General features: G+C 63.8%; 107 protein-coding genes, 1 pseudogene and 1 riboswitch (2 of these 109 running past the window's edge). Of the genes and pseudogenes, 78 read left to right on the plus strand and 30 right to left on the minus strand.

Translation table 11 applies throughout. From position 1 onward, the window contains the following. The 5 genes from ACSS7Z_RS01120 to ACSS7Z_RS01140 form a co-directional block, all read left to right on the plus strand. On the plus strand, positions 1-791 hold the 3' end of the coding sequence (locus ACSS7Z_RS01120) for an ABC transporter substrate-binding protein (RefSeq protein ID WP_438252579.1). 793 nt of this gene lie to the left of the window's left edge; the window shows 791 of its 1,584 coding nt (coding positions 794-1,584); its start codon lies off the left edge, out of view; its stop codon occupies positions 789-791. A 71-nt stretch (positions 792-862) separates the two neighbouring features. Continuing rightward, positions 863-1,792 carry a DUF6772 family protein gene (locus ACSS7Z_RS01125; RefSeq protein WP_438252580.1) on the plus strand — a complete coding sequence of 310 codons (930 nt, stop codon included), beginning with the start codon at positions 863-865 and terminating at the stop codon, positions 1,790-1,792. After that, the gene (locus tag ACSS7Z_RS01130) at positions 1,789-3,141 is read left to right on the plus strand and encodes an FAD-dependent oxidoreductase (protein WP_438252581.1); all 1,353 of its coding nucleotides are present in this window, start codon (positions 1,789-1,791) and stop codon (positions 3,139-3,141) included. The genes ACSS7Z_RS01125 and ACSS7Z_RS01130 overlap by 4 nt, the downstream gene beginning before the upstream one ends. Before the next feature lie 13 nt (positions 3,142-3,154). Beyond that, positions 3,155-3,481: a DUF6385 domain-containing protein gene (locus tag ACSS7Z_RS01135; RefSeq protein WP_438252582.1), complete on the plus strand. Its 327-nt coding sequence runs from the start codon at positions 3,155-3,157 to the stop codon at positions 3,479-3,481. Positions 3,482-3,526: 45 nt separating this feature from the next. Then, a complete protein-coding gene (locus ACSS7Z_RS01140; protein WP_438252584.1) occupies positions 3,527-5,005 on the plus strand; it encodes a mannitol dehydrogenase family protein in 1,479 nt (492 codons plus the stop codon). 69 nt (positions 5,006-5,074) lie between these two features. Here the strand turns inward: ACSS7Z_RS01140 and ACSS7Z_RS01145 are convergent, their stop codons facing one another. Further along, entirely contained in the window at positions 5,075-5,572 is a 498-nt protein-coding gene (locus tag ACSS7Z_RS01145; protein WP_438252585.1) for a DUF4188 domain-containing protein, read from the minus strand. A 70-nt stretch (positions 5,573-5,642) separates the two neighbouring features. Here ACSS7Z_RS01145 and ACSS7Z_RS01150 point away from each other — a divergent pair, with 70 nt between their 5' ends. The 5 genes from ACSS7Z_RS01150 to ACSS7Z_RS01170 all read left to right on the plus strand — a co-directional run bounded on the left by ACSS7Z_RS01150 (position 5,643) and on the right by ACSS7Z_RS01170 (position 11,560). Then, positions 5,643-6,251 (plus strand): MerR family transcriptional regulator, encoded by a 609-nt coding sequence (locus ACSS7Z_RS01150; protein WP_438252586.1) that lies wholly within the window; start codon positions 5,643-5,645, stop codon positions 6,249-6,251. Positions 6,252-6,499: 248 nt separating this feature from the next. Continuing rightward, positions 6,500-10,318 (plus strand): SdrD B-like domain-containing protein, encoded by a 3,819-nt coding sequence (locus ACSS7Z_RS01155; protein ID WP_438252587.1) that lies wholly within the window; start codon positions 6,500-6,502, stop codon positions 10,316-10,318. Between the two features lie 133 nt (positions 10,319-10,451). Further along, on the plus strand, positions 10,452-10,763 hold the full coding sequence (locus ACSS7Z_RS01160) for a hypothetical protein (protein WP_438252588.1): 312 nt from the start codon (positions 10,452-10,454) through the stop codon (positions 10,761-10,763). A gap of 59 nt (positions 10,764-10,822) precedes the next feature. Beyond that, entirely contained in the window at positions 10,823-11,326 is a 504-nt protein-coding gene (locus ACSS7Z_RS01165) for a nucleoside deaminase (RefSeq protein WP_438252589.1), read from the plus strand. A gap of 57 nt (positions 11,327-11,383) precedes the next feature. Continuing rightward, complete coding sequence (locus ACSS7Z_RS01170) at positions 11,384-11,560, plus strand: hypothetical protein (protein WP_438252590.1); 177 nt, start codon at positions 11,384-11,386, stop codon at positions 11,558-11,560. A gap of 12 nt (positions 11,561-11,572) precedes the next feature. Here the strand turns inward: ACSS7Z_RS01170 and ACSS7Z_RS01175 are convergent, their stop codons facing one another. After that, positions 11,573-11,965, minus strand: a complete 393-nt coding sequence (locus tag ACSS7Z_RS01175) for a winged helix-turn-helix transcriptional regulator (protein ID WP_438252591.1) — start codon at positions 11,963-11,965, stop codon at positions 11,573-11,575. 83 nt (positions 11,966-12,048) lie between these two features. On the opposite strand from ACSS7Z_RS01175, the gene ACSS7Z_RS01180 reads away from it, so the two are divergent. Then, positions 12,049-12,459 carry a RidA family protein gene (locus ACSS7Z_RS01180; RefSeq protein ID WP_438252592.1) on the plus strand — a complete coding sequence of 137 codons (411 nt, stop codon included), beginning with the start codon at positions 12,049-12,051 and terminating at the stop codon, positions 12,457-12,459. A 36-nt stretch (positions 12,460-12,495) separates the two neighbouring features. Here the strand turns inward: ACSS7Z_RS01180 and ACSS7Z_RS01185 are convergent, their stop codons facing one another. The 9 genes from ACSS7Z_RS01185 to ACSS7Z_RS01225 all read right to left on the minus strand — a co-directional run bounded on the left by ACSS7Z_RS01185 (position 12,496) and on the right by ACSS7Z_RS01225 (position 24,016). Then, entirely contained in the window at positions 12,496-12,876 is a 381-nt protein-coding gene (locus ACSS7Z_RS01185; protein ID WP_438252593.1) for a nuclear transport factor 2 family protein, read from the minus strand. 258 nt (positions 12,877-13,134) lie between these two features. After that, entirely contained in the window at positions 13,135-14,871 is a 1,737-nt protein-coding gene (locus tag ACSS7Z_RS01190; RefSeq protein ID WP_438252594.1) for a DNA/RNA helicase domain-containing protein, read from the minus strand. Beyond that, the gene (locus ACSS7Z_RS01195) at positions 14,868-15,212 is read right to left on the minus strand and encodes a nucleotide pyrophosphohydrolase (RefSeq protein WP_438252595.1); all 345 of its coding nucleotides are present in this window, start codon (positions 15,210-15,212) and stop codon (positions 14,868-14,870) included. The genes ACSS7Z_RS01190 and ACSS7Z_RS01195 overlap by 4 nt, the downstream gene beginning before the upstream one ends. Before the next feature lie 305 nt (positions 15,213-15,517). Next, positions 15,518-16,225: a DUF6339 family protein gene (locus ACSS7Z_RS01200; protein WP_438252596.1), complete on the minus strand. Its 708-nt coding sequence runs from the start codon at positions 16,223-16,225 to the stop codon at positions 15,518-15,520. Positions 16,226-16,287: 62 nt separating this feature from the next. Beyond that, positions 16,288-16,854, minus strand: a complete 567-nt coding sequence (locus ACSS7Z_RS01205) for a hypothetical protein (protein WP_438252597.1) — start codon at positions 16,852-16,854, stop codon at positions 16,288-16,290. A 296-nt stretch (positions 16,855-17,150) separates the two neighbouring features. Then, positions 17,151-19,079, minus strand: a complete 1,929-nt coding sequence (locus ACSS7Z_RS01210; RefSeq protein WP_438252598.1) for a hypothetical protein — start codon at positions 19,077-19,079, stop codon at positions 17,151-17,153. Continuing rightward, positions 19,076-20,065, minus strand: a complete 990-nt coding sequence (locus ACSS7Z_RS01215; RefSeq protein ID WP_438252599.1) for a PD-(D/E)XK motif protein — start codon at positions 20,063-20,065, stop codon at positions 19,076-19,078. The genes ACSS7Z_RS01210 and ACSS7Z_RS01215 overlap by 4 nt, the downstream gene beginning before the upstream one ends. Next, positions 20,062-22,731 (minus strand): Z1 domain-containing protein, encoded by a 2,670-nt coding sequence (locus ACSS7Z_RS01220; RefSeq protein ID WP_438252600.1) that lies wholly within the window; start codon positions 22,729-22,731, stop codon positions 20,062-20,064. Before ACSS7Z_RS01220 ends, ACSS7Z_RS01215 begins: the two co-directional genes overlap by 4 nt. Before the next feature lie 181 nt (positions 22,732-22,912). Next, positions 22,913-24,016 (minus strand): DNA cytosine methyltransferase, encoded by a 1,104-nt coding sequence (locus ACSS7Z_RS01225; RefSeq protein ID WP_438252601.1) that lies wholly within the window; start codon positions 24,014-24,016, stop codon positions 22,913-22,915. 268 nt (positions 24,017-24,284) lie between these two features. On the opposite strand from ACSS7Z_RS01225, the gene ACSS7Z_RS01230 reads away from it, so the two are divergent. After that, positions 24,285-25,085, plus strand: a complete 801-nt coding sequence (locus tag ACSS7Z_RS01230; protein ID WP_438252602.1) for a DEAD/DEAH box helicase — start codon at positions 24,285-24,287, stop codon at positions 25,083-25,085. 6 nt (positions 25,086-25,091) lie between these two features. On the opposite strand, the gene ACSS7Z_RS01235 is transcribed toward ACSS7Z_RS01230, so the two are convergent. Further along, entirely contained in the window at positions 25,092-26,516 is a 1,425-nt protein-coding gene (locus ACSS7Z_RS01235; protein ID WP_438252603.1) for an HNH endonuclease, read from the minus strand. A gap of 59 nt (positions 26,517-26,575) precedes the next feature. On the opposite strand from ACSS7Z_RS01235, the gene ACSS7Z_RS01240 reads away from it, so the two are divergent. From ACSS7Z_RS01240 to ACSS7Z_RS01250, 3 genes are all read left to right on the plus strand, one after another. Further along, a complete protein-coding gene (locus tag ACSS7Z_RS01240) occupies positions 26,576-26,734 on the plus strand; it encodes a hypothetical protein (RefSeq protein WP_438252604.1) in 159 nt (52 codons plus the stop codon). Positions 26,735-27,277: 543 nt separating this feature from the next. Next, positions 27,278-27,736 carry a type II toxin-antitoxin system Phd/YefM family antitoxin gene (locus ACSS7Z_RS01245; RefSeq protein ID WP_438252605.1) on the plus strand — a complete coding sequence of 153 codons (459 nt, stop codon included), beginning with the start codon at positions 27,278-27,280 and terminating at the stop codon, positions 27,734-27,736. Next, positions 27,733-28,074 (plus strand): HepT-like ribonuclease domain-containing protein, encoded by a 342-nt coding sequence (locus tag ACSS7Z_RS01250; protein ID WP_438252606.1) that lies wholly within the window; start codon positions 27,733-27,735, stop codon positions 28,072-28,074. The genes ACSS7Z_RS01245 and ACSS7Z_RS01250 overlap by 4 nt, the downstream gene beginning before the upstream one ends. 72 nt (positions 28,075-28,146) lie before the next feature. On the opposite strand, the gene ACSS7Z_RS01255 is transcribed toward ACSS7Z_RS01250, so the two are convergent. Together ACSS7Z_RS01255 and ACSS7Z_RS01260 are read right to left on the minus strand one after the other, a co-directional pair. Beyond that, complete coding sequence (locus ACSS7Z_RS01255; RefSeq protein WP_438252607.1) at positions 28,147-28,755, minus strand: hypothetical protein; 609 nt, start codon at positions 28,753-28,755, stop codon at positions 28,147-28,149. 52 nt (positions 28,756-28,807) lie between these two features. Further along, positions 28,808-28,924: riboswitch (SAM riboswitch) on the minus strand. A gap of 103 nt (positions 28,925-29,027) precedes the next feature. Further along, positions 29,028-29,876, minus strand: coding sequence for a hypothetical protein (locus tag ACSS7Z_RS01260; protein ID WP_438252608.1), 849 nt, complete (start codon positions 29,874-29,876; stop codon positions 29,028-29,030). Positions 29,877-30,312: 436 nt separating this feature from the next. On the opposite strand from ACSS7Z_RS01260, the gene ACSS7Z_RS01265 reads away from it, so the two are divergent. The 8 genes from ACSS7Z_RS01265 to ACSS7Z_RS01300 all read left to right on the plus strand — a co-directional run bounded on the left by ACSS7Z_RS01265 (position 30,313) and on the right by ACSS7Z_RS01300 (position 39,063). After that, complete coding sequence (locus ACSS7Z_RS01265) at positions 30,313-30,918, plus strand: TetR/AcrR family transcriptional regulator (protein WP_438252609.1); 606 nt, start codon at positions 30,313-30,315, stop codon at positions 30,916-30,918. A gap of 85 nt (positions 30,919-31,003) precedes the next feature. Continuing rightward, on the plus strand, positions 31,004-32,515 hold the full coding sequence (locus ACSS7Z_RS01270; RefSeq protein WP_438252610.1) for an MFS transporter: 1,512 nt from the start codon (positions 31,004-31,006) through the stop codon (positions 32,513-32,515). 102 nt (positions 32,516-32,617) lie between these two features. Beyond that, complete coding sequence (locus tag ACSS7Z_RS01275; protein WP_438252611.1) at positions 32,618-33,427, plus strand: SDR family NAD(P)-dependent oxidoreductase; 810 nt, start codon at positions 32,618-32,620, stop codon at positions 33,425-33,427. Between the two features lie 12 nt (positions 33,428-33,439). After that, positions 33,440-34,642: a serine hydrolase domain-containing protein gene (locus tag ACSS7Z_RS01280; protein WP_438252612.1), complete on the plus strand. Its 1,203-nt coding sequence runs from the start codon at positions 33,440-33,442 to the stop codon at positions 34,640-34,642. A 38-nt stretch (positions 34,643-34,680) separates the two neighbouring features. Further along, entirely contained in the window at positions 34,681-36,930 is a 2,250-nt protein-coding gene (locus ACSS7Z_RS01285) for a cytochrome P450 (protein ID WP_438252613.1), read from the plus strand. Next, positions 36,927-37,361: an HtaA domain-containing protein gene (locus ACSS7Z_RS01290; RefSeq protein WP_438252615.1), complete on the plus strand. Its 435-nt coding sequence runs from the start codon at positions 36,927-36,929 to the stop codon at positions 37,359-37,361. The genes ACSS7Z_RS01285 and ACSS7Z_RS01290 overlap by 4 nt, the downstream gene beginning before the upstream one ends. Positions 37,362-37,400: 39 nt before the next feature. Next, a complete protein-coding gene (locus ACSS7Z_RS01295; protein WP_438252616.1) occupies positions 37,401-38,396 on the plus strand; it encodes a PfkB family carbohydrate kinase in 996 nt (331 codons plus the stop codon). Between the two features lie 79 nt (positions 38,397-38,475). Then, complete coding sequence (locus ACSS7Z_RS01300) at positions 38,476-39,063, plus strand: TetR/AcrR family transcriptional regulator (protein WP_438252617.1); 588 nt, start codon at positions 38,476-38,478, stop codon at positions 39,061-39,063. Positions 39,064-39,165: 102 nt separating this feature from the next. On the opposite strand, the gene ACSS7Z_RS01305 is transcribed toward ACSS7Z_RS01300, so the two are convergent. Continuing rightward, positions 39,166-40,389, minus strand: coding sequence for a hypothetical protein (locus ACSS7Z_RS01305; RefSeq protein WP_438252618.1), 1,224 nt, complete (start codon positions 40,387-40,389; stop codon positions 39,166-39,168). Positions 40,390-40,488: 99 nt separating this feature from the next. On the opposite strand from ACSS7Z_RS01305, the gene ACSS7Z_RS01310 reads away from it, so the two are divergent. Both ACSS7Z_RS01310 and ACSS7Z_RS01315 read left to right on the plus strand, forming a co-directional pair. Beyond that, positions 40,489-41,739 carry an MFS transporter gene (locus tag ACSS7Z_RS01310; RefSeq protein WP_438252619.1) on the plus strand — a complete coding sequence of 417 codons (1,251 nt, stop codon included), beginning with the start codon at positions 40,489-40,491 and terminating at the stop codon, positions 41,737-41,739. Next, positions 41,729-42,298 carry a DapH/DapD/GlmU-related protein gene (locus ACSS7Z_RS01315; protein WP_438252620.1) on the plus strand — a complete coding sequence of 190 codons (570 nt, stop codon included), beginning with the start codon at positions 41,729-41,731 and terminating at the stop codon, positions 42,296-42,298. The genes ACSS7Z_RS01310 and ACSS7Z_RS01315 overlap by 11 nt, the downstream gene beginning before the upstream one ends. A 73-nt stretch (positions 42,299-42,371) precedes the next feature. Here ACSS7Z_RS01315 and ACSS7Z_RS01320 read toward each other — a convergent pair whose 3' ends face one another. Further along, positions 42,372-43,037, minus strand: a complete 666-nt coding sequence (locus ACSS7Z_RS01320) for a hypothetical protein (protein ID WP_438252621.1) — start codon at positions 43,035-43,037, stop codon at positions 42,372-42,374. A gap of 195 nt (positions 43,038-43,232) precedes the next feature. Here ACSS7Z_RS01320 and ACSS7Z_RS01325 point away from each other — a divergent pair, with 195 nt between their 5' ends. Further along, positions 43,233-43,997, plus strand: a complete 765-nt coding sequence (locus ACSS7Z_RS01325) for an IclR family transcriptional regulator (protein ID WP_438252622.1) — start codon at positions 43,233-43,235, stop codon at positions 43,995-43,997. A gap of 25 nt (positions 43,998-44,022) precedes the next feature. Here the strand turns inward: ACSS7Z_RS01325 and leuC are convergent, their stop codons facing one another. Then, on the minus strand, positions 44,023-45,429 hold the full coding sequence (gene leuC / locus ACSS7Z_RS01330) for a 3-isopropylmalate dehydratase large subunit (RefSeq protein ID WP_438252623.1): 1,407 nt from the start codon (positions 45,427-45,429) through the stop codon (positions 44,023-44,025). A 262-nt stretch (positions 45,430-45,691) separates the two neighbouring features. Here leuC and ACSS7Z_RS01335 point away from each other — a divergent pair, with 262 nt between their 5' ends. From ACSS7Z_RS01335 to ACSS7Z_RS01405, 15 genes are read left to right on the plus strand one after another with little or no spacing between them, the layout of a single operon-like run. Then, the gene (locus ACSS7Z_RS01335) at positions 45,692-47,419 is read left to right on the plus strand and encodes a nitrilase-related carbon-nitrogen hydrolase (protein ID WP_438252624.1); all 1,728 of its coding nucleotides are present in this window, start codon (positions 45,692-45,694) and stop codon (positions 47,417-47,419) included. Next, positions 47,416-48,285, plus strand: coding sequence for a branched-chain amino acid ABC transporter permease (locus ACSS7Z_RS01340; protein WP_438252625.1), 870 nt, complete (start codon positions 47,416-47,418; stop codon positions 48,283-48,285). Before ACSS7Z_RS01335 ends, ACSS7Z_RS01340 begins: the two co-directional genes overlap by 4 nt. Beyond that, a complete protein-coding gene (locus ACSS7Z_RS01345) occupies positions 48,282-49,325 on the plus strand; it encodes a branched-chain amino acid ABC transporter permease (protein ID WP_438252626.1) in 1,044 nt (347 codons plus the stop codon). Before ACSS7Z_RS01340 ends, ACSS7Z_RS01345 begins: the two co-directional genes overlap by 4 nt. Next, complete coding sequence (locus ACSS7Z_RS01350) at positions 49,322-50,095, plus strand: ABC transporter ATP-binding protein (protein ID WP_438252627.1); 774 nt, start codon at positions 49,322-49,324, stop codon at positions 50,093-50,095. Before ACSS7Z_RS01345 ends, ACSS7Z_RS01350 begins: the two co-directional genes overlap by 4 nt. After that, positions 50,092-50,811: an ABC transporter ATP-binding protein gene (locus ACSS7Z_RS01355; RefSeq protein ID WP_438252628.1), complete on the plus strand. Its 720-nt coding sequence runs from the start codon at positions 50,092-50,094 to the stop codon at positions 50,809-50,811. Before ACSS7Z_RS01350 ends, ACSS7Z_RS01355 begins: the two co-directional genes overlap by 4 nt. Positions 50,812-50,870: 59 nt before the next feature. Beyond that, positions 50,871-52,028 (plus strand): ABC transporter substrate-binding protein, encoded by a 1,158-nt coding sequence (locus tag ACSS7Z_RS01360; protein WP_438252629.1) that lies wholly within the window; start codon positions 50,871-50,873, stop codon positions 52,026-52,028. Further along, the gene (locus ACSS7Z_RS01365) at positions 52,025-52,822 is read left to right on the plus strand and encodes an SDR family NAD(P)-dependent oxidoreductase (RefSeq protein ID WP_438252630.1); all 798 of its coding nucleotides are present in this window, start codon (positions 52,025-52,027) and stop codon (positions 52,820-52,822) included. Before ACSS7Z_RS01360 ends, ACSS7Z_RS01365 begins: the two co-directional genes overlap by 4 nt. Then, on the plus strand, positions 52,819-53,655 hold the full coding sequence (locus ACSS7Z_RS01370) for an SDR family NAD(P)-dependent oxidoreductase (RefSeq protein WP_438252631.1): 837 nt from the start codon (positions 52,819-52,821) through the stop codon (positions 53,653-53,655). The genes ACSS7Z_RS01365 and ACSS7Z_RS01370 overlap by 4 nt, the downstream gene beginning before the upstream one ends. Before the next feature lies 1 nt (position 53,656). Next, positions 53,657-55,468: an FAD-dependent oxidoreductase gene (locus tag ACSS7Z_RS01375; protein ID WP_438252632.1), complete on the plus strand. Its 1,812-nt coding sequence runs from the start codon at positions 53,657-53,659 to the stop codon at positions 55,466-55,468. Between the two features lie 28 nt (positions 55,469-55,496). Continuing rightward, on the plus strand, positions 55,497-56,243 hold the full coding sequence (locus ACSS7Z_RS01380; RefSeq protein ID WP_438252634.1) for a maleate cis-trans isomerase family protein: 747 nt from the start codon (positions 55,497-55,499) through the stop codon (positions 56,241-56,243). A gap of 40 nt (positions 56,244-56,283) precedes the next feature. Next, on the plus strand, positions 56,284-56,595 hold the full coding sequence (locus ACSS7Z_RS01385; RefSeq protein WP_438252635.1) for a Dabb family protein: 312 nt from the start codon (positions 56,284-56,286) through the stop codon (positions 56,593-56,595). After that, positions 56,592-57,215, plus strand: coding sequence for an isochorismatase family protein (locus ACSS7Z_RS01390; protein WP_438252637.1), 624 nt, complete (start codon positions 56,592-56,594; stop codon positions 57,213-57,215). Before ACSS7Z_RS01385 ends, ACSS7Z_RS01390 begins: the two co-directional genes overlap by 4 nt. After that, on the plus strand, positions 57,212-57,910 hold the full coding sequence (locus ACSS7Z_RS01395) for an SDR family NAD(P)-dependent oxidoreductase (RefSeq protein ID WP_438252638.1): 699 nt from the start codon (positions 57,212-57,214) through the stop codon (positions 57,908-57,910). Before ACSS7Z_RS01390 ends, ACSS7Z_RS01395 begins: the two co-directional genes overlap by 4 nt. A 22-nt stretch (positions 57,911-57,932) precedes the next feature. Further along, on the plus strand, positions 57,933-58,793 hold the full coding sequence (locus ACSS7Z_RS01400) for an alpha/beta fold hydrolase (RefSeq protein ID WP_438252639.1): 861 nt from the start codon (positions 57,933-57,935) through the stop codon (positions 58,791-58,793). Positions 58,794-58,797: 4 nt separating this feature from the next. After that, positions 58,798-59,685, plus strand: a complete 888-nt coding sequence (locus tag ACSS7Z_RS01405; RefSeq protein ID WP_438252640.1) for an isocitrate lyase/PEP mutase family protein — start codon at positions 58,798-58,800, stop codon at positions 59,683-59,685. Here ACSS7Z_RS01405 and ACSS7Z_RS01410 read toward each other — a convergent pair. Next, positions 59,672-60,709 (minus strand): LacI family DNA-binding transcriptional regulator, encoded by a 1,038-nt coding sequence (locus ACSS7Z_RS01410; protein WP_438252641.1) that lies wholly within the window; start codon positions 60,707-60,709, stop codon positions 59,672-59,674. The two genes, ACSS7Z_RS01405 and ACSS7Z_RS01410, sit on opposite strands and share 14 nt — an antisense overlap. Before the next feature lie 82 nt (positions 60,710-60,791). Between ACSS7Z_RS01410 and hisD the strand changes: the two genes are divergently transcribed. From hisD to ACSS7Z_RS01470, 12 genes are all read left to right on the plus strand, one after another. Beyond that, positions 60,792-62,105, plus strand: a complete 1,314-nt coding sequence (gene hisD / locus ACSS7Z_RS01415; RefSeq protein WP_438252642.1) for a histidinol dehydrogenase — start codon at positions 60,792-60,794, stop codon at positions 62,103-62,105. Continuing rightward, positions 62,095-62,862: an SDR family NAD(P)-dependent oxidoreductase gene (locus ACSS7Z_RS01420; RefSeq protein ID WP_438252644.1), complete on the plus strand. Its 768-nt coding sequence runs from the start codon at positions 62,095-62,097 to the stop codon at positions 62,860-62,862. Before hisD ends, ACSS7Z_RS01420 begins: the two co-directional genes overlap by 11 nt. Positions 62,863-63,255: 393 nt before the next feature. Continuing rightward, positions 63,256-64,686, plus strand: a complete 1,431-nt coding sequence (locus ACSS7Z_RS01425; RefSeq protein WP_438252645.1) for an ABC transporter substrate-binding protein — start codon at positions 63,256-63,258, stop codon at positions 64,684-64,686. A 29-nt stretch (positions 64,687-64,715) separates the two neighbouring features. Next, entirely contained in the window at positions 64,716-65,771 is a 1,056-nt protein-coding gene (locus ACSS7Z_RS01430; protein WP_438252646.1) for a class I SAM-dependent methyltransferase, read from the plus strand. A 32-nt stretch (positions 65,772-65,803) separates the two neighbouring features. Beyond that, entirely contained in the window at positions 65,804-66,811 is a 1,008-nt protein-coding gene (locus ACSS7Z_RS01435) for an ABC transporter ATP-binding protein (RefSeq protein WP_438252647.1), read from the plus strand. Continuing rightward, positions 66,808-67,818: an ABC transporter ATP-binding protein gene (locus ACSS7Z_RS01440; RefSeq protein WP_438252648.1), complete on the plus strand. Its 1,011-nt coding sequence runs from the start codon at positions 66,808-66,810 to the stop codon at positions 67,816-67,818. The genes ACSS7Z_RS01435 and ACSS7Z_RS01440 overlap by 4 nt, the downstream gene beginning before the upstream one ends. Positions 67,819-67,847: 29 nt before the next feature. Beyond that, positions 67,848-68,141, plus strand: a complete 294-nt coding sequence (locus ACSS7Z_RS01445; RefSeq protein WP_438252649.1) for a hypothetical protein — start codon at positions 67,848-67,850, stop codon at positions 68,139-68,141. Between the two features lie 4 nt (positions 68,142-68,145). Continuing rightward, entirely contained in the window at positions 68,146-69,102 is a 957-nt protein-coding gene (locus ACSS7Z_RS01450) for an ABC transporter permease (protein ID WP_438252650.1), read from the plus strand. Then, a complete protein-coding gene (locus ACSS7Z_RS01455) occupies positions 69,099-70,037 on the plus strand; it encodes an ABC transporter permease (protein WP_438252652.1) in 939 nt (312 codons plus the stop codon). Before ACSS7Z_RS01450 ends, ACSS7Z_RS01455 begins: the two co-directional genes overlap by 4 nt. A gap of 1 nt (position 70,038) precedes the next feature. Continuing rightward, complete coding sequence (locus tag ACSS7Z_RS01460) at positions 70,039-70,959, plus strand: DUF3089 domain-containing protein (RefSeq protein ID WP_438252653.1); 921 nt, start codon at positions 70,039-70,041, stop codon at positions 70,957-70,959. Between the two features lie 10 nt (positions 70,960-70,969). Further along, positions 70,970-71,851, plus strand: coding sequence for an alpha/beta fold hydrolase (locus tag ACSS7Z_RS01465; RefSeq protein ID WP_438252654.1), 882 nt, complete (start codon positions 70,970-70,972; stop codon positions 71,849-71,851). Continuing rightward, the gene (locus ACSS7Z_RS01470; RefSeq protein ID WP_438252655.1) at positions 71,848-73,401 is read left to right on the plus strand and encodes an MDR family MFS transporter; all 1,554 of its coding nucleotides are present in this window, start codon (positions 71,848-71,850) and stop codon (positions 73,399-73,401) included. Before ACSS7Z_RS01465 ends, ACSS7Z_RS01470 begins: the two co-directional genes overlap by 4 nt. 13 nt (positions 73,402-73,414) lie before the next feature. Here ACSS7Z_RS01470 and ACSS7Z_RS01475 read toward each other — a convergent pair whose 3' ends face one another. Further along, the gene (locus ACSS7Z_RS01475) at positions 73,415-74,785 is read right to left on the minus strand and encodes an FAD-dependent oxidoreductase (RefSeq protein WP_438252656.1); all 1,371 of its coding nucleotides are present in this window, start codon (positions 74,783-74,785) and stop codon (positions 73,415-73,417) included. A 184-nt stretch (positions 74,786-74,969) separates the two neighbouring features. On the opposite strand from ACSS7Z_RS01475, the gene ACSS7Z_RS01480 reads away from it, so the two are divergent. From ACSS7Z_RS01480 to ACSS7Z_RS01540, 13 genes are all read left to right on the plus strand, one after another. After that, a complete protein-coding gene (locus ACSS7Z_RS01480) occupies positions 74,970-75,803 on the plus strand; it encodes an HpcH/HpaI aldolase/citrate lyase family protein (protein ID WP_438252657.1) in 834 nt (277 codons plus the stop codon). Further along, complete coding sequence (locus ACSS7Z_RS01485; protein ID WP_438252658.1) at positions 75,800-76,987, plus strand: CaiB/BaiF CoA transferase family protein; 1,188 nt, start codon at positions 75,800-75,802, stop codon at positions 76,985-76,987. Before ACSS7Z_RS01480 ends, ACSS7Z_RS01485 begins: the two co-directional genes overlap by 4 nt. Further along, on the plus strand, positions 76,984-77,796 hold the full coding sequence (locus ACSS7Z_RS01490; RefSeq protein ID WP_438252659.1) for a cyclase family protein: 813 nt from the start codon (positions 76,984-76,986) through the stop codon (positions 77,794-77,796). Before ACSS7Z_RS01485 ends, ACSS7Z_RS01490 begins: the two co-directional genes overlap by 4 nt. Next, entirely contained in the window at positions 77,793-79,223 is a 1,431-nt protein-coding gene (locus ACSS7Z_RS01495) for an MmgE/PrpD family protein (protein WP_438252660.1), read from the plus strand. The genes ACSS7Z_RS01490 and ACSS7Z_RS01495 overlap by 4 nt, the downstream gene beginning before the upstream one ends. Positions 79,224-79,233: 10 nt before the next feature. Further along, the gene (locus ACSS7Z_RS01500; protein WP_438252661.1) at positions 79,234-80,694 is read left to right on the plus strand and encodes a dihydroorotase; all 1,461 of its coding nucleotides are present in this window, start codon (positions 79,234-79,236) and stop codon (positions 80,692-80,694) included. A 312-nt stretch (positions 80,695-81,006) separates the two neighbouring features. Next, the gene (locus ACSS7Z_RS01505) at positions 81,007-82,059 is read left to right on the plus strand and encodes a class I SAM-dependent methyltransferase (protein ID WP_438252662.1); all 1,053 of its coding nucleotides are present in this window, start codon (positions 81,007-81,009) and stop codon (positions 82,057-82,059) included. Between the two features lie 56 nt (positions 82,060-82,115). Continuing rightward, positions 82,116-82,436: a hypothetical protein gene (locus ACSS7Z_RS01510; protein WP_438252663.1), complete on the plus strand. Its 321-nt coding sequence runs from the start codon at positions 82,116-82,118 to the stop codon at positions 82,434-82,436. Beyond that, positions 82,433-83,482, plus strand: a complete 1,050-nt coding sequence (locus ACSS7Z_RS01515; protein WP_438252664.1) for a class I SAM-dependent methyltransferase — start codon at positions 82,433-82,435, stop codon at positions 83,480-83,482. The genes ACSS7Z_RS01510 and ACSS7Z_RS01515 overlap by 4 nt, the downstream gene beginning before the upstream one ends. 31 nt (positions 83,483-83,513) lie before the next feature. After that, a complete protein-coding gene (locus ACSS7Z_RS01520) occupies positions 83,514-85,034 on the plus strand; it encodes an ABC transporter substrate-binding protein (RefSeq protein WP_438252665.1) in 1,521 nt (506 codons plus the stop codon). A 27-nt stretch (positions 85,035-85,061) separates the two neighbouring features. Continuing rightward, positions 85,062-86,099 carry an ABC transporter ATP-binding protein gene (locus ACSS7Z_RS01525; protein ID WP_438252666.1) on the plus strand — a complete coding sequence of 346 codons (1,038 nt, stop codon included), beginning with the start codon at positions 85,062-85,064 and terminating at the stop codon, positions 86,097-86,099. Then, positions 86,096-87,130, plus strand: coding sequence for an ABC transporter ATP-binding protein (locus ACSS7Z_RS01530; protein WP_438252667.1), 1,035 nt, complete (start codon positions 86,096-86,098; stop codon positions 87,128-87,130). Before ACSS7Z_RS01525 ends, ACSS7Z_RS01530 begins: the two co-directional genes overlap by 4 nt. A gap of 2 nt (positions 87,131-87,132) precedes the next feature. Continuing rightward, positions 87,133-88,125: an ABC transporter permease gene (locus ACSS7Z_RS01535; protein WP_438252668.1), complete on the plus strand. Its 993-nt coding sequence runs from the start codon at positions 87,133-87,135 to the stop codon at positions 88,123-88,125. Further along, complete coding sequence (locus ACSS7Z_RS01540; RefSeq protein WP_438252669.1) at positions 88,122-89,066, plus strand: ABC transporter permease; 945 nt, start codon at positions 88,122-88,124, stop codon at positions 89,064-89,066. Before ACSS7Z_RS01535 ends, ACSS7Z_RS01540 begins: the two co-directional genes overlap by 4 nt. A gap of 40 nt (positions 89,067-89,106) precedes the next feature. On the opposite strand, the gene ACSS7Z_RS01545 is transcribed toward ACSS7Z_RS01540, so the two are convergent. Next, positions 89,107-89,892, minus strand: coding sequence for an IclR family transcriptional regulator (locus ACSS7Z_RS01545; protein WP_438252670.1), 786 nt, complete (start codon positions 89,890-89,892; stop codon positions 89,107-89,109). A gap of 310 nt (positions 89,893-90,202) precedes the next feature. Between ACSS7Z_RS01545 and ACSS7Z_RS01550 the strand changes: the two genes are divergently transcribed. Further along, positions 90,203-90,970 (plus strand): IclR family transcriptional regulator, encoded by a 768-nt coding sequence (locus ACSS7Z_RS01550; protein ID WP_438252671.1) that lies wholly within the window; start codon positions 90,203-90,205, stop codon positions 90,968-90,970. A gap of 14 nt (positions 90,971-90,984) precedes the next feature. Here ACSS7Z_RS01550 and ACSS7Z_RS01555 read toward each other — a convergent pair whose 3' ends face one another. The 6 genes and pseudogenes from ACSS7Z_RS01555 to ACSS7Z_RS01580 all read right to left on the minus strand — a co-directional run bounded on the left by ACSS7Z_RS01555 (position 90,985) and on the right by ACSS7Z_RS01580 (position 96,445). Beyond that, positions 90,985-91,632 carry a zinc-binding dehydrogenase gene (locus ACSS7Z_RS01555; protein WP_438253057.1) on the minus strand — a complete coding sequence of 216 codons (648 nt, stop codon included), beginning with the start codon at positions 91,630-91,632 and terminating at the stop codon, positions 90,985-90,987. After that, positions 91,633-92,070: pseudogene (locus ACSS7Z_RS01560) on the minus strand (alcohol dehydrogenase catalytic domain-containing protein); the annotation flags it as partial. Between the two features lie 34 nt (positions 92,071-92,104). Further along, positions 92,105-93,130: a sugar ABC transporter substrate-binding protein gene (locus ACSS7Z_RS01565; protein WP_438252672.1), complete on the minus strand. Its 1,026-nt coding sequence runs from the start codon at positions 93,128-93,130 to the stop codon at positions 92,105-92,107. 56 nt (positions 93,131-93,186) lie between these two features. After that, a complete protein-coding gene (locus tag ACSS7Z_RS01570) occupies positions 93,187-94,167 on the minus strand; it encodes an ABC transporter permease (RefSeq protein WP_438252673.1) in 981 nt (326 codons plus the stop codon). Further along, positions 94,167-95,675: a sugar ABC transporter ATP-binding protein gene (locus tag ACSS7Z_RS01575; RefSeq protein ID WP_438252674.1), complete on the minus strand. Its 1,509-nt coding sequence runs from the start codon at positions 95,673-95,675 to the stop codon at positions 94,167-94,169. The genes ACSS7Z_RS01570 and ACSS7Z_RS01575 overlap by 1 nt, the downstream gene beginning before the upstream one ends. After that, a complete protein-coding gene (locus ACSS7Z_RS01580; protein WP_438252675.1) occupies positions 95,672-96,445 on the minus strand; it encodes an SDR family NAD(P)-dependent oxidoreductase in 774 nt (257 codons plus the stop codon). The genes ACSS7Z_RS01575 and ACSS7Z_RS01580 overlap by 4 nt, the downstream gene beginning before the upstream one ends. Before the next feature lie 146 nt (positions 96,446-96,591). On the opposite strand from ACSS7Z_RS01580, the gene ACSS7Z_RS01585 reads away from it, so the two are divergent. Continuing rightward, the gene (locus tag ACSS7Z_RS01585; RefSeq protein WP_438252676.1) at positions 96,592-98,016 is read left to right on the plus strand and encodes an aldehyde dehydrogenase family protein; all 1,425 of its coding nucleotides are present in this window, start codon (positions 96,592-96,594) and stop codon (positions 98,014-98,016) included. Here the strand turns inward: ACSS7Z_RS01585 and ACSS7Z_RS01590 are convergent. Then, entirely contained in the window at positions 97,969-98,271 is a 303-nt protein-coding gene (locus ACSS7Z_RS01590; RefSeq protein WP_438253058.1) for an IclR family transcriptional regulator domain-containing protein, read from the minus strand. The two genes, ACSS7Z_RS01585 and ACSS7Z_RS01590, sit on opposite strands and share 48 nt — an antisense overlap. A 12-nt stretch (positions 98,272-98,283) precedes the next feature. Further along, positions 98,284-98,580 carry a DUF503 domain-containing protein gene (locus tag ACSS7Z_RS01595; RefSeq protein ID WP_438252677.1) on the minus strand — a complete coding sequence of 99 codons (297 nt, stop codon included), beginning with the start codon at positions 98,578-98,580 and terminating at the stop codon, positions 98,284-98,286. A gap of 100 nt (positions 98,581-98,680) precedes the next feature. On the opposite strand from ACSS7Z_RS01595, the gene ACSS7Z_RS01600 reads away from it, so the two are divergent. The 3 genes from ACSS7Z_RS01600 to ACSS7Z_RS01610 all read left to right on the plus strand — a co-directional run bounded on the left by ACSS7Z_RS01600 (position 98,681) and on the right by ACSS7Z_RS01610 (position 102,402). Then, positions 98,681-100,021 (plus strand): HNH endonuclease, encoded by a 1,341-nt coding sequence (locus ACSS7Z_RS01600; RefSeq protein ID WP_438252678.1) that lies wholly within the window; start codon positions 98,681-98,683, stop codon positions 100,019-100,021. Positions 100,022-100,149: 128 nt separating this feature from the next. Beyond that, complete coding sequence (locus tag ACSS7Z_RS01605) at positions 100,150-100,722, plus strand: PadR family transcriptional regulator (RefSeq protein WP_438252679.1); 573 nt, start codon at positions 100,150-100,152, stop codon at positions 100,720-100,722. Then, positions 100,723-102,402 carry an ABC1 kinase family protein gene (locus ACSS7Z_RS01610; RefSeq protein WP_438253059.1) on the plus strand — a complete coding sequence of 560 codons (1,680 nt, stop codon included), beginning with the start codon at positions 100,723-100,725 and terminating at the stop codon, positions 102,400-102,402. Between the two features lie 10 nt (positions 102,403-102,412). On the opposite strand, the gene ACSS7Z_RS01615 is transcribed toward ACSS7Z_RS01610, so the two are convergent. Next, complete coding sequence (locus ACSS7Z_RS01615) at positions 102,413-102,904, minus strand: single-stranded DNA-binding protein (RefSeq protein ID WP_438252680.1); 492 nt, start codon at positions 102,902-102,904, stop codon at positions 102,413-102,415. Between the two features lie 300 nt (positions 102,905-103,204). Here ACSS7Z_RS01615 and ACSS7Z_RS01620 point away from each other — a divergent pair, with 300 nt between their 5' ends. From ACSS7Z_RS01620 to ACSS7Z_RS01630, 3 genes are all read left to right on the plus strand, one after another. After that, a complete protein-coding gene (locus ACSS7Z_RS01620) occupies positions 103,205-106,504 on the plus strand; it encodes a M66 family metalloprotease (protein ID WP_438252681.1) in 3,300 nt (1,099 codons plus the stop codon). Positions 106,505-106,631: 127 nt separating this feature from the next. Further along, complete coding sequence (locus tag ACSS7Z_RS01625; RefSeq protein ID WP_438252682.1) at positions 106,632-106,991, plus strand: ArsR/SmtB family transcription factor; 360 nt, start codon at positions 106,632-106,634, stop codon at positions 106,989-106,991. A gap of 1 nt (position 106,992) precedes the next feature. Then, positions 106,993-107,979 (plus strand): SRPBCC family protein, encoded by a 987-nt coding sequence (locus ACSS7Z_RS01630; RefSeq protein WP_438252683.1) that lies wholly within the window; start codon positions 106,993-106,995, stop codon positions 107,977-107,979. A 94-nt stretch (positions 107,980-108,073) separates the two neighbouring features. Here the strand turns inward: ACSS7Z_RS01630 and ACSS7Z_RS01635 are convergent, their stop codons facing one another. Continuing rightward, positions 108,074-109,843, minus strand: a complete 1,770-nt coding sequence (locus tag ACSS7Z_RS01635) for a sugar phosphate isomerase/epimerase and 4-hydroxyphenylpyruvate domain-containing protein (protein WP_438252684.1) — start codon at positions 109,841-109,843, stop codon at positions 108,074-108,076. 109 nt (positions 109,844-109,952) lie between these two features. Here ACSS7Z_RS01635 and ACSS7Z_RS01640 point away from each other — a divergent pair, with 109 nt between their 5' ends. The 4 genes in view from ACSS7Z_RS01640 to ACSS7Z_RS01655 are tightly spaced (each overlapping or abutting the next) and all read left to right on the plus strand, a layout consistent with a single transcriptional unit that may run on beyond the window. Then, the gene (locus ACSS7Z_RS01640; protein ID WP_438252685.1) at positions 109,953-110,501 is read left to right on the plus strand and encodes a TRAP transporter small permease; all 549 of its coding nucleotides are present in this window, start codon (positions 109,953-109,955) and stop codon (positions 110,499-110,501) included. After that, a complete protein-coding gene (locus ACSS7Z_RS01645) occupies positions 110,498-111,772 on the plus strand; it encodes a TRAP transporter large permease (RefSeq protein WP_438252686.1) in 1,275 nt (424 codons plus the stop codon). The genes ACSS7Z_RS01640 and ACSS7Z_RS01645 overlap by 4 nt, the downstream gene beginning before the upstream one ends. Next, a complete protein-coding gene (locus ACSS7Z_RS01650) occupies positions 111,769-112,728 on the plus strand; it encodes a shikimate dehydrogenase (protein WP_438252687.1) in 960 nt (319 codons plus the stop codon). Before ACSS7Z_RS01645 ends, ACSS7Z_RS01650 begins: the two co-directional genes overlap by 4 nt. After that, positions 112,728-113,720, plus strand: partial view of a DctP family TRAP transporter solute-binding subunit gene (locus ACSS7Z_RS01655; RefSeq protein ID WP_438252688.1) — the 5' portion only. 51 nt of this gene lie beyond the right edge of the window; 993 of the gene's 1,044 nt are visible here — the first part of the coding sequence; its start codon is at positions 112,728-112,730; its stop codon lies off the right edge, out of view. The genes ACSS7Z_RS01650 and ACSS7Z_RS01655 overlap by 1 nt, the downstream gene beginning before the upstream one ends.

The raw sequence follows: 113,720 nt of genomic DNA on the forward strand, positions 1-113,720 counted from the left end.
TCGCGCAGGTCGAGGCGATGAACGATGTCGTCTTCACTCAGGAAAGCAGCCTGAACTACTACTTCCTGTGGTTCGACAACATGAACGAGTACCTGCAGGACCAGCGCGTGCGCGAGGCGATGTGGGCGGCGCTCGATCTGAAGACGATCCAAGAGTCGCTCTTCGGCGACACCGCGAGTGTCATGACCTCATACTGCCCCATCGCGGCTTTCGGATGCCTCGAACCGAGCGACGGCATGGTGGAGTACGACCCTGAGCGCGCCAAGGAGCTTCTGGCCGAAGCGGGCTACCCGGACGGATTCACCGTCGACGCCATCTACAGCACCGCGAACGGTGCCGGCTTCGCGAACATGATGCAGGCGTTCATCTCCGCTTGGAGCGAGGTGGGGATCACGGTCGAGCCCCGCGCGATGGATTCGGCAACCTGGGTGCAGACCTTCGGTACGGTCAACGATGACGGCACGCATGCCTGGGACATCGATGTCCAGCCGAACCAGACCATCACGGGCGACGCCGATTACACCATCTACCGCCTGTACAACTGCACCGCGGCACGACTCGGCTACTGCAACGAGGACTTTGACGCCCTCACGACGCAGGCGCAGCAGAGCACCGACCCGGACGCGCGTCTCGAGCTGTACCAGGAGGCGGTTGACCTCATGCGCGCCGATACCCCGGCGATCCCGCTGTTCGAGATCAAGGTGAACGCCGCGATGGCGTCGAACGTGCAGGGTCTGAAGATCCCGGCGAACGACTTCATCGACTTCCGTACGGTGTATCTCTCCCAGTGACGAATGGTGGAGGGGGCGGCCAGTCCGCCCCCTCCACTTTTTCGCCCGCATCGGCATCCAGGATCGGAAAAATGGAGAAATTCCTCAGTTACGATCGCGGCCTCGAGCGCTTCAACCCGCTGGCTCGCGTGATCACCTACGACGATTTCGACACCGGCTACAACGGCTGGATGGACCTCACCCCGAACTTCGTCTACGACAACTACGAGTCGTTCGAATCGGAGGTCGACCTCACCAGCTGGCCGGCCAACCAGCTCAGCACCGCCGCGATGCGTTTCGCGGCCTCGCACGGCTCGATGGAGGGGACCTACTCCCTCAAGCTCACCACCGCACCGACCGGCGGGCCGCACACCGAACCGCCGCGCCCCGGCAGCATGGGGCACGCGATCAAGCGACTCTCGCGCTTTGGTGACCCCGATCTCATCCAGATCGAGGCCTGGTACTCCTACACGCCATCCCAGGATCGCTTCGGGATCGGCGAAGACGACATCAGGGCGATCGGTTTCTTCTTCGACGTGCAGGATGCCGAGTACCGTTACATGCCCGGCGTGCGGTACGTCAACGCGCTCGGGGGGAAACCGGTGCGGCGCTGGCAGTATTACCGGGTCGCTGACGGGGTCACTCCGACGGACTGGAACTTCGGCGTCGAGGACGGTTGGTGCGTGCCGGGCGTTGACAACCAGTGGTACGGGCGGAGGTTCGAGGACGGCTCAGGAGACGGCTACCAGTGGCTGCCCGGTGGCGAGCAGGAGCTGCTGTTCAACGAGAGCCCGGACAAGATCAACTGGCTCTACTTCCGGCTCACGGTCGACGTGCGGCGGCGCCGCTATGTCGAACTGCAGTCCATGGACCAGGTGTTCGACATGCGTGGACTCGAGCCGACGCTCGTGCCGGGCTACCGGTCGATCAAGGACCTCATCAACCCCGTCTTCTTCGTCGAGACGGACACCGACCGCTCGGTGAACCTGTTCCTCGACTCGGTGGTCTACTCGTGCGAGTGAGTTCCGACCCTCACCCATCGATCAAGGAGCCCGCGCGCGAGACACCCGTGGCGGGTTCCTTCGATGTGATCGTCGCCGGGGGAGGGCCGGCCGGCGTGACGGCGGCGGTTGCTGCGGCGCGAGGCGGGGCGCGCACGCTCCTCATCGAGCGCTACGGCTTCGTCGGCGGCATGGCGACCAGCGCCTTGGTCACCCCCATCAGCGAGTTCCGTGTCGGAGGCCGGGCGCACATCGGCGGAATCCCGTATGAACTCATGTGCCGCGCGGCGGAGCTGGGCGGCGCCGAGCTCGAACGGGACAGCGGCAACTGGCCGGTGAACGACGAGATCTTCAAGCTCGCCGCGCAGCGCCTGCTCCTCGAGAGCGGAGTGACGCTCCTGCTGCACACCTGGTTCGCGGACGTCGTCGCCGAGGACGGCCGGGTCAGTCACGTGATCGTGCAGAACAAACAGGGACGGGTGGCGTACGCCTGTGGGGCGGTCGTGGACTGCACCGGTGACGCCGACGTCGTGCGCGCGGCGGGGCTGCCGACGACTAAGGGCGACGTGCTGCAGCCCGCGACGCTGTGGTTTCAGCTCGGCGGAGTGGACACCGCCGCGCTCGAGTATGTGTTCGGCGATGCCGTGGATGGCATCCTGCCGGTGTCGGATTCGATCCGCGCCCGGCTCGCCGAACTGCATGAGGCGGGTGAGGTGCCGCTGTTCGGCGGCCCGTGGATCAACAAGTTCTTCCACGACGGTTTCGTAAGCATCAATGTATTGCGCGAGCCGACGGACGCGAGCGACCCGGAGTGGTTCTCGCGCACTGAGACGAGCCTGCGCGAGAAGATGCACGATCTCATCGAGGTGCTCCGTCGGGAGTTCCCGGAGTTCCGGGACGCGTGGTTGGCGAAGTCCGGCATCCAGACCGGAGTGCGCGAGACACACCACATCGTCGGGCTGTACGAGCTGACGCAGGACGACATCATGCATCCGAAGGCGTTTCCTGACACCGTGGCGAAGGGCGCCCACACGATCGACATCCACCATGTCGACAGCATCGATCAGAATGACTTCGTCATCCTCCACCACCCCTATAACGTGCCCTTGCGCAGTCTTATCCCGCACGGGTCGGACAATCTCGTGACCGCCGGGCGTTGCCTGTGCGCCGACGGGCCCGGCTTCGGATCGGTGCGGGTCATGGCGACGTGCATGGCGATGGGGCAGGGGGCGGGGACGGCGGCAGCGCTCGCCGTCAACCACGGGCTGTCGATGTCGACGATGGACGTCGATTTGCTGAGGGCCGAGCTGATCGCCAGCGGCGCGATCGTGGATTTCGACAACGTCGAAGCGGTTGCAGCCGCGAACTGAGAGGACACGGAGAATGCAGCAGAACAACACATCGGTTCTCGCCAGGAGAATCGTGATCGCCGACGATTACGCGACGCAGCCCTATGAGGCCGGGTGGGCGTCGGAGGCTGTCGTGTTCCTGCAGGTGGAGGGCGAGCATCCCGACCTGCGTTTGGCCGTCGAGGTCTCACCGGACGGGATCAACTGGATCCGCCGCGGGGATGCCGTCGCGCTGGCATCGGACGCATCGATCGCGGAACTCGCGGTCGCACGATTCGGCAACTGGTTGCGCGTAACCGTCGAAGGGGCGTCCGCTGAACGACCGGCGCGCGTGCTCATCCACGTCAACGGGAAGGGCTGAGCCGGCGTGGATGCCGATCGGTCCCATGAGGAGAACGAGGCAATCTTGGCGATCGCCGTGAACGCGGCGGGGCTAGATACGCTGCCGGAGGATGTCGCGAGACCGTCGTATCGACGGGAGGACGTCGGGGTCGGCATCGTACATATCGGCGTCGGTGGCTTCCACCGCTCGCATCAGGCGATGTATCTCGACCGTCTGCTGAACCGCGGCGAGGCTAGTGAGTGGGGTATCTGCGGCGTGGGGATGCTGGAGCACGACGCGAGGATGCGCGATCTGCTCGCCGCCCAGGATGGGCTCTACACGCTCGTGCTCAAGAGTGCGGGCGGCGTGCGCGACGCCCGCGTGATCGGGTCGATCGTCGACTACGTGTTCGTGCCGGACGGCAGGGCGGGCGCGGTCGAGCGGCTCGCCGATCCGGCGGTGCGCATCGTGTCACTGACGGTCACAGAAGGCGGGTACAACGTGCACCGCGCGACGGGAGAGTTCGACGCGCAGGGCCCGGGCATCCAGGACGACCTATCCACTCCGGGGCAGCCGCGCACGGTCTTCGGTCTCGTCGTCGAGGCGCTGCGCGTGCGCCGTGAGCGGGGTGTCGCCCCGTTCACGGTCATGTCGTGCGACAACATCCCCGGCAACGGTGAAGTCGCGCGGGGCGCGTTCACCGCCTTCGCGGCTCTGCGCGATGCGGAACTCGCCGAGTGGATCGCCGCGGAGGTCGCCTTTCCGAGTTCGATGGTCGACAGGATCACCCCGGTCACGTCGCCCGCGGACATCGTCGAGCTGTACGACCGCTTCGGTGTGGACGACGCCTGGCCGGTCGTCGCGGAGCCGTGGGAGCAGTGGGTGTTGGAGGACCGGTTCCCCACGGGGCGGCCGCGGTACGAAGACGTCGGCGTGCAGATGGTCGACGACGTCATCCCGTACGAACTCATGAAGCTGCGTCTGCTCAACTGCACGCACCAGGCCATGTGCTATTTCGGGCACCTCTTCGGCTACACGTACGCACACGAGGCCGTGGCCGATCCCGCGATCCGGCGCCTGCTCGTCGATTACATGGATCAGGAGGCGACGCCGACGCTGCCACCCGTCCCCGGTGTCGACCTCACGGCGTACAAGGCGTCGCTCATCCAACGCTACGCGAACCCCGACGTGCGCGACACGCTCGCACGGCTGTGCGCCGACAGCAGCGACCGGATCCCCACGTGGCTCGTGCCGGTCATCCGCGAGCAGCTGGCGGCGGGCGGTGACGTCCGCCGGTGCGCGGCGATCGTCGCCAGCTGGGCCCGCTACGCCGAGGGTGTCGACGAGAACGGTGCACCGATCGACGTCGTGGATCAGACGCGGGAGCGGGTGATGGCCGCCGCGCGGCGTGACCGGACGCGGCCGGGGGCTTTCCTCGAGGAGCGCGAGTTCTTCGGGGACCTCGCTGATGACGCGCGGTTCGTCGCCGCCTATGTTGAGGCCGTCGGGCTCATCCGCGACCTCGGTGCACGCGAGGCGCTGCGCCGTATCGTCACAGACTGAGTCGTGTCGATCTGCTGAAGATCAGGGTGTTGCGAGCACCGTTGGAACCCAAGGGCGCGTTGCCGGGCGCTAGGCGTTACGCGATGCCGGCGTCCGCCCCTCGGCGAATCGCGCCTGTGCCCGGTTGTGGCGCCCACTGACTTCGACGAGCTCGGTGGCCTTCGCAAGGCCCATCTGCTTGGTCGACACGTACATGCTCTCGGCGCGTTCGACGAGGAAGGTCTCGTGCCAGATTCCGACCGCGCCCGGTGCTTTGCGGGCGGCTTTGTTGAAGGCGGTCCAGGCCGGGCGATGCTCTTGTGAGGGTGCGGATGCGTAGGCGTAGAGCTTGTCGATGGATGACCAGTACTGCGTGACGTAGGGGCCGTCGCTGCCGAACATCAGTTGGAAGCCGAGCAGGCCTGATTCCTCGTCGACCGACAGCTCGCGCAGCATCCGGGGCATGGCGAAGAATGCCGGTATCCACAGATCGGGACGCCACCAGCGATTGATCTGCATTCCGATGTGGAAGACGACGAGCTCGCCCTCGTGGTGGTGGGTCATGCGACCCTTGACGACCTTCGACACAGCATCCTCCTAATTAGATAGCGACACTATCCATAATGGATAGCTGTACTATCGATGTCAAGAGGTGGCTATGAGAATTTCGGAGCTGTCGGCGCAGACGGGTGTACCGGTGCCGACGATCAAGTACTACCTGCGCGAGCGGCTGCTGCCTGAGGGGGAGCGTAGTGCGCCGACTCAGGCCGCGTATGGCGAGGTGCACGTGCAGCGGCTGCGCGTCATCCGCGCGCTGATCGAGTCCGGCGTGAGTATCGCGGAGACCCGGCAGGTGCTGGACGCGCTGAACAACCCGCCGGAGAACCCGCACGAACTGCTGGGTGCTGCGCATGCCGCGATCACGCCACCGGCCGACGAATCGCTTGATCTGACCTCGACGCGGGACATCGTCGTAGGCCTCGGGTGGAAGCCCGGGATGTGCGACGACGCGGTCCTGCACGACGTCGCCCGCGCGCTGCAGGGGCTGGAGCGCGCTGGCTTCGATCTGGCGAAGGGCGTGCTGCCGGTGTACCTCGAGAGTATGCGGGCGATTGCGGATGCTGAGATTGCCGGTGTGCCCACCGAGTCGGCTGAGGCCGCGGTCAGGTATGTCGTGCTGGGGTCGGTGCTGGTCGAACCGCTGCTGCTGGCGCTCAGGCGAGTCGCGCAGCAGGTGGCTTCGGTGGAGCAGTTCGGCGAGGCGTGAGCATCATCAGCAACTGATTGGTTCAGCCACTCATCGATGGTGGAGCTTGGGGTGAAAATAAAAAGCGTATCCGCGTAATGGATCACCCCTTTCGCCGTCTGTTCTTATGCGGAGACTCTTTTCTTCGCACGATGAGTCCTGGAACCCGAATCCCAGGGGTCATCGACCCAGCGCCGCGACCGCGGCGCTGACGCAGGGGCGCGTATATCCATACGCGCCTCTTTTTGTTTGCCTTCTGGGAGAAGTCGATGTCGCAATCCATCGCGCCGCGTTCGCGTGCGCGCATATTCATGCACTGGTTGGCAGGGATCCTTGTCGCCGTGCTCGCTGTGGGAGGTCTGAGCACTCCAGCGTTCGCGGCTGACGGCCAGGTCACTGTAAATCCGGTCGAATCCGGCAGCAACCACGGGGGTCTGCCCGTGCTGACCGAGGGCGGCACGTATGCGCTCCAGCTCGGCTACACGCGCATGGCGGATGGTGCCGTCGTCGCCATCACGCTGCCGGAGGGAATCACAATTCCCGAAGCTGCACTGAGCGTTCCCGCCGGGAATACCGCCGTCCAGTCGCTCGGTATCAACGCCGACGGCCAGCTCGTGGTGACGTTCAACAAGCCGTTCCCAGAGGACATCGCCCAGGGTGTGCTCGATCTGAACTTCACGGTCGACGCGGTCGAGAACTCCGAGGAACGCGACCTCGTGTGGAATGTGGACGGCATGCCCACCACACAGAAGGTCATCGTCGTCGCACCCGGTGAGTCGCCCCAGTCGACGACCACGTGGTCGAACAAGTCGGTTGGGGGAGTCTCGGTCCCGCACTCCGTCGTCGATGGCACGGTCGTCATCGACGAGCGCGCGCTGGACGTTGAATTCCCGTACACGGTTACCGTCTCCAGTGCCGATGCGCGCGACGTGACCATCACCGACACCCTCGGCGCAAACCTCGCGTTCGTCGAGGGCTCGCTGGAAGGCTCCAAGGTCGTCCGCGACGCCAGCGACCTCAACCCCGTCACCACGGCGCTCGACGCTCTCCCCGCCATCTCCGGCGCGAGCTTCACGCACTCCTTCCCCGCCGAGGCGAACTCCGTATATAAGTTCACCTACACGGCGAAGATCGCGGATGCCGCGGCACTCGACGCGGTCCGCGCTGAGCTGCAGAAGGCATACGACGGCGTCGACAAGGTCAACGGCGGCAACTACTCCGTCGCACTGACCAACCAGGTGAACATCAACGACCAGAAGCACTCCACGAGCACGCGCATTCAGGGCAGTGCCAAGGGCCTGGATCGCCCGGGCTACGGTGCCGCTTTCGGCAAGGCTGTGAACCCGAGTGCTGTCCAGCTCGCTGAGCAGCTCGCTGCCGGTGCGACCCTCGGCGATGTCATCCCGGTGACCTATACGCTGCGCGCCGACTTCACGGCCTTCGCTGACTTCGCTGGCGGTCCGTTCGCGATCGACCGCAACGTGATCATGACCGACACCCTGCCCGCCGAGGCATCCTGGAGCGCAGACGAGGACGGGTTCCTCCTCCTCACCGACCAGAACGGCGACGTCATCACGCTCGCTCCCGCTGAGGGGCTCACGGGGAATATCGGCAACGCCATCCTCGCGGACGAGTACGTGCACACCTACGCTGTCGACGGCAAGATCCTGTATGTCAACCTCGGCATGGACCTCACCAAGTCCTACACGCTGAAAGCTGCCGCGAATATTGCCGCGCTTCCGCAGCGCTCGAGCCACGAGACGCAGTACGTGACCGAGTACCGCGTCGACAACCGCGTCTCGTTCGCCTATGGTGCGGGCGGCAAGCGCGAGTCGCGGTCGGCATCTACGAAGATCACCGTCCCGAAGGACACCTCCGGCGGCGTCGACGACCCGAACCGGTTTAACAAGACCACCCCGGGCAGCGCGATCACGCTGACCTCGGGTACGTCCACGACGATCCCGTACACATTCACTGTCGGCCGAGGCGTCGGGGATGCAGCATCCTCGAGAATCATCGATGTCGTCGACCACTCGGTGTTCGATGTGACCGACGAGACGCTGCCGGCTATCCAGGCTTCGATCACCGGCATGTATGACTGGAACTATCCGCTCGACGGCGACACCTTCGATGTGTCGCTCGACAGTGACGGCAACCTGGTGATCGCACCGAATGCGGCGTTCCCGAAGGATGCTTCGTGGGGAGCATCCGCTGCCGCACCGTTCACCGGCACGTGGAACATCACCATCGACCTGCCGACGCATGTCCTGCAGGGCAAGCAGACGCTCGAGATCGACAACACGGCGCGCTACGAGGGTGCCGGTCAGGAGATCGTCTACACCTCGGGCTCCAGCACCAGGGCGACGAGCTTCGGCAACGAGATGGAGGTGCGCAAGCGCATCTACGACGCCGCGAACGATGCGTTCACCGGTAACCTCCGGGCCGAACTGGACTCCGATGGTGCTCTCACGCAGAGCGACTTCGTCTACCGCGTTGAGCTCATGCCGCACGGCACGTTCGCGAACATGGTCGCTGACGTCGTCGACGTGCTTCCTTCGGGCGTGGAGTTCGTCGGGTTCGTCGCCCCGGGTGACGTGGAGTCTGGTAAGACGACCGGTGGGGATTCGTATGCAATCCCCGGTTCGAATATCACCGCCACCTACGACGCCGACAACAACACTGTCGCGCTGGAAAAGGGACGCCTGACCAGTGGTGAGACGCTCGCGCTGTACTTCAAGGTGCGGGTCACGGACTATGACGCGAACGTTGGCATCACCAACAGGATCGGCGCCGTCGGGGCGACGATCACGCCGACGAACGAGTATCCGTTGAGTCTGCTCAAGCGCGACAGCACGGATGCCGCGAAGCTGATCACCGACCCTGGTGCTCGGTTCTCGGTACTTGCGGATGACCAGCAGACGGTCGTGCTGAGCGACCTGCGTGTGGTCGACGGCAAGCTCGTCACGGCCGAGGGCAAGACCCCGGTCGTCGCCGAGGTCGGCAGCTACTGGCTGCGGGAAGATGTCGCTCCGGCCGGATACCAGAAGGCTGACGAACTGAGCCAGATCACGGTCGATGCGAGCGGCGCCTCTGCTGACGTCGTGCTGTACAATACGCCAGGCGAGACGGTCGAGCCGGAGAAGACGTACGCCATCGGCGACGTGACCTGGATCGACGCGAACAAAGACGGTCGGCAGGATGACGACGAGCAGGTGCTGCCCGGCGTCACAGTTGAACTGATCCAGGACGGCGATGTCATCGCGACCACCACGACCGACGAGCGCGGTCGCTACCTGTTCGACGAACTGCCCGCGGGTGAGTACGAGGTCAAGTTCACGCTGACCGACGAGCAGCAGGAAACCTACGTGTTCACGCAGGCGGATGCTGGCACGGATGACGTCGTGGACTCGGATGCGGACCCGGAGACCGGGATGACGCAGACGATCGTCCTCGGCGAGGACAACACACGACTCACTCACGAGTACGAGTGGGCGAATGTTCGCGCCTCCGAGGGCATCGATCCCACTTGGGATGCCGGTGTGATCGTGCGTGAGCCGGTTGAGCCGGTTGAGCCGGTTGAGCCGGTTGAGCCGACGGAGCCGACGGAGCCTGTGGAGCCGGTCGAGCCGACGGAGCCTGTGGAGCCGACGGAACCTGTGGAGCCGGTCGAGCCGACGGAGCCGACTACGCCGACGGAACCTGAGGTTCCTGGTACGCCCGAGGGGCCGACCGCTCCCGAGGAGCCGACCACGCCGACGGAGCCGACCACGCCGACGGAGCCGACCACTCCGGAGGAGCCGACCACGCCGACGGAGCCGACCGCTCCCGAGGGGCCGGTCACACCGGAAGAGCCGACTACCGGCGGCGACGCTGAGGTTCCGTCTGAGCCCGCCACGCCGGAGGCACCGGTCTCGGACGCCCCGAACGACAGCGCCGACGAGCCTGTCGACCCGGCGCACCCGGGTACACCGGGCGTGAACGAACTGCCGAGGACCGGTAGCTCGGTTCCGCTGGGTCTCATCGGAGCCGCGTTGCTGCTGATGCTGGCTGGTGCCTCGATCTTCGTATGGAGACGCCGCACCGCCTGACAGTGCTGAAGGAGGGCGCGGACCGGTTTCCCTGGTCCGCGCCCTTTTCCTGTCCCTCCTGTCGCTTCCCCGGTCACTGAGCCTGTCGAAGTGTCCCGTGCCGATGCTCGTTGGATGTGCGAGCGTGGACGTCATGCGCACCGAAGACGATTTCTCTCCGGACCCCAGAAAAATCACCGTCCGTGGCGGCGTCATCTTCAACCCCTGGGTCAACATCACCGCATCGGTGATCATCACCGCGGGCCTGGGCTGGCTGACGGTGTGGTTCTGGGGCCTGTGGCGGGAGGTCATTGATGCGCCCGCCTATGAGGATCAGGGGTTGGACATCGCCGGTGTTCTCATCGGTCTGGTCTTCGCCGGTCTGGCCACGATCGCACTATTCGTGGTGACGATCTGGCTTGTCGTGTGGTGGTCGAAGCGAATCGGGAAGAAGCGCCGAGTCTGAGAGGGGCAGTCGGTGGAGCGCTCGAGTGCGCGGGCTACGCTGTCGGCATGGATGCGGATGTGGATGAAGCGGCCAAGGGTGATCGCGAGACTGCGGGTCGTGACAAGGACTTCTTGCAGCAGGCGGTGAGGCTGGCGGTCGATAGCGTCGCCGACGGCGGCGGCCCTTTCGGCGCCCTGGTGGTGCGCGACGGCGAGATTATCGGCGTGGGGCAGAACAGAGTCACACGGGATCACGATCCCAGTGCGCATGCTGAGGTGATGGCGCTGCGCGCGGCGGGACAGCGCGTCCATGATTTCTCGCTGGAAGGCGCGACGCTGTACTCATCGTGCGAGCCGTGCCCGATGTGCCTGGCCGCGTCGCTGTGGGCGCGCGTTGATCGTGTCGTCTACGCCGCCGATCGCCACGATGCGGCAGTCGGCGGTTTCGATGACCTTGCGTTCTATCGCCTGTTCGAGACCGAGCGTTCCGAGTGGGCGGTGCCGGTGGAATCGTTGCGGATCAGTGAGGCGGCGGCGCCGTTCGAGCGGTGGTTGAGCACGGAGGCGCGGACGGCGTACTGAGCCACGACCGCGGTCGACTCTAGGAAACGGCAGATGCTGCGCCGTTACGCTGGAGGAATGAACAAGACCAGCGTGTGGACCATCGTCGGTGTCGTCGTCGCCGTGATCATCGCATGGACGCTCGTCAGCGTGCTGTTCAGTGTTCTCTGGTTCGTCGTCAAGCTCGCTGTCGTGGCCATCGTCGCGGTGGCGGTTTACCTGGTGCTCCGCGGAGTGTTCAGCAAGCGGGAGTGAACGACTCTGCGGTTACGAGCGCAACCCGGTAGCGGAGTCATGTTCGGCATCGAACTGCTCCCGGGCCAGGTTGACATCTCCGAGGTGAGCGGATGTCCACGCGAGCAACGAGTCGATGAGGTCCTGCAGCGTCTGTCCGAGGTCTGAGATCCGGTATTCGACGGCGATTGGTCGTGTCTCGATGACAACGCGCGTCACCATCCCATTGCGTTCCAGCCGACGCAGAGCCGTAGTCAGCGACTTCTGAGAGACGGCGGGGATGGCTCTGCGCAGCTCATTGAAGCGTCGGGGCCGTTCGCAGAGTCGGTCGAGGATCAGGAGTGACCACTTGTCCAGCACCTGGTCCAGAAGCTCGCGGTGCTCGTCAGAGATCTGGCCAGCGACGCTGAGGGTGGTTTCGTCCATGAAACCTAGTTTCGTTGAAGTGTCCTTCAAATACTAGGTATAAAAAGGTTACTTGATCATTGAGAGCGAAAGCAGGTAACCCCATGGCCGTAGAACTGATCACCCCGGAGGGCATGTTCCAGCCGGTCCCGTACCACCACGTCTCCGTCAGCTCGGGAAGCCGCCAGGTGAGGGTGTCTGGCCAGATCGCTCGCGACGAGCACGGCAACCGGCTGTTCCCCGGTGACCTGGCCGGCCAGCTCGCTCATGCGCTGCGCAACACCGCTCGCGGGTTGGCGGGTGCCGGAGCCAGTTTCGCTGATGTCGTGCGACTGCGGGTGTATGTCATCCCCACAGACGAGACGATGTATCCAGACTTCATGCGCGGGCTCGAGAGCGTGGTGGAAGAACTCGGGATTCCGCAGCCGCTGCCGCCGCTGTCTGTCATCGGGGTGAACTACCTGTTTGAGCCGGACGTGCTCGTCGAGGTAGAGGCGGACGCCGTGCTCGACTGAGCTGCGGCGCTGCTGGCGCCGCTGGTAGAGTACGAGCTAGGCGCCGGCTCCGCCCGGTCGAGTTCCCGCCGGAGCCGTCTGATCGACATCCGTCCAGACCTCGGTGAGCTGCACGATGAGACCGTCACGCATTCGGGCGAAGCTCGCGCACTCGAAATGCTGGATGCCGGCGTCATCGCGGCCGGTGATGTGGGAGCGGCACGCGGCCTCGGTTGGGCTCGCGACGAGTTCTTCGACCTTCAGATGCGCGAACCCGGGGTAGCCACGGTTGACCCGGATCCACTCGGCGCGTCCGAACGACTCACCGGTGTGCACGTACCGGCAGAGGAACTCAGGATGCAGGAATGACTCGAGGTCATCCCACCGCTTCTCGTCGATCGCGGTCATGAGTCCTCGTAGAGCGGTTCCGGCATGCATGACGGCATCCTACGGTCGACCACCGACAGCAGCGCCGAGCGGTCGTTGAGTCAGGGCGGGTCATCCTCGCAAGTAGTTATGAGCTCGGAGAGCTTCATGGCGGCATTCTCGCACCGGAGTGGGACGTTCGGGTGAAGTCCGAGTAGGTGTCACCGTCAATGGCCTGAATCATCGCAACGTAAGTAGCGCCCGGCGCGACTCCAACTGGCTAGCCCGAATCTGTTCGGGGACAGCCTCATCCGTCGCCGTGGTCAAGAATCAAGACAGGTACTCGCGCATTCGCTCCCGCAGTCCCGGATCGCACACGTACACGTAGGTGCCGAGCATCCCGCGCGTCAGCAGAACGCCGTAGATGTTTCGGATGAACACCAGCAGGTCTTCGTCACCGAACGCGTCTTTGAGATGGCCGGTGTTTTCTTTGCCCTTCTTGTCACGATAGGCATCCCAGTCCGCGGCGATCTGCCCGGTGGTGGGATCGACTCGCAGATCCGACCCGATGATGACGCCCGCATAGTTCAGGTCGTATCCCTGCACCGTGTGGATCGAACCGACCTCATCAAGAGACTTCTTCGAGTTGATCCAGTCTTTGTCCGTGCTGTTCCAGCGCAGTTGCTGACCGTCGAGGTCGATGTCGAAAGCATCCGGATTCTTTCTCGACACCCAGTCCCAGGCATACCCAGCGATCAGTCGGGACAGCCCAACCGCGGCATTCTTCTCCACGATCGCTGCGCGCATCTCCCCGAGATCGTCGAAGAACCTCAGGTCGTAGTCGCCGAGCTCCGGTCGCTCGGGATCCTCCCCGCGCAGCATCGCGCGGATGAATTCGACGTAGTCGGCACCGGCCTGCACGCGCATCTGCGTGGTGAGTGCGTAGTGGCGGTGCGCATTCTTCGCGCGGCTGACTTCGGCGCCGAGGATGGTCGGGGACAGGTCGTGCGGGCGCACGCTCTGTTCGCCGTCGATGAGCAGCAACTGGTGTTTGCTGCGCGTTTTGATCCAGTCGAGCTGTGTGTAGCGCGGATCATCTTCGACGAACAGAGAAACGTTGATGTCGCGGAACTTCTTGTTCTGCACCCCGGATGCCTGGTTCGCACGCTGTCCGAGCCGGTGGGTCTCATCGACGAGGACCAGGTCGAAATCGGCATCCGATTCGCCGACCTGGAAGGGGGTGAGGACCATCTTCGGATCCAGTCGGGGTGTCTTCTTGAACACCTTCTTCACCGATTCGCGTAGCGATTGCTGAGGGATGACGAGCGCCATGCGCAGATCGGCGAGTAGTTCGCGATTCTCGGGGACGAAGAACTCGGCAAACATCGAATCAGACTCGATGTCGTCGTGGTCCTGATAGTCGCGGATATCGGCGAGCAGTTTCATGAGGAAGATCGCGATGATCGTCTTGCCTGTGCCGGGGTTGCCCTGCACGACGAGCGTCGAGGTGGCATCCGGATGCTGCAGATCGTCGAGCAGACCCTCGACGATGTCGGTGATCGCAACGGCCTGGTCGTCGTTGAGTGCTTTGAACGGGGAGAGCTTGAAGAGGTCTGAGTTCTCGATCTGCGGGATGCTGCGCGAGAAGAGGCCCTCGGCTCGGAGAGCTTCGAACACGTCGCGGAAAGACTCGCGATAGAGATCGCGGTCGTAGTACTGGGCGTCGGTGAGCCCGTCGTTTCCGTTGAGGATGTCGTAGCGGCCGTCGCCGTGGAACCAACGGATCAGGTGCGATTCGAGGTCGAGACAGACGGACTTGTTGAAGCGCTCGTCGATCACGACGCGGATCGATTCCAGGCCTTCGTTCTTCTTCGAGCCGGCGAGGTGCTGACGCATGCGCGTTGCGGTGCTGACCGTCTCGCCCACGTAGACGCCGGGAGTCTTGCGCTGCTCAGCACCGTCGATCACATAGACGACGGGCCAGTTGGTGTGGGACGGGTCGCTGCGCGCCCAGCCGTCAACCGCGCCGCGTTCGAAGGCGAGGTGTTCGATGCTGAAGCTCGTCATTCCTCCCCCTCAGGCTCCGCAGTGAGTTCCGTGTATTTCGTCATGCGGCCCTTCGCGAGCTCGACGGGGTACTTCGCACGCGTGGATTCGAGCTTGCGCATGACGATCTCGTCGAGGTCGACGCCGATCTTGCCCGCGAGGTGGATGCAGTAGGTGACGACGTCCGCGAGCTCCTCTTCCACCCGTCGCTGATCAGGCGTTCCACCCCACTGGTACAGCTCCAAGAGTTCCGCCGACTCGATCGAGATGCTTTTCGCGAGGTTCTCCGGGGAGTGGAATTGGTCCCAATCGCGCTCGGCGACGAACGCGCGGAGGGCGGCGAGGGTTGCGGGGGTGGGCATGTGAGTGACCGTAGCAGGGGTGTGTATATTCGGCCGCACGCGGCACTTTCACGATGGCGACCGGCGCAGGAAAACTTCTGGACGACGGTTCGAGCTGATCCCGGGCGCTCCGGGCCGAGCGCACAGCGGATGGACTGAAGCCCCCAACGGAATCATCGAGCTGTGAGGTTGCCTCACACGAAGCAACCGAAACCGTGAAAACTACCGTACCGCCTCCGCTTGCTCCTCGTTGCCGGAGAACTCACACCATGACTCCAGCCCGGATGTCCGTCGAGTCGGTAAACGTTGTAGATCTGCTTGTGCCCCTAGCCCAGCGCAAGCAACGTTTGCTGATGCACATGGGTGACAATCGTTCTGACAGAATCGGCATCATCGTCGCGGATTCGAACCAATCCGGAAACTTGTTGTAAATTCCGCATGAACGTGCGCGCATACATTCGGCGCGCGCTTCCGGTGTAGCCGGATTCGATGATTGCACCCGCGACGCGCCGAGCTAGTTGTCGTCGTTCTAAAGTTATGCGGCGTTCGAGAGTCGCGACATAGTCGTCCTCCGTCAGCTGGCCAGAGTCCACGATGTCGGGTCCGAACACGCGCCATCGTTTCCACAGCTTCTGGAAGATGTGCCGGCGGTCTCCGCCTGTTATGCGTTTGAACACCGACACTTTCTCTGACGGAGAACCGATCAGCCCTCCGAGCCGTCGGGCGGCGAGATCTGGTACCAGAACGAGCGTCAGAAAATCCCACACTTGGGGATTGCCGAAGTCGCCATGAGTCTCGCGGCCGAATTGTTCGAAAACGCGTCCAATTTCAAGATCAAAAATTGCGTAGTGTTCGGACACCCCGGCGTTGTCGGCTAGAGCTGAAGCCTCCAATAGCTGCTGACGCAGGCTGAGGAGTTCAGTCAGAGTGAATCGTGTACCTCCAGTGGGGGGGAATGCGCGTGCGTCTTGAAGCGCCTCCTCGAGAGATCCAGCGTCGAACGCGATGTCTTCGACGTTGCTACGGAAGAGCATGCGGCGAGCCTCAGCTGCCCGGCTCTGGTCCAATCGGGGGACGTGTCGCAGGCTGGCCATAGTCATCTGCTCAGAATCCTTTGCCGTGAAGCGATCGCATACTCGAGTGCCTCTGGCCGTAGTCGGAACTGCTTCACAGCCTCGGAGATAGACAGGGCCGCGCGTTGTTCCGCCGCACGCTGAGCAGCTGCCGTGATGGAATCAGGATGCTCGGCGGCGATGTCCTCAAGCCGGGCATCTCCATCACCCCACAGGCGGGACACTGTCGCGATCAGGACTCGGGTGATGGACGCGTTCAGCTCTGCGTCTGTCGCAGAGTCTGGCCGGTTGGCGATTAATCGACGAACGGCGGGGTAGTCAACGTTCAACTCGAGGTGCACTGAGTGTACGAACGGCGCCTCAAGTGAATCAGCAGTGACGCGAAGCCGCCAGCCCGCGGCAGGCAGACCGCGCGCTTCGAAGGAAGAGCTCGATGTAGGGAAGCCGATCAGATCGGAGTCGAGGGGCACTCTCAGCTGCGGGCCTTGAGCGAGAATCCGTCGGCTCAGCCACGCTTCATTATCGTCTTTGCCGATGACGTCAGCGCGAAGATCGATAATCTGGGAAACGTTGTGCCCGCTGATGTCCACAGAGACCGTGGCCGAGACTATCTCTTCGCTCCCAGAAATCAGCGTGTCTGTCGAGACACAATAGGCTGTGTCCGCGCAAGCCACCGTCATGGTGAGGGCAGGCTCGGTTGAGCCCAACGCCTCCATCGCGGTCCGGTTGACCCGTGCAGACACTTTGAATGTAATTTTCGAGTTTGCATCCCAACGATCAGCCAGGTCATCGATTTCTATGGGGTCGTCATCGAGACTCGCCGACCAACCGAGCCATACGACGTCACTTGGTATCAGCCGCGGAAAAGGGTATAGCCGCCTCGTAGTCACTCGATGATCTCGCTTTCGAATCCGACTTCCAACGCCGCAGCGACACGGGTACGGATCAGCATCTGTAGCTTCTGGCCGGATTCAACCAAGCACTTCGAACCCGTGGCGAATGTTGCGCCGTCGCGCAGCCATTCGACTGATGCCTCGTCCGCATTTAGCGGGAGTCTTCCGTCCGCAGTTAGTGCGTAAATGGATGCATATACGCGCAACCTTCCGCCGTTTCGTGACTCCACGAGAAGCTCCAATGCTTGCCCGGCGCCACCGGATAGCGCTTGCGCTTGCAGGATTTGGACATTGCTTCGTTGCCCGCCTGAACGTACCTCGCCGCGCCGTTCGCGGCGACGAGGTACCGCCGCATCTTCTTGCGTTGGCGTCGCGGATCCAAACGGTACGAAGCTACGAAGTGCGATTGCGACATTCCTGACCGAGTTTCGCTGTACGTGCGCTTCTTGTGACCGACTTTCGCTGAGAAACGCACGAGTCTTGCTCTTGAGATGCTCCAGCGTCTTCTTCACGATATATCTGGACTCTTCGCTCTCCGCCGAGTCTGGCGTCCAACGGTCGTGCGTCGGTGGTTCGGCTTCACGGAAGTGCCTGTCGAACTCTTTGGTCGGTTTGAACACGCCGTGCCACTGAAGCAACTCGTCTTCTTCATCGACGATACGGTCGTAGCGCACTACCAGCTCGGCTTCATGCCTCATCAGACAAAGAGCATTCGATGGAGCAGTGCTCCGCGTGCCGGTGACCTTGACGCTCTCTATTAGATGGAGGTGGCCGACCGTCGCGCTCGCACGAGCGCCGAACAGTGTAGAGACGTTGTCCGTCCCGCTACGCGGCCGTCGAAGTGTGATAGCGAACGTACGTCGTCGGATAACTCCGTCAGGCTCAGGTAGCGAAAAGTCGTCATGGAGCTCGCCTTGTTCCCTGCGGATCTGTGTGAGTGCAGAAGCGTACTCTGCGTACTTTTCCAGAATGTCGGTCTTCACGTCGTGTCTGACCCGGTTCTCATAAAGCCCGATGAGCATTGGGTCGTTGTCTTCGCTGGTCGGAACCACTTTTGGCCACGCACTGTAGGCCAGTGCGTCGGTAACTTGTCGAAGCAACGCGCCCTCGTGAAGTTCGGTGCGCACGGATACAGCCTCGCGCATCTCCTGTCCGTCCGTCGAGTAGGCGATGATCGGGTCGATCACGAGAATTGACGTTCCCGTCTCGGGATCTCCATCCTCAGCATCTCCGAAGTGAGTCCGGAATATCGCTTCACCGAGTCGACGCGCGGCCTCGCCGCGAACCGGGAGAATATCTTCCTCGCCTTCGAGGACTCCCCACCAGTGTGCGCCCGTGTACCTTGCGCCGGCATGCACATACGGCTCGTGGAGCGTACTAGCGATCAAACGGTGCTCGATATTACCGTCAGTACCGCGGCAACGTGACCAGTAGACGACACTGTGGGCGTTGGAGACTTCAAACGTCGCCGTTTTTCCGAATCCGTACGTGCCTCCCGAGGTCTCTGACGATTTGGTGGTTCCAATGTCAAAGACGAATGATGTGAAGTTGTTAGGGTCACCAGGTTCAGAAGCGCGGTAAGGACCGTTCAACCCATGGGTACCGCGGTCATAAATCTCAATGGCCCGTACGCCGGGAGCGCGGAGGCTGTCGCTGAGAGCTGCCAGTGATTCTGGTAGCGCTGTAAACACGGAGTCTCGGAGAACACGCTGAGCTTCCGCCTCCATTTCATAGATACGCACGCCGTATGCGGGAGTCCACTCTGGATCCTTCGCGTCCCATGAGTTTTGTAATGTCTCGCGTACTAACAACTCGATGCGTGACAGCGCGCTCGTGGGCCGGAGGAGCTTTCCCCTGCCGCCGCTGGTTTGATCGCCTGCTCGTCGCAACTTCGAATAGCGTTCTAGAGTCGGAAGCATCACGATGCTCCGGTCCCATTGCCGTTGAATCGTTGAAAGTCGAATGCCTCTGCGGAAGCGCCGAGAACGCTGAGACTGAGCAAATAGGACAACGAAGAGACTGCGTCGGCGATCTCAACTGCTAGCGCAGAACGGTTCAGCACGACGGAGTCTGACGTGACCTCCCAGAAACGCCAGGAGAGGAGATCAAACGCGAGACTCTCGGATCCGGGCATACCAGTGACGTACCCGGAATCGCGTAGCTTTTCTGTGAGGATCGCGCTGCTTACGCCGCGCTCACGAAGCCGGGCTACGACGTCGTCGATGGACTCCGAACCGTGCTTCTGAATCTCGGCGACCGCAAGCGTCAACGTGCCCGTGCCAGGAGGCTCAAGTTGCCGGAGGCCATGAATGGTTACGGCTGACCGCGTCTGGAACGTAGAGGACTTAACCTCGACGCGTGCGTGAGATCCAATGAAATCATGTATTTCCTGGGGGGATCGTTGCCAGATTTCCACGGCATTGGCCCCGAGCTCGATCACTGCCGCTTCTAAGAATCGCAATTCGCCAAAAATCCCGGCTGCCGCATTCCCTGTGAGAGGCGTTGTCGCCACTTGTAAAAGGCTCCGCCATTCAGACGCCGAAGCTTCAATCACTTCGAGCGCATCAGCGCCGAGTGAAATGCGTTCACGCACTTCGTCGATAAAAGCGTAGAAAACTTGGTCAAGCTTCTGATCGTGACAAGTAACTTTCACGGCGGGGATCGCTAACCCACGGGTCAAATCCGTCTTTACGAGGGTTCCGTGGACGCTGATGACCTGACTAACGGAGAAAGATACCTCCGATTCTTGGCCATTCTCGAAGTACGCAGCAGGCGTACCGTCACTCTGGTACCCAAGCCACGCGCGCGGGAACGTGTCTTCTGAGGCGAGAACCACGCTCGCCTCGTTGTCGGTCAGCTGTGCACCCATGATACGGGCCTCGGCGAGAATGTCGGAAGCGGATCTCATGACATTTCGCCCTGAAAGTCACGCTCATTGTCGGAGACGACCTCTTCGGCAATGTCGTCGCTGTCGCTGTAGGTCGGAACAACAGCGATCTTTGTTCCCTTCGACTTCAGCCTATTTTCGATATCTGTCGGGGCGATCATCGCAAAACCAATCAATGGAGGTCGTTCGGCGTCGATCAGGCGATCATCGATGGCACTGAGTGCATCCGCCATCGGCATGCGTTCTTCGCTCGTGGATTGCGAGTGGCGACTGATGGGGTAGATAACAAGAAGCCCGCGGCCAGAACCGCCGTCACGAGCTCTGCGCCACGTGTACTGGTCGTCGTTCGACATCGCTCGAAGCGAAACGCCGTGTGGGGTTTTGCCCTGCGCTCGCAGATCCGCGACTATATCGTTCGCGGCCATCAGTGCACGAATGTTGATCTCGCCAGAAGACCGCAACGTCTCGGGATGAGTTCGGATTGGCGTGCGGCGTAGCGCGTTCACCTGCGTGCCAGCGATATTGATGAAGTCTGGGCCTCTTCCTTCGGCTGGGACGAATACATTCCAGCCGGTATCGGGCAATTTTTCTTCCGTCCATGCAACCGCATCATGGAATATCTTGCGGAACTGCTCGTGGATATCCACTTCTCGGAAGAACGGCGTGAGCGCTTTGAGAGGAACGTTTTCGAATAGTGTCGGGGCCGCCGGCGAGCGATAGGAAGCGATGTGCGCGAACAACGCTTCGGCCGCGCGGGCGTTCTTGTCGAGCGCTTCTCCGGACGAGACATCGAAACGAGTGGTCTGAAGTCTGTATCCCTCGAAATCGGCCTCGACAGTCTTAGCATGCTTCATCTTCGCCGGGCTCGTCACTTGAAGCCGCCCGGGGTGGAGCAACACGCGAACGCCGATATCTGCCGGTCTGTCGCCTGCTGCCGTCATGCGCGCCACATCGGCTCGAAGGTCGCTTTCAACGGTTGCGAGGAAGCGGTAGTCCTCTTCGAGGCCCGGGCTCAGCCAGATGCGTTGAAGATCCTCATAACCGATCCGATACCCGAACCAGCGCCCCATCTGGAGCAAGGTGTCATATGTATTCGACGTGCGAGTGAAGAACGATACGAAAAGACCCTCGAGCGTGAGTCCTCTCGAAAGCGTGCCGCCGCCAATAACGATCACGGTCTGCGGGAGCTCGCCGTAGGAGAGTCGGTCACTTTCTTCAGCGCGTCCGTTATCGACGGAGAGCTTGAGAACGCGAAGGACATTGGGAATTTCCTCGCGGATGCGAGGCCAGGTCGGCGCAATGCCGTCTCCCGTGTATAATCCCGCAGCTCTGTTGATCTCCTCTCGGAATATCTCCCGAAATTCCTCGACATCGCCATCCAGCGCTAGCTGACGCAATGGCTCGAGGTATGCCTCAACTACGTCACGTGTCGCGAAATGCGGATCGATGCGATGAGTCGTGTGGATGAGCATGGTCGAGTGCTTCTTTTGTTGCCCCCGCAACCGACGAACTGCGCATGCCACGATGAACCAGCGAATCGCATCACCAAGAGATTTGGTTACCGCCGGCGTGAACCCTGAGAGATCTCTTCCCTTTGGGACCAGCTGTGCAAGCTCGCCGCCCGGGATTGGCCGAATTACGTCGGGTACCTCCGCGTCTCGTTCCTCGGAATCGAAGTCGTTGAGCCCGAAGATACGTTCTGCACCAAAGTAGGTTTTTGGTGTAGGCATCACGTGAATGAACTCGCGCGGATACAACTCTTGGAGTAGTTCGCTGTCCGAGTTGGGGTTCATGAGCACATTAGCGAACGGTGTCGCCGTGTACCCGATGTATGTGCCGTTCCGAAGCTCGGCCCAGATCTGCTTCATCAGCTTATTGATGGCCGTCGGATCATCCTCGAGCTTCGCTGAAGCATCTGGAGTTGCTTGATCTGACTCGTCGTCGATGATGAGGAACGGAGTGTCGCGCATCGTGTCCGCATCGATTTTGCGGAGGAACTGGAGCACATTCCGCAAGCGCCCGCCGTTCTTCTTCACTACCGCGAGGATTCGATCATGGTTTGCCACGATCGAGCTCGCGTTCACTGAGCTCTCTGTGCCAAAGTCGCCCTGAACGCCTGTGAGCTTGTACCAAGATGAAGGATCATTCTCTAGGCCGAGATCCCGCTCGAGGCGCTCCTGCGTCTGCTTTCGCAGATTGTTATGCACGCCCGACAGGACGAGGACGAACTTGTACCCGCTGTCTAGGGCTTTTGCTGCGACTGCAGCGAAGTTTGCTGTTTTGCCAGATTGCACGTTTCCGATCACGAGGCCCAGGCGTTTATCGTGGTCCACGCGTGGCTCCGCAATCGACGCCATGATCTCCTCGGTCGAACGATCAACTGAGATCACTGCATCGCCGATACTGGAGCGCATACGCTCCCGGAGAGGCCCCCACGCTCCATCATCCCCGACCCCGGAGTACCAACCGAGTTCGTGCAGATCGCGTTTGCGTGCAGTTCCGATCTCGGTGAGCTTCGTGCGCTGAAGCACTTTCTGTTTGTGTTCGACTTCCAGCTCCGCGAGATGGAAATCGATCCCTGGAAGGCTCTCTAGAGTCGCCTTGGTCTGCCGTAGAGCATCCTCTCGGGACATGTTTTTGACGAACTGGCCAAAGACGATCTCAACGGCGGACGGTATCTTTGCCACAGCAACTCCTCCACATAGCGGGTCGACAATCCACTGCGCAGCTAAGCGCTGATACGACGCTATCGTGCCCCAGGGACATTCTTCGCGCACGTGGCGCCGTTGTTTCGTCAGGCTGGCCCGCCGGCATGGTAATGCTCTCGCATGCACATTCGCGATCCGAGGTAGACGGCTCTGTGACTGGTCAGCTGATAATTTTCTCCGCGAGCGCACGCCGTTTGACGGGCTCGCCACTTGGCGTCAGATTCGCTGGAACCCAGTCGTACGGCGTTCCCGTCAGGGTCTGAAACAGTGCGCGGAAAATGACTTTGGCCCCTGCGGGGGGAACCGCCATTCCGATCTGCTTGCGCACGCTCTCCTTCGTCCCCCGGAACACGAAGTTGTCGTCGAAGGTCTGGATGCGGGCTCGCTCACGATTCGTCAGCGCCCGAGGTTCGTCCCAATGGTATCCGTGCGTTCCGCCGCCGCCCGAGCCGGTGATTGTGTATGACGGTTTACCGGGGTGTAACCGTCGGTAGATCTGGCTCAGCGTCGCGCCCTTGACGTTCAGCCTTAGATCATCATCCAAGGTGGCGTTGAAAGCATTCTGGCCCGGACGGATCTGCTCGAGCCTACGGATGACTGTCTTCGACTGCCGAGTGCGCTCCTGGTTCGGAAGGTGCGTCGGAATATTCGCGAGCGCAGTGCTGACGCTCACCCAATCGTCTGGCTTCGGGTGGGTTGGCGCGGGAACCTTGAACTGCGCAGGTATTCCCTCTGCAATGCCCACGATGATGATGCGGTGGCGGCGTTGCGGGACACCGTATTGTTCGAAATGATAAAGATGCGGAACGATCGTGTAACCCGCCCCAGCCTTACGCAACTCGGCGAGAATATGTTTGAAATCATCGCCGCCGTTTGAGCTCTTGAGGCCGGTCACGTTCTCCGCAACGAACCACGCCGGTCTGTGATGGTCGAGCACGTCGACGCCTCGTTGATAGAGCGGCCCGAACTTGCCGGAGAGCCCCTTACTCTCGCCCAGAAGGCTGTAGTCATTGCAAGGAAAACCGAACGCGAAGCCTTCGATAGATTGCAGGCTCTTAACGTCAAGATCCCGCACGTCACCGTGGATCACCGATTGGTGAGTAGCACCGGGAATGTTGGCCCTGTAAGTTTCGCAAGTGCTGGAATCATAATCATTTGCCCAGGTGTGACGTAGGTCGACGCCCACCTCCCGAGCTGCCTCGTGGGCGCCCCAAGCGATGCCGCCGGGGCCCGAGAAGAGCTCGCCCATCGTATACGTCGACATGTCTGATCTCCATAACGCTGTCGCGCTCGTAATGTGTAGCGCGGTCCTCAAACTGTTACCTGGCGGTTCATAGCTTGACTCGGTGCCGGCAAAGCCGACTATCGTCGAATCGAGTCTGCCGTAACCTGCCGAGTATAGCAGCCGTTGCTTTAACGCTCGCGGTTCGCTTCGTCAGCTTTTCATCAGCCTCAGACATTTACGGACACTCCGTTCTTCATGGTGTCCAAGTATTAAGTTCGTTGCGCTCAGTAGGCAAAGCAACGCGAGCGTGGACGAGTTCCAAGACATCGCCGGATTCCCTGCCGTGCTCGAGGTGCTCTTCGCGCTCGCCGGCACCGGCTCTGCCCACGGAACGAAGCTCGCGTTCGCAGGCGATGCCCGGCAGCAGATCCTCCGCCCGGCTGATGCGCACGTCGACCCATATGAAGTCGCTCGCCAGCACGTTCCCGATCTCGCTCACGTTGCGCTTCGCCGCGGCCTGCGTCAGGTGAGTGCGCTGACGGCATCCGCTGAAGAGCTGCTGTCACGCAAGTTTGGATACCGCGGACATCGTGTGACGTCGACGATCGACGCTCCGCTGACGGTAAAGAAGGTGTCGGATGGGGCGGACGCATCGAGTGCGCTCACCAAAGCACTGAAGGAACTGCTCGAGCATCATCAGCCGCACGACATCGTGATCCTCAGCCCATTCGGCGGACGAAACTCACTCGTCGGCAAGCTGCTGGCAGCCGAGCACTTCAGCAAGGAAGAACGCTGGCTGCGTGAGCGGCTCAAGGTGGAAACGGATGCCGCCAACCTCGGCCCGGTGGATGTTGCATCCACCGACCTGACCATCGATGTCGCTTCCCCACAGACCCCAGCCGCGCCGGCGATGCCGAAGCTTCCCCACGGCCGCGTCCGCTGGGGATCGATCTTCAAGTACAAGGGATTGGATGCCGAGGCCGTCATCCTCACGGACATCGGCGACGACGGACTGGCCTTCGTGCGCCGCGAAGGTCTCGACTGGTTCGACCTGCTCTACGTGGGGCTCACCCGCGCGCGGTATCGGTGTGTGGTGATTCCGAACTGAGTGCGCTCAGTAACCTAGCTCCAAGCGCCTGGCCAGTTTTGCGGGGTCCGGAGGTGCGGTCGGGGGCCTGAAGACCTCCACGTCGTCAATCTTGGAGAGCTCCAACTTCAAGATCGGGTCACCCTCGACCTTGTCCCACCGCACCGCAGTTCGGCCCTCCGGAGTGATGCTCAGAAACCCCGCGTCGAACGCGCGGTCTACGAAGGTCGAGAGGCAGATCCCGTTGCTCGGGTCGAGACGGATCTGCTGATCTTCGCTCCAAGGCACGATGTGCGATGCCACAAGAAATGCACGAGTCTTGATGCCCGTCACCGCGCATTCCCAGCCGTAATTGTTCTTGACGGCTTTTGCGAAAACCGCTTGCGCACTGCCGCGGGACTTTGCCGTGCTGTGTTTGTCTTCGACAGCGTACGAGCGAGCGTCAAGCTGCTTTTGAAATGTCACGACCATCTGTGGATCCGTGTCGGCGGCTTCAGCTACTTGGTCGTCCTGCACCGGCCGCGAGCGGTTGGGACTGAATGAGAAGTCTCCCTCGCCGTCAAAGTAGACAGTGTCCGCGACTCGCTGATGCACCCAACGCGTGCGATCTGAGAGCTGAGGTGCACCCTCGAAGACGCCAAGGAAGGTATAGAACCGAGGCCCGGCTGCCGGCTTGGCGTGCCCGAATGTGATCACGTACTCGCGGATGGGGTCGGTCTCCATGACGCCGCCGTACTTACCGCCTTGAATATGCTGCATCGTGATCACCTCGCCGTCGTCAGACAAAGTGTTTCTCCAGTCGCCGTTCGGGTACATCTTGGGAAACCAGACTTCCGTTGACTCATCTAGCTGAAATGTTGCGGTCTGGTGGCCTTTGTAACTACGGCCGAAAAGCTTGGCGACTTCAAGGTGAGTGCGAAACGGGATCGGGTCGCGGGCGGAAAGCTCGCCCGTCGCGATGAGTTCGTCGAGCCAAGCGTCCGAGGCCGCATCTGCTCCTTGTGCGCGTCGCCGCAGCGCCACCTCCGGCGGGAGCATCGGTGTGCCGCCGTCGGCTGGCATGTCTGTCGCGAACGCCGCATAGCAAAGCAACCGGTGTTCGGCTGCTAGCTGTTCGACGTCGCTGGTGCTGCTCGGCGCTACGGCCTTGGGCGCGCGCATGTAGCCATCGCCGATAGTGCCATCCCCACGAACGCATAGTGAGGTGAGAGGTGGCTCGTTCGCATCCGCAGCTCGTTGGGCCGCGATCTCGAGAACGCCGCCAATCCAGTTCTGCATGAGCATGCCGGTGGTGAGGCCAGTTTCCTCATGGAGCACCGTCCTCAAACCTGCGTAGCTGATGACCTTGTTATAAGTTCCGGCAACTCTCTTGAGTTCTTCATATGCAACGGCTGCCCACTGCTGAAGCGCCTCGGAATGTGGAACTTCGGTTCCGTCGTTGCGTTGCGCCATGCGTAATCGCTCCCCCTGCTCGCCGTCGAGTGATTGAGGCGCGTTGGCTAGAATCCTGCGTGCCTCAAGATGAGAGTAACGGGTCGCAGTGGTGCGGCGTCGGCGGCGAGTGTGGGGACTCGCGCCAAGCGCTGGTTGTCGATTCCTGGGGCGACAGCGGTCTCGCCAGCAGTTCACGCGCAGCCCGCGCCGGAGCATCCGAGGTGATGGTCGCCTAGAGCACCATCACCCCCAGGGATGAATGTCGGAACCCATTGCTGCAGCCGGTTTCACGTTCTTGAGTCGCGGCCACAGGTCAGCTTTACAAGGAAGTACGCACGAAGAAGCAGTTGAACGAACTGCTGCACTATGGGCATTCGCTTCCTATCCGAAGGGGCTACACGGACGAGTACGTCAGGGAGCACTACCCGGATTGGACGTGAACGCGCTCGTTCGAGTGCTTACGGTGGCTGGCGTCTACGTCGGGCGGGGAGGGGCGCCGCCGTGCTGCGATGATCGCGTCGTTCGGGTGCACGTCGACAGCGAACAGACGTGGCGCGTCGAGCGGGACGACGGCACGAGCACGGCGGGATCTGCTGCGCCGGGAACGACGTCGCCGGACGCTGCACGCGGGCGTGAAACGATCGCGTTCGACATCGGAACAGGGCTGAGGCTGGAAGGATCTCGGGATCTGAGTGAAGCTGTGGTGGGCGGACAGGGAACTGCCCACCACAGCACTCCGAAGATCTGTACAATTTCATGTACATCTTCTGGAGGTGCGCATGGAAGTCATCTCAGTCGCCGATGCTCGGTCTGGCTTGTCGGCGCTCATCGCTGGTTTTCGTGAGGCTCCGGACGCTGCTCCGGTCACGGTCGGGTCTCATCGAAGGCCAGAGGTGGTACTCCTCTCGCTGGAGACCTACCGCAGGCTCACGGCTCAGTCGGAGCCAGTGGTCTCACTTGAGCGACTCCGGCAACTGAAGCCGGTGATCGAGCGACTCGCCCATGCTGCACGCCTCGAATTGGTTCAGGTATACGGATCGGTCGCGCGGGGTGAGCAAGCGGACGGGAGCGATCTCGACCTGCTCGTCACCGCGGCGTCCGACGCGACCCTCTTCGATATCGCGCAGTTCGAGATGGACATGGAAGTGCTCGTTGGGACGCCCGTGTCAGCACTGTCGGTCGCATCCCTTGATGACAAGCGCGACGCGACGATCCTTCGCGAAGCCGTGCCGTTGTGAACGAGGCCGACCGCACCCAGCGTTGGCTCGATGAGCTGCGTTCTACGCTCGACACCGCTGCTGATCTGGTCGAACGAGGGCACGACGCCTACGACAAAGATCTGGCCGTGCCGCTGGCATTCGAGGCGCTGTCCAACCGCATCGGCGATCTTGCGAAGCGCCTTGTAGTAGCTGACTCGGAGCGCTTCTCCGCCCTGATTTGGCGGCAGGCCGCGCGTCATCGTGACTACGTGGTTCATCACTATGACCGACTGGATGGCGAACTACTCTGGCGCACGGTGACCGAAAGCTTCCCCGAGCTGGCGGCGCTCGTTCGGGCGGAGCAGCAAACAGGCTGAGGCCACAGCTCACAAACGGAACCTGAGCTGCCACGGCGGGCCGACTCGCGTCAGCCCGCCGCAGCATCCGATTCAGTGGGTCACGTCGGCCGGCGAGAACGTCGACTTGCCGAGAGCCTCCTGCGCTCGCCGATACGTCTCGGGCGTGAACCCGGCAGCTTCCAGGTCGGCGGCGCGCTGGGCGTAACCGAACCCGTCCGGAATCATGCCAGCCTCAAGCTCGGATGTGCGCTCTGCGCGCAGCTGTGACGCAGGATGCACGAAGCCGCGTGGCTCGTACTGGTAGAGATTCCAGCACCAGGCGATCGCGTGGCCCCGAGTGAATCCGGCCCAGTCGCCGCGCTCCACCGGAACATCAGCGTCCGAAGCAGACAGCGCGCGGCGCACGTGCACCCAGCCTCGTTCGCCGCGCTGGTGTGCTTCATTCTGAACGGCGACCGTGTTTGCCTGGTCGATGGCGTCGAGCTCGGCCGCGACTTGCTCAACGGTGAGGACTGCGTCGCCCTCAGCCGTCGCGCGGGTGAATCCTGAGGGTCGCAGTGAGCGCAGGTAGTCGCTCCGCGCGGACTGGAGGCGCCGCTGGTTGCCGCTGGATCCGGGCCCGCTGCTGTCGCTGAGGCCGAGTTGGCGCCACCACAGATCCTGTGAGTGATCGGTATGGGTAGAGGTGTTTTCGCTCATCAGAGCATCCCTTCGTGGGAAGAGTTCGCGTCGTCGCACCGGAAGACGCGAACCCATCGACTTGCCCGAACACGTGTGCGTCGGACCGGTTCTTCCCCTGGGGCACCCCGCTCGATGGAGGAGGGTTGCCGTGCAGCCAGCCAGGTACCCGTGGCTGCAACTCTTGAACCTGAAAGGGACTGTAGCAGAGGGTGGGGACATTCGCCATGAAGCATCGAAAGCCCCCATCTATCGGTGTGGCAGAGAGTCGAGCCCTCTGCCACACCCACCCATTACGGCTGAACGAACACCTCGTCAGCCAGCATCCCGGGGCTGACCCGGATCAGCACCGTCTCGCCGTCCGGAACGAGGAAGGCCTGAGAGCCGGTGGCAGATGCACCGTTGTAGAGCTCGTCCATCCCGATGCCGTCCGCGAGAACAACCATCGAGTCGTAGCTGTTGACGACGTTGCCGGCGCTGGTGACGAAGGCGATGCCGACCTCGGCCGCGAGACCGGACTCATCACCGGTGTATGTGACCGTGTAGTTCACGATCTCGTAGTGCGACCCCGCAGGTGCCGGGTCGTTGAACATGCCATCGGCAACCGCAGCCGCCCCGTCAGCGGTGTAGCTGTTCACGACGACGGTCCAGTCATCGGTGCTGATCTGCGAGGCAAGCGGGTACGGGTTTTCGCGAGTGCCCTGCTCGGCAGCATCCGCCGGCTCTTCCTCATCTACCGCGACGACCTCTTCATCTGCAGGCTGCGTGACGGTGGTTTCGGTGTCGCCGAAAGCCTCGTCGAACGCTTCATCGGCCGCGCTCGCGATAACGCCCAAGAAGACGACCACCCCGACGATCGTGCCAACAACCGACAGGATGAGGCCGACGACGCCCATCCACTTGCGACCGCCCTTGAGGAACAGCGACACGAGGCTGATCACGAACGCGATCGGCAGCAGGATCCAGCCGACGATCAGAGCGCCAGGAATGCACGCGAAGATGAAGCCGACGGCTGCCACGATGAGCGCGACCAGCGCGAGGACGTTCGTCTTCTTCGGCGCGGATACCGTCGCCTCAGCGGGCGGCATCGGAGGAGGCATCTGCTGCGGAGCGGGAGTCGCAGGAGGGTTGGGAATGGACATGTGATTCTCCTTCAGGAGTGTGCGTGGAGCACCGGCCTGCCCCACGACGGATGCCGTAGGGCGATGGTTCGCACGCACGCCGAATATCGCCCTAAGGGCAGGGCGCGAATCGGGGAACTCGAGTCGGGTTCCAGGGCCCGTGCGGACCTATCGAGGTTGAGTGTATTCGGGGGCATGGACATTGGTCCCGATGCCTTGCAGCGACTGGGATGTCCGGCGACCGCGGTAGCATCCGATGACGGCATTTCTCGGCACGCAGTAGGAGCGTCGTTATGGAGACCGCTACCATCCAGTCATGACCCGCATGGTTCCCGCCCGTCCTCGTGCACCCAGCGCAAGGTCCGAAATGCTCGGCCGGCCGTGCCGACGGCTTCGGGCCCTGGCATGATGAATACGCCTCGGTCCAGATTCGCCGGGCAGAGCGGAGCGCAAGACCTTGAGCGGTGCACCTGAGCGCGTCTCGCGCGCAGAGCAGAAGCGGCGCACGCGAGACGCCCTGATCTTCGCGGCCCGCGGCCTGTTCGTCGCACAGGGTTATTCCCCGACGACGGCAGACGCGATCGCGAGAGCGGCGAACGTCTCGCGCGCAACCTTCTATCTCCATTTCCGCTCGAAGGCCGAGATCATCATCGAGCAGATGCGCTCGGTCGAGCCCGAGATCCTCGCCGACTTCCGCAAGCTCGCCGAGACCCCTGCTGAGCAGGAGGCTTTGGAAGCCTGGCTCCGTCAGCACGCGGCTACCTGGCGCCGCCACCAGATGGAGTTCAGTGCGATCGTGCAGGCGATGGCTGCCGAGCCTGCGGTCGCCGACGAGTGGTTCGAGGAGTACGGGCGCATCGTCGCCGAACTGCCCGAGCTCGTCAGCCGCCTCGTCGACTCGGGCCTCGACGACAACGGTGCCCAGGCACGGTTGATCGCCGTCGCGATGACGATCGACCGCGCATTTTATTTCGGAATTATCGGTGACCGGCCGGACTTTCTCGACACGATCATCTCCGAAATTGCCTCCACCCTGGCCTTCGGGTTGACGAGCCGTGCATGAATTTAGGTAGACACCTGTCTACTGAATGAGTTACTCTCTCGAAGATGCACGGCGCCGACGCCGTGCCAGACAGAGAGTTGAGACGATGACGTCCTCCGACATCGCTCCACCGGTCACGTCCGGCGGAAAGATCCGAGCAACCACCCCCACCGCATACCTCCCCTGGCGTCGTGCCGGCCTGGCGATGGCCCTCACATTCTCGTTGTTGCAGCTGCTCAACGAGGTCGGCGCCATGATGGCGATCCCGCTCTACGGATCGATGAGCAGCGAACTCGCCCTGAGCCCAGGTCAGGCCACCTGGGCGCTGATGAGCACGACCATCTTCGGCGCGGCGACTATCGCACTGCTGTCGAAGGCGGGCGATCTCTACGGTCACCGCCGACTGATGGTGATCTCGGTGCTCGGTATCGCCCTGGGCTTCGTGATCTCAGCCCTCGCGCCCAATTTCATCGTGCTCGTCATCGGACGCGCCCTCACCGGCACGATGGCCGGGCAGGCGCTGTGCGTCGGCATCCTCAACGCTCGACTGTCGGTCGGTGATCGCACGCGTGCCGTCGCGATAATCGCGGGCGGCCAGGCCATCGGCATCTTTGTCGCATTCGCCTTTGGCGGCATGATCGTCGAGTTCGGCGGAACCTGGCGCGGCGCTTTCTGGATCGGCGGAGTGTTGACCGCACTGAGCCTCGTTGCTTTCCTCATCTGGGGTATGGATTCGGATGCACGCAAGGAATCGGATGCGCGGGCACGCAGCGCCAGCACGCGCAAGCGCATCGAGCCCGGAGGCGTGTTGTTGCTGGGCGTTGGCCTCACCGTGCTCTGCATTGGCATCGCTCAATCCACGACCTGGGGCCTCACCTCGCCCGCCACGCTCCTCACCGTGCTCGGTGGCGCTGCAGTGCTCGCGGCCTCGTTCTTCGTCGAATCGAAGGCGAAGAACCCGCTCCTCGACGTGCGCTCGCTGCTCGGGCGCAACCTGACCCCCGCCTACCTCGTCTTCCTGACGCTCGGTGTGTGCGGAATGCTGCTCTACAACCTCACCCTCACCCTCCTGCAGGTGCCCGGTGACCCGGTGAGCGTCGGCTTCGGCCTCAGCCCGCTGCAGGCCGCGTTCGTCTTCCTGCCGATGACGCTCGCAGGTATCGTCGCGGCGAAGACCGTCCCGGTCCTCGTGCGCCGCACCTCCGCAGGGGTCACCCTCGTGATCGGTGGCCTGCTGCTAATGGCCGCGTTCACCGCGCTGCGCTTCGGGCACACGTCGCTGGTGGTGATCGTGGTCGCGATCCTCGTCTTCGGATTCGGCTACACGACGCTGCTGACGACAGCTCTGTCTGTCATCACGACCGAGGCGCCGAAGGAGACGGCCGCCGGAACTGCGTCGCTGTACGTCTCGATGGCGCTCGCGGCATCCTCGCTGGGTGGCGCGATCTTCGCCGCACTGCAGGCGGCGAACTCCGTGCCGGTCGAGGGCGGTGTGCTGCCGACTGTGGGGCTGTTCGACACTGGCTACCTCATCGCAGCGGGTGCGACGCTCGTCGCGATCGTCTGCGGCCTCGTGATCCGCCCAACCAAGCTCACAAGCAGCAACATCACACACTGAGAACAAAACCGGTCTGCCACATTCACTAGACACATGTCTAGTGAATGTGGCAGACTCGTCTCACGGTCAGGCAGACCGTCACTATCGCTCGAGGAGGAGCACATGACATTCGAGGGCACCGTCGCACTTGTCACCGGGGCCGGCTCCGGGATGGGACTCGCCACTGTTCGCGCGCTGCACGCCGCGGGCGCCACCGTCTACGGACTGGACATCTCCCCGAGCGTCGCCGACGTTCTCGCCGACCTGGACCGTGCCACCGGTCTTGCCGTCGACATCGCTGACAGTGCCGCAGTCAACGCTGCCTTCGCACGCGTCGAGGCCGAGCAGGGTCGCCTTGACGTCCTCGTCAACGCCGCGGGAGTCAACGCCCCGAACCGTGCAGCACTTGATGCGCTCAACGACGAGAACCGCAAGATCTTCGATGCGATGAAGGCCGGTCGTAAGCACGACTCCGAGTTCTTCGAGTTCGTCAGCGACGAAGACTTCGACCGCGTCATGCGCATCAACCTCTACGGCACCTTCTACACGATGCGTGCAGCAGTGCCGCTCATGAAGCGCAACGGCGCAGGCTCCATCATCAACTTCTCGTCGGCTGCCGCACTCATGGGGGTCACGATGCCCGCCTACTACCCGGCATCCAAGGCCGCGGTGCTCGGCCTCACCCGCGAGGGGGCCGCGGAACTTGCACCCTTTGGCATCCGCGTCAATGCGCTGGCTCCCGGCGCAATCGACACACCGCTGTTCCGTCAGAGCGATGACGAGTTTGCTGAGTTCCTCATCGGGATGCAACCGATCCGCCGTGCCGCGCAGCCCGAGGAGATCGCCGAGATGGTGCTCTTTCTCGCCGGCCCTTCGGCCTCGTACCTGACCGGTCAGACGATCTCGCCCTCGGGCGGGCTCGTGATGGTCTGAGCGGAGCATCCGATGACGATCCCCGTTTCGCAGACCAGCACCCCCGATGTCGTCACCCGCGGCGACGTTGACCCGCGCGCTCTCGAGCGCTTCACCGCCGAGATCACCGCCGACATCGAACGCGGTTCCTACGACGGCGCGCACGTGATCCTCGCCCGTGGTGGCGAGAAGGTGCTTGACACCACGATCGGCTGGTCTGAGCGCGTGTCCGGCCGTGAGATGCGCCCGGACGACGTGTTCCGTGTTCTCTCGCTGACCAAGGCATTCACGAACCTCATGGCGCTGCGCGCCATCGGCGAGGGCAAGCTCGCGCTCTCCACCCGCGTCGTCGACCTGATCCCCGAGTTCCTCGGAACCGATCCGTTCCGGATGCTGCGCAAGGACCGCATCAGCCTCATCCACCTGCTCACGCACCGCTCCGGACTCACCCCCACGCCGAACCCCGGCCTCGGCCCCGACGGTTTCGGCGTGCTCGCCGACGTCATCCAGGCGCTCGGTGGCGTGGACGTGCTGTTCGAGCCGGGGGAGAACCTCAACTACGCACCGGCCATCAACCATGCCCTGATGGGTGAGATGGTCCGCCGCGCCTACGGTGGGGACTCCTTCGGTGAGCTCGCGCAGGAGCTGATCTTCCGCCCGCTCGGCATGACCGAGACGTCATTCGGGCTGCCGAACGCGCTGGCCGATCGTGCAGTGCCGCTGAAGGCCTACCTCCCGGACGGCGGCTTCTTGCAGCCCAGCGACATCGAGGTGCTCAACGACGTAATCACCGTAGATGCCGAGATGCCCTGGGTGGGCTCGGTCTCGACCGCAGGCGACGTGCACGCGTTCGCCGAGTGGCTGCGCCGTCGTGGCGAGCAGGGCGGCGAACAGCTCGTCGCGCCCGCCGTCCTCGATCAGGCCACCACGCTGCAGACCGGTGACATGCCCAACGACCTTTATGCCGAGATGGCGAAGGCGCGCGGGTGGGAGGTCCCGCAGGGCAACTTCGGCCTCGGCTTCTCGCTGTCGGGCACAGGAACCGCGCCGAACTTCTTCGGACCGTTCACCTCACCGCGCACGCACGGCAATTACGGTGCGGGCTCATCGCTGTTCTGGATCGACCCCGAGCGCGACTTCACCTTCACCTTCCTGTCCGCCGGAGTTATGGAGGAGAGCGAGAACGTCGCCCGCTTCCAGAAGCTGTCGACGATGGCGATCGCCGCCGCCCTCTGACCGGCACCCGCAACCACACGAGAACGACGGAGTTCGACATGACCGACATCCTCACGGCACCCGCGGCCCTGCGCCCCGTGGCCGCCACCTTCGACGCCATGAGCGACGACTACTACCGCGACCCGGCCGCGCACTTCGCCGCTGTGCGCGACGAGAATCCGGTGTTCTGGTACAGCTGGCTGAACGCCTGGATCGTCACGCGCCGCGAAGACGTGCTCACCGTGCTCGGCGACTGGACGGAGTTCTCCTCCGCCGGAAACACCGCGACGATCGACGTTCCGGAGCGCTTCCAGCACATCGTGCCGCCAGGACTGATGGCCCAGCTCATCGTCGGGATGGACCCCGACGAGCACACGCTGCATCGGAACATCGCATTGCGCGGTTTCACGAAGGCGCGCATGGAAGAGCTGCGTCCGCAGATCGAGGAGCGCGCGCACCGCATCCTCGACAAGATCCAGCAGCAGGGCTCGGCCAACATCATGGTCGAGTACTGCCTCGAGCTGACCACCCAGACGCTGCTCGCTCACCTCGGCCTCGGCTGGGAGTATGACGACCTCATGCGACGGTTGCGTGGCGACATGGGCCGGGTGCTCTCCTCTGCGCAGGAAGTGATGCCAGCCGACGTTATCGACGAGGTGTGGGAGGGCTTCTCCGGCGCCTTCGCCGAGATGTCCACGGTGGTCGCCGAGCGTCGCGAGAGTCCGGGCACCGACTTCATCAGCGAGATGGCCGTGCAGCGCGGTGCCGACGGCGAGTACGCGCTGAGCGTGCCGCAGATCGCCATCAAGATCTGCGAGTTCGCAATGGCAGGCACCGACAGCACCGCGCAGGCGATGACCAACGCCATCCTCTTCCTCAGCCAGAAGCCCGAGTACATCGACGAGGCCATCGCTGAGCCTTCGCTGTGGGCCAACGTCTTTGAAGAGACGGTTCGTCGCCGACCGTCGGCGCCGTTCGCCTCCCGTCAGGCGATGCGCGATCTGGAGCTCTCGGGCGTGCAGATCGCCAAGGGCGACATGATCTGGGTCGCACTGGCAAGCGCGAACACCGAGGCCGCGCACCACGCCGTGCCCTTCGACTTCAATATCCACCGCGAGAACCCCACCGACCACCTCGCCTTCACGATGGGCCGCCACACCTGCCTCGGTCAGGAGCTCGCCCGCGTGCAGGGCGCGACCGGCCTGAAGGTGCTCTTCGAGCGTCTTCCGTCGTTGCGGCCGGTGCCGGACTTCCCGCTGGAGTTCATCAAGATGGCGCTCCTCCCGGTGCGCACGAGTCTGCCGGTCGTGTGGGATATCGCCGATATTGAAAAGGCCAAGAAGAACGTCAAGCGCGACATGAGCCTCACGATCGCGAGCAAGGCGGATGCCGCCGACGGTGTCGCAGCCCTCACGCTGCGGCATCCAGACGGCGACGTGCTTCCTGAATGGCTGCCCGGTGCGCATGTCGATGTGGCTGTTCCTGTCGCGGGCGGCGGCGTGGTTGTGCGCCAGTACTCGCTGTCGTCGTCTCCGAACGAGCGCAGCGAGTGGCGCCTCGGCATCCTGCGCGAGGCGAACGGCCGCGGAGGATCGCTGGCTGTGCACGACGCGCTGCGTTCAGGCGACAGCATCCGGGTCGGATGGCCGCGCAACAACTTCCACTTCCTGCCGTCGAAGCGCTACGTGTTCGTCGTCGGCGGCATCGGTATCACTCCCATGCTGCCGATGATCGCCGCGGCAGATGCGGCCGGGGCCGAGTGGGTGCTGCACTACGGCGGACGTTCGCGCCGGTCGATGGCCTTCGTCGATGAGCTCACTGCGTACGGTGAGCGGGCGAACCTGGTTCCGCAGGACGAGTTCGGTCACCTTGACCTGGCCGGGATCTTTACCGAGGTCGCCGCAGACACTCTCGTTTACGCGTGCGGGCCGGAGCCGCTGCTCAAGGCGCTCGACGCGGCCCTCGCGCACTGGCCGGAAGACACCCTGCACACCGAGAGATTCGCGCCCAAGAAGATCGAGCGGTCGAGCCCCGACACCGAGTTCGAGGTCGAGTTCGCGACGTCGGGTCGCGTCGTGACCGTTCCGGTCGGGGTCTCGATTCTGGATGCTGCTGAGAAGGCCGGTCTCACCACGATCTCGTCTTGCCGCGAGGGCACCTGCGGCACCTGCGAGACCCCGATTCTCAGTGGATCGGCCGATCACCGTGACTCCATCCTCACGCCGAAGGAGCAGCAGCGTGGCGAGTCGATGATGATCTGCGTCTCGCGAGCCATGGGCAATTGCCCGCGGCTCGTGCTCGACGCGTGAGTCACTCTATGTACCTCGAGTGGAGCATCAAGCTCAGCCTTCTTCTGTATGTCACGTCATCGCCGGGTGGTGCGGTGCGCGCCGATGGCGTGACGTCGGAGAAGGGGCAATTCCGGTTCCCTCTGGTCGCCTCCTCTGACGGCGAGCATGCGACGACCGGATCGGTCGCGCTGTTCGCCCACTACGGAATGCCGATCACCTCACTGGAATCGCCGCGCGCATATCGCTCTGCAGACGGCTCTTGGCTGCTCGCCATCTCACCCGGCGGGCAAGCTGTAGATGCTTTCGCACTCAGCACGCCGCGCGAAGAGGGCGACAGCGTCGTGTTCGATCGGGTGACTCTCACCTCTGCCGGGGCGGAGCTGTTCGGCGGTTCGTACCCGGTTGGCGAGGCGTTCGATCCGATTGTGTTGCACTGCTCGGTTTCCTGACGACACACGCGTTCTGACCATGGTGGATAGGCTGTCCGCATGCGCACCCGTGCCGAGACCGATGACCGACGGGCGCCGAATGCACACCCACCCCGCGTGATCCACACCGGCCAAGCGCTGGTCGACCTGGTCATCGAAGTGCCCGACATCCCCGCGCGCGGACAGAACGTGATGGCCGGCTCCGACGCTCAATACGCCGGCGGCGCCGTTACCGTGCTGCTCGCCGCGGCCCGCCTGGGCGCGCAGTGCGTGCACGCGGGCGCACTCGGCACCGGCCCGCACGGCGATCTCATCCGTGAGGCACTGGATGCTGATGGCATCACAGCATCCGCCCCGCCGATCACCACGCGAGACACCGGGGTGTGCGTCGTGCTGGTCGAGCCGACCGCCGAGCGCACCTTCATCACGACGCTCGGCGCGGAGCGCGACATCACAGTCGACTCGCTTGCAACCGCCGACGTCCAGCCCGGCGACCTCGTCTGCGTCACGGGATACTCCCTCGCGGTCGCACAGACCCGAGACCCGCTGCTGACCTGGTTGGCAACCCGTCCCGAGGATGCCATCGTCGTCCTCGACCCCGGGGCCGCGTTCGCCGCGCTGCCCGCCGAAGTGCGCGACGTGATGCTCGCCCGCACTGACGTATGGACCGGCAACGCCGAGGAAGCGACCGACTTGCTGGCTGCGTTGGCTGTTCCGGTCGAAGCATCCGAACGCGAAATCGTGGCGCAAGCCGGCGCGCTGGCGCCGCTGATGCGGGCCGGTGCGATCACCATCGTCCGCGACGGCGCCGAGGGCTGCGCGGTGCATGCGCGCGGCGAAAGCACCTACGTGGCGGGCTTTCCGCAGACCCCCGTAGACACCAACGGCGCCGGTGATGCCCACACGGGTGCGCTGCTGGCCGGTATCGCGGGCGGCGCGAGCTGGGTGGACGCTTGCCGACGTGCCAACGCGGCGGCCGCGATCAAAGTCACCCGGCGAGGGCCGACAACCGCGCCGACCGCAGTTGAGGTCGAGGAGTTCCTGCGCGGCCGGTGAGTCCCTGAAACCATCTTCGGTGCGAAATTTTGTCACGGAGCGCTCAGTATGTGCTATTTTGCTCGGCTACGATCAGGGAATGGCCCGTCCAAGAAGCGAAAAGGCACGCCAGGCTGTCCTGGCTGCGATGCGGAATGCGCTGGCCACCGGGGGATATGAAGCTGCGACGATCGAGGGCTTGGCTGCTGAAGCCGAGGTATCGAAGCAGACGATTTACCGTTGGTGGCCGTCGAAATCAGCGATCCTGGGGGAAGCGCTGCTCGAAGGGGAATTACCGGGGAAAACCCCGCCGGTTCCGATGACAACGGATCTCGGCACCGACCTGCGCGAGTGGGTGGCGACGATGATGACGCATATCGGCACCGCCGAGAACACCGCGCTCGCGCGGGCGCTGATCGCCGTCAACGTGGCAGATCCAGAACTGGGTGCACGGCTCAATGGGCGGTACACCGAGCCGATCATCGGGTGGATCACCGAGCGCATCGAGCGTGGCAAGCAGGCCGGTGAAGTGCGTGTCGAGATCGATGCGGCAGCCGTCGCGAACCAATTCGCCGCCGCCGCCTCATACGCGGCTCTGCTCGGACGCAAGATCGACGACGCCCAGGCGGATGCTCTCGGCGAGGTGCTCATGCGCGGCATCGCCGTTCCCGAGGCATCCGCGTCCTAACAACGCCGGCACTTCGACAGGCTCCGTGACCAGTAACGCCGGGCGGCGGCTCTCGCTCCCTGAGCTTGTCGAAAGGGCGGCATCTGCCGTCCGCGGCATCCACTATCCAGCCGGAAGGTAGACGACCGAGCCGCTGTCGCGCGTGGAAGTGAGATACCCACCGATGGTCCGGATCCCGTCGCCGCTGGGCAGCTCTGCGATCGTGTTGGCCTCGAGGTCGAGGATGAGCGCCGGTGCACCGAAGGGTGCCGTGACGATGGTCTGTCCGTCGGCTGAGACGGCGTCGAGCTCGATGTCGGGGAAGTTTTTGCCGGTCGCTACCGAGTCGAGTCCGTTGTCCAGGCCGCCGGGGAGCTTCAAGACGGGGGTTCCTGCACTGTCGACGGCGGCGATAGTCCAGTAGTTGAAGTCGTCCAATTCGTAGAACACGCCATCCAGGGCAGAGGGCATGCCGGGGCCACGGGCACTGTCGAGCTTGCCGATCTCATTGCCGTCGAAGTCGTAGCCGGTGTAGGTGGCTTCGGTGAAGGAAACGCGGTCGGTGGTCAGCGCGAATCCGTCAGCGGCGAAGTTCACGAGGTCGTTCGGATCGCCGGGACTGCTTCCGGAGGCGGTGATCTCGCCAGTGGCGGCGTCGAAGATGGAGTACTCGGTGGTCATCATGTCGACGCACGCGATGTGTCCGGACAGCAGGTGGCATTGGGCGACGGCGCTCATCGCGGCCTGCCAGGCGATCTGCCCGGCACCATCGAAGGCGAGCAGCACCTCGCCGGCGTCGGCGGCGGCAAGGGCGTAGGCCGTCTCGCCCTCATGGGCGAACGCGGTCAATATCGAGATGTTGATGGGTGCTTCGTAGATGTTGGTGCGCTCGCCGGTGGCCAGGTCGACGCGCACGACGATGGAGCGGTAGGCGCCGTCGGCATTCATCTCGCTTTCGGAGGTGTACAGACGCTCATCCAGAACGGGCGCGCAGTTCACGCCGCCCGGCGTTTCGGTCTCGAGCCGCCACATGTCGCTGCCGGTTGCGAGGTCGGTGGCGATGAGCGTGACGGCCCTGTCTGTCAGATCGCGATGGATGGCGACGCCATCTCGGATGCCGCAGAGCATGTCATCGGAGACCCATTCGCCGGACGTTCCGGTGGAGTACTCGTTGAGCATCCACGCCCCGTCGTCGCCGGATGGATGCAGCACCAGATCAGTGGGAACGTCAGGGCCGCCGGAGTCGCCGCCGGAGATCAGGCCGCATCCGGACAGTGTTGCTGTCAGTGCCAGAGCGGCGGATGCTGCGGCGAAAGCGGCCGCGCGGCGCGTGCGTGTCGTGGTCATTGTGGATCCCCCCGTGGCGACTAAGACGCGACCAGCATAGCGAGGGCGGCCGCGCGGACCGCGGCGCCCGCCCCGTTGCCCCGGCCTACGCTGTTAGATATGCCCAGCACGACCACCGTCGCTCCTCTTCTCCGCCGCGCGCGCGTCGGCGTCGCACTGCTGTTTCTCACCAACGGTGCCCTGTTCGCGAACATTTTGCCGCGCTATCCGGAGATCAAGCGGACGCTCGGATTGGATGCTGCAGCCTACGGCCTCGCGATCGCCGCCTTCCCCGCCGGTGCGATCGTTGCCGGGCTTGCTGCGGCCGTGCTCATCCGTCGCTTCGGCTCGGCGAAGGTCGCCGTCATCGGCACCATCATCACCAGCCTCGGCCTGCTTGCGGCGGGAATCGCGCCGTCGGCACTGTTCTTCGCGCTGGGCCTGTTCCTCGGCGGCGCTTCCGACGCGATCACCGACGTCGGCCAGAACGCGCATAGTCTGCGCGTGCAGCGCGGCTACGGCCGCTCGATCATCAACTCCTTCCATGCGATCTGGTCGATCGGTGCGGTTCTCGGCGGATCGATGGCAGCTGTGGCGATCGCGATCGCGCTGCCCCTCGGCATCCATCTCGCCATCTCTGCCGTCGTGTTCTGCATCGTCGCGCTCATCGCACTTCGTCTGTGTCTGCCGGGCCGCGACGACGTCACCGAAGAGGATGCCGTCGCCGACGGCCCCGAGATCCGCGATGCCGTACGGCGGGGAATCTCGGGAAGGACGGTCTTCGTGATGGTCGCGCTCGTGCTCATTTCTATCGCTGGCGCCGTCGTCGAGGATGCTGGGATGTCGTGGGCGACCCTCTACCTCTCGGCCTCGCTGGACGCGCCCGCGGTCCTCGCCGCGACCGGCTATATCGCCCTCGTCGGCGCACAGTTCATCGGACGCCTCGCCGGCGACCGCTTCGTCGACCGGTTCGGACAGCGTGCCGTCGCCCGTGCTGGAGGGCTGCTCATCTTCGTCGGGATGGGGCTGGCGCTGATGTTTCCGACCGTGCCCGGCACGATCCTCGGCTTCGCCACGGCAGGTTTCGGGTCGGCGACGCTCATTCCCGCCGCGATGCAAGCAGCCGACGCGCTTCCGGGCCTGCGCCACGGCGCCGGCCTCACGATCGTGTCGTGGCTGCTGCGGCTGGGCTTCCTGCTCTCGCCGCCGTTCGTCGGTTTCATCGCGGACAACGCCGGGCTCCGGTGGGGGTTGCTCGTCGTGCCCGTTGCGGGACTCGTCGCGATGGTGTTCGCCGGCGTGCTGGACAGGCGGCGGGCTCCTGGACTGATCACCACGGCTGCAGAGAAGGAGAAGGACCATGGATCTTGACGATCTTCTGGACGAACTGAATTCTGGTCGCACCATTAAGGGGGACTCGCCACTGCACGAGGTCATGCATCGGACGAGTCAGGAGGCGATGCGCATCACCGGTGAGCTCAACGGCAGCTACCACGAGCCGGCCGAAGTGCGCGCGCTGCTGTCGCGTCTGATCGGGAAGCCGGTGGATGAGACGGTGACGATGTTCCCGCCGTTCTCCTCAGACTTCGGGCGGAACATCACGCTCGGCAAGCGCATCTTCATCAATGCCGGATGCAAGTTCCAAGACCAGGGCGGCATCACCATCGGCGACGACTGCCTCATCGGACACAACGTGGTCATCGCGACCCTCAACCACGACCTGGCTCCGAGCCGTCGTGCGGACATGCACCCGGCTCCTGTCACGATCGGCCGCAACGTGTGGATCGGCGCCAACGCCACCATCCTGGCCGGGGTCACGATCGGCGACGACGCCGTTGTGGCTGCGGCATCCGTAGTCACCAAGGATGTGCCGGCGGGGTCGATCGTCGTGGGCTCACCCGCGCGTGTGGTGCGCTCCGTTCCTGAGTGAGCGGGGCGGGGGTGAAGGTAGGCGCGCTACGAGCGCGTCCCGGTGTGTGCCGCGCACGTCGGCCCACCTGGGGTCACCCGGCCTCGGTGCGCCGATCTTGGAACGCGATCGTCGCAAGGACGCCGACCAGCAGCACCAGCTCGAACGCATTCGTGACCGCTCCGCTGGGAAAATCGAACGGGATGGCGCTTCCGATCACCATGAGGATGGTGACGATGCACAACCACGGCCACCCCTGGCGCTTCCACGCGTAGATGCCGGCGACAAGCAGCGCGGCAGCCACGAACAGCACCATGAGCGGCGGGCCACCCGGGGCATTCTCATTCGAATAGCTCAGCGTTCCGTACTCGTGCTGCGCGACCAGCTGCGCCGGAGCCGCGCCCACGATCACCTCGTAGGTGACGAGCGCGGCCGTGATCACGATGGCTCCCAGCGTCGCCCACGAAGTCTTGGCCCAGCGCACACCAGCGCGAACGAGCACGTTCCACGCGACGAGCACCAGCATCGGCGTCACCAGCGCGTGCAACCAATAGCGCACGGCGTTGAGCGCCTCGAGGCCCGCGCTCTCGCCGATGAATGAACCGAGACCGATCACGGCGTTGTCATAGACGAGGGCTGCGAATACGAGTAGTGCGAGGTCGGAGACGATCAGTCGCCCGCGTCGAACTGTTAGCGCGATCCCCCAGATCAGCAGGACGAGGTACGCGATCGCGAAACCCAAGAAGAGAATGGTGTCCATCATCACCTCCGGTCGTGTCGGGCAAGAATGTCACACGACGGCGATCGGGGCTAGGGGTGTCAGCATGTGGGAGAAAGAATTGCACAAGGTGGGACAGGTCGCGCCGTGATGGGTTAGCGTGGATCCATTGGTGAATCCGATGGCGCTCTCCCGCAGCAACGAAGCGCGGGTGATCGCATCGGGATTGGGGAAGTTTTGGCCTCCAAGGATGAATCGGACGGTCAGGGTCGTGTGCCTGGCGCGGAGAGCGGCCGCCGACTGCTGTCAGTGCTCCTGAGCTTCACGGAGTCGCGGCCGCTGTGGACCGTCGCCGACCTCTCGCACGAGCTCGGTATGGGCACTTCGATGGTTTACCGCTACATTGCCCTGCTTCGCGAAGTCGGACTCGTGGATGCCGCCGAGGGAAGTCAGTACCGCATCACTGACCTGGCGTCATCGCTGGCCGCCGCTTCTGCCGCAGTCCGGGCCCCCATCGCCGCAGCCTCCGCACCGGTGATCGCTCAGATTCGTGACGAGATCGGTGAGGCCGTCCTAGTCGCGCGGCGCAGTGGATGGCGCGTATACACCGTCGAGCGCGCAGAGTCGAACAGGCCCGTCCGGCTGCAGTTCGAGCATGGCCAGGCGATGAGTCTGCACGTCGGATCGATGTCGCGTGTGCTGCTGGCCTCGCTTCCGCGCACCGAGCGAGACAGCTACATCGCGCAACTGCCGGAAGACATCCGTGCCGTGCCGCAGCTGCAGCCCGGCGCATTGGATGATGTCTCGGCTCAGGGGTTTGCCGAGAGCTTCGAGGAGATCGACGACGGCATCTGGGGAGTTGCTGCTCCGCTGTACTCCGGCGACGAGGTCGTTGGAACGATCGGATGCGCAGCCCCGCTGTATCGAACAGCCGCCGATCAGCGGGCGAAGATCCGCGAAGCCATCCGTGCGGGTGCGAAGGAGATCAGCGCGAAGCTCTGACTCCGGGCGCTCGCCGCAGCGCGGTTCAGGCGATGTCTGCCGGGGCGGCGAGTCGACCCACGACCGCGGTCGCGGCTGCTACAGCAGGCGAGACCAGATGAGTCTTTGCTCCAGCACCCTGGCGTCCTTCGAAGTTCCGATTCGAGGTGGATGCGCAACGCTCTCCCTCATGCAGCTGATCGGGATTCATGCCCAGGCACATCGAGCATCCCGCAAACCGCCATTCGGCCCCGAAGCGGGTGAACACCTCGTCGAGACCCTCAGCTTCCGCCTCCAGTCGCACGCGAGCGGAACCGGGCACGACGATCATGCGGATGCCCTCGGCCATGGTCCGATCGCGCACGATCTCGGCCGCCACCCGCAGATCATCAAGCCGTGAGTTCGTGCACGAACCAAGAAAGACCACATCCACCGGAATGTCGCGCATCGCCGTGCCCGGCTCCAGAGCCATGTACTCCAGAGCGCGCAGTGCAGCCGTGCGTTCATCGGCGTCCTCAAAGGAATCGGGGCTCGGCACCCGGCCGCTGAGGGGGACGCCCTGGCCCGGATTGGTTCCCCAGGTGACGAACGGTGTGAGCTCGCTCGCATCCAACCGCACTTCCCGATCGAACACGGCTTTCGGGTCGCTGCGCAGGCTGCGCCACTGGTCGACGGCGGCATCCCAATCCTCGCCCTGCGGGGCATGCGGGCGGCCCTTCAGATACGCGAACGTCGTCTCGTCCGGCGCGATGATCCCGGCACGCGCGCCAGCTTCTGCGGACATGTTGCAGATGGTCATGCGCCCGTCCATCGAGAGTGACTCGATCGCCGAGCCCCGGTATTCGATGATGTGGCCCTGGGCGCCGGTCATGCCGATCTTCGCGATCACGGCGAGGATGATGTCTTTGGCGCTGACGCCGGGGGCGAGTTCGCCGTCCACGGTCACGGCCATGGTGCGAAACCGGGGCAGTGTGATCGTCTGCGTCGCAAGGACGTGCTCGACTTCGCTGGTGCCGATGCCGAACCCGAGGGCACCGAACGCGCCGTGCGTGGAAGTGTGCGAATCGCCGCACGCGATCGTCAGCCCGGGCATCGTCAGGCCCAACTGTGGCCCGACAACGTGGACGATGCCCTGCTCGCGGTCGCCGAGAGAGTGCAGTCGGATGCCGAAATCTTCGCAGTTCCGACGTAGCGTCTCGATCTGCAAGCGACTGATTGGATCGGCGATCGGGCGGTCGATGTTCAACGTCGGCGTGTTGTGGTCTTCGGTGGCGATGGTCAGATCCGGGCGGCGTACGGGCAGCCCGGCAATCCGCAGCCCGTCGAAAGCTTGGGCGCTGGAGACCTCGTGCACGAGATGCAGGTCGACATAGAGAATGTCGGGAGCGCCGTCGGTGCCTGCGCTCACGACATGGCGGCGCCACAGCTTCTCCGCCAGGGTCAGAGATTCCATGAAAGCTCCCTGCAGCATGTGATGGTCGTTTGCACTATGTGAGATAGATCCACGCGTGATCCGGTGCGTCGCGCGTGAATCGCCGGCGGAGGTGCAGCTGATCTGCAAGCGCACAAATCTGCGCTGGAACGGACCGCGTTCGACAGTGACGGGATCCGGTGCAACTCTGCTCATACAGGTTGACACACTTCGACGACTCGATCTACAGTTGCGGCATTCTCACTTTAAGAAATTCCAATTTGCAGAGAGTGGAAACACATCGATGACGATGAACAACAACGACAAGGCCGTCGTCCGTGTCGCCACCGCCCAGTTCTTCTCGGGCACAGACGTCGCGGAGAACCTCCAGCTCGTGGTGCACTACATGCGCGAAGCCGCAGCCGTTGGTGCCGCCCTGCTGGTGACCCCCGAGAACTCGAACCGGGTGCGAGACTACGCCGACCGTGACGAGTGCTTCGCCAAGAGCGAGCCGCTCGATGGGGCGTTCATCACCGGAGTCAGCGCGGCGGCAGCAGAACTCGGGATCATGGTCGCACTCGGTGTCGACGTGCGCGGTGAGCAATCACCGGACGTGCACATCGCCTCGGTGCTCATCGACGCGACCGGCGAGATCCTGCACGTTCACCACAAGACCGTCTTCTGGGATTACGAGTACACGCTGTTCACCCCGGGCACGAAAGAGATCGAGGTCATCGATACCCGGATCGGCAAGGTCGGGCAGCTGCTGTGCGCCGATGGCATCGTTCCCGAGGTGCCCCGAATTCTCGCGCTCAAGGGCGCTGAGATCCTCGTGAACTCGCTGAACTCCCGCGGACCTGACGAGATGCGCGTGCATGAGCCGCTTCGGGCGATCGAGAACCATGTCTGGCATGTCGCAGCCAACACGGTCGGTGGCCCGGCGGACGGCTACCCGTGGACCGGTGGTTCCCAGGTGATCTCTCCCCTCGGTGACATCCTCGCGAACGCCGGTGAGACCGAAGAAGGCATGGTCTGGGCTGATATCACGCCCTCGACGAGCCATCCCAAGCGTCTGCGTGACATCGGCGATCTTGGTGTTTTTCGGCGGCCGGATCTTTACGGTGAACTCGTCGCCGATATCGGTGACCACGTCGTCGCCGACATGTACGGCCCCGTCCCTGACGGAACAGAGCCGCGGCCCGTTCGCGTCGCCACGCTGCAGACGTCGTGGTACCACTCCACTGAATGGACGTTGGCCCGGGCGGTGGCACAGGTCGGCTACGCGAAGGTGCGCGGTGCGCAGCTCGGCGTCTTCCCAGAACTGTTCATCCATCGCTCCGGTTCCATCGCGGAGGATCCCGCCGCCGCCGCGGAGCTCTCGGCCAGCGCGCTGGCGGCGTTGCAAGCGGCATCCGCTGAGCACGGCGTGTGGACGGTCGTCAGCCTGGTCGAGCAAGCCGGTGAAAATTTCTACTCCACGGCCCACCTGATCTCGGATTTGGGTGAGATCGCGGCGGCCTACCGCAAGGTGCACCTGAGTGAAGACGAGCGCGCGTGGGCGACTCCGGGCGACGAGTTCGTCGTTGCAGAGACGCCGATCGGCCGCATCGGACTCATGATCGGCAACGAGATCTGGTTGCCCGAGATCTCCCGCATCCTCGCACTGCGCGGCGCCGAGATCATCGCCCATCCGGCCGACTGGGATCGGCTGGAAGCCCCCACCCAGGCTGCGACCGAGCGCACGGAGGAGAACCGTGTCCACCTGGTCTCGACAGCGCGCACCGACAACCCCGCCGGCTACGGAAGTCAGATCGTCGTGGCCGACCGCTTCATTCCCGGTCAACCCATCGCAGTGATGCGCTACCCGACCGCGTACACGTCGCGCACGGGATTCGAGGAGAACATCTTCCTCGACCTCGACCTCGTCGATTCGCACAGCAAGGTCCAGGGTTACCACCTCGATCCTCTGGCGACGCGCCAGCCGAATCTGTACGACGTCCTCGTCGCCGATCAGGAGGGTCATCCGGAATGATCATCCAGTCGCTGATCAGCGGGCTGGCGATCGGAGGCATCTACGCCCTACTCGCCGTGGCGTTTCTGCTGACATACCGCGTTGCCGGCGTGCTGAACTTCGCTCAGGCGCAGTTCGTCATGCTCGGAGCCTTCGTGGCTGCGACGTTCGCTGGAATGTCCGGCATCCCGCTCCTTGCCGCCGCACTGCTCGGAATCGGTGCGGCCGCCCTCGCGGGCGTTCTCATGGAGCGCGTCACCTACCGGCCGCTGCGCAACAAGTCACACGCGTCGATGATCATCTCGACGGTTGCCGTCGGGATCGTGCTCGAACAGGCCGCGCATCTGATCTGGGGGCCGGAGCCACGAACCCTCGGGTCGCTCGTTCCCAACATCTCTATCGAGATCCTCGGTGCGCGTGTCTCGACTCTGTCGCTCTTCCTCATCGTCGTCTCGGTGCTGCTGATCATCGGTCTGAACCTCCTGCTGACCAAGACGCGGCTGGGTCGTCAGATGCAGGCTACGGCGATCGACGCCAACACCGCTCAGCTGATGGGTGTGCGCACCGGCGCCATGGTCGTGATCGCCTTCATCATCGCCACCGGACTATCGGGTGCAGCAGGCGTCCTGGTGGCGCCGATGTTCTCGGTGACGCTCTCGGTCGGCTTCCTCCTCGCGCTGAAGGCCTTTGCCGCCTGCGTCATCGGGGGGTTCGGCAACCTCACCGGCGCCGCCATCGCGGCGTTCGGACTCGGCATCGTCGAGAACCTGGCCGGGAGCCTGATCGGATCCGACAGCAAGGACCTCATCGCTTTCGGCCTCATGATCGTGTTCCTGTTCGTCCGCCCGCAGGGCATCTTCGGATCGAAAGTCGGTGAGAAGCTGTGAACGTCGCCACTCGCACTCGAGCCTCGCTCGCGTCAGCACCTCAGTCTTCGCGCTGGCAGAGCATTGGATCCTGGCTCGTGTGGCCGCTGCTCATGGTGCTGGTGATCGTGCTTGCGCTCGGCATCAAGAACAACTACTGGCTCCAGGTGACCGTCACCGCTGAGATCATGGTGATCGCGGCCGTCGGACTCTACGTCACGTTCGGGCTCAGCGGGCAGGTTTCGCTTGGCCAGGCTGCGTTCTTCGCCATCGGCGGGTACACGACGGGCCTGCTGGTGACGGAGCTGTCGATTGATCTCGGTCCGGCGATGATCATCGCCGTGATCGCCAGCATCGGGGTCGGCCTACTCATCGGCATCCCCTCCCTGCGGTTGAAGGGCCATTACCTGGCACTTGTAACGCTCGGATTCGGGCAGGTCGTCGCGCTCATCCTGATCAACTGGTCCTGGCTCACCGGCGGCGCACTCGGCGTCCGCAACATCGTCGCACCGCTGTTCGGTTCATTCGAGTTGGTCAAGGTATCGCACTGGGCGATCTTCATCGGCATCGTGATGGTTATCGCCATCTACGTAGTCCAGATGGTGCGTACCTCTTCATACGGTCGCGCTATGCAGGCGGTACGCGACAGCGATGTCGCCGCCGCGGCAATGGGCGTCTCGCTCAAGCACGTCAAGGTGCTTGCCTTTACGATCGGTGCGGCTTTCGCAGGTCTCGCCGGCGCACTGAACGCGGGCTTCATCACCTACATCAGCCCGGGTACCTACAACCTCGCCCTGTCCGTTTCGATGCTGGCGATGGTCGTCGTCGGCGGCGCGAAGAGTCCTTGGGGTGCGGTGATCGGGGCGGTACTGCTGACGTTCCTGCCCGAGGTGCTGCGCAGCGTGCAGGAGTACTACATGGTGATCTACGGCGTCGTGCTGCTGATCATGGTGGCGCTGGTGCCCGGCGGTATCTGGGGACTCATCCGGGATGGAATCGGCTGGGTGACGCGTCGGATACGACCCGCCCGCGCCGCGAGCGCGGAGGAGGTCACACGATGACCGACATTCTTACCATCAACGGTCTTGTCCGACGTTTCGGCGGTGTGACCGCGCTGGCCGGTGTCGATCTTTCGCTTGAGGCGGGGCAGATCCGCGCGCTGATCGGCCCGAACGGTTCCGGAAAATCCACGCTGATCAACTGCGTCTCCGCGGTGGATCGTTGGGACGAGGGCACGATCGTTGTCGACGGGGCCCCAGTAAAGGGACGCGATTCCGTCGCCGCCGCTCGCCGGGGCATCGCTCGAACCTTCCAGACCCTGCGCCTGTTCGATGACATGACGGTGCTTGAGAACGTCATGGTCGCCATGCACCACAGTCGCGGGTACGGAGTGTTCTCGGCGGTGGCGCTGCTGCCGCGGTACCGAAACTCTGAAGCGCGCATGCGCAAGCGGGCACTCGGTCTGCTCGACCGGGTCGGAGTAGCACCCTACGCTGACCTCATCGCCGGCACTCTCCCGTACGGACACCGGCGCCTCGTCGAGATCGCCCGCGCGCTCGCGCTGGATCCTGCACTCCTGCTGCTGGATGAACCCGCCGCCGGAATGAACGACGCGGAGACGCAGCGCCTGGCGGCTCTGGTCGCATCACTCGGCGGTGACGACGGACTGTCGATCCTCGTCGTCGAGCACAACATGGACTTTGTCGCCTCGGTCGCAACTCAGGTGACGGTGCTCGACAACGGTCGTATCATCGCCGAAGGCACGCCGGCTGAGGTGCGAGAGCATCCTGATGTGCTGCGGGCTTACCTCGGAAGTGAGGAGAACGCATGACCAACATCCTCGAAATCGAAGACCTGGTGCTCAGCTACGGCGCAGCCGCAGCGGTCCGCGGAATCAGCATGCACATCGCCGAAGGCGAGATCGTGACGCTGATCGGCGCGAACGGTGCCGGCAAGTCGACGACGCTGAAGGGCATCGTCGGACTCGAGCGTCCGACATCCGGCACTGTTCGCCTCGACGGCGTGAACGTCACCGGCAAACGCACCGACTGGCTTGCCCGCAAGGGACTCGCGCTCGTCCCGGAGGGACGCCGGGTGTTCGCCGGTCTCACCGTCATCGAAAACCTCGACGTCGCATCTGCTGCCAGCGGGATACGTGGCGCTGAGCTCAAGGCCGCCATCGCCGAGGTGCTGGAGATCTTCCCGCGGCTCGCAGAACGCCGAGACAGCTACGCCTGGATGCTCTCCGGAGGGGAGCAGCAGATGCTCGCGATGGGTCGGGCCATCATCTCCAAGCCGCGCCTGCTGCTCTTGGATGAGCCATCGCTCGGACTGTCGCCGAAGCTCGCTGTCGAGGTGGTGCAACTGATCGGACGTTACAGCCGAGAGCACGGGCTGTCCGTTCTCCTCGTCGAGCAGAACGCCCGTCTGGCGCTGGCCTCATCCGACCGCGGATACGTCATCGAGACCGGACGCATCGTCGCCGAAGGCGCGGCGGCCACGCTTGGCGACGAACCCGAAGTCCGCAAGGCGTATCTGGGCTCCTGAAGCCCACAATCCCTGAAGTACGAAGTACACCCGATCAGCACAACAGAGTGAGGTAGATCATGGCACGTACATCCATCAAAGCGGCGGCGATTGCCGTCGGCGTCATCAGCGCGTTCGCGCTCACATCCTGCAGCGAAGGCGGTGGTGGCGGCGGTGCAGACGGTGAGGTCGTGATCGGTGTCGCTCTGCCCACCACCGGCGGATCCGCCGTGCTCGGCGAGCCGATGACCCACGGCATCGAGATGGCCGTCGAGGCGATCAACCAGGCCGGTGGCATCGACGGCCAGACCGTCCGCGTGATCCAGGAAGACATCGGCGCCGATGACGAGACCGCGCTGAATGCGTTTAACCGGATCACCAGCGAGAACCCGACCGCTGTCATCGGCTTCCCGGTGAGCACGCAGGGCTTCGCCGTGATGACACAGGTCGACCGCACTGGCATCCCCGTAATTATGGGGGGAACGAACGCCAAACTCGCCGCCGGTAGCGACTGGGTCTTCAGCATGACCTCGCATGACGGCATCACGACTCGCGCAGCAGCGCAATTCGCAACCGAGGATCTCGGCGCGAAGAAGATCGCGCTGCTGCGCGAGAGCGGTGAGCTGGGCAGCGGTGCCTCGGAGATCCTGAACGAGGCTGCAGAGGAGTTCGGCTTCGAGATCGTCGATGAAGAGATCTTCCAGTCCGGCGAAGTCGACTTGACCACCCAGGCCAACAACCTGCGCAACTCCGATGCTGAGATGCTGTTCGTCTACGGACAGCAGGCCGATTACATCGTCGCCGCAAACGCGCTCGCCACGGCCGGCGTGAAGCTGCCGAGCTTCGTGGCCGGTCTGCAACCGGGCACCTTCGAGCAGCTCAACTATGACGGCTTCGAGACGATCTACAACCGCAACCAGTGCGTTCCATCGGCTGCCACCGAGGGGCCGCTGTTCGACTGGTCTCAGGCCTACGAGGAAGAGTTCGGCAGCGCACCGACCGAGTACGCTGCGATCGCCTACGACGGCGCGAACCTGCTGTTCCAGGCCATCGCTGAGGCGGGCGTCGGCGACCCGGAGGCGTTGCAGACGGCGCTGCTCGAATTGCCGGAGTCGACGGGAGTCTGCGGTGTGCACCACGGCAGCGCCGAAGGGGAGCTCTCCTTCAGCGTCACGCTCGGTCACTACGAGGATGGCGCATACATTCCCGACACATCGATCGATGTGGATGCCGGGTGAATCACGTCATCATCACAGGAGGTGCGTCGGGGGTCGGTGAATCCCTGGCGCACCGCCTGACGGCGCGCGGCATCCGTGTGTCGGTGATCGATCGGACGGCTTCCGATGAACGCGACTGGTGGACGCGACTCGACCCGCAGGTGCGTGGGCAATGGCACACGATCGACGTGACGGATGCTGCAGCCGTAACCTCCGCGATCGCAGAAGCCAACGCGGTATCCCCGCTCGACGGGCTGGCCACGTGCGCCGGGGTCGCCGATCGGGAGAGCGTACTGGACTCCGAACCGGAGCAGTTCGCGCGCACCATGACAATCAACGTCACCGGAACTATGGCGCCCGCCCAAGCGCTGGTGCGAATTCTCGTCGACGAGGGGCGCCCCGGTTCGATCGTCACGCTCGCCTCGACCGCCGGCATCGGCTACGTCGCGGGCTTGGGCGTGGGATATCACGCGTCGAAGTCGGCGGTGGTCGGTCTGACCCGCTCGCTGGCTGGCGACCTGGCTCAGCACGGCATCCGGGTGAACTGCGTTGTACCGGGACTCGTACGCACGCCGATGAGCGCCGCCCAGCGCGACGGCTTCGGCGAGGACAGACTGGCCGCGCGTGCTCCGGCCGGCCGCCTGGCCGAAGCGGATGAGCTCGCCGCCGCTGTCGAATGGCTGCTGTCACCGGCAGCATCCTTCACCACCGGGCACATCCTTCCCGTCGACGGCGGGCAGTCATCGGTCGCTGTCCCCCCGGTGGGCGGGCATCCCGTACCGAGCATCGACACCAGGAAGGGGGGCGCACTGTGAGTCACGTTCTCATCACCGGCGGAGCCTCCGGTATCGGGGCCGCCACCGCACAGCATCTCGCGGCACAGGGGACACGCGTTTCGGTGCTCGATCGCACTGCGGTCGATGCTGAGACATCATCGTGGTGGCACGAGCTCGACGCATCCGTCCGCGGTACCTGGATGGTGTGCGACGCCTCTGACGCCGAAGCGCTGGAATCCGCCGTCGATGCGGTCGCCGCCGACGGAATTACCGGGCTCGTAGCGTGCGCAGGCATCTCCGTGAAAGAGTCTTTCCTCGACTCGACCCTCGAGGTGTGGCGCAGCACACTCGACATCAACGTCCTCGGCACCGTGATCGCTGCGCGCGGCGTCGCGCGCGCCCTGGTGAATGACGGCCGCGGCGGAGCCATCGTCACGGTCGCTTCGACCGCCGGATTCGGCTACGTCAACGGCCTCGGCGCGCACTACCACGCCTCGAAGGGCGCGATCATGTCGCTCACGAGTGCCCTGGCCACAGAACTCGGGCCCTACGGCATCCGCGTGAACGCCGTCGCTCCCGGTCTGATTGCGACCCCGATCACCGAGTTCCTCCGTGCCAAGCACGGCGAAGCAGCGCTGACGGCTCCCGTCCCGCAGCGTGCGCTCGGTGACCCGCTCGAGGTCGCACGAGCCATTGAATTCCTGCTCAGCGCCGACGCGTCGATGATCACGGGGCACTCGCTCCCGGTCGATGGCGGTCAGCTGACCGTTGTCGGTCAGCCGCTGGGCGGATTCGCAGATATCGTCACGCAGCGAGCCGCAGGAGAAGACCTCCATCGCGGGACGCAGAACATCATGGAAAGGCAGTACTGAGATGGCCACAGAGCCTCAACCCACCATCGTCATCGTCGGCATGGGGCCGGTAGGCATGACCGCGGCCCTGAGCCTGGCTCGCCGCGGGATCGCAGTCACGGTGCTTGAGGCCGGAGAAGACCTCGCAACAGAATCACGGGCATCCACGTTCCATCCACCGAGCCTGCAGATCCTCTCGGAGCTCGGTGTCGCTGAAGAGCTCATCGCCACCGGCTTGAAGGCTCCGGGATTCCAGTACCGCGGTCACAACCGCGAACTGATCGCGCATCTCGACATGGGGCTGCTCTCGGACTACACCGACTTCCCCTTCCGGATCCAGAACGAGCAGGGCACGCTGACACGGATCATCCGGCGTCACCTCGAGCAAATGGAGCACGTCACGCTGCGCTACGGTGCGCCGGTCGAACGCGTGGAGATGGGCCGCGACTGCGCCTACATCTATCTTCCAGGCGACGCTCGCGAGGCCAGTTACCGCGCCGACTGGGTGATCGCCGCCGACGGCGCAGGATCCGCGGTGCGCCAATCGCTCGGTATCGCCTTCGAGGGGGTCACCTACCCCGAACGCTTCCTCGTGGCATCCACGACGCACGACTTCCTCGAGGACTTCGACGACCTGGCGTACGTCAGCTACGTCTACGACCCGGAGGACTGGGGCGTGCTGCTGCGGACGCCGAACCACTGGCGCGTCCTCTTCCCGATCGACGAGGGCGAGTCCGACGAGGTCGCACTGTCGCCGGATCGCATCGAAGAACGACTGCAGGGCGTGATCGCTCTGGACGAGCCCTACCCGATCGTGCACAGCACGATCTACCGCGTGCACCAGCGTCTGGCCGCGACATTCGGCCAGGGTCGTGTCCTGCTCGCCGGTGATGCCGCGCACATCAACAACCCGCTAGGCGGCATGGGCATGAACAGCGGAATCCACGACGCGCACGCTGCCGTCGAAACGATCGCGTTCGCACTCGAAGGCGGAGACGCCCGGCGAGCCGTAGACACCTATGCCCGTGTGCGCTACGACGCAGCGGCCGTGGATGTGCAGAAGAACACCCAGAAGAACTATGACGAGATGCGTGAGCGCGATGAGCGCGAACGCTCCGGCCGCAAGCAGGAGATGGCTGAGATCGCAGCCGACGTCGAGCGCTGTCGGGCGTATCTCATGGGCGCATCGATGCTCGCCTCCTTCGAGACCTCTCGCCGGAGGATGCGTCGCGGACTCAGCCCGGTGCGAGCGACGAGCAGCCGCCCTGCCGGACAGGCGCTTTCGGATGCTGTGCGGGGCACGACGCTCCTGGTCGCATCCATCGGCGATGGCGACGGTGCTGCCGTCTACCTGCCCGCCGAACGCGTCATCTGGTCGACAGACGACCTCGCCGAGGTTGTGGAATCGGTCGACAAGCCACTCATCGTCGGCGTCAAGGATGTCGGCGCGGCCGAAGCGATTGCGATCGCCGAGCGTGCCGGTGTGGCCGTCGTCGAGTTCAGCGATGCAGATGCCGATTCGATGACAGTGGCCACAGCCATCGCCACGGCCCACGGAGCGCGTCGTGACGTGCTCGTGATCGGTACTGTCTCATCTACCGCGGGATGCTCCGTTGACGAGATCGTCGCCACCGGGCGGCTGTACGTCAACGCCGGCGCCGATTTCTTGGGCCTCGTCGGGCTGACCGATCCGGAACTGCTGCACGCGGTTCATCGTGCGCTTCCCGAGGTGCCTCTTGCGATCTCGGCGAGCGTCGCGGCGCTGCCCAGCATCCGGCAGCTGACCCTCGCCGGTGTCGGGCTCGCGCTCGTGCCTTCCTCAACCGATCTGTGAATCCCAGACCTTTCAGTAAGGAGTCATCATGACCAGCATCACTTCGCCGCGCGCTCAGTTCGGCCTCATCCTCCCTTCGACGAACACGGTGGTGGAGGCCGAGTTCAACTGGATGCGGGTGGAAGGCGTCTCGTGGCACACCGGACGCATCTTTATCCCGCAGCCCGTGCTCGATGACGACGAGTCCTTCGTCGCGTTTCTGGAGAACCTTCGCGTCGAGATCGGCCGCGCCGTCCGCGACGTCGTCACCGCCGAGGTCGACTCGCTCGTGATGGGCATGAGCGCGGAGACCTTCTGGGGCGGAAAAGAAGGTGCCGAGGAGTTCGCGAAGCTTATGAGCGATCTTTCCGAGGGTCGTGAAGTGACCACGGGTGCGATGGCGTGCAAGATGGCGCTGGATGTCTACGGTGCGAAGAAGATCGGCATCATCACCCCGTACCAGCCCGTCGGAGATGGCCAGGTGCGCCGCTTCTTCGAGGAGATCGGCTACGAGGTCCACGACGTGCACGGACTCAAGTGTGAGACGGCTACCTCGATCGAAGACGTCACCCCGGATGAGTTGAAGGCCGCGTTCCGCGCCGTCGACGCCGAAGACGTCGACGTGCTGCTGCAGGCCGGCACGAACCTCGCCTGCTCTCTCGTCGCTGCGGAGATGGAGCAGGAGCTCGGGAAACCGGTCATCGCCATCAACACGGCCACGGTGTGGGCGGCATACCGCACGAACGGAATCATGGACAAGCTCGAAGGCTTCGGCTCGCTCTTCGCAGAGCACTGATCACCGTTAGCACTGGCCTGAGAACAAGGAGACAGACAGCATGATCACGCATATCGGGATGCTCACACTCGTCGAATCGGCGACGGATGCCGATCGGCAGGCGATCGCCGACGGATTGACCGGTCTGGTCGGACAGATCGACGGGCTTCAGCGGGTCGAGGTCGGAATCGACCTCGGACTGAACCAGGGCAACGGCGACGTGCTCTTCCGGCTGGAGTTCGTCTCGGAAGACGCCTGGCGTGCTTACGCCGCGCATCCCGCGCACAAGGCTGTGATCGCCGAGCGAATCGCACCGGTGCTTGCCGCGAAGGCCTTCGTGCAGGTCGGAGAGTTCCAGGAGGCGCAGTCATGAGTGACAACGAGGACTACGACCGCGCTGGGTTCCGGGGCAGCTTGACTCCCGGCGCCAGCCCGGCACTCATCATCGTGGACCCGTGCGAGGCGTACACGAATCCCGAGTGCCCTCTGTACGCGGGCGTCGAAGCTGAGGTGGAGAGCATGCGCCAGGTGCGGGCCGCCGCCGTTGCCGCTGGCATCCCGGTGATCATCACTCGCGTCAAGCACGAGGAGCATGGCCGGGACGGGGGCATCTTCGTGCGCAAGGTGCCTGCGCTGAAATGGTTCCGCGAGGACAGCCCATTCAGCGGCTACATCGACGGCCTCGCTCCCGGTGACGGCGACATCGAGATCGTGAAGCAGTACCCGAGCGCGTTCGCGGGTACCTCACTGATGGCGACGCTGGCATCGTTGCGAATCGACACGCTCATCATCACTGGCCTGTCGACGAGCGGATGCATTCGCGCCACCGCAACGGACAGCATGCAATCCGGGTTCATCCCCATCGTCGTGCGCGATGCCGTCGGTGACCGTCTTCCAGAGCCACACGAGGCCAACCTGTTCGACATTCAGGCGAAGATCGGCGAGGTGGTGTCGTTCGACGAGGCCGTTGCGATCATGAACGGCACTGCGTGAGCACCGTCGTCATTGCCGGCGGCGCCGGAGAGATCGGTCGGGCGCTCGCGCACGCCTACGCCGCTGATGGCAGCAATGTGCATGTCGTGGATCGCTCCGATGCCGCGGAGGCGGTCGCGGCGGATGTGGGCGGCACCGCTCACATCGTCGACACCTCCGACCCGGCATCCGCGGCGGTTTTCGGGGGAATCGGTGAGATCGATACCCTCATCAACGCTGTCGGTGTCTGGCCGACGCTGTCGGTCGACGAGCTAGTCCCGGAGAAGTGGGTATCGCTGGCACGGATCAACTTCGATTCCGGGTATCACGCGGTATGGGGCAGTCGCGCAGGGCTCCGTGCGACGCAGGGCAGCGTGGTCAACATCGCATCGGCGATCGCGCTGAAAGGGCACGCGCGCATGGTGCACTACGCAGCAGCCAAGGCGGGGGTCATCGGCATGACCCGCTCTCTTGCGCTCGCCCTCGGACCCGATGGAGTGCGCGTCAACGCGGTCGCTCCCGGACTCGTTGCGACCGAGCGCAATCTCTCGGTGTGGACACCGGAGCAGCGAGCCGAGTTCCGGGCCACCCGTGCACTGCCCATTGACCTCACCGTCAACGACGTCGTCGACAGCATCCGCTTCCTATCGTCCTCAGCCGCGCGCGCCATCACCGGCCAGACCATCGTCGTCGACGGTGGCACCGTCCTGCACTGATCCTGCATGAGGAGCACAACCCATGACTGAAATCACCCGCCGCCGTTCCGTCGAGGCGGTCGCGTTCACCACCGGCGATGGCTGGACGCTCGATGGCCTCCTGTATCCGGCCGAGAGTGAGGAGGGGCAGAAGGTCGTCCTTCTGCACGTGCATGGCAAGGGCGCGACGATGCTGGACATCCACGCGCGCTGGCTTCCGGACGCGCTGCGCGGTGTCGCACATTTCGCGTTCAACATGCGGTGCCACTCGCTCGCCTACAACACGGACCGCGACGATGTCCCGGTGGCGGGTGGTATGTACGAGTCGCTCGTGGCCGGGGAGCAGGATCTGCACGCGGCCGTGGCTTTTCTGCGGGCGGAGGGATTCACGAAGATCATCATGTCGGGGCACTCCTCCGGCGGCTACTATGCGGGCGTCTACACGCCCGAGGGGCAGGACATCGTCGGACGCATTCTGCTTTCGCCCCTCACCGATAACAAGACGGCGCTCAGCTGGTGGTGGCCGGAACCAGCCGACCAGGGCCGGGCACTCGAGATGGCCACGGCGATGATCGCGGAGGGGCGCGGTGACGAGATCATCCCCCTGCCATCGTGGTACTGGGGCATCACCGCGCGCTCGTTGAGTGAGCGCGCCGCCACCCCGGGGTCCGAATTCTGGATCGAGCGGGTGAACGAACTCGATTCTCCGGTGCTGTACGGGTGGGGCGGCACCGAATCCCGTGATGGGCTGTGGGCCGAGATCGGCGCGCAGCTGACGCCGAGGGTGCATGACGCGCGCATCGGAGGGTCGGATCACTGGTACCACGGCTTCGAGCAGCAGATGACAGCCCTCGTCGCTGACTTCGTCCTCGACGTCACCGGCGTCTCAGCACGCAGGAGCTGATCGGATGCTCGCCTCCGCAGTTCCCGCTACCGACAAGCGACGCGCGCTGCGATCGCAGCTCGCCTCCGGCGAGCTGACGGTGCTGCCCGGTGCGTTCAACGTGCTCAGCGCACAGGCGATAGCTCGCGCCGGCGCCCACGGGGTTTATGTGTCGGGGCACATGATTGCCGCCGACATGGGTCTGCCCGACATCGGTTTGACCACTCTCAGCGAGGTCGCTCAGCGCGCGAGCCAGATTGCTCGGATGGTCGACGTTCCCGTTATCGTCGATGCGGATACGGGCTTCGGTGAGCCTGCCAACACTGCGCGCAGCATCCAACTTCTCGAGGATGCCGGCGTGGCCGGATGCCATATCGAAGACCAGATCAATCCGAAGCGCTGCGGGCACTCGGCCGGCGTCGAGGTGGTCGACGCTGAGCTCGCTCTGCGCCGGATCCGCGGCGCTGTGCTGGGCAGGCGTGATCCGGATTTCGTCATCATCGCGCGAACGGATGCTCGCGCCGCTGTCGGGCTGGATGCAGCCATCGAAAGGGCCCAGGCGTTCGTCGCCGCCGGCGCGGACGTCGTCTTCCCAGAGGCATTGCGGTCCCTCGAGGAGTACCGCCGTTTTCGAGAGGCTGTGGACGTGCCGCTCATGATCAACCTCAACGAATTCGGGGGACGAGTGCCGCTCACGCAGGCGGAGGTGCGTGACCTCGGTTACCAGCTCGCCGTCTACCCGATGACGCTGATGCGTCTCGCCATGGGCGCTGTCGCCGACGGTATCCGTCACCTGCTCGACGCGGGCTCGCAGCACGCTCTTATGGGCCGCATGCAGACGCGCGACGCGCTGTACGAACTGCTCGACTATGACGGCCATGCCCGCTTCGATCAGCAGGTCATTGACGGCTGAGCGTCGTTCGATGTTCAGTGTCGGTGTGAACGTCGCGCGGCGGGCCGTGGCTGGTTCGCAGGACGAGGGAGACATCGAGGACGTCGCGGTGCGCTCGGGCCGATCCTGCCATCGCTTCGCGCAAGGCGGTGACGCTAGTCGCGGCCAGCGCGTTCAGGTCGCAGTGCACGGTCGTCAGCGACACGATGTTCCATCCAGCGGCGGGGATATCGTCGAACCCGACGATCGACACGTCCTCAGGAACTCGCCATCCCAATGCATGCGCCGCGTTGAGCGCGCCGATGGCGACGACGTCGTTTCCGCAGACGATCGCCGTGGGCGGTTCAGCAGCCTCGAGGAGTCTGCGGCAAGCGCGCTGGCCAGCCGCATCGGTGTAGTCCACACGCAGCACCTGGGTGTCACGGATGCGCAGCCCGTGCTCGCGCAGTGCGCTGCGCAGCCCCCGCTCACGTTCGAAGGCCGTGGAGAACTGGGTGGGGCCCGTGAGGAGTGCGATCCGCTCGTGGCCCTGTTCGACCAGCAGGTCGGCGAGTAGATGAGCGCCATCGGCGAAGCCGCAGCTTCGGCTGGCCTGGTCATCGACCGTGCGGTTGACGAAGACGTGCGGCACGCCACGCTCGCGTAGATCTTCGGCCAGACGTGTGTCGCGGGCGGCTGTGGTCACGAGTACGCCGTCGTAGGAGCCGTCGCTGAGCGCGTCGGCGGTGAGGACGTCGTCGGAAGAGTCAGCGAGCAGAACCGCCCGATAGCCGAGCTGTGCCAGCTCTCGGCGCAGTGGCTCGATGAGTTCGGGATAGTACGGGTTCGTCAGGGCCTCGGCGACGATGGCGATGCGTCGCGAGCGGCGCGTGGAAAGCGAGCGGCCTGCCTCGCGCGGCACGTAGTTCAGCTCTCGCGCGGCTCGGTAGACGCGCTCCTTCGTCTCGGGAGTGATGCTCGGCAGATCACGCAACGCCCGCGAGACAGTCGCCTGGGAGACCCCGGCGCGACGCGCCACATCGATGCTCGTCGCCGGGCGTGCCATGGCATCCTCCCGATTGGCTCGCGTTGACATGTATACGTATGCACAACAGGCTAGCCGCACACCCCGATGGAGAGGAACACCCATGCCCAAAAATCTGAAAACCGGCGAGGGCAAAACGTCCGAGCAGAGCGGCTCGGCAGCCGTTCGCGAGACCGTTGAGGAGGTGCTTGCTGAAGTGCGGGAGCGTGGCGATGTGGCCGTGCGTGAGTACTCGGAGCGCTTCGACAAGTGGTCGCCGGATGACTTCTTGCTCAGCCGGAAGCAGATCGAGGAGATCATCGCGACGGTTCCTGACCAGGTCATTGAAGACATCAAGACGGTGCAGGCGCGAGTGCGCGATTTTGCGCAGCGGCAGCGCGACTCACTGCACGACTTCGAAGCTGAAGTGGAGCCGGGGGTCTTCCTCGGGCAGAAGAACATTCCGGTGGCGTCCGTCGGCGCCTACGTCCCCGGTGGGCGGTACCCTCTTCTGGCCTCAGCGCACATGACCGTCGTCACGGCAAAGGTCGCGGGTGTTTCTCGGGTCACGGCATGTACGCCACCCATTCGCGGTGAGATTCCCGCGGCCACGGTTGCCGCGCTGCATCTAGCGGGTGCGGACGAGATCCGCCTTCTGGGCGGCACACAGGCCATCGCCGCGATGGCGCTGGGCACCGAGACGATCGGTCGTGTGGACATGATCGCAGGTCCCGGCAACGCCTTCGTCGCCGAGGCGAAGCGGCAGTTGTTCGGCACGGTCGGAATCGACCTGTTCGCCGGGCCCACGGAGGTGTTGATCGTCGCTGATCACGCCGCAGATCCGTTCATCGTCGCCGTTGATCTGCTCAGCCAGGCCGAGCACGGACCGGATTCGCCAGCCGTGCTCATTACGACATCCGAAGACCTCGCCCGTGAGGTGATGGCGCACATTGAGGAGATCTTGCCAGGGATGCCGACGTGCGACTTCGCCGAGACCTCCTGGCGCGAATACGGCGAAGTCATCCTCGTCGAGGATCTCGACGAGGCATATGCGCTCGCCGACGACTACGCCTTCGAGCACGTGCAGATCCTCACTGAGTATCCGCGCGAGGCGCTCGAGAAGATGGGGGACTATGGCGCGCTGTTCCTCGGGGAGGCGACGTGCGTCTCTTACGGCGACAAAGTCATCGGCACGAACCACACGCTTCCGACGAAGAAGGCGGCTCGATACACGGGCGGGCTCTGGGTCGGCAAGTTCATCAAGACCGTGACGTACCAGGAGGTCACCTCGCAGGAGGCGAGTGCTGAGCTCGGCGAGTTGCTCGGCCGCGCAGCGCGGGTGGAATTGTTTGAGGGACATGCCCGATCTGGCGATGTCCGCGCCGCCAAATACGCGGGAAAGTCCTTCGACTGGCTCGGCGATCGCTATGCCGGTTGACGCGATCGAAGGGCGTACCGCGCTGGTCACGGGCGCGGGCAATGGGCTCGGCCGCGCCATCGCCCGGGCGCTCTCCGCGCGCGGCGCGCGGGTGATCCTGGTCGGAAGGTCAGAGCCGAAGCTCTCTGCAGTCGCCGAAGAGCTGCACGGGCCGTCTCGTGTGCTCACCTGCGATGTTGCTGATCCCGACTCGGTTGCAGCGCTTGCGAAGCAGCTGACGGATGAACAGGTGTCGATCCTCGTGAACAACGCGGGAATCGCGGGGCCCGTGGCCGACCTCGTCGATATCGAACCGGACGACTGGGATGAGGTCTTCGCCACCAACGTGCGGGGCGTCTACCTGATGTGCCGGGCACTGCTCCCGGCCATGGTCGATCGTGGTTCAGGTGATGTCATCAACCTCGCCTCGGTGAGCGGCAAGCGCCCGCTCGCACGTCGCACGCCTTACACGGCTTCGAAGATGGCCGTCATCGGCCTCACCGCGACGCTTGCGTGGGAAGTGGGTCCTCAGGGCGTCAACGTCAACTCACTCTCTCCTGGCCCGGTCGAGGGGGATCGGATGACGCGCAACTTCACGCGCGAGGCGTCCGCGCTCGGGACGAGCTTCGAAGAGGCGCGGGAGGCATTCGTCTCACGCGCGGCTCTGCAGCGCATGGTGACCGAGGAAGAGGTCGCCGCCGCCGTCGTGGCGATGCTGCAGATGCCAGGGCTGTGCGGGGCAGATATTGACCTGTCTGCGGGCATGATCGCGCGTTGACTGGGTGAGTGTTCTGCTAACTGGAACATTTGATACCGTTCCCTAAACGTCGTCGGCTATCGCGTAAGCCGCGAGTTTGTCGGAGATTTGAGAGATCTCTTCCAGCCTGTTGACGCCCGACCGTGGAACGTCGTAAGCTTCCCCGTAATCGGATGTTTCGTTCAACGAAACATCCACGTAACATCAGAATGCCACTGTGCAAGGACGCACCCGCTGCCGTTTTCGGCTGTCGACCGCGTGCACACCCTTCCGCTGCACCGTGCAGCGGCAATCATGTGAGAGGCACGAATGAACCCGAGAATTCAATCTCCACGCTTCGCAGTGGCTGCTCTGGCAGCCGGTGCACTTCTCCTGTCAGGCTGTGCCAGCCCAGGCGCCGAGGGTGGTAGCGGCGTGGGCGAACCCGCCGACACTGTTGTCGTTGGTACCTCCTTCATCTTGGACAGCCTCAACCCGCTCCAGACACAGCGCGGTGTTGCGGTCAGTGCTGCTTACGACACGCTCACGCGCCCCGTTCCCGGTGCGCCGGGTGAGTTCGAAGGCAGGCTCGCTGAGTCATGGGAGAACACCAGCGACACCGAATGGCTCATCAAGCTTCGTGAGGGGGTGACCTTCCACGACGGCAGCGAGTTCACAGCCGAAGACGTGGTGGGCACGTTCGACGCGGTGGCTGAGGGTCAGTTCATCTCCGCGCCCATCGTGGCCGGCTTCGCCAGCTACGAAGCGATCGACGACTACACCGTCAAGATCACAACAGCAGCCCCCAACCCCATTCTCCTGACGAGCCTGTCGCAGATGTACATTGTCCCGACCGACGCGTGGGCTGAGCTCGGGGCCGATGCTTTTGCGTCCCAGGCGATCGGGACGGGAGCATATGAGATCACAGACTTCGCGCCGGACACCGGTGTGACGTTCGCACGATTCGATGATTTCTGGGGCGAGCCCGCGCTGACAGAGAACATCAAGGTGCGAACATTCGCGGACTCCTCGACACTGACCTCGTCGATCGAAGCCGGCGAGATCGACGTGGCTCATGCGCTCCCGGCCACGGCGAAGGCGACGCTGGAAGGCAGTGCCGCTGTCGAAGTCGTCACCAGTACAGGCGACGGCACCAGCTACCTGCAGTTCAACACCTTCACCGCGCCCTTCGACAACCCGGAGCTGCGTCGTGCTGCCAACCTCGCGGTCAACGTGGAGGGCTTGATTGCTGCGGCAGTGCTCGGTCTTGCCGACCCCGAACCTGGCCAGCTCACTGACGAGAACATCTTCGGCTACACCGATGAGATCAGCGCCCCGGCCTTCGATGCCGAAGAGGCGAAGAAGATCGTGAAAGCTGAGGGTGCCGAAGGCGCGACCGTCTTGCTCACCGGGTTGGCTGCGCAGAAGCCCTCGCTCGAAGCGGTTGCTGGAATGCTGAACGATGTCGGCTTCGACGCGACAGTGAAGATCAACGAAACCGCCGACTGGCTTGCTCTGTTCCGAATAACGGATCCTGCGGAATGGGCTAACAGCGAAACCAACGTCTTCGCACGTGGCCTTTCCTACGTCGGCACCTCCGACGCAAACAGAGCATTCCAGTACGTCAACCGTCTTGTCGATGACCCGGAGTGGGAGGCGCTGCAGGAGCAGCAGCTGACACAGATGGATCCGGATGCCCGGCAGGAGCTGCTCTGGGAATCCGCGCATCTGCTGTACGACAACGACTACATCCTGTGGACAACCCAGGCGCAGGGACTCGGCGCACAGGTCCCCGGGGTATCCGGTGCTGACTTCGATGGCGGCAACGCCATGGACTTCACGAAGCTCACCAAGACGGTCAACTGAAGTATCCGGTGAAGGAGAGGAACAGGACAATGTCAACTACTGCAGTCGATTTGGATCCGATTGAGGTCGCCGTCGACCAGCGCGGTCGCGCCGAGCTCGAGTTCATCATCGCGATGAGCGCAGCGAATGGCGGACTGCGAAAGAAACTCGCCGATGAACTCACCACGGCCGGTCTGTTCGAAGGCGATTTCGAAGACATCGAGTCGCTTCGTGCGGAGACTGACGCGGTGATCGAAAAGATGCCGGAGTTCCGCCTCCATCACGTGATGGGTTCTTGGAACCAGAGCACACCCCGATCCGTGGCGACCTTCCACCGCAACAGGGATGCGCTCCTTCCGCTGGCCACCGGTGCGGAGCATCTGGTCGAGGACCGCCTCGGTGATGCCGTGCCGCGCTACTGGGACTACGAATTCCACGGCACCACCGGTGGGTGGGACGGTCACGAGCACATGGGCTTCATCCATCACGAGATGGTCTACCGCTGGATGCTGCGAGCGTTCTACGGGAACAACATCTTCGAGCTTCGTCGTCAGGTCGCAGCGGCCGCGCCGCGTGAGGACTACCGCCGGATCCTCGACCTGGGAAGCGGTACGGGACAGTACTCGATGCAGATTCAGACTGTGTACCCGGAAGCCGAGCTCACTCTGCTGGACATCTCCCGCGCAGAACTGAACTACGCGCTCAAGCGAGGCCAGGATGCCGGCCACTCGTGGCGAGGCATCCGAGCCGCCGCCGAGGACACCGGGCTCCCGGAGGAGTCCTTCGACCTGGTGACGTCGTTCATTCTGCTGCACGAGATCCCCCCGCACGTGACGAAGAAGGTCCTCGCGGAGTCGTTGCGTCTGCTCGAGCCGGGAGGACACATCGTCTTCTCGGATGTCACGCCGTACCGCGAGGGCACGAAGGAGATGGCCTGGTCGGCTGACTACGCAGCGGCCTACGGCAACGAACCTTGGTGGCGCACCGCGGCGACTTTGAACCTCACAGAGATCGCCACGGAGCTCGGCTTCGTCAATGTCCAGGAGATCGGTCTCAACGGTCAGAAGTACCCCTGGCTGCTGATCGCCGAGAAGCCCGCCCGCTGAATCGACCGACCCAGTCAAGAAGAGGATCATCAGTGAAGACCGAAATCGCGCTGAGCTATCGCTCGGTGAACGTGGACTTCCCGACTGTGGATGGTTCGATCCGAATCCTTCGGGGCGTCGATCTCGACGTCCCGAAGGGATCGATCGTTGTCCTTGCCGGTGAATCCGGCTCCGGAAAGTCCACGGCGATGCTGGCAGCGGCCCGACTGCTCCCGTGGGGAGCTGAGATCGACGGCGAGATCCTCATCCATGGCGAGAATGCTTCGACGATGTCGACAACCGAGCTGAGGAAACTGCGTGCTCGTACGATGCGCGTGATCTTCCAAGACCCGTGGAGCTCGATGCATCCGATGATCCGCATCGGCTCCCAGCTCATCGAATCAGCGAAGCAGGCACACCCGGACTGGTCGAAGAAGCGGCTCGAGGAGCACTGCATCGAGACGCTCGAAAAGGTGGGCATTCCTGAGCCGCGCGCGCGGATGAAGTCATACGCGCACCAGGTCTCGGGCGGCCAGCTGCAGCGCATCGTGATCGCGATGTGCCTTGTCGCTGAGCCTGAGATCCTGCTGTGCGACGAGCCCACCACGGCCCTGGACGTGACAACCCAGCAGCAGATCCTCGACCTTTTGCTGGATCTGAACCGACGCCTGGGCGTCACGATCGTGCTGTCCACGCACGACATCAGCGTGATTCGCGGCGTCGCGGACTATCTCGCCGTAATGTATGCCGGCACCGTCGTCGAGTTCGGCCCTGCGCTCGATGTCCTTGCCGAGCCCCAGCACCCATACACGTGGGCGCTGCTCGAGTCGGCCCCTGAGCGTGCCGACGGCGCCGGGCGACTTTTGACGATCGAGGGACGCCCCCCACGTGCCGGAATCGTCCACACCGGCTGCTCGTTCGCCGATCGCTGCACGGCAGTGCGGGACGTCTGCAGGGCGCAACCGGTAGCTCTGCTCCAGATCAGCGAAGAGCGCCAGTCCGCGTGCCTGCGCGTTCAGCAGCAGGTCAGTACTGGCGGACGCAAGGAGGTAGCGGTATGAATGCTCGTCCCGTTCTGGAGATGCACGGGCTCGGTCAGAGCTTCTCTGTGCCTGGCCGCGGAGAGCTGCAGGCAGTCCGAGATGTCTCGTTCAGCGTCGCTCCCGGAGAGACCGTCGGGGTTGTCGGCGAGTCGGGATCCGGCAAGACGACGCTGGGGCGAACACTGCTGCGTTTGTACAAGCCGACCTCGGGTTCGATCATCTTCGAGGGCCAGGACATCACCCACATGAGCGATCGCGATTTGCGTCGCTCTGTGCGCCGTCGCGCTTCGATGATCTTCCAAAACCCGGCGACCTCGCTTAGCCCGACCATGTCGGTGGGAGACATTCTCGCCGAGCCGCTACTCGTGCACGGCGTGCGTTCGTCGCGTGATCGGACCCGCCGCGTCGCCGAGATGCTCGAACTCGTCGGCATCGACCCCGATTGGTCGGACCGCCAGGCGTCTGAGCTCTCCGGCGGTCAGCGTCAGCGCATCGGCATCGCCCGCGCTCTGATGCTCGATCCTGCGCTGATCGTCGCCGATGAACCGACCGCCTCCCTCGATATCTCAGTCCAAGCGCAGATCATTAACCTGCTCAACGACCTCCAGACTGAGCGGAACCTGTCATTCATCTTCATCAGCCACGACCTTTCCCTGGTCCGACACATCAGCGACCGCGTCGCAGTGATGTATCTCGGCGAGATCGTCGAGATCGGGACGAGTGAGGAAATCTTCAACAATCCACGCCACCCGTACACCGCGTCACTGGTCTCGATGACACGCGCGCCCGACGATCGAATCGTTCCGGTCGGCGAGGTGCCGTCGGCGTTGGCTCCGCCGAGCGGATGCTACTTCCACCCCCGTTGTCCTGTCGCAACCGCGGAATGCCGAACCACCCATCCGGAACTGACCGCGGTCGGGGACACTCGCCAGGTGGCTTGCATACGCCCCGGCTCGCTGGAAGTCGCAGCTCCCGACTCGCTGTTGACACTTGCGGTGCCGCACCCGCTCGCCGCGGTCCGCTGACCGCACACCCCCCTACGAAAGGAATGACCATGCCTGGTTTCGCCAAAGACAAGAATTCCGTCAGACTCGATCCCGAGAGCGACATCGACGGGATGATGCACATGATCTTGGAACTCGCATCCGAGATCTCAGTACTGAGCGATCGAGTCTCGGTCCTCACCGCATTGCTCGGCGAGGCCGGTAGCGTCAGCGACGAGCAGATCGATCGGTTCGTGCCGCAGGGCGAGCTCGCGGAGAAGCTCAACACCGACAAGCGTCGTCTGATGCAGCGGTTGATTGCTGCTTCGACCCGCGACTATGACGACCTCTCGCAGCTGATCTGATCTCATGTCGGCCGTCTTGAAACGGGTATGGCCCGTGCTCGTTTTCATCCTCAAACGCCTCGCGCTACTGGCGATCGTGCTGTGGGGAGTGACGACGGTGCTCTTCTTCATCATGCGTCTCTCTGGAGATCCTGCCGAGCTCTTCGCTCCGCAGGAGGCAACCCCGGAGCAGATCGAAGCGCTCCGCGTCGATCTCGGTCTGGATGGACCCGTCTGGCAGCAGTACCTGAGCATGCTCGCCGGCGCCGCGCGGCTCGACTTCGGAGACTCGTTCGCATTTCGCCAGGATGCGTTCGGGCTGATTCTCGAGCGCATGGGACCGAGCCTCACGGTGATTCTCCCAACGCTGATTCTGATGGTCGTGCTCGGGTTCGTCACCGGCATCTACGCTGCTCTCAATCAAGGTCGAGCCCGTGGGCGGTCACTGATGACCGCGGTGTTCGTCCTAGATGCGATCCCCTACTTCATCATGGCGCTGCTCCTGGTCCTGGTGCTGTCCATCCAGTTCCAGCTGCTGCCCGCTTCAGGGAACGTCGACGGCCGCGGGCTCATCATCCCCGTGGTCGCCCTGGCCATCGGCGGATTCGCCACACTTGCCAGGCTGGTGCGGGGACAGATGATCGATGCGCTCGGTCAGACCAGTGTCCAGATGGCGCGTTCCAAGGGGATCTCTCCGGCGCAGGTTCTGTTCGGGCACGCACTCCCGATCGCGCTCCCACCGCTGATCTCGTTCATCGGAATGATGTTCTCATTCCTGCTGGGATCGCTCATCATCCTCGAGACGATGTTCAACCTGAGCGGTGTCGGTGCGCTCCTGGTTCGCGCCGTGCAGAGTCGAGATTTCGCGCTCGTGACGGCGGCCGTCTTCTTCATGGCGTTCCTGATCACCATCGTCAACATGCTCGCGGAGTTCATCGTCACGCTCATCGACCCGCGGCTCCGATCGAAGGCTCTCGCATGACTGACACCATGACCGCGCTCACTATCCCGGCGGAGCCACGCAAGCGCACGTCACGACGGAACGGGCCGCTCGCCTATGTCCGCAGCATCCTGCGCTCGAAATCAGGTCTCGCCGCGCTCATCTCGATCTTCGTACTCATCGTGCTCGCAGCGGGAGCAGGAATCATCTCGCCGTTTGATCCAGCACAGCAGAACGTTTCGCTCTCGTTCTCGCCGCCATCCTGGCTGGGCGGGGCTGAGGGGCACATCCTCGGTACCGATCAGCTCGGACGCGACACCTTCAGTCGAGTGATCCACGGGCTGCGTCTCAGCCTGCTCATCGGTATTGGTGCTGCGACCATCTCTGCGATCCTCGGACTTGCCCTGGGCATCCTTGCGGGCTACTTCGAGAACTCCGCCGGTATCGTCCTCATGCGTCTGGCCGACATCCAGTTTGCGATCCCGTTCGCTGCTGTCGCGCTCGCGCTGGCCGCCGTGATGGGACCGGGTGCGCTCGGACTCATCATTCTGCTGGGCCTGTGGGGGTGGACAGGGCATGCGCGCACGATTGCCAACACCGTTTCCCAGGTCAAACGTCTCGACTACGTCGTGGCAGCGCGAACCATGGGAGCATCGACCTTCTCGATCCTCGTGCGTCACGTCGCCCCGGCTGTACTGGGGCCGGTGATCATCCTCTGGTCGAACAGCTGTGGCATTCTCGTTCTCGCGGAGAGCGGGCTGAGCTTGCTCGGACTCGGCGTCCAGGCACCGGAGTTCTCCATTGGCACCATTCTGTCCGAGGCGCAGGTGAACCTGCGCCTGGCTCCCTGGGCAGTGATCGCACCAGGCCTGGTCCTGGTCGTGCTCATTCTTGGGTTCTCGACCCTCGGCGACGCGATGCGAGACAACCTTGGCGGTAAGAGCAAGACACCCGTGCGCAATCCGGAGCTGGTGTGAGATGACAACGGATCATTCGACAGGGGAGTTGCGGGCGCAGTTCGACGGACTCGCGGGGCCCGATTACGCCGCCGATTCGGCCTGGATCCGTCGCCGGCATCCGAGCGGTCGCCTCGGCGACCCAGCAGTGTTCTATGTGCACCCGACCACCGAACGGACGCTGGAGCGCTGGTTCGCGGACCCGCATGATGCCGAAGTGCGCTCCGGGGCGGCGGCTGTGGCCGAGTTGCACGGCCATGCGTTCCCGGGCAACACCTGGGCGCCCGCGTATCGCCAGGCGACAACGCGCGCCTTCCACCAGCATCGAACGGGTGGAGATGCCGCATACGATCTTGCCTTCGGTGATGTTCGTGCGGCCTTCCACGTCTTCCTGCACGAGCTCCCGGATGGCCCATTCGTCATCGCCGGTCACAGTCAAGGGGCGCGTCACACGATCGACCTGCTGGCGGAGATCGCCGAGGATGAGCGGCTCAGCGGGCGACTAGTCGCGGCCTATGCGATCGGTGCGGGCATCCGCCCAGGGAGAGAAGGAGTGCTTGACGTCTTCCCTCTTCCCCGGCGGGCGGACCAGTGCGGGGTGCTCATCGGATGGAACGCATCGCTTCGATCCGAGACTGCTCCCGCGCTCGAGCGTCGACAGGATCCACTGAGCGTCAACCCGATCACGTTCGTCGATTGGCAGGTGACAGCCAGCCCCGCCCCGCACCTTGGCGGTGCGACCGAGCCCTTCGACCGGATCCGCGTCAGTGTGGCCTCCGACCGAGGCCACGTCCTCGTCGACGAGGACACCGACCACGGGCTTGCCGATTTTGCCCTCCCCGGCGGGAGCCTGCATGCGGTGGAAGTTCAACTGTTCTCCCGAGACTTATGCGCCGATGTGCGCAGACGCACGAGTGCGTGGCGCCGTGCGAATCATCGCTGAAAGGACACCCGTGAGCGAGACGATCCAAGCGCCTGACAACTATGCAGAGGTGTACCAGCGTGGAGATGTCCCACACTGGCCGGGAGTGCGAGGGCGCCGTGTGCAGGTCGATGGCGGCGCCATCCACTACGTCGAGCTGGGGCGAGCTGAAGGAACACCCGTCATGCTCATGCACAAGCTCGGAGGGTGGGCCGCGGACTGGCGCCACGTGGCTGAGCTGATTGCGACCGACCATCGGGTGCTCGTTGTGGATGCACCAGGCCATGGGGGTTCGACGCTCGACAAAGAAGTGACCTGGGCGCATCCGATCACCGAGTCGAGTGCGATGATCGGCCAGTTCCTGGATGCGATCGAGATCGAGCGCATCCACGCCATGGGCAGTTCGTTGGGGGGTGTGATCAGCACGCAGCTCGCTTCCGAACAGCCAGATCGCATCGTGACGCTTTCTCTCGTCGGAGTTTCCCTCACCGCGCGACAAAGCCTGGAGCTGACGCTCGCCAACGACCGAGCCGTCCGAGACCTGTTCACGTCTGACTGGACACCGCTGCCTTTCCCGATAGCCAGCGGCTTATCGGAGCAGGAACATCGCCTCGCCGTCGAGCAGAACGCATCGCGAGTTCAGGCCGGACGCTGGGCGCGGGCTAGCGAACGCGGGTTCGGTCTCATCGGTATCGAGCAGCGGCTGCAGCACATCACAGCCCCGGTGTTCCTGCTCAACGGGGTCAACGCACGCTACCGGCGCTACGAAGAGACAGCGCGCAGTATGCTGCGAGATATCCACATCGAGACGCTCGATGTGGAGGGGATGTTCCCGCATCAGGAGGATCCCGAGGCCACGGCGGCGCGGTGGCGGGGATTCATCGCCGACGCGCGCGACCGCGGTGCGGCGTGACGCGCGCTAGCGACACGGAGAGAATCGACGCGCCACCGTCCGTCAGTCGCGCGCGCTTCTGGCTGATCTACTTCGCGCTCGCCGCAGGCATGTTCCTGTCGAGCCTGAACCACACCGTGCTGTCGGCCGCTATGCCGACCATTGTCGGTGAACTCGGCGGAGTGCAGTTTCAGGCGTGGATGACCACGGCCTTCCTGATAACTGCCACCATCACCATGCCGATCTACGGACGGTTGGCAGATTCCTACGGGCATCGCTGGTTGTACCTCAGCGCCGTCGCGGCATTCACGCTCGGATCCCTCGGTGCAGGGCTCTCCGTCGACTTCTGGTCACTCGTCGCCTGGCGCAGCGTGCAGGGCATCGGCGGTGGCGGGTTGATGGTTCTGTCGATGGCGATCATCGGCATGTTGGTCGAGCCGCGTGCGCGGGCGAAGTTCATGGCTCCGCTCAACGTCATCTTCGCGGTCTCCGCGGTGTTGGGGCCATTGATCGGTGGTCTCGTCGTCGATCAATTGAGCTGGCCGTGGGTGTTCCATATCAACGTGCCGGTGGGAGCGCTCTGCATCGCCGTCGGAGTTTTCGCGTTGCGGCTGCCATCACCCGTTCAACGAGTGCGCATGGATATCGCGGGGATGATCGCGTTGGTGTTCGTCACCGTCAGCGTCCTGCTCGCGATCGAGCAGGTCTCGGCATATGGGATGCTCCCTCCGAGCCCGCTTGCATCCGCCAGCATCATCGTTGCGGTGGTATCGACTATCGCGTTCGTGATGATCGAACGTCGAGCAGCGGCGCCGGTGATGCCACTGGGTCTCTTCAGAGATCGACAATTCTTCCTCTCCACAGCCGTGGGCTTCATTCTGGGATTCGTGTTGATCGCTGTGCTGTCGTTCATGCCGACCGTGCTGCAGATGGGTAAGGGGCAGTCCGCAGCCGTCGCTGGGCTGCTTATCACCCCGATGAACGGCGGCTGGATCGTCGTAAGCCTCATCGTCGGAGTGCTGGTCAGTCGAACCGGTCGTTACAAGGCATGGATGACGATCGGTTCGATACTCGCATCGATCGCGGTGATATCGCTCGGGCTGCTGCGACCGGACACGCCAATCTGGATGGTCAGTCTCGTCCTGCTCGTTCTCGGGATCGGGATGGGAATGTGCTTCAACCTGCTGATCGTCGTCGCACAGAACGCGGTGAGTCGTGACGTTCTGGGAACTGCAACTGGCGCGCATAATTACGTGCGCGAAGTCGGTGCGGCCGTCGGTGTAGCCGTGGTCGGGGCACTGTTCACGATGAGTCTGCACAGCCGATTGACCGAGGTATATCGCTCTTATGGGTATTCGACGCCCGATGCTCAGAGCCGGGCATCGGTGTTGTCCCCGGATGACCTCGCAGCGCATTCGGGCTCACTTCATGACGACCTCGCCGCGGCATATTTCGAAGCATTCACGCCCACGATGCTCTGGCTCATCCCGGTGCTCATCGCCGTAGTGGTGATGTGCGCGCTGCTGCGCGCCGATGCCTTTGATGCGGCGCCGTCAGAGCAACGGGCATGAGGGGATCCGCCCCTCACACCCGCCCAGCGACATGATCGGCAGCGATGAACGCGAGGCCGAGTGCAGGCAGCAGGCCATTGCCGGCCAAGTATCCGCTGGCTCCATGACCGGAGATGCCGGCGGCGGCGCCGCCGGATGCATACAACCCGGTGAGCGGTGTCCCGTCCGTGTGCACGACCTGGGCATGCTCGTCGATGCGGAGTCCGCCCTGGGTGTGGAAGAGCGCAGGTTTGACGAAGATTGCGGCCAAGCGCCCAGTCAGGGGGGTCTCCCAGCTGGTTCGGCCGAACTGATCGGACCCGGCGGCTGCGGCGAACGTGGCTACCTCGGCGACGGTGCGAGTGAATCCATCGGGATCGATGCCGGCGTCGACAGCAAGCTGCTGCGGGCTGTCGGCCCAGCGCACGCCACCTCCGGCGATGACATCCTGGAAGTCCTGGAACCCGCTGCACGCCTCGTAGATGCGCTCGTCGATGATGATCCAGGCACCTTCCGACGCGTGCGAGGAGGAGATCGCCGCATACTCGGAATAGCCGCTTGTCTCATCGCCGAAGCGGTGACCGGCGCGGTTGACGAGAAAACCGCCGTGCATGACGGTGGCCCAGGTCGCCAGCGATGCCGATGGCATCGCGAGCGCAGCGTGTCCCTGGTATGCGTCGAGGTAGTCACTGGCCGCGCCAAGGGCAGTGCCGATGCGCAGAGCATCCCCGCGAGAATGCTCGCTGCCGTGGTAGAGCGCTGCCGCGATCTCTGGCATGTGCTCGGTGACCATCCCGGCATCCGCGCCATACCCGTTCGTTGCGAGCAGTACCGCCTTGGTCGGAATCTCTTCACGGCCATCCGGCGTTTCGATGACGGCACCGGTTACGCGGCCGTCGGTCATCACCACATCAACGAGTCGCGCCGGTGTCATCACGTCGATCATCTCGTGCGCGCTCACCGCATTCACGAGGGTGTTGAGCATCGACGCGCCGGAGTGGCCGGGGATCGTGTGGCACCGCGGCACCGAGTGGCCGGGGTAGACGAAATCGGTGACCAGCGAGATATCCATGCCGACGCTGTCGGCGAGCCATTCGACGAGCTCCGCACTGATCGCGCTCAGCGCGGTGGTGGCCACCTCGTTGTAGTCGCCCCCGGTCTTGTTGGCCACATCGGAGCGAAACAGGTCAGGCGTGTCGGTGACGCCGGCATTCCGCTGGAACCGTGTGCCCATGGCCGGGATCATCGCTGTCGACATCGAGGTGTTGTTGCCTCGGCGGTAGCGCTCGTTCGATTCGACGACCAGCACGGACAGGCCCGCCTGCGCAGCTCGCAGCGCACCGGCCAGACCGCCACCGGCTCCCGCCACAATCAGATCCGGGCCCTCGAACACGTTCTCATCCATGCTTCTCCTGTTTGTTACGCCTACCGAAACAATACCGTCTTGTCTCGCCGAGCGAAAGAGGTGCGTCGTATCCGCGGAAAGTAGGAACTCCGTTGACTTACCGGCGCATTCGGCTCTAAGTTGGTAATCGGAACACGACCGAATAGTGTTTCGGTGATCGGAACACGAAAGATGGAGCACGTGGATGGTTGATCAGCGCACGACGCCGCCCCCCGTCCTCCTGTACGTGCCCGGCGACCGGCCCGATCGCTTCGTCAAGGCTGAAGCGGCAGCGCCCGGTGTCATCCTCGACCTCGAGGATGCCGTCGCCGACGAGAACAAGGCGGCCGCTCGAACGGCTGTCGCCGCGCACATCGCAGAATCCGCGAACCCGAAGAAGCTCTGGGTGCGTGTCGGGCGTGCGACAATCCGCAGCGACATCGATGCGTTGCGCGACTCCGCGGGCTACGGCGGAGTCATGCTCGCCGACGCTTTCCCCGACACGCTCGCTCTGCTGCATGAGCAGCTGCCCGGCATCCCTGTCCTCGCACTTGTCGAATCAGCATCCGCTCTCGACTTGCTCGCCGAGATGGCCCGAGTGCCGAACATGCTCACCTTCGGTGTCGGCGAAGTCGATCTGCTCGCCGATCTGGGGCTGCGCCGCACACCCGGCACGGCGCACATCGTCGACATGGTGCGCTTCCGTATCGTCCAGGCCGCCGCGGCCGCGGGGCTCGCCGCCCCCGTAGCGCCGACGTCGCTCGACGTGCGCGACACCACGAGCCTGGCCGACTCGACGCGCCATCTCCGCGACCTCGGATTCCGCAGCCGCACCGCCATTCACCCCGCCCAGTGCGCGGTCGTGGCCGGCGTCTTCCGCCCCAGCCCCGACGAGGTGGAGAAGGCCCGCAAACTGATGGCTGCGTTCGAGCGGGCGAACGGCGCGGTCGCTGTCGACGACGACGGCCGGTTCATCGATGCCGCGGTCCTGCGTGAAGCCCGCGCCACACTCGCCCATGATCTAGGAGTCACCTCATGATGCCCCTCGACGGAATCCGCGTCATCGACGCATCCTCGATTCTCGCCGGGCCGCTCGCCTGCCAGATCCTTGGCGATCACGGCGCCGATGTCATCAAGATCGAGCATCCGATCAAGGGTGACAGCATGCGCGGACACGGCCCGTCGAAGGATGGCGTGCCGATCTGGTGGAAAGAGGTCTCGCGCAACAAGCGGCACCTGGCACTGAACCTCGGCAAGCCCGAGGGCGCCGAAGTTCTCAAGCGCATGGTCGCCGAAGCTGATGTGCTGGTCGAGAACTTTCGGCCCGGCACATTCGAGAAGTGGGGGATCGGCCCCGAAATCCTGCACGCCATAAACCCCGGCCTCATCATCACCCGACTGACCGGTTTCGGCCAGCACGGTCCCTACTCGCAGCGCGCAGGATTCGGGACGCTCGTCGAAGCCATGAGCGGGTTCGCGCACCTCACCGGGCCCGCGGATGCTCCGCCCACACTTCCCGCGTTCGGTCTGGCCGACACGATCGCGGGCATCTCAGCATCCTCCGCGATTCTGCTCGCGCTGCGTCACCGCGACACGACCAGTGAAGGCCAGATCGTCGACGTCGATCTGCTCTCTCCGATGCTGACCGCCGCGGGTCCCGGCCCAACGGCTTATGACCTGCTCGGCACCGTTGGCGCACGCAACGGCAACCGCTCGACCAACAATGCTCCCCGCAACACCTACTTGACGAAGGACGGCCGCTGGGTCGCGATCTCGACGAGTGCGCAGTCGATCGCCGAGCGCGTGCTGACGCTCGTCGGACATCCTGAGGTCATCGACGAGCCCTGGTTCGCCAGCGGATCCGGGCGTGTGGAGCATGTCGATCTGCTCGACGGGTACGTGGGCGACTGGATCGGCGCACGCACCCGAGCCGACGTCATGCAGGCATTCACCGAAGCGGGTGCCGCGGTCGCACCCGTCTACGACGCCCGCGACGTCGTCGAAGACGAGCACGTGCGCGGCGCTGGGATACTCACCGAGGTCGAGGACAAAGACTTCGGCACCATGCTCCAGCACAACCTCATGTGGCGACTGGAGAAGTCGCCCGGCGCGATCCGATTCACCGGGCGGGCCCTGGGGGCAGATACTGACGCGATTCTGGCTGAGCTCGGATACTCCGAGCCGGAGATCGCATCTCTGAGAGAAAGTGAACTGATCAAGTGACCGACGCTCTGCTTGAGGCGATCTCGAACCCGCTCCGGGTCTTCGACCTCGCCCGCCAACTCCGCGTGGGAATGCCCCAGTCGCACAACCACCCCCAGTTCTGGCACACGCTCCCGCGGCGCCACGGCGACATGGTGCGCCCCGATGGCGGCAGCGCCGCGAATGACATGATCACGATGGGAACGCACGTCGGCACGCATATCGATGCGCTCGCCCACGTCAGCCAAGACGGCGTGCTGCATGGTGGTGCGGATGCCGGTGACTCCTGCCTCGGTGGCAAGTATGTCGAGCACGGTGTGCACACCATTGCTCCGATGATCCGTCGCGGCGTGCTGCTGGACATTCCGGCGTTCCTGGGCGAAGACGACCTGCCCGGTGGGTTCGAGATCACCCCCGAACACCTGGCGCAGTGCGCCGAGAAGCAGGGCACTCCCGTCCGCGAGGACGACGTCGTGCTCATCCGCAGCGGCTGGGGCAAGAAGTTCGCCGAGGGCGCCGCCTACATGGGACACAGCACCGGCGTCCCAGGCGTCGGTGAGGCAGGGGCCCAGTGGCTCGCCTCGCACAGCATCCACGCCACCGGCGCTGACACCATCGCCTACGAGGTGCAGCATCCGGGAGCGCCCCACGCGACACTTCCAGCTCACCGCGTCCTGCTCGTGGAAAGCGGTGTCTACATCATCGAGGCCATGGACCTCGAGGAGATCGCCGCGGCCGGGGTGCACGAGTTCACCCTGGTGCTCGTTCCGCTGAATATCTACGGTGCTACCGGTTCGCCGGTTCGCCCGTTGGCGGTGGTGAGCGCATGACTGAGCAGAAGCCAATCGCGCTGATCATCGCCGACTGGGCTGACGCACTTCGGTTCGAAGACCTTCCCCAGGACGTCGTTGAGAGCATCAAGTCGCGGGTTCTCGACACACTGGGCATTGCTGTCGCGGCATCCGCCCTCGACACCAGCCACGCCGTGCAGCAGTTCGCCCGGGACAACGGTGGAACGCCGCAGGCTACCGCGATCGGTGTCGAGCAGAGGGTCCCGGCATCCCGAGCGGCCTTCGTCAACGGCGTACTCGCCCACTCGCTCGACTATGACGACACGCACCTGCCGAGTGTTCTGCATCCGAGCGCCAGCGTGGTCCCCGCCGTTCTCGCCTACGCCGAGGCGAAGGGTATTAGCGGGCAGGAAGTAATCCGCGCGATCGCCATCGGGCTCGAGGTCTGCATCCGACTCGGCATGGCCGGCTACGACCGAGAGACGCAGAACTCGACATACTTCGAGCACGGGCAGCACGCCACCTCGATCTGCGGCGCGATGGGAGCAGCCGCGGCCGTCGGTGCGCTCGCCGGTGACGCAGCGACCATCGCGAACGCGCTCGGGGTCGTAGCATCCATGGCATCGGGAATCATCGAGTGCAACCGCACGGGCGGCACCGTCAAACGCATCCACTGCGGGTGGGCTGCGCAGTCCGCCGTCTCGGCTGTCGAACTCGTCGAACTCGGCCTCACCGGACCTCCGACGGTCATCGAAGGGCGCTTCGGGTTCCTTCAGGCGTGGCTGCACGGCACCTTCGACACCAGCGAGATCACTCGCGGACTCGGCACCGATTGGGTCATTCCGGACATCTTCTTCAAGCCATACCCGGCGAATCACTTCACACACGCCGCCGTGGATGCAGCCGCGTCCATGCGCCGTGCCGGAATCGTCGCGGATGACGTCGCCGAGTTCATCCTCGGTGTCCCTGCCGCCAACATCCGCACCATCGGCGAACCGATCGAAGTCAAGCGGCGTCCCGAGACCGCGTATATGGCGCAGTTCTCCGGGCCGTACGCCGTAGCCGCCGGATTGCTCGGCGGTGGAGGGCTCGAAGTCGGTCTCGATGATTACACCGACGAGCTCGCGAATGACCCGGTGCGCCGTGCCATCATGGCGAAGGTGTCTGTGGTCGTCGACGAACGCTGCAGTGAGATCTTCCCGATGCAGTTCCCCGCTGTGTTGACTGCACGGCTGCATGACGGTCGAGAGATCGTGGAAGAAGTGCTCGTCAACAGGGGCGGGAACCGTAACCCGCTCTCCTTCGATGAGCTGACCACCAAGTTTCGCGACAACGCATCTCGCGTGCTGGACGAGAGAGCAGTCGCCGACCTGGAACAGGGATGCCGTTCGCTCGACATCCTGACCGAAATCCGTCCCATCTTCGAACCGCTCGGCGAAGTCGCCGCGGTTCCCGTAGCCCAGTGAAAGGTGCCCCATGTCTCACTACGATCTGTTGATCACCAACGTCAAGGTGGTGCGCGCCGGTAAGGCCGCACCCGAACAGCTCGATGTCGCTATCAGCGGCGGAAAGTTCGCTGAGATCGCTCCGTCGATCGACCGCGGACTCGCCGACAAGGTCATCGATGCAGGCGGCAAACATCTGTTCCCGGGCGTTGTAGATGGCCACCAGCACTGGGGAATCTACAACCCGCTGGGTGAAGACGCCGAGATCGAGTCGAGGGCGAACGCTCAGGGCGGTGTCACCACCGGCATCACGTATATGCGCACCGGTGCCTACTACATGAACAAGTCCGGTTCGTACGAGGACTTCTACCCCGAGGTGCTCTCCGCAGTCGAGAACCGCTCTTACAGCGACTACGCATTCCACGTCGCGCCGATCCTCAGCGATCACATCGATGAGATCCCGTACCTGATCGAGCAGGGGGTGCCCTCGTTCAAGGTGTTCATGTTCTACGGCTCGCACGGCCTGCATGGGGGCGCGACCGACCAGGGTAAGTTCCTCATGCTGCCCGAAGGCGAGAGCTACGACTACGCGCACTTCGAGTTCGTGATGCGCGGCATCCAGAAAGCGCGACTCGACCCGAAGTACGCCGATATCGCTGACCAGATTTCGCTTTCGATGCACTGCGAGACGGCCGAGATCATGCGTGCCTACACGAAGCTCGTGCAGGAGGACGGGTCGCTCACCGGGCTGGAGGCGTACAGCGCTTCGCGTCCTCCGCACTCCGAGGGGCTCGCGATCACGATCGCGGCGTACCTGGCCTACGAGACCGAGATGCCGAACATCAACCTGCTGCACCTGACCTCGAAGAAGGCGATCGAGGCGGCGATGCTGATGCAGAAGACCTTCCCGCACATCAACTTCCGTCGGGAGGTCACCGTCGGGCACCTTCTGGCCGATTTCACGTCGCCGATCGGCGGCAAGGTCAACCCGCCGCTGCGGTCGCGTGACGACGTCGAGGCCCTGTGGGAGCACGTACTCGATGGCAACTTCGACTGGGTCGTATCCGACCACGCCTGCTGCAAGGAAGAAGCGAAGTTCGGGGACCCGAAGGATGACGTCTTCCTCGCGAAGTCCGGTTTCGGCGGCGCCGAGTATCTGCTTCCGGGCATGATCTCGGAGGGGCGCAAGCGTGGCCTCAGCTACAACCGCATCGCCGAGTTGGTCGCTCGCAACCCTGCCGATCGCTACGGCGTCGCAGCCAAGGGTGATGTCGTTGTCGGTTACGACGCCGACTTCGCACTCGTCGACGACGACGTCTCGTATGTCGTGCGCGCAGAAGACTCGATGTCCGCTCAGGAGTACACGCCGTTCGAGGGCCACGAGCTGACTGCGCGTGTCACGAACACCTACCTGCGCGGTCAGGAGATCTTCGCCGACGGCGAGGTCATCGGCTCTCCCGCGGGGCAGTACGTGAACCGCTCGGGGCGCTGAGTCGGATCACGAAGAACTGAGGGGTGCTGGCGAAATGCCAGCTCTGTTCGAGTAAAGGCTCGCCAGTATCTGCTGGCGAGCCTTTGACGTTATTTGTTCCAGAATTCGGAACATATATTTCGAGGTGGTAACGAAAAGGTTCCCCTCGGTTCGCCTGAGGTCTCTAATGCGGTGGGTATGCCCTGGTGTCTATTGACTTCTGCCGCCACAGCGGCCTAGGCTCGACCCATCGAGACTGTTTCGCTAGGCGAAACATAATTTCGGGTATGACCGTGATCAAGCGTCAAAGTTGACGTCGAACAGGAGGCTGTAATGGAAGTGCAACTGAGCCAACGGACCCGAGCGTCGCTCGAGTACCTCGGCAGCACACAAGGCTTCGCCGGCGGAACCCTGCAGGTCATCGCTGGTCAGGAATACGCCGAGAACGCAGTTGACCAGCCGACCGAGCTCGAAGACCGCTGGAAGTCGGTCTCCGAGACTCTGGCGGATAGCGCCGCCTGGAGCTTCGACCGACTGCTTACCCGATGGGTCGCGGAGGAAACCTACGTGCACGTCCTGCCGGGGATCGAGGAGATCCGTGACGATGTCGAGGACTTCATGAACGTCTCCGACGACGCTCCAGGATCTCTCACGCTGGACCCGAGCGTCGATGCGCCACAGTACTGGAAGGACGGTTTTCACCTCACACCGGGCGGCTGGGATGGTCACGATCTCATGGGTGCTGCGGTCGACGAACTCCAGTATGCGTACATCCTCACCCCCGGTGGTGTCGGCGCGGTGCGCACGGGTAAGAACCTGCACGATCAGCGCACACTCACAGCGATGGAGGCGAACCGCGACAGCTACAGTCATATCGTCGAGATGGGCTCCGGCACCGGCCGCTACACGAGGCCGCTGCGTCGCACCTATCCCGATGCGAAGCTGACAGCCATCGAGCTCTCGACCAGTTCGCTTCGCTACGCGCGTGCTCTCGCCGCCGAACTCGGCTACGACATCGATTGGGTGCAGGCGGCTGCTGAGAACACCGGTCTGCCGGACGCGTCTGCTGACCTGGTCACGTACTACACGCTGATCCACGAGGTGCCGATGGACGCGAACCTCCAGATCATGAAGGAGTCGTTCCGCATACTCGAGCCGGGCGGCGAGATCCTCATCGGCGAAGTCGGCCCGTACGCGGAGCAGAGCGCGTTTCGAACGGTTGTGCTGGATTGGGAGACCGAGAACCGAGGCGAGCCGTTCTGGCGCGCAGCCCTGCTGGCAGACCTTCCAGCACTGCTGGAATCGGTCGGGTTCACCGATATTCAGAGCTATGGCCTCGACGGCGGCACCTTCCCATGGGTCACCAAGGCCGTAAAGCCGCTTTGACCGGTAGCTCTTACACAGTTCGCAGAAGAGATCACACGAAAGATAGGAAGGCAAAGATGTCTGGTGGAGATGTTGAGATTCGCCCCACTTACCTCGGCGATGCGCGGATCGATGATGTTGCGCGCATGGTCTTCGAGCTCGCCTCTGAGCTCTGGGTGCTGAAGGACCGCACGCTGGTTCTCGAGGATGTGCTCGAGAAGAACGGCATCGTGGCCCCCGAAGCCCTGGACGCCGTCATCCCGGATGCGGCGCTCGAGCAGCGCCTGTTTGCAGAGCGCGAAGGCTTCACGCGTCGCGTGTATGGATCGGTTCTAGATGCCGACACCCGCGTCGAGCAGGCGCTATCGGCGGCGCTTGCGGGAAAGGCGCAGGCATGAAAGTTGAAGTGAGCCAGCGTCCTCGCGCGTCAATGCAGTTCATCGGAAGCGCCCAGCGTTTCGCGGGTGGCACGCTGCAGAAACGGGCTTCTGAGGAGTACTACGCCAACGTTGAGAACCCACCGCAGTCGATCGATGAACGCCGCGACTCGGTGGCGACCGCGCTCGCGGATTCGGCGGCCTGGAAGTTCGACCGCTTCGTGACACGCTGGGTCGCCGAAGAGATCTACGTCCGTGCTCTGCCTGCCATCGAAGAGGTGCGCAGCGATGTTGAGGAATTTCTCGCAGCTGCGGAGGGCAAGGGCTCGATCGAGCTGAATGAGGGTATTAAGGCGCCGGCTTACTGGGAGTCCGGTTTCCACCTCGCACCTGGGGGGTGGGACGGTCACGATCTCATGGGCGCTGCGCTGGATCAGATGGCTTTCACCTATGTCTTCTCGACCGGTGGCGTCGGGGCGGTGAAGACGGGATCCAACATGCTTGATCAGCGCGCGATGGTTGCGCAGGCCGCTCCGAAGGATACCTACGAGCACATCGTCGATCTCGGTGCCGGCACCGGTCGCTTCACAGAAGCGGTGCGCAAAACCTACCCCGAAGCCCGCATCACGGCCATCGAGCTCAGCGAGTCGTCGGTACGGTACGGCCACGCGGCGAGTGTCGAAAAAGGGCTGGACATCAACTGGGTGCGCGCGGCCGCGGAGACGACCACGCTTGAGGCTGACTCGGTCGACCTAGTAGCGGCCTACACGCTGCTGCACGAGGTGCCGCCGGCCGAGAACCAAAAGATCTTCAACGAAGCCTTCCGTATCCTCAAGCCCGGCGGCGACCTCGTGATCGGTGAGATCGCGCCCTACGACAAGCAGGAGCCTTTCCACGCCGTTGTACTCGATTGGGAGACCGAGAACCGTGGCGAGCCGCACTGGCGCGACGTTCTCACCATGGATGCTCCCGGCATGCTGCGTGACGCTGGCTTCACCGACATCGAGGCCTTCGGCGTCGGTGGCGGCATCTACCCCTGGGTCACCCGCGCGCGCAAGCCGCTCTGATCACACACACACTTCTTCAGAAAGAAGAATCATGGCTAAAATCCCTGCGCCTCGGCGCACTGTTATCGGCTCCGCTGCCGTCCTCGCTGTCACAGGGCTGCTTATCACCGGCTGCTCGACGGGGTCCGCCGAAAGCACGGAACCCTCTGCGCCCGTGGACAAGATCACGATCGGCACGAGCGTCCTCGTCACGGAACTCAATCCGCTGGAATCGCAGTACGGCACGCCGCAGATGAACTCATATGACACTCTTGTCCGTCAGAACGGCGACGAGTTCATCCCGCGACTGGCCACTGAATGGGAGAACTCCGATGAGTTGACCTGGGTGTTCACCCTGCGTGAAGGTGTGACATTCCATGATGGCTCTGCCTTCACTGCGGAGGACGTCGCGTTCTCGATTCAGGAGACGATCGACCAGAAGTACCCGAACGAGGCGTTGTTCACCAACTTCACTGTGACCGCGACCGACGACCTGACTCTCACTATCACCACGACAACGCCCGACCCGCTCGTGCTGACCAAGCTGAGTCAACTTTATGTGGTGCCCTCCGATCTATGGGCGCAGATCGGTCCAGCCGGCTTCGCTGCGGCATCGGTCGGAACAGGGCCTTACGAGGTCACCAGCTATGTTCCCGACGGCGCGACCACTTTTGAGGCGTATGACGACTTCTGGGGTGAGGCGCCTAAGACCGACACCATCGTCTACACAGGCTTCGCCGACCAGACCGCGATGGCGTCGGCTCTCGAGGCCGGTGAGATTGATGCCGCGCACGTGCTGGCGAATTCGGCTGTGCAGACGCTTGCGACGAACTCGAACATCGAGGTCGTCGCAGAGTTTGGAGGTGACCTGACCTACCTTCAGATGAACACACTGAAGGCACCGTTCGACAACCCCGAACTGCGTCGTGCCGCTAACCTCGCCGTGGATCAAAACGCTCTCATCGAGGCGATGACTCTTGGCGCGGGCGTGAAGGAGGACGGCCAGCTCACCGTCGAGGGCATCTTCGGCTACAGCGACGAGGTCACCGCACCGGAGTACGACCCGGAGAAGGCACGCGAGATCCTCGAAAAGAATGATGCGGTCGGTGCTCCGGTGAAGATCACCGGAATGTCGATCTACAAGCAACTGTATGAAGCGGTCGGCGCGCAGCTCGAAGCGGCAGGCTTCTCCGTGACGGTCGACGCCGTCGAGATCCCGCAGTGGCTCGAGATGTTCCGCAGCGGCACCGACGGCGACATCTTCTTCCGTGGGATGTCGTACGTCGGCACCCAGGATGCGGATCGTCCCCTCTCGTTCATCAGCAGCGGACCTGCGCCCATGGTCGTAGACACGAAGTGGGACGAGCTGTATGCGGTCACCCGCACCGAGATGGACCGGGCTGAGCGTGAGAAGGCGATCATCGCAGCCAACGAGTACATCAACGAGCAGGACTTCATCCTCTGGACCTACGGCCGGCCGGCCGTCGGCGCGACGACGAAAGCCGTGAGCGGGATCGATTTCAGCACCGGACTCGGGCTCTACCTGGAGAACGCAACCAAATCGCAGGGCTAATTGCCACTGCATGGGATGGAGCAGATGATGTCGGATGACACGGAGGTGGCGGTCCGTCTTCGTGGCGTGAACGTGCACGTCGCGACGGAGCGAGAAGAGCTGCAGATCCTGCACGACGTGGAGCTCACAGTGCGCAAGGGTTCGGTGGTCGCTCTCGCGGGAGAGTCGGGTTCAGGAAAGTCGACAGCGATGCTGGCGACTCTCGACCTTCTGGCATCAGGCGTGCGGATGGAAGGCGAAGTCGAGATCCTCGGCCGCGACATACTTGCTCTCACGCCGAAGGAACTTCGCCGCTTCCGCGCCAGTCACGCCCGCGTCATCTTTCAGGATCCGTGGAGTTCCCTCCATCCCATGCAGAGCATTGGTTCGCAGCTCATCGAATCGGCACGGCTCGCTGAGCCGAAGCTGAGCAAGACAGCAGCTGCTGAGCTCGCCATCGACATGCTGACCCAGGTCGGGATTCCCGAACCCGAAAACCGAATGAAGGCATACCCGCATCAGGTTTCCGGCGGTCAGCTGCAGCGCATCGTCATCGCGATGGCGCTTGTCGCATCGCCGCAGGTGCTTTTGTGCGACGAGCCCACCACGGCACTGGATGTCACGACGCAAGAGCAGATTCTTCAGCTTCTGCGTGATCTGCGAGAGTCCCTCGGACTCACCATCATCATCGCCACCCATGACCTTGAAGTAATTGAGGGGTTCGCGGATGAACTTATCGTCATGTATGCCGGATCCATCGTGGAATCCGGTCCTGTGCACGCGGTTCTCGACGAGCCACGGCATCCGTATACCTGGGCTCTGCTGCAGGCCGATCCACAACGCAGCGTCGGTTCGCGCCTGCGTGCGCTCGAGGGGCGTCCGCCATCGCCGGACGCCCGTCCACTCGGCTGTGCATTCGCTCCGCGGTGCGCGGCCGCGATCGAACTGTGCACCACTATTCCTGTGCGTCCGGTGCGCATCAGCGCCGATCGCGTCACAGCGTGCACGCGAGTGCAGATTCAGGAGGGCAAAGCGATGCATGACGGTCGCCCCCTGCAGGAAATGACGATCGGAGTGGCAGGATGACTCGGGCCATCGTCGAGGACGTCGCTGAAACGGTCCTGGAGATCACTGGTATCTCGCAGCATTTTGCCGGACCGCGCGGCACCACCATCCGCGCCGTCAACGATGTCTCGCTCTCCGTGCGCCGCGGTGAGACTCTCGGTATCGTCGGCGAGTCCGGTTCAGGCAAGACCACGGTAGGCCGTACGTCGCTTCGCCTGTACCGGCCCACCGCGGGCCAGGTCGTCTTCGAAGGTGAGGATGTCACCCACGCATCGACAAGAGCGCTTCGCCGTCATCTGCGCCGCCGCTCGGCGATGGTCTTCCAAAATCCCACCACCTCGTTGAATCCGCAGCTGCGTCTGGGGGAGACTCTGGCTGAGCCGCTAGAAATCCATCGCATCGGCAGCGCCGCGCAACGCCGTCATCATGTCGCGGACATCCTCGAGCGCGTCGGCATCGCACCCGACTGGGCGATGCGCTTTCCACGAGAACTCTCAGGTGGACAGCGTCAACGCATCGGTGTGGCTCGTGCCCTGATGCTCGAGCCATCGCTGATCGTCGCCGACGAGCCGACTGCGGCGCTCGATGTTTCGGTGCAGGCGCAGGTGGTGAATCTGTTGGCTGATCTGCAAGCGGAGCGCTCGCTCAGCTACGTGTTCATCAGCCACGACCTCTCGCTCGTCCGTCACATCAGCCACCGGGTCGCCGTCATGTACCTCGGGCGCGTGATCGAGCTCGGCACCGCAGAGCAGATCTTCCAGGACCCGCGCCACCCGTACACAGTCTCGCTTGCGTCGATGCAGTTGAAGGACGAGCACAAACTCGTGCCGCAGGGAGAGATCCCGTCGCCGATCAGGCCTCCCAGTGGCTGTGTCTTTCACCCGCGCTGCCCGATCGCGACTGCGAAGTGCGCCGCCGATACCCCTTTTCTCGAAGTTGAGGCCGAGGGACGCACCATCGCCTGCCACTACCCGGGCAAGGTTGTGCTCCCCGCAGCGATCCCGGTCCGTAGTGATCTCCGTCATCCCGTCACCGCAATGGATCGGATGTGAGCATGTCACAGTTGAGCATCGGGCGGATCGATGCCCGCGTACCGTTCTTCGCGCGCGGCGCTTGGCCTATCACCCTCTACTTCCTCAAACGCTTGGGGTGGCTCCTGCTTGTGCTCTGGGGAGTCATCACTCTGCTGTTTGTTCTCTCCCGCGGTGCCGGCGACCCAGCCGCATTGTTCTCTCCGCCCGAGGCTACGGCGGAGCAGATCGAGGAGACTCGCCGGCGCATGGGGCTAGACCAGCCCGTGCTCATCCAATATGTCGCGACGGTGCTCGGTGCCTTCCGGTTCGACTTCGGTGATTCCTTTGCATACCAGCAGGACGCCTTTGGGATCGTCATCTCACGTTTTGCTCCGAGTCTGGCGGTCATCGTTCCCGCACTAATCATCGGGGTGGTGCTCGCATTCGCCCTGGGCATCTATGCTGCGTTGCGGTCTGCAAAGATGCGCGGTCGGGCCTTGATGACTGCCGCGTTCGTCGTCGACGGCATCCCGTATTTCCTTCTCGCGCTAATGCTGATCCTCATCTTCGGAGTCTGGCTTCAGGTGCTTCCCGCCACCGGCAGTGAAGGCTGGCAAAGTCGAGTGCTCCCGATCGCGGTCCTTGCGACCGGTGCAGTCGCGACCCTGGCTCGCCTGGTTCGGGGGCAGATGATCGATGTGTTCAGTGCAGGCTCGGTGCAGACCGCTCGATCCAAGGGGGCCTCCCCGCGTTCGATCATCTTCCGTCACGCACTACCGCTGGCGCTCCCACCGCTCATCGCCTATATCGGCATCCTGTTCTCGGTCATGTTCGGGTCGTTGCTCATCCTCGAACCGATCTTCAACTATTCAGGTATCGGAGCCTTGCTCGTGCGCAGCGTCACCACTCGAGACTTCACCATGGTGCAGGCGGCGGTCTTCCTGATCGCGTTGCTGGTGACAATCGTGAACATGGTGGCCGACGCAGTGGTACGGCTGATTGATCCACGTCTTCGTGCGGAGGTTACGTCATGACCAGCACCACTACGACCGTGAACGCAGTGCAGGCCGGAACGCTCACCAAACACTCGGTCGCCACGCCCCGCTTGTTCAGCATCCTCGTGAGCACGTGGCGGCGGACCTCCGGTCGCGTTGCGATCATAGCCATCCTCGCACTTGTGATGCTCGCCGTACTCGCGCCCGTCATCGCGCCACATGATCCCGATCTGCAGGATCTCTACAACATCAACCAGCCCCCCAGCTGGCTTGGCGGCGAGGGCGACTTCATCTTCGGGACCGACGCGCTCGGCCGCGATGTGCTGAGTCGCGTGCTCTACGGGTTGGGTTTGAGCATCGGTATCGGCGTCGGGGCAGCGACGATCTCGGCGCTACTCGGTCTGACACTGGGGTTGCTCGCCGGATACTTCGAGAGGGGGCTCGGCATCGTGCTGATGCGCATCGCCGACGTCCAGTTCGCGATCCCGTTCACCGCGGTCGGCATCACGCTTGCCGCGGTCATCGGCCCGGGGGTACTGACACTCCTCGTCATCCTTGGATTCTGGGGATGGACGTCGTACGCCCGTACGATCGCGTCGACGGTTTCACAGACCCGCCGACTCGACTTCGTGGTGGCTGCCCGGACGCTCGGCGCGTCCACCCCGCGGCTGCTCGTCAAGCACATCATGCCGAACATCATCGGCCCGGTCATCGTTCTCTGGTCGACCATGGCCGGAGTTCTGGTGCTCGCTGAGAGCGCGCTGTCGCTGCTCGGCCTCGGCGTGCAGCTGCCGATGTTCTCGCTAGGCACGATCCTCTCCGAGGCGCAGGTCAACCTGCGCCTTGCACCCTGGGCTACTATCGCACCGGGCCTCGCGCTCATGGCGATCGTGCTCTCGTTCAATACCTTGGGCGACGCACTTCGCGACGTCACCGATCCGAGTGCTTCCAAGGTCGTCAGCGATCCGAAGCTGACGTGAGTCATGCGCGGTCATGGCGGGGACCTGGCGAAAGTTAGCGTCAGGTCACGCGGAGCGCGGATGAGAGCTTCTCAGCTGTGCTCATCGTTGCTTGGGCGAGTTCCTTCTCGCGCTGCGAGGTCAGACGAGAAGCCAGAGCCGCGACGCTGATACAGCCGATAACCTCTCCGAAACGATTGCGCACGGGGGCGGCGAAGCTGGTGGCATCCGCGATACGCTCGCCTTCGCTACGCGCATAGCCCTGCTCTTTGACTTCCTGTAGGCGGGCGTACAGCCGCTCGCGCGCGCTCTTGCGTTCTCCGTCGTCGAGGTCAGCGGACTCCAGCGATGCGCGCACCGTGCTCTCAACCTCGTTGTCCGGGAGGAAGGCGAGGATGGCTGCGCCGGAGGCACCGATCGTCAGCGGCAGCGCGGAGCCGACCTGCACGGATATTCGCACCAGCTGAGAGCTCTCGACCTGCCCAATGTAGATGCGGCGGTGGCCGATTCGGCCGGACAGCGTCGCGGTCTCGCCAGTAGTGTCTGCCAGATCGGCGATCACCTGCATGCCGATGCGTCGGAACTGTGACGACTGGTTCGCCGCGTCAGAGAGCGCGAACGCCGAGATGCCCGGTTGATACTTGCGCGTCTGCGGGTTCTGCCAGACGAACGAGCTGTTGCACAGCTCTTGAACGATGCGGTGCACGACTGCTTTACTGAGCCCGGTTGCGCGCGCGATGTCGGTGATGCCCAGTGGTTTCTCGGCCCCGGCGAACGCCAGCAGAACTTCCGAGACCCGAGCTGTCGTTGAATCCGCCGGCTTGATGGGGAGCGCTTCGATGGTCATGCAACTACTCCGTGCGTACCGGTAAGCGAAATCTGAGAATGCGTCACTCTCTCATTATGGTGGAAAATTGCCGGGTCGCGTCGGAAAAATGGTCACGAAATCGGTTTCATTGAGTGGATCGATGGGTTTTCGCAGGGTGGTCGCGATCAGTCGTCGCTGGAGTGCAATCCGCGGCGGGTCGACAACAGGGCGGTCATCAGAATTCAATACGGTGTCGAGATCGTTTGGTCCGACAGTTTCGGAGCGTGGCTTCTTCAGGGGTTGACCGGGTCCGTTACGTTAGAGACAACAGGTACCCAGAAAGATGGCAATGGCGCAACGCGATGCGATTCCGGGCGCAGGCAGCGCGCGCAAGGTGCTTGACGTGCTTTTCTGTTTCACAGCGGATAGCCCGGTCTGGTCCGCGCACGACCTCGCTTTGCGAATCGATGTGTCCGTCGCGACGATGTATCGCTATCTCGCGTTGCTTCGCGATGTCGGACTACTCTTCGACGACGGTAACGGACAGTACAGCATGTCGATGCGCGTGCAGGCTTTGTCGGCCGCTGCGGAGGCTGCGCGCTCGACCATCGAGACGATCGCGCTACCAGTCATGAACCGGATTCGTGATGAGGTCGACGAGACGGTTCTCCTCGCGCGTCGGGGTGGACTACACGCGTACTCCATCGAACGGGTGGAGTCGCGACAGCCGGTGCGGATGCAGTTCGACATCGGCCAGGCGATGTTGCTTCACCAGGGCTCGATGCCCCGCGTTTTGCTGGCTGCCATGCAGCCATCAGAACGAGAAAGGTATCTTGCGGAGGTATTCACCGAAGGATCACGCCCCAAAGAGCTCACCGAACGCGCGCTCTCCGAGGTGGCCGCGAGCGGCTACACGCAGAGTTTCGGAGAGATCGACGACGGAATCTGGGGCGTGGCCGCGTCGGTCAAGGTCGGCAGTCAGACCGCCGCAGCTCTTGGAGTCGCTGCCCCGATGTACCGACTTGACGCGAGGCAGCGCGAGCGCATCATCGCTGCGGTGCGAACTGGAGCGCAGGAGATCTCCGAGCGTGCGGCACTGGGTTCGACCGACGGCTAGTGCGCGCGCGACGTTCAGTCGAAGACGACGACCGAACGAGTGATGCGGTCTCCGGATTCCAGCGCGACGAGAGCGTCATCCGCTTCGGCCAGTGTGATCCGTGCCGTGATGAGTTCGTCCAGAAGGAGCGTGCCTTTGCGGTACATCTCGAGATAGCGGGGGATGTCGATCCGGAATCGATTCGACCCCATGTTCGAACCCTGCAGCGTGCGGCCGAAGGTGAGGTCGACACCCGACACGGCGATACTTTCTCCCTCGGGCAACAGACCGACCACTGTCGCAGTCCCTCCGATGGCGAGCATGCGGAATGCGGCTTCGGCCGTCACACGCAGGCCGACGGCCTCGAACGCATGGTCCACGCCGCCTGAAGTCAATTCGAGAATCTGCTCCGCTTCGGTGCCGTCTGCGATTACCACATCGGTCGCGCCGAAAGCCCGTGCCGCCTCTGCTTTCACGGGTGAACGGTCGACGGCGATGATTCTTCCAGCTCCTGCGATTCTCGCTCCTTGGATCACGTTGAGACCGACGCCGCCGCAGCCGACAACAGCAACGGTTTCACCGGGGCGGACTCGCGCGGTATTGATCGCCGCACCGACGCCGGTGGTGACCGCACAGCCGACGATCGCTGCGACGTCCATCGGAATATCGGCATCGATCTTCACGAGAGCACGTTCGTGAACGAGCAATAGCTCGCTGAACCCAGAAAGGTTAACGAACTGTGAAACGGGCGCACCCTGGCGCGAGAGCCTGGGCGCGCCTCCTGTGCGCGACAGGCCGCCTTGTGGGCACAGGTACATCCGACCCGTGAGGCAATACGAGCACTCGCCGCAGAAGGCTGTAAGGCACCCGACGACGGCGTCGCCGGGTCGCAGGTAGGTTACCTGCGACCCGACGGCCTCGACGATGCCCGCGCACTCGTGCCCCAACACCAATGGCAGAGGAAAGGTCGTCCACGTGCCCTGCCTGAAGTGCAGGTCGCTGTGACAGACCCCGCACGCCGCGGTGCGAACAAGGACTTCATGATCCAGCGGCTGGTCCACGATGAGATCGTGGACCAATTCCTGAGGCTTCCCCACTTCGGTCAGAACAAGCGCGCGCATGTCATCTTCCTTCTTAGTTTCGGGCTTCTCAATGTCAGTTGATGCCGGGGTAATCGACGCGGGCTTCGTACGCCACCCAGTCGTCGACGTTGTCCGCGGTCCACTCTGCGAGTCCGGTGATGGTGAACACGTCGGTGGTCTCCGGCCGGGGGCTGGAGCCGTCGGCGATCTTTGCGATTCGGTCGGCCAACTGCAAACCGATCTCGGTCGGGTCCAGGTCCCACGTCGCGTTGACAGCGCCTTGACGTATGCCATCGATGCCCTGGCTTTCAGCGTTCATGCCCGTGACTATGACATCGCGACCTGCGGCCTGAACAGCAAGACCGGCACCAAGGGCGGGCCCGTCGCCCATTGTCCACAGCGCGGTGAGGTTCGGGAACCGGGTTAGTAGATCCTCTGCGATCGGGCGCGCTGTCGCAGCATCATCAGGGATCGCCCGTTCGCGGGCGACGATCTGGAGATCGGGGCACTCCTGTTCGACAGTGGAGAGGAAGCTGTCCCAGCGTTCGGCCAGAACTGGGATGTCCACGGCCTCGATCAGAGCGACCTCGCCGGTACCACCGCTCTGTTCACAGACATACTGCCCTGAGAGCTCGCCGAGTTCGAGCGACGGCAGGTTGACCTGTACGAGGACCTCCGTGAACCCTGTGCCTCCGATCGAGTACAGATCGATTCCGGCATCGATCGCCCGCTCGACGGACCCCCGAATGGCATTCGGATCGCCAGCGAGATTCAGCACGATGCCATCCACGCCCTGGTCGATGAACTGGTCGACATGCGACACTTGCGCGTTGATATCGAGCGCCGCATCGAGGAACTTCACTTCGATACCCGCGTCGATCAGACCTGCGGCCAGCGCTTCGTATTGGGCGCGTGCCGATTCGATCGCATAGTTAGCGCCGGTGATACCGACGATATAGCCGTCACCGGATGGCTGGGCTGAACTGGGCGCGGGTTCTCCCGCCGGTGCGGTGGAGACGGAGCAACCCGTCAGTGCGAAGACTGCCGCCAGCGTCAGTGCTGCCGGAGTCGTCCAGCGGTGCTGTTCGTATCGTGCCATGGTTTCTCCTCGGGTGTGATCGTGTAGCGGACAGTCAGTGGGACGAACGGTTGGGGTCAGCGGCGATTGCGAAGGCGATCCAGCGCGATCGCCGCGACGAGGATGGCACCGGTCGCGATGCCTTGCCAGTAGGACGGGACACCGGCCAGCGTGATTCCGTTTGCGATGACACCCAGGAACAGCACGCCGATCGCCGTTCCGCCGATGTTTCCGGCGCCGCCGGAGAAGCTTGCGCCGCCCAGAAGCACAGCGGCCGCGGCGGAGAGCTCTAGGCCAGCAGCCCCACTGACCGGTTGCGATGACGTGAGTCGCCCGGTGAGCATAATGGCTGCAATCCCCGCTGTGATGGCTGCGATGGCGTACGTTGCGAGACGCACGCGGCGCACATTCACGCCAGCGAGGTGGGCTGCCGCAGCGTTCCCCCCGACCGCGTAGATGGCACGACCGAAACGCGTCCAACGGAGCACTATGTAGCCGATTGCACCGATCAGGAGAGCGATGAGCACGGGGATCGAGAAGCCGTTCACCGACCCGTCGCCGATGATCTGGATGATCGGCGACGACATGGTGGAAACAGGGATCCCGTTGCTGAGGACCAGGGCGACACCGCGGAACAGCTCGAGCATCGCGAGCGTGACTACGAAGAAGTTGAAGCCACCGTACGCGATGAGCACGCCGTTGAATACGGTACCGAGCAGCGTGCACGCGAGAACGGTGAAGAGGATCGCGAGCAGCGGATCCACCCCCGAGCTGACCATCATCGCGAGCATCACTCCGCCGAGCGCAGTCATGGAGCCGATCGACAGGTCGAGTCCACCGCCGATTATCACGAAGGTCAATCCCACCGCCACGACGAAGAGTACTGAGTTCGTCCTGAGGATGTTCAGGACGTTGCCATACGTCAGGAAGTTCTCCTGGGTGGCAGCGAGGAGAATGACGAGCACGATCAGTGCGGCTCCGACGCCCAGGTAGCGCAGGGCGAGTGAGCCCAACGAGCGTGTGGGTGCCGTCTTGGTGATGGCAAAGGTATCGGTCATCATGGGGCCCCTTCGGAGGCAGCGATTTCGTGTGCACCGGCCGTGTGGAAAGTGAGGGTTTCCTCGGTAGCTTCCGCGGCTGAGAACTCGGCGACGATCCGGCCATGGAACATGGCGTAAATGCGATCGCAGACGCCGAGCAGTTCCTGGAGCTCGGAGGAGACGATCAGCAACCCCATGCCTTCTGAAACCAAGCCAGACAGTTCCGCGTAGATGTCCTCTTTGGCGCCGACGTCGATTCCTCGTGTCGGCTCGTCGAGGAGAAGCACCCGGGGCTTGGTCGCCAACTCTCGCGCGATGACGACTTTTTGCTGATTCCCGCCCGAGAGCTGAGAGACGATCTGCTCGGGACTGCTTGCGCGGATCTTCAGCCCGCGTGAGCCGGCCGCGAACGCTGCGCGATCGAAGTGCTTCGTCAGGAACGCGAACGGTCGTCGCTCGTTCATGAGCGCGAGTGAAGCATTGCGGAGAATCGACCAGCCCAGGACAAGACCTTCCGCCTTGCGGTCCTCGGGAACGTAGCCGATCCGGTGGCGGTGCGCCTCACGCGGATTGCGGATGCGCACGGGAATGCCGTCGAGCTTGATGATTCCGTATCTGGGCTTGCGCGTACCGACGATGGTGCGGAGGATTGCGCTACGCCCACTGCCGACCAGGCCTGCTATGCCCACAATCTCGCCCGATCGAACATCGAGCGTGATGTCCTGAAGGAATCCGCGGCTTACGTTCTCGAGTTCGAGAACCGGAGGGCCAAGCTCGACGTCGGCCTTGTGCCAGTAGTCGGCCAGATCTCGTCCCACCATCATCGCGACCAGTGCACGTTCGTCGGTTTCGGTGATCAATGTTGATCCGACGTAGCGGCCGTCGCGCAGGACCGTCGCGCGGTCGGCGATGTCCATGATCTCTTTCATCCGGTGCGTGATGAACGCGACCGCGACGCCTTGGTCACGCAACTGTCGCAGAACGGCTACGAGACGTCGCACGTCGGCTTCATCGAGTGAGCTCGTGGCTTCATCGAGTAACAACACGCGAGGGCGGCCGACGAGCGCCTTTGCAACTTCGACGAGCTGGCGACGCCCGGTAGACAACGAGCTCACCACGGTACGCGAGTCGATATCGAACCCCAGGTCGTCTAGAAGTCGTTGTGCTTGTTGATGGACGGCGCGCCAGCTGACGCCGCCCGTGCCGGGCAGGCGGCCGATCATGATGTTCTCGCCGACCGTGAGAGCCGGGACTAGCTGCGGCTCTTGCTGCACAAGAGCGACTCCGAGATCCTTTGCCTGCCTCGGATTCAAGCTCGCTTTGGCCTCACCGAACACCTCGATAGTGCCAGCCGTGGGTTCTTGAGAACCAGCGAGCAGCGCGAGGAAAGTGGACTTCCCGGAGCCGTTCTCACCCATGACGGCGTGGATCTCGCCGGGGTACAAGGTGAGCGACGCGTCCTTCAGCGCCACGACGCCGGGGTAGAGCTTAGTTATCCCGGTCGCCCGGACAGCCGCGACGGTCATGAGCGCTGGATGCCGCCGTCGAGGCTGATGATCTGTCCTGTCATGAAGTCGGACCCGGTGCCTGCGAGGAACACTGCAAGCGGGCCGATCTCATCAGCCTTCCCGACGCGGCCGAGTGGCGCTGCCTTCTCGACCGCGTCGATAATCTCAGGGACGGCGAAGAGGTGCGCGTTGATATCGGTTGCGAAGGCCCCCGGAGCAATAGAGTTCACCGTCAGGGTGGGAGCCCATTCCCAGGCGAGCGTTTTCGTCATGGCTATGACGGCGCCTTTGCTTGCCGCGTATGCGACCCAGCCTTCACTACCGCGGATCCCGATGTCTGATGTGACTGTGACGAGCTTTCCGTGACCCTGTGCGAGCATGCGCGCACCGAATGCTTGCAGAATTCGGAACGTGCCCGTGGCATTTGTATCCATGAGCGCAGCAAACTCGACGGCGGTCGTCTCTAATGCGGGCTTCATGAGCGAAATCCCGGCGTTCGCGAAGACGGCGTCTATTCCACCCGTCTCCGTCCAGATCTGGTCGACTACCGCTGTGGCGTCCGAATCGGTGATATCGAGGGCAAGGGCCATGGGGTCCCCGCCCTCACCGCGGATTAGCTGGACGGTCTCCTCCAGTGCAGCCATGTCCCGACCGGTCACCACGACTCTGGCCCCGGCTGCGGACACAGCACGAGCCATCGAGCGTCCGAGACCTCTGCTCGCGCCGGTGACGACGACCGTCCGGTTGCGGAGGGGTAGCCCGGTGCCGTTGCCTGTCGAGTTGAACATCGTCGTTGCTCCTCTTGTACCGCGACCTAGAACTGGTTAGATTCTCAATACATGCGAACCTGCTCGCATATGTTGAGAATAGACAGGTGACCCGTGACGGGTCAAGAGTCAGTCACGACTGACATACACAGAAGCGAGGCGGCGCAATGGTGACCAATTGGGCGAAGTTCTTCATCAATGGTGCGTGGGTAGCTCCAGCCGATTCGGGTCGGCAGATTCCCATCTACAACTCTGTGACTGAGGAGCTCCTTGAGACCGTTCCTGCAGGGAATGCGAATGATGTGGATCGCGCAGTGCGCGCGGCGCACGCGGCCTTCCCGAGTTGGTCGGCACTGTCGGTCGCGGAGCGAGCCGGATATCTGCGTCGGCTCGCCGCCGGCCTGCGCGCGCGTGTGGAGCAGATCGCGCCGCTGATCAGCCTCGAGGTCGGCATGCCAATCGGTGGCGCGCGCGGATATCAGACGATCCGCGCCTCTGAGTTCTTTGAGATGTTCGCCGACCTCGGAGAATCGATGGAGTTCGAGCAGCGGATCGGAGATTCGTTGGTGATCCACGAGCCGGTCGGTGTGGTCGCAGCGATCAGCCCGTCAAACTTCCCGTTGCTTCTGACGTTGGTCAAGCTCGGGCCTGCGCTCATCACTGGCTGCACCGTCGTCGTGAAACCGCCCGAGACGGCACCGGGATCGGTCTTTCATCTTGCTGAGGTGGCCGAGGAGATCGGGCTACCCAAAGGCGTCATCAACGTCATCACCGGTTATGGCCCCGAGGCCGGTGAGCCCCTCGCGACCCATCCACTTGTAGACATGATCAGCTTCACGGGCTCGACGGGAGTGGGACGTCGCCTGCTGCAGCTCGGCTCCGAGACGATCAAGCGCGCGCATCTGGAGCTGGGGGGTAAATCCGCAGCCCTGGTTCTCGATGACGCAGATCTGGCGACTTCTCTTAAGCAGGCGACCGATCAGGCTTTCACCAACGCCGGACAGGTGTGCTTCGCCTGGTCTCGTCTTGTCGTGCCACGGTCTCGCCTTCGCGCAGCTGAAGATATCCTGCAGGAGATCGTCGGCAATCACCGTGTGGGCGATCCGCTCGACACGGAGACGACCCTCGGGCCGATCGTCACCAGCGCTGCGCGTGATCGCGTGCGCGGCTATATCGACGGTGCGGTCCGAGAGGGGGCGCGGCTCGTCACGGGTGGGCGATCCCTTCCGGACGGTATCGATCGTGGCTACTTCGTCCGGCCGACGATTCTGTCCGATGTGCACAACGGTATGCGGATCGCGCAGGAGGAGGTGTTCGGTCCCGTCATCGCGCTGATCCCGCACGATGGCGACGCCGACGCCGTGCGTATCGCCAATGACTCCATTTTCGGCCTTCACGGCGCGGTGTTTTCCTCAGATGCTGAACGTGCTCTCGGGGTGGCTCGCCGGATGCGAACCGGACAGGTGGATCTCAACGGTTTCAAGTTGGGTGGAGTAGCCCCGTTTGGGGGATTTAAGCAGTCGGGGCTTGGCCGGGAACTCGGTTCATTCGGTATTCAGGAGTATCTCGAGGTTAAATCTGTGCAGCTGTGACAACGAGCGTTGTTCCGATCGGCCGACAGCCCCCGATGCTCCGATGGTCAGTGGCTGCGCTGACCCGACTTGCACAGAGATTCGAACCAGTTGCGAGCTCTTGACCTGGCCGATGTAGATGCGGCGGTGGCCGATGCGTCCGGAGAGGGTCGCGGTCGCGCCGGTGTGCTCGGACAGATCTGCGAGAATCTCGAGCCCGATTCGTCGGAACTGTGACGACTGGTTGGCCGCGTCAGAGAGCGCGAAAGCCGAGATGGTCGGCCGCGATCAGTCGTCGCTGGAGTGCAATCCGCGGCGGGTCGACAACAGCGTGATCTCGGGATGCTCCTCCGCCAGCATCCGCTCCGCGCGATCGAGGATGTCTCGAACATGGGCGGCTTCTGCCGCGATCACGGACACTCCGATCTCTGATCGCCGGTGCAGATCATGGGCGCCGACCTCGGCGGCGGCGGACTCGGTACGACGGGCCAGGTCGGAAATCAATGGACGAATCACGCTGCGCTTCTCCTTCAGGGAGCGCACATCGCCGAGTAAAACATCGCACCAGAGCCAGCCGATCCACATGCGGCAAGTGTGGCATGTGAACCACCCTGCTATCTGCCGAAAGTTCGATTCTTTCGAAATAATCTTCGACAAAGTCGGACTCGGTTGCTAAGCTGGAGTCATGTCACAGTTGACCGCAATCCACGAGGCCCTGAATGGGCTGGACGCTGTTTGGGCGGATGCCGGTGACTCGAATATTTTGACGAGAGAACAGCTCATCGCAGCGGAAACGGCTGTCGGTCTCCTGCAACGGAGATTGGATGCCCTGCATGTCGATGTCGCCGCCGGGATCGCACACGAGTCGCGAACGGAACTCGGTCCAGACAGTTTGGCGAAGCAGCAGGGGTTCCGCACGGCCGCCAAGCTGATTGCTGCGACGACGGGGGTGTCGTCGGGTGACGCATTCCGGCTGATCAAAGTGGGTGAGGGGACCGCGCCGCGGTCAGATCTGCTGGGCAACCCTCTGCCGGCGAAGTATCAACTGGTGCGTGAAGCTCTGGCTTCTGGAGAGCTGAGCGCGCAGGCGGCGGCGATGATCATCACGCTGCTCGATCGCTGTCGGGTGGCGGCGGGCGTCGAGCGCATCGCCGAGGGGGAGAGAGTCCTCACCGAGAACGCCGTCGGGCTCAGCCTCGACGAGTTGCGCAAGCTCATTGTGCGCGCCGAGGCATGGCTTGACCCCGACGGCATCGAGCCGCGAGAAGAGGAGCGGCGCAGTAAGCGCTTCTTCAACATGTTCGAGCGCGATGGAGAGCTGCATTTCAGTGGCAAGACCGATATCGAAAGCGGTGCCCCGATCCTTGCCGCGTTCCGCGGCTTCGTGTCTGCCGCGTTCGCTGCGCGTAAGGATGCAGTCGACCCCAATGCTCCGGATGCTGACCGCCGCAGCGTAGCGATGATTCAAGCGGACGCATTCGCGGCGTTCTGCTCCCACGTGCTCGGATGCGACTCGAAGCTACCGCTTGCCGGTGCCACAGTCATCGTCCGCATCAGCCTGCAAGATCTGATCTCCGGTGCCGGATGGGCAACGATCGACGGCGCAGATCAGCCAGTCAGCGTCAGCGCAGCCCGGCGAATGGCCGCGGGTGACGGCATCATCCCCTGTGTCCTCGGCGGTGATAGCGAGATTCTCGATTGGGGCCGGAAGAAGCGGTTGTTTACTCGGGCTCAGCGGTTGGCGCTCGTCGAACGGGACGGCGGCTGCGCAATGTGCGCTCTTCCACCCGAAATGACCAAAGCTCATCACATCCGGTGGTGGCAACGACATCACGGTCGAACCGACCTGATGAACGGGGTGCTGCTCTGCGAGACGTGCCACCATCGCATCCACGACAACGGGTGGGAAGTCAACGTTGTCGGCGTCGGAGCTGGGGCACGGGTCTGGTTCATTCCGCCGAACTATGTCGATCCAGCACGCGAGCCCCGGCTCGGCGGGCGCGCACGATTCGATATCGCGGCATGAGGTATTGCGGCATTGAGCACTCCGGCATGAGCGGGTCTCTTCGCGCCGCACCCTTCCCTAGCGATACTGAACGATATATCGTTAACTCCCCAGAGCCGTTCGGCGTCACCCACTATCGCGAGGTCCTCATGAGCACGTCATTCCCTTCGAGCCCGTTCAGCGACGGAGCAATGTTCGGCGGTGCCGGCGGTCCGGCATCCGCGATCTTCGATGCGATGGATCAGCTCAGGAAATCCTTCGAGCAGCGCACCGGGCCCTCGCGGATGGCGCGTGGAGATGTGCGGTCGGCCGTCATCACGCTCCTCGCCGAAGAGCCGATGCACGGGTACCAGATCATCCATGAGATCGAAGAGCGTTCCGGGGGCGCGTGGAAACCCAGTGCCGGATCGGTCTATCCCACGCTGCAGCTCCTGGCTGACGAAGGACTCCTCACCGCAGAAGAGCAGAACGGCCGCAAAACCTACTCGCTCACCGGTGCTGGGCGTGAAGAAGCCGAGATCGCAGCCGAAAAGCCAGCACCATGGGCCGCGTTTTCTTCCCGCGACGGATCAACGCACACTGCGCTGCCGAAAGCGGGAATCGATCTCGCCGGCGCGGCCGCGCAGGTCGCACGCACCGGCTCTCCCGCACAGGTGCAGGAAGCGGTGGCCGTACTCGAAGACGCACGGCGCCGGTTGTACGCGATCCTCGCCGAGAAGTGAATCGGGGCAGTGAGTCCCCACCGCGCACGCTACCGCCGCATCATCGCGTTCGCCGCCAGGCAACTGGTGCAGCTGTGGTGGTTCGAGCTGTTCCTGCCACGCGTCGGCCTTTCGCGCGTCACGGAGCACACTCGTGTCGGACGGATGCAGCGACTGGCCCAGCGATTCCACGTGCTCGCAATCGAGCTCGGTGGACTCATGATCAAGGTGGGGCAGTTCCTCTCCTCTCGTCTTGACGTTCTTCCGCCCGAGATCACCGATGAGCTCGCCGGGCTGCAAGACGAAGTCCCCGCTGTCTCCTTCGCAGACATCAAAGCACTGGCCGAAGCTGAACTCGGCGTTCCGCTCGAACGCGCATTCGCCTGGGTCGATGAGCAACCGCTTGCGGCCGCATCGCTCGGCCAAGTCCACCGCGCCCGGCTCTCCGCACTCGACGCCGCCGATACCGGACTCGGAAACGTCGTCGTGAAGGTGCAGCGTCCCGGCATCGACGAGATCGTCGCCACCGACCTCGCCGCGCTTCGTCGCGTCGCTGGCTGGCTGCGCCGAATCCGCCTCGTCTCCAGCCGTGTCGATGCGCCAGCCCTCGTCGAGGAGTTCGCCCAGACCAGCCTGGAGGAGATCGACTACCTGCACGAAGCCGCGAACGCCGAACGCTTCGCGGACAACTTCGCCGACGACCCTCGCGTCAACACCCCGCAGATCGTCTGGGAACGCGTCACCCGTCGCGTGCTGACGCTGTCGGACGTTACCGCGATCAAGATCAATGACGGTACGGCCCTGCGCGCGGCGGGGATCGACCCGACCGAGGTCGCGAAGGTCTTCGCCGAGGTCATGTTCGACCAGGTGTTCAGCCACAGCTTCGTACACGCCGACCCGCATCCGGGAAACATCTTCGTCACGCCCGCATCGGGGGAGGGAACAGCGGAGGGGACAGGCTGGCGGCTCACCTTTGTCGATTTCGGCATGATGGCCGAGGTTCCAGACGGGTTGCGTGACGGGCTGCGAACGCTGCTGATCGCGGTCGCCGGGCGCGACAGCAAAGGCCTGGTGGATGCCGCGCAGGAAATCGGGATGCTGCTCCCCACCGCCGACACCCTCGAACTCGAACGTGCCCTCACCGCCCTGTTCGCACGCTTCGGCGGGATGGGCGTCGCCGAACTGAGCAAAGTCGACCCGAAGGAATTCAGTGCCTTCGCCGCCGAATTCGGCGATGTCGTGCGGTCGCTTCCGCTGCAGCTGCCTGAAGATATGCTGCTGCTCATCCGCGCGGTCTCGCTCACCTCAGGCATGTGCAGCGGGCTTGACCCCGCCTTCAACGTCTGGGATGCGGCAGAGCCCTATGCCGCGCGCCTGATCCGCGATGAGAGCGGCAACGTCGTGCAGGAATTGGCTCGTCGAGCACTCCGCACCGCAGACGTCACCTGGCGGCTGCCGCAGCGCATCGACAACGTCATCACCAGTATTGACAACGGCACGGTGACGTTCGACACATCCCGCCTCGAACGGCGGCTCGACATCGTGATGAGCATCGGCCGTCGCGCGGTTGCCGCAGTCCTGTTCGCCGGCATGCTCGTCGGCGGCGCACTACTGCTCACGCCGCTGCCCGCGCTGGGAGCGGCGCTCATGATTGTTTCGGCGGCGCCGCTGCTCTATGCGCTCTTCGGTGGCCGGCGCTGAAGCCCCGACATCAGAACGGCGTCTCGTCGACCGCCGCCCACCCAGCATCCGACGCGGGTGCCGCTGCGTCCGCCGCAGCTGGCGCGCCCGCTGGCGCCACTACGGGCACCGTCGCTGACACAGCCGCTACCGGCGCCGACCGATCCCCGCGCGTCACCTGCGCTGTCGCGTACCGGAGCGAGGGCCCGATCTCGTCGATCTGCAACTCGATGCTGACCCGCGAGTTGCCCTCGCGATCCTGGTAGCTGCGCTGCTGCAGGCGCCCGGAGGCGATCACCCGGCTGCCCTTCGATACTGATGAGGCGATGTTCGTCGCGAGGTCGCGCCAGGCAGAGCAGCGCATGAACAGTGCCTCGCCGTCCTTCCATTCGTTCGCCTGGCGATCGAATGAGCGCGGTGTGCTGGCGATGGTGAAGCTCGCCACCGCCGCACCCGACTGCGTGTAGCGCAGTTCGGGGTCGGCCGTCAGGTTCCCCACGATCGTGAGAGTCGTCTCGTTCATGTTCACTCCGGTTCCGTATGTCTGTATCTCGTATCGAGACTGTCTCATCGGTGAGACGTGCTCACTGTAGATCGGGCATCCGACATTCTCGGCGTGCGAACGCACCCGAGCCCCTAATCGCGACGAATCGCCCTGCTACTGAGTTAATGACCGCAGCGTGCAGTATCCTGGATAAGAATTTGGTAAGGGTCTGCGCAAAATGCTCGCCAGTCGAGCAGTCGCCGCTGATCGACTGCCTACACGGTCGTGTCCACCTGGCGCGGCCTGACTCGTTCCCCCCAATCGAGGAAATCCCCCACTATGCCCCCCAGCAAATTCACGCTGTCAACCGCTCGGCGGATGAGAACCGGGTTCGTCGCTTCGCTCTGCGTCGCCGCCCTCGCCGTGCCGATGGTCGCCTCTCAGGAGACAGCCGCCGCTGCAGCGACGGCTCTCCCGGTTAACGACAGCTACCGCGCATCCGCCGACATCGGCTTCCACGACTACACACGCGACGGCTCTGAGCGGGAGATCCGCAACGACCTCACCGGCGATCTCGGCGCGATGGTCGAGTTCGCGCAGATGACCACCGTCGACCCCACCGACAACGCAGCGAACGAAGGACCGACGCTGGTCGCCGATCGTATTGCGCTGCTCATGGTCACACCGACCACGGTTGTCGATTCCCTGAAGGTCGAGGTGAAGGTCAAGGGCGAGGTCAAGGGCACCGTCGACCTCGCACACCCGAATCTGCTCCCGGATGCTGATCAGAGCTTCGACTCGCGCGGAACTGTGGCATATTCGCTGCGCGCGTGGTCGGTCGAACTCCCGTACGAGTGGGTGCAGCCGGGCATCACGCTTACGGTGACCGACGGCGCCGGACGCACCGGCACGCTCGACGCAGTCGATGTCGGTGCGCCGCGTGAGATGGTCATCAACAACATCCGCTTGGGCATGCTCACCTTCCCGCCCGTAGCCAACGGACAGCGCTTCCTCAACGACCCGGCGTCGGGTGCGACTGACTACTTCCAGACGATCCCGCTGTCCAGGCTCACCATGGCGAAGTACGAGGACGTCGAACTCGACAAGGTCATCGTCCACTCGGGTGACATCTACACCGTCGACAGCCCGGATCCCCGTATCGGCAGCGTCTACGCAGGCACCATGCGCGAGAACGTCGGAAAGGCGCAGGTCTCCACCGGCATCAACCTCGCGACGTGGGGCATCACGAGCTCCCCGATGAATCAGCGCCAGCCGGGCAGCACCAACCAGCGCGTCATCCACCACTCCGCTGGGCTCTACTCGAACGGCCGTCATCGCCACGGCCTGTCCGGTGGCAACGGCATGGCGACGCTGTACGACTCCGTCGGAAATGAGCTGAGCCACGAGCTCGGTCACTCCTACGGTATCGGGCACTACCCGGGTGTGAACAACAAGGCGACCGGCGATGACATCGTCCGCGACGCCTCGCACAATATGGACTCGGGATGGGGATACATCGCCTACCGGGGGCTCATGCGCTCAAACCTTGACCAGCGTGCGTACCGGCCGTTCCCGTCGATCAACGGCATGGATTTCCGTGAGAACCTGGCCGGTCGCTACAACTTCAACACCGACGCGATGGCCGGTGGCTGGGATGCCAGCCCGGTTTCCGACTACACCCACCACACTCGCTACACTCTCAAGCGCATCCAGACCTACCTGCGGGATCTTGTCGCGGACACGTCCTACCCGAGCGGCTACCGCGACTGGGATGAGAAGGCAGGCGCCTGGGTCGATGCGAAGCAGGCGAACCCCGAATTCAACATGCTTGCTCCCAAGCAGGTCGGTGTGCCGGTGTTCACCCTTCTCGGTGGATACAACCCGGCCAAGCCCGAGCAGACGCTGATGTACCCGGCATTCCGCTCGAACTACGGTGTGACATTCGATCTGCCGCAGGTGGACCCGCAGATCCAGTCGTACGATCGTGCGTGCTGGGTCGAGGTCACCTTCCAGAATGCTGCCACGCAGTACATCGCCCTGGATGCCAGTGACGGTGTCAAGCAGCTCAACGTGAACATCGCCGAGAGCGAGCGCCCGACCGGTGCGCAGATCTCGTGCCGGGTCGAGAAGCAGACGACCAACATGGGCGAGCCCATCACGATCGCCACTGACCTCGAGCCGATGCCCGCTGCGGTCGTCGTCGGCATGGATGACGGGTTCGATGCGCTCCGCGAGCAGGAGCTGCGCAAGCTGGAAGCGACCCTTCTCGGACTCGAGAATGTTGGTGCCCCGGTGCTGAGCGTCCCGGACATGATCATCCTCCAGGGGTGGGCAGATGATCTCTCCCCGCTGAGCATGAAGGCTCGTCGCGTCGCGGAACGGATCCTGCAACTGACTGCTGATGCACTCACGGTCGAGGCCTACCTTGCTGAGCACGGAGGTAAGGGTGTCACCGCAGCAGATCTGCCTGAACTCGCCTCGTTCCTCGAGGATCGCGGGTATGCCGATGCTGATGGTGCAGTCGACACTCCGGCCGGTTCGGCTGTGACCGTCAACCAGGGACGCTGCCTCTACCTCGATGACAAGAACCTTTTGCGAGTGGATGCTGATCAGAAATGTGCTGACAACCACAAGGAAACCTGGTTCGTTGACATCGCGGGTCGCATCCACAGCGCCCAGAACCCGAACCTGTGCGTCACGCATATGGGTACGTACGGGGTTTCTGACTGCTCGTTGAACAACATCGAACAGCGCTGGGTCTTGAACGGCGACTCAACCGTTGTGCGTGCTTCGAATACGCGCAGTGCAATGGACTACAACCGTAAGACCTCGTATGTGACCTCATATGGGGTGTCGGGCACCACGAACCAGTACTGGGTCGGCTTCAAGACGAACACCAACCCGCTGCTGGCATACCTCAGCGCAGATGGCCTCGCCCTTCTCGCTGGAACCAAGGAAGTCGACAAGCCTGCCGTCGAGGCGCCCGTTGAGGGCAACCCGGCCGAGGAGGTTCCCGTTGACGAAACTCCGACCGAGGTTCCGGACGAGCCAGTGACCGGCGGAATCGGCGACGCGATCGACGAGATCGGCTCTACGCCGGTCGACGACGAGACTCCCGCGGAGGGCGAGCAGCCCGTTGAGGGTGACAAGCCTGCTGAGGGTGAGAAGCCTGCTGAGGGTGACAAGCCTGTTGAAGGCGACAAACCTGCTGAGGGTGAGCAGCCCGCTCCCGTCGAGAGTGACGCACCTGTCGTCGAGCCGGGAGAGAACCCCGACGTGGATGCTCCCAACACTGAGGCGCCAGCGCCGGATGCTGGTGACAAGCCCGCAGCGCCGGTCGAGGGCGGTATCGGAGATGCGGTGGGCGCCCCCACACCCACACCCACCCCCGCCCCCACCGAGACTGACCCGGTTGCCGTTCCTGATGCGGCGCCGGACGGTGCTGGAAACGTTGCGGATGAAACCGCAGTGGGCGGCGTCAGCGATGCTGTCGGCGGCGAGACACCTCCCGTTGCCGTCGAGCCGGCAGGAGACCTTGCGACCACCGGTGGCTCACCGGCATGGATCGCGCTGGGCGCAGCCCTGGCGCTGTTGCTCTCCGGCGGTGCGGTACTGATGATCCGCCGCGTGCGTTCCTGACGAACGACTCATGAATATCGGCCGGCTCCGCATCTGCGGGGTCGGCCGATATCTTGTTCGACAGCACGGTGGCGGTGGCGGCGCCCGCCCTTGACGCAGCATCCGCACGGGCGTAACGTACAGCCAAATGGTTGCACGAATGGGATTGAGTGAAACGGACATCGACCGTGTCTTCCAAGCGCTTGCTGCCCAGACGCGGCGTGACATCCTGCGCCGTACGATCAACGACGAGCAATCTGTCTCGATGCTCGCGGGCGACTACGACATGTCGTTCGCGGCCGTGCAGAAGCACGTCGCCGTTCTCGAGGCCGCCGGTCTCATCATCAAGCGCGCCGAGGGACGCGAGCGGCTCGTCCGTGCGAATCCTGAGATGATCGCACGCGCTCGGGCGCTGCTCGCCCAATACGAAGCCCTGTGGCGGTCGCGCATCGCCCGCCTCGACGACCTGCTGGCAGAGACGCCGGCGCCCAAACAACAAGGAGAGTGAAATGCCTGTCACCGATGTCACCACGGATGCTGAGAACCTCACCATGACCGTCGTCGCCGACCTCGCAGCACCGGTCGAGCGTGTGTGGGCGGCCTATAGCGATCCGCGCCAGCTCGAACGTTTCTGGGGTCCTCCCGGGTGGCCCGCCACCTTCACCACCTGGGACCACGCCGTCGGCGGTCGCGCGATCTATCACATGACCAGTCCGCAGGGCGAGAAATCCTCTGGGGCCTGGGAGTTCCTCGCGATCGAGGAGCCGCACCGGTTCGAGGTGCTCGATTCCTTCGTCGACGATGACGGCACGCCGCTGGAGGGCTTCCCCGCCATGCGCATGGCGTTCGCATTCGAAGCATCCGGTGACAGCACACGCATGGTCACGACCAGCTACTTCACTTCGGCCAAAGCGCTCGAGCAGGTCGTCGCGATGGGCGCGATCGAGGGCACGAAGATGGCGATGGGCCAGCTGGATGCCGTGCTGCAGGACCTGCGCGATTATGCCCAGGGCAAGGGCACGCGCGTTGAGCTACTCGATGACACCCATGTGCGCATCACGCGTCTCGTCGATGGCCCGCGCGAACTCGTCTGGCGCGCGCACCACGAACCGGATCTGATCAAGCAGTGGATGCTCGGACCCGACGGCTGGGAGATGACAGAGTGCGTGGCCACCACGACGGTGGGCGAGAGCTACCGCAACTCCTGGGCGCCGGTCGGCGACACCGAGGGCGAACCATTCGGGTTCGAGGGTGAAGTCCTGCTCATCGATGCCCCGCGTCGCGCTGTGACGACAGAGCGGATGCAGGGGATGCCGACGCAGACGCTCAACGACCTCAACCTCTACGAGGAGGATGGCGCCACCCTGGTCACGGTGTTGATTGAGTACCCCGACCTGGAGACCCGCGACATGATCCTCGCCACCGGCATGGCCGATGGCATGGAGGAGTCGTTCGCGCGCCTCGAGCGCGAGGTGCTCAGCCCCACGCGTTCATAACTCCTGAGAAATCAGCAGTTCGGCCCCGGATCCGGCAGATTCGGGGCCGAACTGCGTGAACTTCAGGAGTTGTGCGCGCGGGGCGGGCGAGAATCTACCGCTGCGCGGCCAACCGGATCGGCGCATTCGCGCCGCCGTAGCCGTCGTAGCCGCCGCGGCGTTCGACCACTTCGAAGAACACATCACCGATCGTGCGTGTGTAGAAATGGATGAACTCGCCGGCGGCATCGCGATCGTAGAGCAGATCCAGCTCCTGCAGCGACGCGAGCACGTCCGGGGAGAGGCCGAAGCGCGCACCGAGGTCGTCGTAATAGTTCGCCGGAATCCGGAGGTGGTCGATGCCCCGTTCGCGCGCCCGGCGGGCGACCGTGAACACATCATCGGTGCGCACGGCGATGTGGCGTGCCGGCCTCGGCGCCGTGGGCGGGGCCAGGTTGATGGGCACCCGAACGATTCCATCCGGTGTGCGCATGACCTGACTGCGGATCAGCCCGTGCGGGCCGGGTACGTCGGCCGGCGGCTCGGCTTGCAGTGACAGCGCGCTCGACATGAACAGCACCGCTTCGTCGAAGTCCTGCCACGCATATGCCAGATTGATGTGGTCGATCTCGCCGACGAGTCCGTCCACCGCGCCGGTACCGCCATCGAACTCCTGCAGCCAGGACTTCTCGACGGGCAGTGAGCTCCAGAACACCTGCGTTCCGTCCGGAGATGCGACTCCACGCAGCGCCTGCTCACCTTCATACGTGCGGCGGAATATGTTCTGTGACCCCAGCGCGATTGCCCGGTCGACAGCGGCTTCAGCATCCGCCACCTGCAGCCCGATCCCCGACAGGCGAGGCTCGTCATGGCGCACCTGCTCGTTCAAGATCACGCGTGCAGCGCCCGCGCTCCACAGTCGCACGGGCTTCGAGCGGTGACGCCCCTCGAACGCGAATCCGAGTTGGGCGAGCAGTTCGTCGACCTCGGCGAGATCTGTGCCGGCCACCTCGACGAAGTCGAGACCGGTCACCGTCGGCGCTTCTCCGAGCCGGCCGTCGTCCCAGCCGTTTGCAGCGGCGGTCCGATCGGCGAGCCAGGCGAGCGACCGGTGCGCATGTGCGGCAGTTCGCACCGTATCGGTCTGTCGGAACGTGTCATTGAACACCTCCAGCGACCACGGCCCCGCGTAGCCTGCGCGCACCACATGCGTCATGAAGTCCACGAGGTCGAAGTCGCCTTCGCCGGGGAACAGTCGATGGTGGCGACTCCAGCTGAGCACGTCCATGTCGAGCTTCGGGGCATCGGCCAGCTGCAGGAAGAAGATCTTCTCAGCCGGGATCTCTTCGATGCCGGCTGGATCGTGCCCGCGCGAAAGGATGTGGAAACTGTCCAGACAGATACCGAGGTTCAGCCGATCCGCGCGCCGCACGATCTCCCAGGCGCGCCGGTAGTCGTCGACGTACTTTCCCCAGGCCAGCGCCTCATACGCGAGACGGATGCCGTGCGCCGCTGCCCGATCGGCCAGCTCACCCAGCTGGCGGGCCGCCACCTCGTCATCGTCGATCGTGGCGGTGCCGACGTTGCTGCAGACGAGCATCAGATCGGTGCCGAGGCGGTTCATGATCTGGAACTTCGCCTCCGCCCGCCGCAGGGTGTCGGCGAAGACGTCGTCGGTGACGCCCTCGACATCACGGAACGGCTGGAACATGTCGATGCGCAGCCCGAGCCGGTCGCACAGCGCGCGAATCTCCTCGGGGGATTCCGGCGCGGCGATGAGATCAGCATCCATGATCTCGACGCCATCGAAGCCGGCTTCAGCGCAGGCATGGAGTTTATCGACGAGTCCGCCGGACAGGCAGACGGAAGCGATTGAGGTGAGCATGGCAGTGAACGTACCAGTTTGTACATTAATTTCCCAGAGGTGTTGCTGAATCAATGTACTAACCGGTACATTCAGTTCCAGCATCATCGATCCCGAGGACAAAGACGTCGTGACTCAACATCAGCAACCCCACCGCACCGGCGTGCTGCGCCGCATTGTGCGTGTCATCACCGGTATAGAACTCGCCATCGGCGCTCTCGCTGTCATGGTGATTCTCGTCCTGGTCTTTTACCAGGCCCTGCAGCGATACCTGCCCGTCGAAAGCATCGCCTGGACCGGCGAGCTTGCCCGCTTCGCGCTGCTGTGGGCGACGTTCGCGGCCATGGGCATCTTGGTCACCAGCCACGGACACATCGCCCTGGAACTCGTCGACTCGTTACGCAACCCGATGACCGTGCGCATCATCCAGGTGTTCTCGCTCATCGTTGTCGCAGCAACCGGCTTCGGACTCAGCATGGAGGCCTGGGCGCTGATCGAAACCCAGGGCATCGTGAAGTCCCCCGTGCTGCGCGTGCCGATGTCCTGGGTCTACATCCCCGTGCTCATCGGCACCGTCAGCACCACCATTCGCGCGCTCTTCGCGGCTGCAGACATCGCCATGCATGGCCCTGTCGCCGCCGACGTCGAGGAAGACCAGCCGGAGGTGGCAGGACTGTGACTCTTCTCTTTCTCGTACTCGCGATCGGCCTTCTGCTCGCACTCCGCGTTCCGGTGCCGTTCGCATTCCTCGGCCCGTCGTTGGTCTACATGGCCATCGAGGGACAGTCGCTCGGTATGGCGCTGCGCACCGTCACCAACGCCGCCAGCAGCTTCCCGCTGCTCGCTGTTCCCCTGTTCATTTTCCTCGGCGCCCTGGCCAACCACGCCGGCATCGCCGACCGGCTGTTCCGCTTCGCTCAGGCAGGACTCGCGAACATCCGCGGCAACCTCGGCTACGTCGCCGTCGGAACCAGCGTCGGCTTCTCCTGGATGAGTGGCTCCGCCGTTGCCGATGCCGCCGCCCTCGGCAAGGTGCAGATCCCGGCTATGGTGCGTGCCGGCTACGGCCGCCGTTTCGCCACCGGCGTCTCGGCGACGTCATCCCTGATCGCACCGGTCATGCCACCGAGCATCCCCGCCGTGATCTACGCGGGCCTTGCCGCAGTCTCGACCGGTGCGCTGTTCGCGGCATCCGTTATCCCTGCGCTGCTGATGGCGCTCGGCCTGTGCATTGTCGTCTGGGCACTCGTCAGGCGGATGCCCAACGTGAAGAAGGGCACCTTCGACCGCGCCGAGTTCGTCGCTTCGAGCAAGGGCGTCATCCTGCCGCTGCTCGCGCCGTTCATCATCCTGGGTGGCATCCTCGGAGGATTCTTCACCCCAACCGAGGCCGCAGCAGTCGGTGTCGCCTACATCATTCTCGTCGGCCTCATCCAGCGCTCGCTGAGTCTGAAGAGCTTCATCAACGCGCTCACCGAGACCGCCACCACGACCGCGTCGATCATGATCATCGTCGCCTCAGCGTCACTGCTCGGCTACATCCTGGCTCGTGAGCGGCTGCCTCAGATGCTCACCGAACTGGTGTTCGCGATCACCGACAGCCCGACGGTATTCCTCATCCTTGTCACGGTCCTGATGCTGATTCTCGGCACCGTGATCGATGCGACCGCGATCCTGGTGCTGACGGTGCCGATCATTCTTCCGATCGGCAACCAGATCGGCGTCGACCCGATCGTGCTCGGTCTGCTGATGATCCTCTCGCTGATGATCGGCCTGCTGACCCCGCCGGTAGGAACCGTGCTGTTCGTGACGGCGGCCGTGTCGAAGACGCGCATCGGCGAGGTGTTCCGCGGATCGCTGCCGTTCATCATTCCGCTGCTGGTGATCTGCGTGCTGATCATCGCGTTCCCAAGTGCAGTTATGTGGCTGCCGGGGGTGCTGGGTCTATGACGCTCGCGCCTGCTGCGGTCGACACTCGCCGTCCTGCCGTGCTCATCGGCCTGATCGGCGAGGGCGTCACACCGTCGCTCACCCCGCCGATGCACGAGTTCGAAGGCGCACGGCACGGGATGCACTATGTGTATCGCACGATCGACATCGATCAGAGCGAGGCGACGAGCGGGGCGCTTCGCCCCCTGCTCGAGGCGGCACGTCGCCTCGGGTTCACCGGCCTGAACATCACGCATCCGGTCAAGCAGGCAGTTATCCCGCTCCTGGATGATCTCAGCGACAGCGCCCGCGCCGTCGGCGCAGTCAACACCGTGGTGTTCACGGATGCTGGCGCCATCGGCCACAACACCGACGTCACTGGTTTCGCCGCTGCAGTGACAGACGCCTTCGGTGACGAGCACCTTCGACGCGTCGTGCTGTTCGGCACCGGGGGAGCGGGCTCGGCTGTCGCGACGGCGCTCGCACAGTTGCGAATCGATGAGCTGATCCTCATCGATCAGGTGCGCGAACGTGCCGACGCGCTCGCCGCGCAGGTCCGCGCAGTAACAACCGCGACCGTTCGCGCGGCCGATGTCGACGAGTTCCCGGCGCTCATCGCAGACACCGATCTGATCGTGAACGCGACGCCAATGGGCATGGCAGCTCACCCCGGCACGCCGTTCGACGTTGCACTTCTGCCGGACGCCATTCGCGTCGCAGACATCGTCTACCGTCCCGCGGAAACGGCGTTGCTCAAGGCTGCTCGCGCCCGCGGCATCCGCACCATGTCTGGGCTGGGCATGGCCATGCACCAGGCCGCCGACGCCTTCGAGATTTTCACAGGAAAGCGTGCGGACCGTCAGGCGATGCTCGCCGACCTCAATGACCTGGTCGCCCAAGAAGCGACCATGACCCCCGCCACCGCGACAGCACAGAGCGTGGCACCCCAAACAGCACCAGAAAGAGGAGAAAAGTGATGAATGCACGACGCACTCGGCGAACAATGTGGCTCGCCTTGGTCGCAGCACCGGCGATGATGCTGGTTGCCTGCTCCAGCGCAGGAGAAACCACCACCGGCGGCGATGGCGGCGGCGATGCCGATGCCGGTACCGTCCAGAAGCTCTCGCTCGCCCACAGCTACAACGAGGATCAGCCGCAGCACCGCTGCGGTGCACAGGTGATCGCTGACGAGGTAAACGCCGCCGGCGTAGGCCTGGAGATCGAGATCTTCCCATCCAGCCAGCTGGGTGGCGACGCCGACCGTATCGCGTCCGTGGCATCCGGTGACATCGACATCGACATCCAGGGTGCATCCGCGCTGGGTGCGGTCTACGAACCGATCAGCGTGCTCGACTCGGCATACGCGTTCGATGACGCCGACCACCTCGCCACATTCATGGCGAGCGATGCATCCGACACCGTCACCGCGGACTTCGAAGAGGCATCCGGTGTGCACACGATGGGCGCTTGGTCAGCCGGTGCACGTCAGTTCACGGCGAACACGGCGATTCGCACACCGGAGGACCTCGAGGGTCTGCGCATGCGGTTCCCCGGATCCCCACAGTTCCTCATGAACGCCAAGGCGCTCGGGGCTGAGGCGACCGAGGTCGCGTACGAGGAGCTCTACCTCGCCCTGCAGCAGGGCACGGTCGATGGTCAGGAGAACCCGATCACCAACATCGTGGCCTCGAACCTGAAGGAGGTTCAGGACTACGTCAGCATGAGCTCGCACCAGCTGAACACGAACCTCGTCATCGTCGGTCCTGTCTGGGACGAGCTCAGCGATGAGCAGCAGCAGGCGCTGACCGCTGCGACCGAGACGGCGGTCACCGAGGTCACCAGCTGCGTCGCCGAAGACGAAGAGGCGCTCCTCGAAGAGTGGCGCACCGGAGATGACTGGGAGGTCATCGAAGACGTCGACCGTGACGCATTCAGCGAAAAGGCCGAGGAATACCTCAGCGGTGTCCTC

Origin of the sequence: Microbacterium wangyouchuni (assembly GCF_051546305.1) — a bacterium.
In the GTDB taxonomy this organism is placed as follows: domain Bacteria; phylum Actinomycetota; class Actinomycetes; order Actinomycetales; family Microbacteriaceae; genus Microbacterium.

Excerpts from the sequence above, each read along its gene's own strand:
- ACSS7Z_RS01125 (WP_438252580.1), top strand. The coding sequence starts at position 863 with ATGGAGAAATTCCTCAGTTACGATCGCGGCCTCGAGCGCTTCAACCCG.
- ACSS7Z_RS01135 (WP_438252582.1), top strand. The coding sequence starts at position 3,155 with ATGCAGCAGAACAACACATCGGTTCTCGCCAGGAGAATCGTGATCGCC.
- ACSS7Z_RS01150 (WP_438252586.1), top strand. The coding sequence starts at position 5,643 with ATGAGAATTTCGGAGCTGTCGGCGCAGACGGGTGTACCGGTGCCGACG.
- ACSS7Z_RS01155 (WP_438252587.1), top strand. The coding sequence starts at position 6,500 with ATGTCGCAATCCATCGCGCCGCGTTCGCGTGCGCGCATATTCATGCAC.
- ACSS7Z_RS01160 (WP_438252588.1), top strand. The coding sequence starts at position 10,452 with ATGCGCACCGAAGACGATTTCTCTCCGGACCCCAGAAAAATCACCGTC.
- ACSS7Z_RS01170 (WP_438252590.1), top strand. The coding sequence starts at position 11,384 with ATGAACAAGACCAGCGTGTGGACCATCGTCGGTGTCGTCGTCGCCGTG.
- ACSS7Z_RS01175 (WP_438252591.1), bottom strand. The coding sequence starts at position 11,965 with ATGGACGAAACCACCCTCAGCGTCGCTGGCCAGATCTCTGACGAGCAC.
- ACSS7Z_RS01180 (WP_438252592.1), top strand. The coding sequence starts at position 12,049 with ATGGCCGTAGAACTGATCACCCCGGAGGGCATGTTCCAGCCGGTCCCG.
- ACSS7Z_RS01185 (WP_438252593.1), bottom strand. The coding sequence starts at position 12,876 with ATGCATGCCGGAACCGCTCTACGAGGACTCATGACCGCGATCGACGAG.
- ACSS7Z_RS01190 (WP_438252594.1), bottom strand. The coding sequence starts at position 14,871 with ATGACGAGCTTCAGCATCGAACACCTCGCCTTCGAACGCGGCGCGGTT.
- ACSS7Z_RS01195 (WP_438252595.1), bottom strand. The coding sequence starts at position 15,212 with ATGCCCACCCCCGCAACCCTCGCCGCCCTCCGCGCGTTCGTCGCCGAG.
- ACSS7Z_RS01200 (WP_438252596.1), bottom strand. The coding sequence starts at position 16,225 with ATGCTCTTCCGTAGCAACGTCGAAGACATCGCGTTCGACGCTGGATCT.
- ACSS7Z_RS01215 (WP_438252599.1), bottom strand. The coding sequence starts at position 20,065 with ATGAGATCCGCTTCCGACATTCTCGCCGAGGCCCGTATCATGGGTGCA.
- ACSS7Z_RS01225 (WP_438252601.1), bottom strand. The coding sequence starts at position 24,016 with ATGTCGACGTATACGATGGGCGAGCTCTTCTCGGGCCCCGGCGGCATC.
- ACSS7Z_RS01235 (WP_438252603.1), bottom strand. The coding sequence starts at position 26,516 with ATGGCGCAACGCAACGACGGAACCGAAGTTCCACATTCCGAGGCGCTT.
- ACSS7Z_RS01245 (WP_438252605.1), top strand. The coding sequence starts at position 27,278 with ATGGAAGTCATCTCAGTCGCCGATGCTCGGTCTGGCTTGTCGGCGCTC.
- ACSS7Z_RS01255 (WP_438252607.1), bottom strand. The coding sequence starts at position 28,755 with ATGAGCGAAAACACCTCTACCCATACCGATCACTCACAGGATCTGTGG.
- ACSS7Z_RS01260 (WP_438252608.1), bottom strand. The coding sequence starts at position 29,876 with ATGTCCATTCCCAACCCTCCTGCGACTCCCGCTCCGCAGCAGATGCCT.
- ACSS7Z_RS01270 (WP_438252610.1), top strand. The coding sequence starts at position 31,004 with ATGACGTCCTCCGACATCGCTCCACCGGTCACGTCCGGCGGAAAGATC.
- ACSS7Z_RS01275 (WP_438252611.1), top strand. The coding sequence starts at position 32,618 with ATGACATTCGAGGGCACCGTCGCACTTGTCACCGGGGCCGGCTCCGGG.
- ACSS7Z_RS01280 (WP_438252612.1), top strand. The coding sequence starts at position 33,440 with ATGACGATCCCCGTTTCGCAGACCAGCACCCCCGATGTCGTCACCCGC.
- ACSS7Z_RS01285 (WP_438252613.1), top strand. The coding sequence starts at position 34,681 with ATGACCGACATCCTCACGGCACCCGCGGCCCTGCGCCCCGTGGCCGCC.
- ACSS7Z_RS01295 (WP_438252616.1), top strand. The coding sequence starts at position 37,401 with ATGCGCACCCGTGCCGAGACCGATGACCGACGGGCGCCGAATGCACAC.
- ACSS7Z_RS01300 (WP_438252617.1), top strand. The coding sequence starts at position 38,476 with ATGGCCCGTCCAAGAAGCGAAAAGGCACGCCAGGCTGTCCTGGCTGCG.
- ACSS7Z_RS01305 (WP_438252618.1), bottom strand. The coding sequence starts at position 40,389 with ATGACCACGACACGCACGCGCCGCGCGGCCGCTTTCGCCGCAGCATCC.
- ACSS7Z_RS01310 (WP_438252619.1), top strand. The coding sequence starts at position 40,489 with ATGCCCAGCACGACCACCGTCGCTCCTCTTCTCCGCCGCGCGCGCGTC.
- ACSS7Z_RS01315 (WP_438252620.1), top strand. The coding sequence starts at position 41,729 with ATGGATCTTGACGATCTTCTGGACGAACTGAATTCTGGTCGCACCATT.
- ACSS7Z_RS01320 (WP_438252621.1), bottom strand. The coding sequence starts at position 43,037 with ATGGACACCATTCTCTTCTTGGGTTTCGCGATCGCGTACCTCGTCCTG.
- leuC (WP_438252623.1), bottom strand. The coding sequence starts at position 45,429 with ATGGAATCTCTGACCCTGGCGGAGAAGCTGTGGCGCCGCCATGTCGTG.
- ACSS7Z_RS01335 (WP_438252624.1), top strand. The coding sequence starts at position 45,692 with ATGACGATGAACAACAACGACAAGGCCGTCGTCCGTGTCGCCACCGCC.
- ACSS7Z_RS01340 (WP_438252625.1), top strand. The coding sequence starts at position 47,416 with ATGATCATCCAGTCGCTGATCAGCGGGCTGGCGATCGGAGGCATCTAC.
- ACSS7Z_RS01350 (WP_438252627.1), top strand. The coding sequence starts at position 49,322 with ATGACCGACATTCTTACCATCAACGGTCTTGTCCGACGTTTCGGCGGT.
- ACSS7Z_RS01355 (WP_438252628.1), top strand. The coding sequence starts at position 50,092 with ATGACCAACATCCTCGAAATCGAAGACCTGGTGCTCAGCTACGGCGCA.
- ACSS7Z_RS01360 (WP_438252629.1), top strand. The coding sequence starts at position 50,871 with ATGGCACGTACATCCATCAAAGCGGCGGCGATTGCCGTCGGCGTCATC.
- ACSS7Z_RS01375 (WP_438252632.1), top strand. The coding sequence starts at position 53,657 with ATGGCCACAGAGCCTCAACCCACCATCGTCATCGTCGGCATGGGGCCG.
- ACSS7Z_RS01380 (WP_438252634.1), top strand. The coding sequence starts at position 55,497 with ATGACCAGCATCACTTCGCCGCGCGCTCAGTTCGGCCTCATCCTCCCT.
- ACSS7Z_RS01385 (WP_438252635.1), top strand. The coding sequence starts at position 56,284 with ATGATCACGCATATCGGGATGCTCACACTCGTCGAATCGGCGACGGAT.
- ACSS7Z_RS01390 (WP_438252637.1), top strand. The coding sequence starts at position 56,592 with ATGAGTGACAACGAGGACTACGACCGCGCTGGGTTCCGGGGCAGCTTG.
- ACSS7Z_RS01400 (WP_438252639.1), top strand. The coding sequence starts at position 57,933 with ATGACTGAAATCACCCGCCGCCGTTCCGTCGAGGCGGTCGCGTTCACC.
- ACSS7Z_RS01405 (WP_438252640.1), top strand. The coding sequence starts at position 58,798 with ATGCTCGCCTCCGCAGTTCCCGCTACCGACAAGCGACGCGCGCTGCGA.
- ACSS7Z_RS01410 (WP_438252641.1), bottom strand. The coding sequence starts at position 60,709 with ATGGCACGCCCGGCGACGAGCATCGATGTGGCGCGTCGCGCCGGGGTC.
- hisD (WP_438252642.1), top strand. The coding sequence starts at position 60,792 with ATGCCCAAAAATCTGAAAACCGGCGAGGGCAAAACGTCCGAGCAGAGC.
- ACSS7Z_RS01420 (WP_438252644.1), top strand. The coding sequence starts at position 62,095 with ATGCCGGTTGACGCGATCGAAGGGCGTACCGCGCTGGTCACGGGCGCG.
- ACSS7Z_RS01430 (WP_438252646.1), top strand. The coding sequence starts at position 64,716 with ATGTCAACTACTGCAGTCGATTTGGATCCGATTGAGGTCGCCGTCGAC.
- ACSS7Z_RS01440 (WP_438252648.1), top strand. The coding sequence starts at position 66,808 with ATGAATGCTCGTCCCGTTCTGGAGATGCACGGGCTCGGTCAGAGCTTC.
- ACSS7Z_RS01445 (WP_438252649.1), top strand. The coding sequence starts at position 67,848 with ATGCCTGGTTTCGCCAAAGACAAGAATTCCGTCAGACTCGATCCCGAG.
- ACSS7Z_RS01450 (WP_438252650.1), top strand. The coding sequence starts at position 68,146 with ATGTCGGCCGTCTTGAAACGGGTATGGCCCGTGCTCGTTTTCATCCTC.
- ACSS7Z_RS01455 (WP_438252652.1), top strand. The coding sequence starts at position 69,099 with ATGACTGACACCATGACCGCGCTCACTATCCCGGCGGAGCCACGCAAG.
- ACSS7Z_RS01460 (WP_438252653.1), top strand. The coding sequence starts at position 70,039 with ATGACAACGGATCATTCGACAGGGGAGTTGCGGGCGCAGTTCGACGGA.
- ACSS7Z_RS01475 (WP_438252656.1), bottom strand. The coding sequence starts at position 74,785 with ATGGATGAGAACGTGTTCGAGGGCCCGGATCTGATTGTGGCGGGAGCC.
- ACSS7Z_RS01480 (WP_438252657.1), top strand. The coding sequence starts at position 74,970 with ATGGTTGATCAGCGCACGACGCCGCCCCCCGTCCTCCTGTACGTGCCC.
- ACSS7Z_RS01485 (WP_438252658.1), top strand. The coding sequence starts at position 75,800 with ATGATGCCCCTCGACGGAATCCGCGTCATCGACGCATCCTCGATTCTC.
- ACSS7Z_RS01495 (WP_438252660.1), top strand. The coding sequence starts at position 77,793 with ATGACTGAGCAGAAGCCAATCGCGCTGATCATCGCCGACTGGGCTGAC.
- ACSS7Z_RS01500 (WP_438252661.1), top strand. The coding sequence starts at position 79,234 with ATGTCTCACTACGATCTGTTGATCACCAACGTCAAGGTGGTGCGCGCC.
- ACSS7Z_RS01505 (WP_438252662.1), top strand. The coding sequence starts at position 81,007 with ATGGAAGTGCAACTGAGCCAACGGACCCGAGCGTCGCTCGAGTACCTC.
- ACSS7Z_RS01510 (WP_438252663.1), top strand. The coding sequence starts at position 82,116 with ATGTCTGGTGGAGATGTTGAGATTCGCCCCACTTACCTCGGCGATGCG.
- ACSS7Z_RS01515 (WP_438252664.1), top strand. The coding sequence starts at position 82,433 with ATGAAAGTTGAAGTGAGCCAGCGTCCTCGCGCGTCAATGCAGTTCATC.
- ACSS7Z_RS01520 (WP_438252665.1), top strand. The coding sequence starts at position 83,514 with ATGGCTAAAATCCCTGCGCCTCGGCGCACTGTTATCGGCTCCGCTGCC.
- ACSS7Z_RS01525 (WP_438252666.1), top strand. The coding sequence starts at position 85,062 with ATGTCGGATGACACGGAGGTGGCGGTCCGTCTTCGTGGCGTGAACGTG.
- ACSS7Z_RS01530 (WP_438252667.1), top strand. The coding sequence starts at position 86,096 with ATGACTCGGGCCATCGTCGAGGACGTCGCTGAAACGGTCCTGGAGATC.
- ACSS7Z_RS01535 (WP_438252668.1), top strand. The coding sequence starts at position 87,133 with ATGTCACAGTTGAGCATCGGGCGGATCGATGCCCGCGTACCGTTCTTC.
- ACSS7Z_RS01540 (WP_438252669.1), top strand. The coding sequence starts at position 88,122 with ATGACCAGCACCACTACGACCGTGAACGCAGTGCAGGCCGGAACGCTC.
- ACSS7Z_RS01545 (WP_438252670.1), bottom strand. The coding sequence starts at position 89,892 with ATGACCATCGAAGCGCTCCCCATCAAGCCGGCGGATTCAACGACAGCT.
- ACSS7Z_RS01550 (WP_438252671.1), top strand. The coding sequence starts at position 90,203 with ATGGCGCAACGCGATGCGATTCCGGGCGCAGGCAGCGCGCGCAAGGTG.
- ACSS7Z_RS01565 (WP_438252672.1), bottom strand. The coding sequence starts at position 93,130 with ATGGCACGATACGAACAGCACCGCTGGACGACTCCGGCAGCACTGACG.
- ACSS7Z_RS01570 (WP_438252673.1), bottom strand. The coding sequence starts at position 94,167 with ATGACCGATACCTTTGCCATCACCAAGACGGCACCCACACGCTCGTTG.
- ACSS7Z_RS01575 (WP_438252674.1), bottom strand. The coding sequence starts at position 95,675 with ATGACCGTCGCGGCTGTCCGGGCGACCGGGATAACTAAGCTCTACCCC.
- ACSS7Z_RS01580 (WP_438252675.1), bottom strand. The coding sequence starts at position 96,445 with ATGTTCAACTCGACAGGCAACGGCACCGGGCTACCCCTCCGCAACCGG.
- ACSS7Z_RS01585 (WP_438252676.1), top strand. The coding sequence starts at position 96,592 with ATGGTGACCAATTGGGCGAAGTTCTTCATCAATGGTGCGTGGGTAGCT.
- ACSS7Z_RS01595 (WP_438252677.1), bottom strand. The coding sequence starts at position 98,580 with ATGTGGATCGGCTGGCTCTGGTGCGATGTTTTACTCGGCGATGTGCGC.
- ACSS7Z_RS01600 (WP_438252678.1), top strand. The coding sequence starts at position 98,681 with ATGTCACAGTTGACCGCAATCCACGAGGCCCTGAATGGGCTGGACGCT.
- ACSS7Z_RS01605 (WP_438252679.1), top strand. The coding sequence starts at position 100,150 with ATGAGCACGTCATTCCCTTCGAGCCCGTTCAGCGACGGAGCAATGTTC.
- ACSS7Z_RS01615 (WP_438252680.1), bottom strand. The coding sequence starts at position 102,904 with ATGAACGAGACGACTCTCACGATCGTGGGGAACCTGACGGCCGACCCC.
- ACSS7Z_RS01620 (WP_438252681.1), top strand. The coding sequence starts at position 103,205 with ATGCCCCCCAGCAAATTCACGCTGTCAACCGCTCGGCGGATGAGAACC.
- ACSS7Z_RS01625 (WP_438252682.1), top strand. The coding sequence starts at position 106,632 with ATGGTTGCACGAATGGGATTGAGTGAAACGGACATCGACCGTGTCTTC.
- ACSS7Z_RS01630 (WP_438252683.1), top strand. The coding sequence starts at position 106,993 with ATGCCTGTCACCGATGTCACCACGGATGCTGAGAACCTCACCATGACC.
- ACSS7Z_RS01635 (WP_438252684.1), bottom strand. The coding sequence starts at position 109,843 with ATGCTCACCTCAATCGCTTCCGTCTGCCTGTCCGGCGGACTCGTCGAT.
- ACSS7Z_RS01650 (WP_438252687.1), top strand. The coding sequence starts at position 111,769 with ATGACGCTCGCGCCTGCTGCGGTCGACACTCGCCGTCCTGCCGTGCTC.